Raw genomic sequence first — 115343 nt, forward strand, 5'->3', positions numbered from 1 at the left:
GCCAGTATTTCGATGAACGCCTTCGCTGTTGCGGGTGCAAAAGTAGAACCTTTATTCAGTTATACAAGACTTTTTCGCCTCTTTTTTTCTTCTTTTTTCAATCTTTTTCCTAACTCGCTGGAAACCGTTTCTTTACATTTTAAACTTTTTTGAAAACTTGTGGGGTTTTTCTGAATCAAGGCGCGGATTATTTGTTTGGCGCCCTCTTTTGTTCCCCTATTTTGACGGATCTTCACTTCTTCAGGCCAGTTTCTGAGGAGAAAACAAACTTCAAAACTTTCCTTTCCGCCGATATTGATCACGCAGAGTCGCAGAGGCGCCAAGTTTTTCTTCTAGAAACTGGTTTCCTAGCCCCGATAGAAGCGAAAATCCTTTTTGTGCCGGGGTTCGCCGCAAAAAGATTACTTCGTCAGTTCGCTATCGCTCGTGTGAAGCGGATAGCGGGAAACAGCTCCCTGACAAAACGAATACTATTATATATTAGGTATGATTTGTGTTGCGCATAAGACGCACTTCTACGAAAATTGGGATGGCAAAAATACTTATACCTAATATATGTATAAAAAATAAACCCGACAGGTTTTAAAAACCTGTCGGGTTGTGTGAATGAAATCTACTCTTATATATTATGTATACTTATATATGTATACTTTCGTTCAAATTATCTATTACTTCTTTTGTGATTTGAATGTTTTTTAATTTTGCCTGATGATCAAAAATAGGACTTGTTACCATTAGTTCATTAATGTTAGCATAATTGATAAACTTTTTTAGATCTGTAATCAATTGTTCTTTGTTTCCTGTAAAGGTTCCTGCTGTCATTTGATTTACATGATAACGTTCTGCTTCATTCATAATATCGTCAAGCGATGTAACCGGTGGCTGTAAACCTTTACGATCATTCCTAATTAAGTTTAAAAACATTTGGTACAAACTTGTGGACAATAATTCGGCTTCTTCATTTGTATCAGCTGCTATTACATTTACACATGCCATTGTTTTGGGCTTCTCTAAAAACTCCGAAGACTGAAAATTTTCACGATAGAATTCAAATGCTTGAATCATCAGTTTTGGAGCAAAATGTCCAGCGAATGCATAAGGCAAGCCATAAGCTGCAGCTAAAGCTGCGCTTTCCATACTTGAGCCCAAAATCCAAATTGGCACGCTGAGACCTTCCGCCGGAAATGCGCGAACTTTTCCTGTAACATTTTCAGATGAAAAATACTCTTGGAGTTTACTTACATTTTGAGGAAATCGCTGCGCTTGCTCAAAAAAATCTTTTCTGATTGCTTCGGCAGTTGGCTGATCTGTTCCTGGCGCTCTTCCTAAACCTAAGTCAATTCTGTTTGGATAAAGTGTTTCTAATGTCCCAAATTGTTCCGCTACAACTAAAGGAGAATGATTTGGAAGCATGATTCCGCCTGAGCCTACACGAATATTCTCGGTCTGACTTGCGACATATCCAATCAAAACCACAGTTGCTGTACTTGCAACATGTGCCATATTATGATGCTCTGCGAGCCAAATTCGTTTGTATCCGAGTTTATCTGCTAATTGCGCAATGTCTTTTGTTTTTTGAAATGTCTCTGATGCGTTGCTGTCTTGCGTAATAATTGCAAGCTCTAATATTGAAACTGAAATTGGGTTTTTCATATAAAATAATGCTAAGGTGCAAAATTAACTCATTTATATTGATGCCCTTTGCTTTCTAATGTTAATAGAATTATAATATTTGTAGCTACAAATGTTTATTCTTTTAATTTCAAATGAATTAGTTTATGGTTTGTTTTACCATCATCTTTTATAATTAGATCTTTGCCAGATTCTATTTCGAATTTAGAAGAAGTGTCAATCGCTAAAGTAATTTCGCGATATCTAAATACTTCAGGGATTTCAGGAATTATGATTTTCACTTCTACATCTTTTCCTTTTTGTTTATAATCAATTTTTACTCGGTCTCTTAGCCAAATATATTCATAAACTTCCTGCCACGGCGCCATCCAAATTGAATCGTTTCCTTTTACACCATATTTATCAGCAAGTGCTGTCATATAATATTTGAAATCTGGAAAACGCATACTTAAGTTCCACAAATTTGTATTTCCCGTTCCGTGCGTGAATTCATTAAACCAAACTGGATTTGGCTGTTTTACGATAGAATCCAATGTTTTTAAATAACGATCCATTGTTTTAAAACTAGTTGTATCTTTTGAACTCTGCACAAAAGTTCTTGCCGTAATAATTTTGTCTAAATTCATTTTTGAATCAACTTTAAAAACTGGGCCAACACCATAATAAGACGCGACCGAAAAATGTCCATTATTAAGTGCATCTTTTTCATATTCCAAATAATACTTTTCATCGCCTTCTCCTCCCGGAACTACAAAATGTGACATTGTAAAACCAAGATTCTGTTTTATGGAAGTTGTATTTTCGGTTACTTCTGTCAAATAATTTGTGCCGTGTTTTGTTGCATGATGAAAACCATGATTCAAAATATCCCAGCCAGCCTTATACATTTCTTTGATTTCCGACCATGCAAGATGTCCGCGGTTTGCTGGCAAATCACGAATTGAACCTCCGTTAACTGCCAAAGCCAATTTAAATGGGATTTTATTTCCGAATCCGTCTGAATAAAAAAGACCATTTGAAGTTGTTCCGTCTCCGCCTTGATCAATTTTCCATTCGTTTTTATCTGGATTACTGATTTTTCCTCCATTCAATAATGGAAAAGCCGTCAAATAAGCTGATCGATATCCATCATCTAGAGTAAAACTATAAGCAAAATGTTTGTTGTACTTTAAAGGAGCAACTTTAATCTGGACTTTCTCTTCCGATTTTAATTTAATTTTAAATGAAATCGTTTTTGATTTTGAAGAATCTTTTTCGGTTACTTCATTTGAAAAGCAAGTAAAATATCCGAAGAACAGTATACCGATAAGAAGAATGCGTTTTAACATAAATAATATGGATTCAAATTTTGCTTAAAAGTACATTTCTTTTTGAGAAAAATATTTTAAAACCAAATTACTCTTTGAAAATAATTTCCTCTAAATCAAAAAAGGAAAGTGATTTTAAACCTAAATTTGTACATCAAAATACCCATTCGGGTTTAGCTTATCTGCAAATGACACACAAAATTTTAATTATAGACGACGAAGAAAAACTGAGAAGTCTGCTGGCGCGTATTATAAAATCGGAAGGATTTGAAGTTTTTGAAGCCAAAGATTTGAAATCGGGTTTTAAGAAACTGGAGCAAACTGAAATTGATGTCGTTTTGTGCGATGTGAAACTGCCTGACGGAAATGGCGTTGATTTTCTTCAAAATATAAAAGGAAGTTTTCCTCTGACAGAAGTTATTCTGCTGACCGCTTTTGGAAATATTCCTGACGGCGTTCAGGCAATGAAAAACGGTGCTTTCGATTATATTGTAAAAGGTGATGATAATGATAAAATTATTCCGCTTCTTTATAAAGCTGTTGAAAAAGTACAATTGCAGAAAAAAGTTCAACAGCTTGAAAAACGAATCAATGATAAATATTCTTTCAATACCATTATTGGAAAATCAAAAGGAATTGAACAAGTAATTGACCTTGCACAAAAAGTTGCCAAAACCAATTCGACTGTTTTATTGACCGGCGAAACCGGAACCGGAAAAGAAGTTTTTGCACAAGCGATTCATGAAAACAGTAGTCGTGCAGGAAAATCATTTGTCGCATTAAACTGCAGTACTTTCACAAAAGAAATTTTAGAAAGCGAACTTTTCGGTCATAAACAAGGCGCTTTTACGGGAGCTGTAAAAGATAAAAAAGGTTTTATTGAAGAAGCTAACGGAGGCACTTTATTTCTTGATGAAATTGGGGAAATGCCAATTGATCTTCAAGCAAAATTATTGCGGGTCTTAGAAACTTCTGAATATATTCCGGTTGGAGATACGACTCCTAAAAAATCAAATTTTAGATTAATTGCCGCTACAAACCGAGATCTAAAAACAGAAAGCGACGAACATCGTTTCCGTTCTGATTTGTATTTTCGTTTGAATATCTTCGAAATAAAACTGCCTTCTTTAAGAGAAAGAATCAAAGATATTGCAGTTTTGACAAATCATTTCGTAAAACAGTTTTCTGAAAAAACGAATAAAAAAACATTACATATCTCTGATGATTTTCTACAGAAATTAGAAATTTATTCTTGGCCGGGAAATATCCGCGAACTTAAAAATATTATCGAAAGATCGGTTATTTTGAGTAATGGCGATACTTTAACTTCAGATGTTCTACCATATGAAATGCAACATCAAGCTGAAAAAAGTACCAAATCAATGTCCGCTTTCTCCATGCAGAGTGTTGAAAAACTGCATATTCAAAAGGTTTTAAATTATACAAAAGGAAATAAAGCTGAAACGGCACGATTATTAGAAATTGGGATTGCGACTTTGTATAGAAAGCTGGAAGAGTACAATATCCAATCGCAGTGATTATTTAAACACATAGAAACATAGAATTAAAATCTTAAATTTTGAGATGCTTTAAGAAAACTAGTTTTTCACATAGCTATGCGTTTTATTTTTAATGAAATGCCTTTCAACATATTTTAACTATGTTTCTATGTGTTTAGAAAAAATCAACACAATTCAACAAACCTTATCATTTCAATAAAAGCTTATCATTTTGATAGGCTTTTTTTATGCCTAATTTTTGGCACACAACTCCATTCCTTTTATTCACAACACTTTAAACTCAACTTGACATTTTCGGAACATATTTTGGCATAAGAAGAGAGAACATTAAAAATTCATTCCAAATGAAAAATCAAGTAACCTCAATCTACAAACAAGCCGAACGGTTTGCTGAGATAACCAAAAAATCTATTATTTCTGGGAACATCGTTCGTGCAAAAAAATGCCTTGCACTTGCTGAACGCTTATTTGTAACCGGAAGCATCGAAACTAAAAATGCCATTTCTAATGTATATGTTTTTTCAGTTTCTTCTTTTATGGAAATGCGTCACTGCAATATTTCACATCTATTTCCTCAAACGCTTAAAGCAGAATATATCAAGCAAGTTAATGCTTCGGGAGTCTAATGTGAAATGTTGTTTGTGAAATGTAAGATGTATTTCTCACTTTTCACAAATCACATTTTTACTTCTCACACTTCACAAATCTAAAATCTAAAATAATATTATGATCACTTTTCTTTTACTTGGACTGGCCGTTGTGCTGTTTGCCATTTGCTTTCTCTCTGTTGAATTTTTTGAAAAAATCTAAATCATGACTGCACTATTTATTATTTCAATCGCCGTTTTCGTGTATTTGATTTATGTACTAATCAAACCCGAAAAATTTTAATAATGTAAAAAGTTATAAGTGAGATGTTAGATGTTATGCGCTAATTCCATTTTACAAATCACATCTCACTTTTTACAATTCACATTTTACAAAAACTTACATATTATGAACACAGAATTATTAGGCGTCATTGGTATTTTTATCCTAACCATTGTTTTAGCGATTCCATTAGGAAAATATATTGCTAAAGTTTATTTGGGAGATAAAACACTTTTTGACCCGATTTTCAATCCAATTGAAAAACTCATCTTTAAAATAAGCGGTATTAATTCGGCTGAAGAAATGAACTGGAAGCAACACTTAAAAGCACTTTTGAGTATAAACATGGTTTGGTTCTTTCTTTGCTTTTTTGTCTTATTGTTTCAGGCTTCTTTGCCTTTAAATCCAGATAATAATCCGTCCATGACGCCAGATTTGGCATTTAATACTGCAATTTCATTTATCGTAAACTGTAATTTACAGCATTATTCGGGAGAAAGCGGGGTTTCCTATCTTTCACAAATCGTCTTGATGTTTCTTCAATTTGTTTCTGCTGGTATCGGAATGGCGGCTGCCGCTATGATTTTTACAGCAATGAAAGAAAGAACTACAGAAAAGTTGGGCAATTTCTACAATTATTTCATCAAAAGCTGTACTCGTATATTATTGCCGCTTTCAGCGATTGTAGCTGTTGCACTAGTATTTAGCGGAACTCCAATGACTTTTGAAGGAAAAGATGCTATTACAACGTTGCAAGGGGATCATGTAGAAGTTTCTCGCGGACCAGCCGCAGCCTTTATTGCCATTAAGCATATTGGTACAAATGGTGGTGGATTTTTTGGAGCCAACTCAGCGCATCCATTAGAAAACCCAACTTATTTTACGAATGGAATTGAACTTTGGGCGCAAATGATTATTCCGTTTGCGATGATTTTTGCTCTTGGATTTTACCTCAACAAAAGAAAATTATCGAATATCATTTTTGGCGTAATGACGGTTGGATTTTTACTCTTGGTTGTTCCGACAGTTATGAGTGAAATCAACGGAAATCCTGCCATCGAAAAAATGGGTATCGCACAAGCAACCGGAGCGATGGAAGGAAAAGAAGTTCGGTTTGGACCCGCAATATCAGGTTTCTGGAGTATTGCCACAACGGTAATTTCTACAGGTTCTGTAAACAGTATGCACGATAGTTCGATGCCGATGTGTGGCGCTATGCAACTACTATCTATGATGGTAAATGCCTTTTATGGCGGATGCGGCGTTGGTATTCTAAACTATTACATTTTCATTATTCTGGCTGTATTTATCTCTGGTTTAATGGTCGGCCGAACTCCCGAGTTTTTAGGTAAGAAAATCGAAGCTCGGGAAGTTAAAATTGCCGCTTTTATCGCGATTCTTCATCCTTTATTAATATTAGCCGGAACTGCTTTAGCATCTTATTTTGCTGCACATGATACTGCAATGGGTTATTGGTTTAACGGAAATGCAACAGGCTGGTTAAATAATCCTGGCAACCACGGATTCTCAGAAATGTTATATGAATACACTTCAAGCGCTGCCAACAACGGTTCTGGTTTTGAAGGATTAGGAGATAATAATCCGTTCTGGAATATCACTACAGGAATTGTATTACTGTTAAGCCGTTTTATTCCAATCACTGGTCCATTGGCAATTGCAGGTTTACTGGCAGGTAAAAAATACATTCCAGAGAGTGCTGGGACTTTGAAAACCGATACCTCAATTTTCGGAATTATGACTTTTGCTGTAATCGCAATTATCGCTGCTTTATCATTCTTCCCAGCATTGGCTTTAGGTCCGTTGGCAGAATTCTTTACTTTAAAATAACAATTCATTTTTCAATGCTGAAAATATTTTAAACACATAGAAACATAGTCTTTTCTTTATCTAAAAAAGAAAATCAAAAGAAACTAGTTTCTAACACATAGTCCCGAAGTCTCGGGATGTATTGATGCAAGTGAAACGTCTTTTTCTCAAAGTAGAACCTATGCTTCTATGTGTTTAAAAACTATTCAGCCAATTAAACAACAAAAAAAATGACAACTAATAAATCCACATCATTGTTTGAAAGTAAACAGGTAAAAGAAGCCTTAGTGCAGTCTTTTGTCAAGCTTAATCCAAAAATGATGATCAAAAATCCGGTAATGTTTACCGTAGAAATTGGAACAGCCATTATGTTTGCTGTTTGCGTTTCTATATTAATGGGAGCAACAGACCAAGGTAGTTTTACTTATAACCTAATTGTATTTTTAATTTTACTGGCGACGCTTTTATTTGCCAATTTCGCCGAAGCAATTGCCGAAGCAAGAGGAAAAGCACAAGCCGACAGTTTAAGAAAAACTAGAGAGGAAACTCCTGCGAAACTTGTGAAAAGTGAAAAGTCAAATGTAACAGGTCAGCCTGATACATTTCACATTTTACATATTTCATCTTCACAATTAAAAAAGGACGATATTTTCGTTTGTGAAGCCGGTGATTTAATTGCTGCCGATGGTGAAATTATCGAAGGTCTGGCTACAATCGACGAAAGTGCCATAACCGGCGAAAGTGCTCCTGTAATTCGGGAAGCAGGCGGAGATAAATCATCTGTAACCGGAGGAACAAAAGTATTATCTGATAAAATTAAAGTAAAAGTAACTTCTGAACCTGGCGAAAGCTTTTTAGATAAAATGATTGCTTTGGTTGAAGGTGCAAGCCGTCAGAAAACACCAAACGAAATTGCCTTAACCATTTTATTAGCCGCCTTTACTTTAATTTTCGTGATTGTGTGCGTTACGCTAAAACCCTTTGCCGACTATGCAAACGCACCCATCACGATCGCGGCTTTCATTGCTTTGTTTGTGTGTTTGATTCCAACTACAATTGGAGGATTGCTTTCTGCGATTGGTATTGCTGGAATGGACAGAGCTTTACGAGCTAACGTAATTACAAAATCGGGTAAAGCGGTTGAAACTGCTGGAGATATTGATGTATTACTTTTGGATAAAACCGGAACCATTACTATTGGAAACAGAAAAGCAACCAATTTTTATCCAACAAAAGGAATTTCTTTTGATGATTTCGTTAAATCGGCTGTTTTGAGTTCGCTTGCTGATGATACTCCGGAAGGAAAAAGTATTCTAGAACTAGGTAAGATGTTAGATGTAAATAATAAAATGCAATCAGACATTTCACTTCTTACAGAAAACATTTCACACAATATAAAATTTACTGCAGAAACCAGAACTTCTGGAGTCGTATTAAAAGATGGAACCAACATTAGAAAAGGCGCACAAGATGCTGCAAAAAATATTGCGCAACAAGCCGGAAATTCTTTCCCTGAAGATACTGCGCAACAAGTCATTACAATTTCTTCTAACGGAGGAACACCATTAGTAGTAATCAAAAACAATGAAATTCAAGGAGTTATCGAACTTCAGGATATTATAAAAACCGGAATGAAAGAACGTTTTGAGCGCCTACGCAGAATGGGAATCAAAACGGTAATGGTTACCGGTGATAATCCGCTTACGGCCAAATTTATTGCCGAAGCTGCTGGTGTTGATGATTTTATTGCCGAGGCTAAACCTGAGGATAAAATGAAGTACATCAGAAAAGAACAAGCCGAAGGACGTTTAGTAGCCATGATGGGTGACGGAACAAATGATGCTCCTGCCCTTGCCCAAGCCAATGTCGGGGTTGCGATGAACAGCGGAACTCAAGCAGCAAAAGAAGCCGGCAACATGGTCGATCTTGACAATGATCCAACGAAACTAATTGAGATTGTTGAAATTGGAAAACAGCTTTTAATGACTCGAGGTACTTTAACTACTTTTTCTATTGCAAATGACGTTGCGAAATATTTTGCTATTGTTCCTGCTCTTTTTATTACTGCGATTCCTGCGTTGCAAGGTTTAAATATCATGCATTTGCACAGTCCTGAAAGTGCGATTTTATCAGCGGTAATTTTCAATGCGATTATCATTCCGATATTGATTCCGCTTGCGTTGAAAGGAGTTGATTACCGACCAATTGGAGCTAGTGCCATCTTAAAAAGAAACCTTTTGATTTATGGTTTAGGTGGATTAATTGTCCCTTTTATTGGAATCAAATTGATTGACGTGATTGTTGCACTCTTCATGTAAAAATTAAACCTGACAGGTTTTTAAAACCTGTCAGGTTTACAAAAACTCAAATTAAAAACATAGACTTTAGATTCCTTAAGCTTCTAAGAAAAAAACTTAGAACCTTAGCATCTTAGAGTCTTAGAATCTCAAAAGAAATGAAAAATCTATTTTCTATAATAAAACTTACTGCGGTTACCTTAATCTTATTCGCAGTTATTTATCCTTTAGCGATTTATGGAATCGCACAATTGGCTCCAAATCAAGGAAAAGGAGAAACTATTTTGGTTAACGGGAAAGTCGTTGGTTACCAAAAAATTGGTCAGAAATTCGATAAGTCGAATTATTTCTGGGGAAGACCATCAGCTGTTGATTATAACGCGGCGGGAAGTGCCGGAAGCAACAAAGGCCCAAGCAACCCTGATTATTTGGCTTTGGTTCAAAAAAGAATTGATACACTTTTATTGGTGCATCCGTACTTGAAAAAATCTGATATCCCGTCAGATATGGTTACGGCTTCTGGAAGTGGTTTAGATCCGAATATTTCTCCGCAAGGGGCACTGATTCAGGTGAAACGAATTGCTAAAGAAAGAAAATTGGACGAAGCTAAAGTAAAAGCCTTGGTGGAATCTAAAATTAATACTGCTATTGTTGGTCCTGAAACTGTGAATGTTTTGGAATTGAATGTGGCTTTGGATCAGCTTCGCTAGAAAAGGTTCTGAGGTTCTGAGTCGCTAAGGTTCTAAGGTTTTTCTATGCGCATTCTTGTCATTTCGACGAAGGAGAAATCTTCGTTAGTAGCTCGACAAAGATTGGCGATTAACTGTGCGGAGTTTCTAGTGTGATTTCTCCTTCGTCGAAATGACAAACTAAACGATAAAAACTAATCTTAAAATTAAATACCTACAAGGTTTTGAAAACCTTGTAGGAAACAAAAACGCCTTTTTTACCCCAAATGCCCTAGCCCCGATAGAAACGAAAATCCTTTTGTTTGGGGGTTCCAAACAAAAGATTGTAGTGGATAGCGGGATTAGCTCCTAAAAAAATCTACTAATAAATAATAGAATACCACAAAATGAAAAAAATAATACTTACTGCTTTAATCGTTTTTGGTTTTAGCAATTTACACGCACAGTCAGCATCTAAAAGTCCGTTGACATTTTCGGGATATGTGGACGCTTATTATAGTTATGATTTCGGGAAACCGGAAAATCATACTCGGCCGAACTTTTTTTACAGTTATAATAAAAGCAACGAGGTAAACCTGAATTTAGGAATGGCAAAAGTGAATTATTCGAAAGAAAATATTCGGGGAAATTTTGCCTTGATGGCGGGAACTTATGCCGAGTATAATATGTCTGCCGAACAAGGTTTATTGAAAAATGTTTACGAAGCGAATATTGGTGTAAAGATTTCGAAAAACCATAATTTATGGATTGATGCGGGAATTATGCCTTCGCATATTGGTTTTGAAAGCGCAATTGGAAAAGATTGTCAGACTTTAACGAGAAGTATTTTGGCTGAAAATTCTCCTTATTATGAAACGGGAATTAAAATTGGTTATACATCTGAATCTGGAGAATGGTATTTAGCCGGAATGTACTTGAATGGCTGGCAGAGAATCGAGAAAGTAGAAGGAAATCAAACGCCTGCTTTTGGAACTCAGGTTACATACAAACCATCTGATCGGGTCGCTTTGAACTGGAGTACTTATGTTGGAAATGAACAGCCGGATATTGATAAAAAATGGCGTTATTTCAACAACTTTTACGGACAGTTTAAAGTAACGGAAAAGACAAATATTACTGCTGGTTTTGATATTGGATCTCAGCAATCGGCTAAAGGAAGTGATAAATATGATACTTGGTTTTCGCCCGTTTTGATTCTGCAATACAAACCAGTTGATAAAATTCAGCTTGCAGTGAGAGGTGAATATTATAGTGATGAAAAAGGTGTAATTATCCCGATAGCTATCGGGACTGAAACGCCAAATGGTTTTAAAACTTATGGATTTTCGGCTAACTTTGATTACCTAGTTACTGATAATGTTATGTTTAGAATTGAAGCTAGAAATCTTTCGAGTAAAGACGAAATCTTCACCAATAAAGAAAATCTTCCAACGGATACGAATACGTTTGTAACGACTTCGCTGGCGATTTCTTTCTAGGCTAGTGAAATGTTTTTTGTAAAATGTAAGATGTACTAAACATTACGCAAAACATTTTACATTTTACAGATAACATCTTACCCAATAAATATGAAAAACGAAAATAATAACGCACAACACTTTCTCGATTTAATTCAGAAATCACGAAAGGGAAAGTTTAAAATCTACATTGGTATGAGCGCCGGTGTGGGCAAGACTTTTCGTATGCTTCAGGAAGCGCATTCGTTATTGAAAAACGGAATCGATGTCAAAATTGGCTACATCGAAACGCACATGCGAAAAGAAACGCATGAATTATTAGCGGGTTTGCCTATAATTCCGAGACGGACTATTTTCTATAAAGGAAAAGAACTGGAAGAATTGGATGTTCAGGCGATTATCAACCTTCGTCCAGAAGTGGTTATTGTGGATGAATTAGCGCACACGAACGTTGAAGGAAGCAAAAATGAAAAACGCTGGCAGGATGTTTTAGAGATTCTGGAAGCTGGAATTAATGTAATTTCGGCTGTCAATATTCAGCATATCGAGAGTTTAAATGAAGATGTAAAACGGATTACCAACATTGATGTTCAGGAACGTATTCCAGACAATGTTTTGCGATTGGCAGATGAAGTCGTGAATATCGACTTAACATCTGAAGATTTGATTGCACGTTTGAAAGAAGGAAAAATTTATACTCCGGATAAGATTCAGAAGGCTTTGACGAACTTTTTTAAATCGGAACAGATTTTACAACTTCGGGAATTGGCTTTGAAAGAAGTAGCGAGTCAGGTCGTTCGAAAAGTTGAAAATGAAGTTCCGAATCTTCATGCTTTACGACATGAAAAACTGTTGGCCTGCATTAGCAGTAATGATAAAACGGCTAAAATTGTGATTAGAAAAACAGCAAGACTTTCCAGTTATTATAACGGATTGTGGTATGTTTTATATGTGGAAACTCCGCAGGAAAGCAGTAATAAAATTGCTTTAGACAAACAAAGGCATTTAATTAATAACTTTAAACTCGCTGTGCAATTAGGTGCAGAAGTTATTAAACTGGAAAACAATAATATTACCGATGCAATTTTGGCGACTGTTGAAGAAAAACAAATTACAACTGTGTGTATTGGGAAACCACATTTTAATTTGTTTAAAGTAATTTTGTCTACAACAATTTTTAGGCGTTTGCTAAACAAACTGTCTTTATCAAATGTTGATCTTGTGATATTATCGTAAAATGTTTTATGTGAGATGTAAAATGTTGTTTTTCATTTCACATTTTACAAACAACATTTCACACAAAAAATAAAATATGAGAATTAAAACCAAATTGAATCTGGGAGTTGGATTATTATTTTTACTAATAATAATACTCACATTGGTGAGTGCCTTTTATATTTTTTCTATAAAAAAAGACACTGAAAATATTCTGAAAGCGAATTATAATACGCTTGAATATTCACGAAATATGCTTTTGTCTTTAGACGAAATTAATACTAATAGAGATAATGCAATTGTTGTTTTTAAAGACAATCTTCAGAAACAAACGCAAAATGTTACCGAAGTTGGAGAGAAAAAAGGAACTGATAATCTAAAGAAAAACTTTGCGTTTTTAGAAAAAAACAGCTCAGATGAATCTTTGAAAACACAAATCAGGCAAGACATTTTTACAATCATGAAACTCAACATGAATGCCATAAAGCAAAAAAGCGATATTGCCAAACATACCGCCGAAACGGCCAATTTATGGATTGCTATTGTGGGAACTTTATGTTTTTTGATTGCTTTTAATTTGTTAGTTAATCTGCCCAATAATATTGCCAATCCTATAAAAGAATTAACGCTGAGTATTAAGGAAATTGCCAATAAAAACTATTCAGAACGTGTTCATTTTACGAGTCATAGCGAATTTGGAGATTTAGCCAAATCGTTTAATACAATGGCGCAGAAACTTCAGGAATATAATGATAGTAATTTGTATAAATTATTCTTCGAAAAGAAACGACTGGAAACTTTAATCAATAATATGCACGATCCTATTATTGGTCTAGATCATGAAGGAATTGTTTTGTTTGCCAATGATGAAGCGTTGAAAATTATTGGTTTGAAATTAGAAGATGTCATTGGGAAATCGGCTTCTACTCTAGCCTTGTCGAATGATTTGATTCGTTCTTTGATTTTGAAAGATGATTCAGATTCTCCTAAAAAACAACCGCTCAAAATTTATGCGCACGGAAAAGAAAGTTATTTCGAAAAAGAAATTCTGAATATTACGATAATTCCAACAGGCGAAGAAAAAGAAATCAATATTGGTGATGTTATTATTCTGAGAAATATTACGCTTTTTAAAGAACTGGATTTTGCCAAAACCAATTTTATCGCAACCGTTTCGCACGAATTAAAAACGCCAATTGCATCTATAAAGTTGAGTTTGAAATTGCTTGAAAATGAGAAAACAGGCAACATGAACGACGATCAAAAACAATTGGTCGAAAGTATAAAAGAGGACAGTCAGCGCTTATTGAAAATTACAGGTGAATTACTCAATTTATCTCAATTGGAAACCGGAAATATTCAGCTGAATATCGAAAAAAGCAATCCGCACAAAATTGTAAATTATGCAGTTGAAGCCGTAAAAGTTCAGGCGGAACAAAAACAAATAAAGCTGGTGATTGATGCTGATGAAAATCTGGAAGATGTAAAAGCCGACAGCGAAAAAACAGGCTGGGTTTTGATTAATTATTTATCGAATGCCATTCGATATTCTTCTGAAAAAAGTATCATTTTTATCAAATTAAAAAAAGAAAATAACCAAATCGTATTTCAAGTTATCGACACCGGAAAAGGAATCGACACGAGATATAAAGACAAAGTTTTTGATAAATATTTTCAGGTTCCGGGAAGTCAGAAATCTGGAACAGGATTGGGTTTAGCAATCAGCAAAGAATTTATTGAAGCCCAAAATGGAAATGTTGGCGTTGAAAGTAATTTAGGGTTGGGAAGTACATTTTGGTTTTCGTTGAAAGTGTAATTTTTTTTTTGCCACAAAGACGCTAAGACACTAATTTTTTTTTTAGCCACAGATTCCACAGATTAAAAGGATTATTTTACTACTTTGTATAGTTTGTTTGCCACGAATTGCACAAATTTTCACGAATTATGTTGATTATATTTTGAATAAAAAATTAGTGAAAATTTGTGCAATTCGTGGCGAAAAAAAATAATCCTTTTAATCTGTGACCCGAGCGATAGCGAACAGGCGTAGCAAATCTGTGGCTATAAACTAAGCATTCGAAGTATTATTCTTAATCTCTCGAACTTCTCTTTTCAATTCTAAAAGTAAATCTTTCATCTCTCCAGTTTCCGTCGTTTCTTGTTTTTTGTCTGAGCGGCCGATATTGCATTCGTATTCCCAAATTTCCAAAATATCAGAAGCCTTCACTTCATAATTCGGATAAAAACTATTATCTGATTCTAAAACCAAAGCGTTCTTTTTGTTTTTATTGAGACGTTTATAAACCATTCCTTCATTTTTAGTAATCAGAATATAGGTTTTTCCATCCATCACCTCTCCTAGTTTTTCTACGTAACGACCAATAATAATAGAACCATCTTCGTGTGGAGGCATTGAATCGCCTTCAACAGGAAATCCTCGGTGTTTTCCTGGTCCTAAAAAAGGAAGTGTAATCTGCTGTAAACTTTCGATATATTCTGGATCAGCATATCCGTTTAGATAACCGGCTTTTGCTTTTTGAGAGACAATTTCAATAAAATTTTCTCCAAAACTATCCACTTGAATGGGTAAAATAAGTCGGTTGCCTTCTAATTTTATCAAATTTTGCACATCAATTTTGCGGATATCGACAGATAAAATCAAGTCAATACTCATATGAAAATATAATGCAATCTTCTTTAAAATGTCATACGGAGCTTCCGAAGTTCCATCTTCGTATTTCACGTATCTTCCTCTTGTAATGCTCAGGTTTTCAGCTAATTTTTCTTGTGATATTTTATGCTTAACCCTCAATGCTCTGATGTTATCTGAAAATAAGGACATAATTAATTTGTTATAATTTGGAACAGCAAATATACAAAAAATGTTATTATCTGTACTAATTTTGTTCCATACAAAAACAAAGGAAAAATGGCAAGGGCAATTGTACATATGGATTTGGATACCTTTTTTGTATCCTGCGAAAGACGCACTAATTCTGAACTCAACGGGATTCCACTTATTATAGGCGGAGGCGACCGTGGTGTTGTGGCATCTTGCTCATATGAAGCCCGTAAATTTGGAGTCCGTTCTGCGATGCCTATTCGTATGGCTTTGAAACTTTGCCCCGACGCTAAAGTCATGAAAGGCGATATGGAATTGTATTCGCATCTTTCTCATGATGTTACTGAAATTCTTCAGGAAAAAGCGCCTGTTTTAGAAAAAGCAAGCATCGATGAATTTTATATGGATATTACCGGAATGGACAAATTTCATGGCAGTTATAAATGGACAAACGAACTGGCACAAAAGGTGATTAAAGAAACCGGATTGCCTATCAGTTTTTCATTATCCATCAATAAAACCGTTTCTAAAATTGCAACTGGCGAAGGGAAACCAGTTGGAAATCTTCAAATTCCGGAACAAGAAGTACAAGACTTTTTAAATCCGCTTTCGATTCAGAAAATTCCAATGGTTGGAGCAGTTACTTTTCAGCTTTTGTCTCGAATTGGTGTTCGAAAAATTCAGACTTTAGCCGAAATGCCTGCCGAAGTTTTACAGCAAATGATTGGCAAAAATGGTTTGGAACTTTGGAAAAAAGCACACGGAATTGACAACACGCCTGTTGAGCCTTATACAGAAAGAAAATCAATTTCGACCGAAACTACTTTTTCGCAAGACACTATTGATATTGCAAAACTGAAAAGAATATTATTAGGAATGGTCGAAAAACTGGCTTTTCAGCTTCGCGAAGAACAATGGCTAACCTCAACGGTAACGGTCAAAATACGTTATGCCAATTTTGATACCGAAACCAAACAATGTCGCGTGGCTTATACCTCAGCCGATCATATTCTGACCAAAAATGTAATGGAACTTTTTGAGAAAGTATATCAGCGTCGTATGCGTCTTCGCTTGATTGGCGTTCGCTTCAGCGGACTCGTGCGCGGAATGTACCAAATTGATCTTTTTGAAGATACTCAGGAAATGCTATCTCTTTATGAAGCGATGGATAAAATGAAAAAACGCTACGGTTTTGATGCCGTAATGCGCTGTGCCGGAGCTCATTTTAAACCGAATACTAAAGACGAAATTTTAAAACGCAAAAAATAATGTATCTCAATTGTCATTCCTACCACTCTCTGCGTTACGGCACAATTCCGCTTAAGGAATTGGTTGACGAAGCTGTTTTGTGCGGTATAAAAACAATGGCATTGACGGATATTAATACCGTTACCGGAATTTACGATTTTATAAAAGCTTGCCAAGAAAAAGGAATCAAACCTTTAGTGGGAATGGAATTTCGATGCAATCATCAATTCCGATATATTGGTTTAGCGCAAAATGCCGAAGGTTTGGCAGAAATGAATGCTTTTTTAACTGAACACAATTTTAGCGGAAAAACTTTGCCTTTAATCGCACCCAAATTTAAATCGGTTTTTGTGATTTATAGTTTAGAAAATGCTCCAAAAGTTCTTCGAAAAAATGAACTTATCGGCATTCGTCCCGAAGAAGTTTCGAGGCTTTTTACATCTGAACATAAAAATAAAATTTCGCAGATGGTGGTTTTGCAGCCTGTAACTTTTAGAACCAAAACAGAATACAATCTGCATAAAATTCTTCGGGCAATTGACACCAATATTATTTTATCTAAACTTACAGAATCTGATTATTGCAAAGTTTCTGATGTAATGCAAACAGAAGAATCTCTTTTGCCTTTTTATGAAAAATACCCTGAAATTGTATCGAATACAAAGTACATCATTGACCAATGTAATTTTCAATATGATTTTTCCATTAAAAGAAATAAAAAATTCTTTACCGGAAGTCGTGGAGGAGATTTAAAAAAATTAACAGAATTAGCCGAAAAAGGTTTTGAATGGCGTTACCAAAAAGAAAACACAATTGCTAAAAAACGTGTAGAAAAAGAGTTAAAAGTTATTGACGAATTAGAATTTAGCGGTTACTTTTTAATCACATGGGATATTGTTCAATACAGCAACAGTCAAGGATTTATGCACATTGGTCGCGGAAGTGGCGCCAACAGCATTATCGCCTATTGCCTCGGAATTACAGATATTTGTCCAATTGAACTCGATTTGTATTTTGAACGTTTTTTAAACCTCAACCGAAAAACGCCGCCTGATTTTGATATCGATTGGAGCTGGCAGGAGCGCGATGTAATCTTGAAATACATATTCGAAAAATATGGCAGAGATCATGTTGCTTTTTGCGGTACGAATGTCGAATTTAAATACCGATCTATTTTTAGGGAAGTCGGAAAAGTTTTTGGTCTTCCAAAAGAAGAATTGGATATGCTGGCTAAAAATCCGATGGCTTTGCATGAAACCAACAAGATCGTAAAAATGGTTCAGCAATACGGGATGCTGCTCGAAAAATACCCAAATCAGCGCAGTATGCACGCCTGCGGAATTATTATTTCTGAAGAACCAATTACGAATTACACACCACTGGAAATGCCTCCAAAAGGGTTTCCAATCGTGCTTTTTGATATGCATATTGCCGAAGAAATTGGTTTTGACAAATTCGACATTCTGAGTCAGCGAGGCATTGGACATATTGACGACAGCGTAAAACTAATTGCCAAAAACCGCGGAATAAAAGTGGACATTCGCAACACTTCTATTTCTAAAGATGAAGCTATTTGCAATTCTTATTTAGCAAAAGGACATACTATTGGCTGTTTTTATATCGAAAGCCCTGCCATGCGCGGTTTATTACGCCGACTGAATTGCGATAATTATAAAATTCTCGTCGCAGCTTCGTCCATCATTCGTCCCGGAGTGGCACAATCTGGAATGATGAAAGAGTATATTTTCCGTCATAACAATCCAAATCAGTTCGAATATTTTCATGATGTTTTCAGAGAACAGCTTGGTGAAACTTATGGCATTATGGTCTATCAGGAAGATGTCATTAAAATCGCTCTGCATTATGGCGGACTTCCTGCTGCAGACGGAGACATCTTACGTCGCGCCATGTCTGGAAAAGGACGATCGCTGGAAGCTTTGAAGAAAGTAAAAGATAATTTCTTTGTCTGCTGTGCTCAAAAGGGTCATCCCGTTGAATTAAGTCAGGAAATTTATCGTCAGATCGAATCTTTCGCAGGATATTCTTTCTGCAAGGCACACTCAGCTTCTTATGCGGTGGAGAGTTACCAGAGTTTATATCTGAAAGTAAATTATCCTGTTGAATTCATGACAGCGGTAATCAACAATCAGGGCGGATTTTACAGAACCGAGGTTTACGTACACGAAGCACGAATGTCTGGCGGAACGATACATAATCCGTGTGTGAATAAAAGCGAATATCAAACTACTTTATATGGTACCGATATTTATCTTGGTTTTATGCACATTCAGAGTTTGGAATCGAAAATTGCACATTTAATTGAAGAAGATCGAAATAAAAATGGCGAATATCTTTCTTTGGAAGATTTCATCAATCGAATTCCAATAGGGATTGAAGGCGTTAAAACCCTAATTTTCATGGGTGCTTTTCGTTTTACGGGAAAAACTAAAAATCAGCTTTTGGTTATTGCGAGTCTGCTTTTAAACAATTTTAAACCTGAAAACAGAAATCTGAAACTTTTGCAGGAGCCTGTTAAAGAATACAAACTGCCAACATTGGAACGTTCTGTTTTTGAAGATGCTTTTGACGAAATTGAATTGTTGAGTTTTCCTGTTTCATGTAGTGTTTTTGATATTCTGCAAACCAAATATCGAGGTGATGTAATGGCGCGAGATTTAGTAAAATATCACAAAAAACAGGTTCGAATGCTGGCGTATTTGATTTCCAGAAAACACGTCCCGACAAAAAAAGGAACAATGTATTTTGGAACTTGGATCGATCATGAAGGCACTTATTTTGATACAGCACATTTTCCGGATAGTTTAGAAAAATATCCTTTTCAGGGCGGAGGCTGTTATTTATTGTTAGGAAATGTCGAAGTCGATTATCATTTTCCGACCATCACGATTATCAAAATGGCAAAAATGCCTTTTATTCCAGATCCCCGTTACATGGATTCTAAAGATCAATACAAAACACAAAATCAAATTAAAGAAGATATAAGCCTTACGCACAGAAAACCTTATCCATCGGAACATGAAATTAATTTGCCGAGACATAGAATGAAGTTTTAGTGTTCAGTCTCAGTTTTTAGTGTTCAGGTAAATACTGAGACTGAAAACTAAATTCTGAACACTGAACACTAAAAAAAATAACTAAAGAAGAATTTACGTTATATAAAGATGAAAAATCAGGAATATGCCATAGTCGATATTGAAACCACAGGCGGAAATGCCAGTGGCAGCCGCATTACCGAAATTGCGATCATTATTCATAACGGCAAAAACATAATTGACCGTTATGAAACGCTTGTAAATCCAGAGAAAGAAATCCCGCTTTCTATTTTTGGATTAACTGGAATTAATAATGAAATGGTCGCCGATGCACCTATTTTTGACGATATTTCAGAGAAAGTATTAGAAATGCTTACCGATCGGATTTTTGTTGCACATAATGTCAACTTCGATTATTCTTTTGTACGTCATCAGCTTGAACAGGCAGGATTTAAATGGACAGCGAGAAAACTATGTACCGTTCGCGCAGCAAGAAAAATTAAACCAGGACTAGCATCCTACAGCTTAGGAAAACTTTGCCATTCGCTAAATATACCTTTAGAGAATCAACATCGGGCTGGCGGAGATGCAGATGCAACCGCAATCTTATTTTCTCAATTACTGGATTGCGACGATGAAGGCCAGATCGCAAAAATGGTCAAGATGACTTCACAAGATCAGCGTTTACCACCTAACCTGCCTCCTGAAGATTTTAATAATTTACCCGAAAAACCAGGTGTATATTATTTTTATAATGAGGTAAAAAAAGTGATTTATGTTGGGAAAGCAATCAACTTAAAAAAACGCGTAGCTTCTCATTTTAGCGGTCATAAAATCAATCCGCAAAGGCAACATTTTTTAAGAGATATTCACGGAATTTCCTTTGAAGTCTGTGCTACCGAATTAATGGCACTTTTGTTAGAATGTATTGAAATAAAACAGCTTTGGCCGACTTACAACAGAGCTTTAAAACGTTTTGAAGCAAAATTCGGCATTTATCAATATGAAGCACGAAACGGATATAAATATCTGGCTGTTGGCAAACTAAGTAAATTTCAAACTTGTATTCATGAATTCAATAGTTTGTACAACGCTATAAATTTACTCCGAGATTTGTCTGAACAATTTAAGATCGATCAAAGATTCTGCAAATATTCCAGACCAGAGGAAGGAGAACTTCCGCAAAATAATGATCTAAAAAACTTGCCTGAGGCCACATTTCATAATGAACAAGTCGACAATGCAATTGATTTTTTATTACGCAACAGGCCAACTTTTGCGATTATAGACAAAGGAAGATCTAAAGAGGAACGCAGTTGTATTTGGATAGAAAACGGTCATTTTTATGGAATGGGATATATTCCATCGGATATTTCGATTCATGATCCAGAAGAAGTAAAAAATTATGTCACGGCATATAAAAGCAATCAATACATGGTGCAATTGATTTTTGCTTACGCAGAAAAATATCCTGGAAAAGTATTCTTTAAAAAACACTTCTTACAATAAATTAAAAATAGAGCTGTAAAAAATTAAGTTATGACACTATTTAACGACACCGAATTATTTACTGCGGGTTTGGGAGGAAAAAAAGTATTTGACATTCCTGACTCTGAATTAATATTGATCGATAATTTCTTTACAAAAGAAGAATCTGATCGTTTTTATGAAAGAATACTTCGCAAGACGAAATGGAGAGAATATGAAATGGAAATTTATGACAAAACCTATACTGTTCCCCGAATGATTTCTTGGTATGAAGATAAAGACAATCCTGGAGCAGATCCAAAAGGACCTAACTGGACTTATGACTTATTGACTATTCGAGGCCGTGTGGAAAAAGAAACACAGGTTGATTTTAACAGCCTTCTTTTAAATTTATACCGAAATGGAAATGACGGAGTAGGCTGGCACAGCGACAAAGAGCATAATTCGGGGCCAAATCCTATTATTGCTTCGGTGACTTTTGGCGAAACTAGAATGTTTAGGCTTCGTCATAAATACAGCAAGGAAATTCCGCAAGTTGAAATTCCGCTGCATCACGGTTCTTTTTTATTGATGGCTGGAACGACTAATAGTTTTTGGCAGCATCAAGTTCCGAAAACGACTCGGGATGTTTTGCCAAGGATCAATCTTACCTTTAGAAGAACCAATCGAAAACTTTGATTTTTATTGATTTGAATGATTATAAAAACTTTTTTTAATCGAAAAAACCGTAAGATATTACTTCTTTAAAAAGTTAAAACACACACGGTATGAACCTTTTATTAGGCAAACCTCTTCTTTTTTACTACTTTTGCAACCTTTTTTTAAATACAATACCATAATGGCTTATTCAAACAATGATTTAGCGCGTTTTTTAGATGCGCAGAACAAACTTTATCTTACCGCTCTTTCTGAAATCAGAAAAGGGAAAAAAGAGACGCACTGGATGTGGTTCATTTTTCCGCAAATAAAAGGTTTGGGCAAAAGTGATACAGCAAATCTTTATGCCATTAACGATTTAAAAGAAGCTTCAGATTATTTGGAACACCCTATTTTAGGAAAACATTTAATCGAAATTTCAGAACTTTTGCTGACTTTCAAAAGAAAATCTGCAGATGGGATTTTTGGTGATTTAGATGCGCGAAAATTACGTTCTTCTATGACACTTTTTTCTTTGGTAGAAAACACAAATCCGATATTTCAGGAAATACTTGAAGCTTTCTTTTCAGGAGAATCAGATCCGCTTACTTTGTCTATTATTAATTCAACAATAAAATCATCTGCAGAACCTGTTACGTTATAAAACGGTTTCCAGATTATTTATATCAAAAGGACACTACTAACTGTAGTGTCTTTTTTTTATTCTACATTATAAAAATAGAGTAACTTGCATGTGCAACTATCAAAAAATAACCAAGTTATGTCTGAAAAAATCAAAATGCTCCAAATTATTCATCTCGCTATTTGTGCCGGAACAATTATAGCTTATTATATTTTAGGTGATCTTTCAATTGAGAATTTGCACATTCCGGTAATCGATTCATCGTCGGTAATATATGTTCTGATTCCTGTTTTTGCCTTTGTTTTAAGCGGATTTTTATTCCGATTTCAATTGAAGCAAATCAATCCAAAATTAAAACTTGAAGAGAAATTCCCAATTTACTACACAGCATCCATTATGCGATGGGCCGTTCTTGAAGGCGCCGTTTTTTTGATCTTAGTCCTAAAACCTGATTTTATTTTATTCGGAATTCTGATTTTAATTTACATGATTTTCTTAAGACCAACAGCTGAAAGAATTGACAATGACTTATCGAATACAAACAATTAGAAACAAAAAAAGCGTCTTGAATAAACAAGACGCTTTTTTTATACACAGTTTTAAGCTTGAAACTTCAAACCTAAAACTTGAAACAGTTTTTTATTCTTCTTTTGGTTTTGTTAAATAGTAAACTGGAATTCCAGCCAACATTATTAATACTCCCCAACCACAAGTTGAAAATTTCGTAAACAACAATGAAACACAAATTGCAGTCGCTGTAATAATGTATAACATTGGCAAAAACGGATATCCGAATGCTCTATATGGTCTTTCGGCATCTGGCATTTTTCTTCTTAAAATGAAAATTCCATAAATCGTCAAAATATAAAAAATCAAAACAATGATGATTACGAAGTCTAATAAATCCCCATATTTTCCAGTCAGACATAACGCCGAAGCCCAAATACATTGTGCCCATAAAGCCCAAGCAGGAACGCTTGATTCGTTTAAAACAGCTGCTTTCTTAAAGAACAAACCATCGTTTGCCATTGTATAATAAACTCTTGCACCAGCCATAATTAGTCCATTGTTGCAGGCAAAAGTCGAAATCATAATCATGATGGCGATAATCAAAGTTCCAATATCTCCAAAAATATACTGTGAAGCCACCACCGCTACTCTATCTGATTTTGCAGTTGCAATTTCCTGAAGCGGTACAACAGCCAAATACATCAAATTAGTCAAAACATAAATTACTGTCACGATAAAAGTTCCTAAAAACAAACTTAAACCAACATTGCGTTTTGGATTTTTGATTTCGCCAGCAATAAAAGTAACGCCATTCCAAGCATCACTAGAAAATAATGATCCAACCATTGCTGCTGAAATTCCGGTAATCAATGCCGTTCCGCTAATTGGCAACCATGTACTGCTTTCAGCATTATACGAACGTGTTGTCCATGCATCAGCCCAGTTGGCATCCCAAACGGAAGCTTTCGCTGCAAGCGTTAACCCGAAAACGATTAATCCTAAAAGTGATAAAATTTTAATTATAGTTAAAACGGTCTGCAAAATTTTCCCGTTTTTAACGCCGCGACTATTAATATAAGTCAATAAAATAATGGTAAAAATTGAAACCAGCTGTGCAGCATTTAATTTAAACGAGCCTAACTCGAATAAAATATTTTCGTCGCTAAATGGTTCATAAATATAAGCTGCAAATTTTGAGAAAGCTACGCCAACAGCAGCAATAGTTCCGGTCTGGATTACGGCAAAAAAGCTCCATCCGTACAAAAATGCAATTAGTTTATTATAGGCCTCTTTAAGATAAACATATTGTCCTCCAGCTTTTGGAAACATGGCGCTGAGTTCTCCATAACTTACGGCCGCAATAATGGTAATTAATCCTGAAATCAGCCAGATCAGCGCAAGCCAGCCAGCTGACCCGACTTGTCGTGCGATATCAGCACTTACGATAAATATTCCGGATCCAATCATAGAACCAACTACAAGCATGGTTCCGTCTAATAATCCGAGTTCTCTTTTAAAATGTTCTTGGTCGTTTTCTTGCATTTTTTTGGTTTTTGGGTTGGTTAAAGATATACTTTTTTCTGAAATTTTAGATTTTTGATCACATATTTTCAGATTTACTATGAAATATAAAATTGCAAATTCAAAACAGTAAAGACTAAATCTTAGAGGGATACGGTTTTACGTAAAATAATTATAATTAACCTCTTTATATTTGAAGAAAGTAAAGACGTCCCTTTACGTATTTCCATAATTTTATATGAGTTCAAGTACTTAAATTTGAATATTATTCTTTAAAAAAAAAGCAGTGACAAAATCAGAAAAATTAATCAACAAAATTGCACAAAACCAACTCGAATTTAATAGTGGTGTCATGCTTTTACTAGAAGGTGATTATAATTTCAAAGCGTTATTTACAACTTTACATAATTACATTATAAATTCGATCCCCAATAAAACCAATTATGATTCTGACGCTTATCAAACTGCTTTAAACACAATTCCTTTAAAATCATCTTCCACACCCGTTGTTATTTTAAAAACTTACTCAACTAAAATTGCCTTTCAAAAATTAGCTCTACTTCCCGTGGATGAGGAAAAAAAAACAATAACTGCACTACTTTGGATTTTTAAAATAACCGATACCGAAAGAAGAAATACAGAATGCAAAAGATGGCTGTAAACATTATTGGCATGAGATCGAATAAAAATGTTTGAATTTATTTTCAAAATAAAACCAGTTTTTACGCAACCAGTTTAACAACAAAAGAAGCTACAAATTAATTTTGCAGCTTTTTTTTAATAAAATTTTAACTTTTACGGCATTCCGTAACTTTTTATTATTCCGACTATTTATATTTGAGAAGCAAATCTATTATAACTTTTTACCCTCTCTAATCAAATGAAACTAAAACAATCACTGATTTTAATTTTCGTTATTGCCTTTTCATTTTGCTTAAATTCTTGTGGCGCTATTGCAAAAGGACATGCAAAAAATCATTTTACTGAGGAAGCAAATGCAATTCCGCCAGAATTTGGAAAATTTGACAATCAGGTTCTTTTAATTGTCCTTAAAAAACGATCAAGCTACGATAAGTATGTAAAAAGCGCAGCAAAACGGTATTTAGGCAAATATGAATTTATTACAGCTGACCAAATAGAATCAGAAAAGTACAAGCAGAAAACCATTTACCGCTATGTTTTTGATTATGACGAAGGATCTTCGGTCACCGTCAATGATGCCGTCAGAACCCAATATACCACAATAAACTCAAGCCATACGTTAATACATAAGCAATTTTACGTAAGAGACAGGATGACAGACAAAAAATACAAATCCGGATATGAAAGCACTTATTTCGGGAAGGCTTTGAAAGCGTATATGGAAAATTTAGAACTCAAAAGATCATCTATTAAAATATAAATTGTTCCTATAAAATCAGAATTCTTTATTCAAAATAATTGGCGATAGAATATGATAGCTATAGAATGTAAAAAAAAAAAAAAAAAAACACTTAAAAAACATTATTTACATGCTTAAAATTTAATCAATAACTAAAAATAAAACGAAAACCAACCAAAAACTAAACTATGGAAACCACCCAAATTGAACCAGCTGATGTTACAAATTATCATTACAGTTATGCGGCAAATTTGCTCTTAAATGAAAACAAATCGGCTCATGAAACCCAAGTCAAACTTACAGAACAAGGATTAAGTGGCGAAGTTGCTGCCTTAATTGTCGAAAATCTAGAAATCGAAATACAAGAAGCAAAACTTGAAAAAGCCAGAAAAGATATGATTTATGGCGCATTATGGTTTTGCGGCGGCACTATTTTAACGCTTGCAGATATTGGCTTCATTTTCTGGGGCGCTATTTTATTTGGTGGTATTCAATTTTTTAAAGGAGTGATTAATGTAAATTCATAAATTAGCTTTCATTTAAAACGAAACAAAAACTAGCACCAAAAAACAAATGGGAATATTTGATTTATTTTTTGGCAATTCAGAGAAAAACCGCAGTTCTAAAATTATCAAAAACGCAGAATTTAACGCTTCTAAAGAACTGATGGAAGAAGATTTATTTTGGAAAATTATTCAAAAAACCAAAAATAGTTCTGGAGGAAATTTTGAAGAACAGCAGGAAGAATTAGCTAACGAACTTAGAAAACTGACAGCCAATGAATTGATTTTATTTGGCAATAGTTTTAGGAATTTTAGAGGCCAAGCAAATACTTGGGAGCTCTGGGGTGCCATTTATATTATTCATGGCGGATGCAGCGATGATAGTTTCAATGATTTCCGCGAATGGGTCATTGCACAAGGAAAAGATTTTTATTACACAACTCTTCACAATCCAGAATCACTTGCCGAGATTGAAACTCATTTAATTGAGGAATTTGATTGGGAAGGATTTGGCTATTTACCCGGAATAATCTTTGAAGAACTGACCGATCAAAAAATGCCTTATCCGTTTCAGGAAAATCATATTACGACGGGAAAAGAATGGAATGAAGATGGAAATGATTTAAAGCATATGTTTCCAAAGCTTTATGCAAAATACACGGCAAACATTTAGAAAGTCGCTGTCTTGCTATTTGATATTTTTTTTTAATTTTTAAAAATGTAAAACGGTATAATTCATGAAATAACTTTACTAAAAAATAAAAAGCTGCAAGTGATACTTGCAGCTTTTTTTTGGATATAATCCACTCACTTTAAATGTCTATTAATTGCTTTTTTTTATCAAAAAAAGCAATTTTATCATCCCCGTAATGGTTAAACAAAATTATTACGCAAAAACATTTTTATTCCTAAAATATTTACTAAAAATAAAAACTTACGAAATGTAAAAAGTTCAATTAAAAACTTTAACATTCTTATAAACAAATAATAATCAACAAATTACATATTTAAAAATTAAAATAAACAGAAAATAAAGAGGACTTTGTTAAAGCAGAATATATTTTTAGTAAATTTGGAATGAAGGATAAAATCTTAAAATTTACCTGTTTTTATTAACATTTGTTTATTTTATTAGCCTATGAAAAAATAAGTTCCCCAAACTTTAGGAGATAGACAAAAAGACTAATCACAAGTTAATCAAGCGTTTAAAACCAAACTACTAACCTACAAACCGAGAAATATGCAAAAAATCCAACATTTAAGAAAAATGAGATTTCCAAATGTCTTTGTTCTTTTGCTAATTGTATTTATCACCTGTGCCTTACTGATTTGCATTAATTTCTTTACCATTAAAATTCTATCTGCCAACAGAGCGTATGTCAATGGCGAATCACATTACTCAAAAGGCCAAAAAGATGCCGCCCGACATCTTATCACCTATCTCTATACAAAAGATAAAAAACAGTGGAAATTATATCTTGAGGAATTAAGCGTTCCTCAAGGAGACGGACTTGCCAGAAAAACACTTTTAAAAGCTGGCGACAACCAAATTGCGCGCCAAGGTTTTCTTAACGGAAGAAACCATAGAGATGACTTAGACGATCTTGTATGGCTTTTTGTTCATTTTAAAGAAGTGCCTTTTTTAGCAAAAGCTATTCATGAATGGGAACAAGGAGACAAATTGATCTTTGAATTATTTGTAATTGGAACCGAGATCGATGCAAAAATAAAACACAGCACACTAACTCCAGGACAACAACGAAAATTTTTAGAACAAATAAGCATTATCAGTGACAGGCTGACGGTAAACGAACGGAATTTCTCGAATACTTTAGGCGCGGGAACTCGCAAAATAAAAGATTTACTGATAATTGTCAATATACTTTTCATCCTAATTATTGTCTGCAGTATTTGTCTTTATTATTCCATCATGGTAAAACGCCTGCTTGTTTCAAAAAAAGAAATTGAAGTTAAAAACGAAAACCTCATTCTTGTAAACCACGAATTAGATTGTTTTGTTTACAGCGCGTCCCACGATTTAAGATCTCCTATAACTTCTTTAAAAGGCTTGATAAAAATTACACAGCTTGAGGACAGTGTTGTCCAAATTAAAGATTATTTGTGTTTAATGGAACAAAGTCTGGCGAAACAAGATCAGTTCATTAGTGATATTATTGATTATTCAAAAAACAAACGCGCCCTAATAATCATGGAGCCTGTGAGTTTAAGACAATTATTTGAAGAAGCCATTTCGCAATTAATGCATATCGAAAATGCCAGCAGAATCAAATTCACCAAAGAATTACTAGTTGATCAAATTCATAGCGACAGTTTGAGATTAAAAATTATTATTTCGAATTTATTATCGAATGCCATAAAATATGCTGATGCCAATAAACAGGAAATGCTTATTTCAATTAAAACTTCGGTAAATGATGGATTCAATAAAATTGAAGTTACTGATAATGGAATCGGAATTAAAGAGGAACATAAGGATACCATTTTTGACATGTATTTTGGAACAAACAAAAATAAAGGATCAGGATTAGGCCTTTATATTGTAAAAGAAGCCGTCGAAAATATAAAAGGAAACATTAGCGTGAGCTCACAAACCGAAATAGGAAGCAAATTTGTTGTAACAATACCGAACTATTATGCAACTTAAACCAACATTTTTATTAATTGAAGACAACTTAATAGATCAGCTGGTAATTAAACAGCTTTTAAGAAAGGTGCTTTTCGTAGAAGACATTCACATTACAAACAATGGTGAAGAAGCACTCTTATGGCTCAAAAATAATAGAGATGTACAAAAACCATTAATTCTTATTCTTGACATCCAAATGCCTTATATGAATGGTTTTGATTTTTTGAGAGCATACGATAAATTGGAATCCCAAATTAAAAAAGACACTCAAATTTATGTTCTTTCATCAACCTTAGATCCTGATGAAATAAATGAAATCCAGAGCAACAAATATGTCAGTAAAATGCTAAGCAAACCCTTCCCAATTGAAGAATTCAAAGAGAACTTTCTTTAAACAAGACTATAATTTTTTTGAGTCTTCTTCCAAAATTCGGTTGACTTGCGAAAAAGCTCTTTCGTAATAAGGTTCCTTTGTTGAAGAAATCATAACTCCGCCGTGAGTTGAAGAATGAACAAATTTAATTTCTCCTTCGGTTACCTCAACAACCATTCCTACATGATTGATATGACGACGCCCATTTGTTTTAAAGAAAATCAAATCGCCCTTCTGCGCTAAATCAGAACTTACTTTGTTGCCAATTCGGGATTGCTCAATTGAGCTTCTAGGCAATTTAATATCAAAGTTTCCGAAGGTACAGAACATCAAACCCGAACAGTCAAAACCGGCTTTTGTAGTTCCGCCAGAGCGATAACGCGTTCCAATATTTTGCGTCGCATTTAAAATCAAAAGATCAATCAACTCTGAATGATTACTCACTCTAACCATTGCCGAAGAATCTGCTTTTACATTTGCATTTTCAGCAACTTGTTTATTTTCCTCCTGAGCTGGCGGCGTTAAATCATTTGACGAGGGAACTCCATTAACCTGAGCTGCAGCATCTGCTTTTTCTTTAGAAGTTTTGATTTTTAAAACGTACCCAACTGGTAGTTTTCCTTTAATAAACGGATTTTGTTTTTCTAACTCAGCAACCGTTATTCCATATTTTTTAGCGATTGCATATTTAGTTTCTTTTGGCTGTACCTCAACTACAACTTCAACATCTGTTGACTTATTATCGGTTTCAGCAGGAATTTGTGCCACTGCCACAGTATTTGAAGGGATACTGATACGCTGTCCAATTTTCAATCCTTCTGTTTCAATTGAAGGATTTGCATTTTTTAAGTCATCAACAGAAACATTATATTTTTTTGAAATTCCCCAAAGTGTCTCCTTTGGCTGTACTTCATGAGAATCTGTATTTGTGTTTTCAGTGTTTTCCGAAGGTTTTAGAGCAACTTCTTTATTATTGCTCGGAATTAGTAAAACCGAATTCAGTTTTAGAATTTTTGGAGCATTTGGGTTTGCTTCTATAATCTCTTTTGGCTTGACTCCGTATTTTTTGGCAATAACGGTAATATTTTCTCCTTTCGAGATTTTGTGTTTAATGTATTTTTCTTGAGAAAAAACACCAACACTGAAAAAAAACATCAATATTGTTAATCTGTAAAGCATCATTATCATTTTATCAATCGCTCTTTCTGAACTTTTCTATATAGAAAACTCAAAAAAAGCAATTTTGTTTTGGGGCAAGGCGAATTTAACTTTTTTAAGCAAAAAAAACACCTTTTTTAACAACTAATTTTCCCAAAATGAATCTCTTCGGCATAAAAATTGAGCCAACTTTTTGAAATGCAGTTTTTTACAAAATTTCGTATTTTTAAATTTAATACTAACTTAACTTTCAAAGATTTGTGAAAAAATTACTCCTTGTTTTCTTGCTTCTTCCGTTAATTTCAATTGCACAAAACCAAAAAGGCATTGTACTTACCATGAATAACGAACCTCTTGAAGATGTGAATATTTTTGCTAAAAACAGTAAAACTGGCACTATTACAAATAAAAAAGGAGAATTCTCATTAACTTCATTTTCAAAACTTAAAGCTGATGAAGTACTAGAATTTTCGCATATTGGATATAAAACCGAACAATATTCATTAGAATATTTAATAAAAAATAAATTCAAAATTTATCTTGAAGAAAGCATTCAGAAGTTATCTGAAGTGGCAATTTCACAGACCGTAAAATTAAAAACCAGCCTTTCTTTTAATTCTCTAAGCTCATTAAGAAATCCCATATTCTCCTTTGGTTCTTTTCTAAAAGACGACAAAATTTATGTAAGTGGTGGCGATGCTTATTTTGACATCGATTTTTTAAAAAAAGGACGTGCAGAAAAAGCAAACTACTCACTTAATGATTATTTACAGGACTACACTTCCAATCCTACAAAAAGACATTATAAAAAATATCTTTCTGTTTACGACATCAAAACAAACACTTGGGAGACTTCAAAATTACATCTAAAAGCAAGAGGTTATCACAGTCTTCATTATTACGATAATTTAATTTATGTTATAGGAGGCAAAAGAATATTTGCTAACTCAAATAGTAGCTGGGAATATTTAGAAGATCAAATTGAAGTCGTAGATCTTGACAAGCAAAACATTAAACTAGACAATACTAATCCGCATCAAGCTTCTGATTTTGCTTCATTTACTTATAACGATAATATCATTATAATGGGTGGTTCCATAAAAAGAAGTGAAAAAGACGAAAAAACCTTTACCAATAAAGTTCATTTATACAATATTACATCAGGAAATTGGTACGAACTTGGTCCTATGCCTACTGCAAAAGAAACCACTGGGATTTTAATTGGCGAAAAAATCTATCTCATTGGCGGCAATGACGGAAAACCAATTTCTCAAATTGAAACTTTTGATTTAGTTACCGAAAATTGGCAGATTGAAGGTGAATTATTTTCAGGATTAGAAAGACCTGCAGTAGCATTTCATGATAATATAATTTATTTTTTTGAAGATCAAAAGATGTGCACCTATGACATTAAAGCCAAACTACTGAAAGAGTACAAAATTGACATTTCATTAAAGTACGGCGCTATGTATTATGACAACGATAAACTATATATTTTAGGTGGCCGATTTGAAAATGATTATTCTAAAATTCCGTCTTCAAAAGTATTTAGCGTTGATCTAGAAGAATTTAAAAACACAAAAGTTTTTCGAACTAAAATCTTATCTGGAGAAAAAAACATAGCTAAATCTAACGGCTAAATGTTTTCAAAAATCTTTAAGGCTCTAATCAAGAATCTTTTTTTTTCTGTCAGCTTCAAATAAAAAATGCTCTGTTTTCACAGAGCATTTTTAGTATAGTTAAATTTTAGATTTTTAAGCTTTTCCGGCCGCAATCAAGTTTAATGCAGAACCTGCAACAAACCATCCAATTTGACCCGCATTGTAAGTATGATTAGCCAAAATAATATCTTTTGAACCATCTGCGTGAACAAACTCAAGCGTTAATGGTTTTCCAGGAGCAAATTCGGTTAAATCTAAGAAGTTGATGGTGTCATCTTCCTGAATTTTATCGTAATCCGCTTCATTGGCAAAAGTCAATCCTAAAAGACCTTGTTTTTTAAGGTTTGTTTCGTGGATACGAGCAAAAGATTTCACTAGTACTGCTTTTACTCCTAAGAAACGAGGTTCCATTGCTGCATGTTCACGAGATGAACCTTCTCCGTAATTATGATCTCCAACTACGATTGAAGGAACTCCAGCCGCTTTGTAGGCACGAGCAACTGCAGGAACAGCATCATACTGGCCTGTCAATTGATTTTTAACCGAGTTTGTTTTTTGGTTATAAGCATTTACTGCACCAATCAACATATTGTTTGAAATATTATCTAAATGTCCGCGGAAACGCAACCAAGGTCCCGCCATAGAAATATGGTCAGTAGTACATTTTCCAAATGCTTTGATAAGCAATTTTGCTCCCGAGATGTTTTTTCCATCCCATGGATCAAAAGGAGCTAATAATTGCAAACGCTCTGATGCTGGATTAACCACTACTTGAACTCCTGAACCATCTTCGGCAGGAGCCTGAAATCCAGGATCTTCAGCGTAGAATCCTTTAGCAGGAAGTTCTTCTCCAGTTGGAGCATCCAGCATTACTTCTTCTCCATCTTCATTGATCAACTTATCTGTTAATGGATTAAAACTTAAATCACCCGCGATTGCCATTGCCGTAACCAATTCTGGAGAACCAACAAAAGCTAACGTATTTGGGTTACCATCGGCACGTTTTGAGAAATTACGGTTGAAAGAGTGGACAATTGTATTTCTTTCTTCTTTTTCCGCACCTTCTCTATCCCACATACCAATACATGGTCCACACGCATTCGCAAAAACAGTTGCACCAATTTTATGGAATGTATCAATAAATCCATCTCTTTCAATAGTTGAACGAACTGTTTCAGAACCTGGCGTAATCGTAAATTCTGCTTTTGTTTTTAAGTTTTTAGCAGCAACTTGTCTTGCCAAAGAAGCTGCACGCGAAATATCTTCGTATGAAGAATTGGTACAAGAACCAATCAACCCAACCTGAATTTGTAATGGCCAGTTATTTTTGATCGCTTCTTCTTTCATTTTAGAAATTGGAGTCGCTAAATCTGGCGTAAAAGGACCGTTTAAGTGTGGCTCTAACGTAGATAAGTTTATCTCGATAACTTGGTCAAAATATTTTTCCGGATTTGCATAAACTTCCGGATCTCCTGTTAAGTAAGAAGCTACTTTATCGGCAGCATCAGCAACGTCAGCTCTATTCGTAGAACGTAAATAACGGCTCATTGAATCATCATAACCAAAAGTTGAAGTTGTTGCTCCAATTTCGGCACCCATATTACAAATCGTTCCTTTACCAGTACAAGACATTGCAGTTGCACCTTCGCCAAAATATTCGACAATAGCGCCAGTTCCTCCTTTTACAGTCAAAATACCAGCTACTTTAAGAATAACATCTTTTGGCGCAGTCCATCCTGATAATTTACCTGTTAACTTAACTCCAATTAATTTAGGAAATTTTAGTTCCCAAGCCATTCCAGACATTACGTCAACGGCATCGGCACCACCGACACCAATAGCAACCATTCCTAAACCTCCCGCATTTACAGTATGCGAATCGGTACCGATCATCATTCCGCCAGGGAAAGCATAATTTTCAAGCACTACTTGGTGAATAATTCCCGCTCCCGGTTTCCAGAAACCAATTCCGTATTTATTAGAAACAGAAGATAAGAAGTCGAAAACCTCGTTGCTTTGTGTTTTTGCTCTAGCCAAATCGGTTGCAGCATCTACTTTTGCCTGAATCAAGTGGTCACAGTGTACCGTTGTTGGCACCGCAACTTTAGATTTTCCGGCATGCATAAACTGCAATAATGCCATTTGCGCCGTTGCATCTTGACACGCAACACGGTCTGGTGCAAAATCAACGTAATCTACTCCTCTGCCAAACGCCTGAGTCGGATTTCCTTCCCAAAGGTGATTGTATAAAATTTTCTCTGTTAATGTAAGTGGACGACCAACAATCTCACGTGCTTTGTCAACACGACCCGGCATGTTCTCATACACTTTTTTAATCATTTCGATATCAAAAGCCATAAGTTTTATATTATTTTTTGTTTTTTCATTTTATTTTGAACATGACAAGTTACAAAAAATAGAAGAGCTAAAAAAGAAAAAGCCCGAGTTTATCACTCGGGCTTTTGATATATTAATAATCGTAAGATTACATTACTAATGATTTGTTAGAAGGAGCAAACTTAGTCAAGTTGATACCTTCTACTGCAGTTGTATATTCTGCCAATGTTGGAGTTCTACCCAAAATTGTAGATAAAACTACAACTGGTGTAGAAGAAAGCAATGATTCTCCTTTTTTACCTTCTTTGTCTTCTACAACTCTACCTTGGAAAAGACGAGTTGAAGTTGCCATTACAGTATCTCCTTTAGCTGCTTTTTCTTGGTTACCCATACAAAGGTTACATCCAGGACGCTCTAAATACAACATGTTTTCGTATTCTGTACGCGCAGCACCTTTTGGAGCATTATCGTCAAACTCGAAACCAGAATATTTTTGTAGAACTTCCCAGTCACCTTCTGCTTTCAACTCATCAACAATGTTGTAAGTTGGAGGAGCAACTACAAGAGGAGCGTTGAATTCTACTTTTCCTGTTTGTGCTTCTACGTTTTTCAACATTTGAGCAAGGATTTTCATATCTCCTTTGTGAACCATACAAGATCCGATAAATCCAAGATCTACTTTTTTCTCTCCACCGTAGAAAGATAACGGTCTGATAGTATCGTGCGTATATCGTTTAGAAACGTCAGCATTGTTTACGTCTGGATCGGCGATCATTGGCTCAGCAATTTGATCAAGATCAACTACAACTTCAGCATAATATTTAGCGTTTGCATCTGGAGTTAAAGCTGGTTTTTCAGCCGATTTAATTTCAGCAATTCTCTTATCAGCTTTGTTGATCAATCCTTGAAGAACGTGTTTATCGTTGTCCATTCCTTTGTCGATCATGATTTGGATTCTGCCTTTAGCAATTTCCAATGATTCGATCAAAGTATCATCTTCAGAAATACAGATAGACGCCTTTGCTTTCATCTCTGCAGTCCAGTCTGTAAATGTAAAGGCTTGGTCAGCAGTCAATGTTCCAATGTGAACCTCAATGATTCTTCCTTGGAAAACATTTTCTCCTCCAAATTGGTGAAGCATTTGCGCTTGAGTAGCATGAACCACATCACGGAAATCCATGTATCCTTTCATGTCTCCTTTAAAAGTAACTTTTACAGATTCTGGAATTGGCATTGAAGCTTCTCCAGTAGCTAATGCAAGAGCAACAGTTCCTGAGTCAGCACCAAAAGCAACACCTTTTGACATTCTTGTATGAGAGTCACCACCAATAATGATAGCCCACTCATCAATAGTAATATCGTTAAGTACTTTATGAATTACGTCTGTCATTGAATGATAAACTCCTTTTGGGTCACGCGCTGTGATCAAACCAAAATCGTTCATGAATTTCATCAATTTAGGAATATTTGCTTGCGCTTTTTTATCCCAAACTGAAGCAGTATGACAACCTGATTGGTAAGCACCATCAACGATTGGCGAAATTACCGTCGCTGCCATAGATTCTAATTCCTGAGCAGTCATTAAACCTGTAGTATCTTGAGAACCTACAATGTTAACTTCAACACGAACATCAGAACCAGCGTGCAAAACTTTACCTGGAGCGATACCAACAGCATTTTTATTGAAGATTTTCTCAACAGCTGTAAGACCTTGCCCTTCGTGAGAAACCTCTTTTGAAGGCGCATACACTAACGGAGCTTCAACGTCTAAAACTTTAGCCGCTAATGTTTGAAGTTTTTTACCAAATACGATAGCATAAGAACCACCTGCTTTGATAAATTCCATTTTTTGAGGAGTAAATGCTTTAGAAATATCGATCAATTCCTGATCTCCATTATAAAGTTTTTTCTCTTTAATATTGATAGTCAAAACTGTACCTGTAGCAACAGAATATGTTTGTTCTAGAATTGGTTCATCGTTTTCGTTACGAATAACATTTCCATCTGCATCAACTTTCTTAACCCAGTTTTTAAGATCTAAACCAATACCACCAGTTACATCAACAGTTGTTAAGAAAATTGGAGAAATTCCGTTTGTTCCACCAACAATTGGAGCAATATTAACGAATGGAATATAAGGGCTTGCTTGTTTTCCTGTCCAAAGCGCCACGTTGTTTACACCTGACATTCTAGAAGAACCAACTCCCATTGTTCCTTTTTCAGCGATCAACATTACGCTTTTATCAGGATGCTGAGCTTGTAATGCTTTAATTTCTTGTTGCGCTTGAGGTGTAATCATACATTGACCGTGAAGTTCACGATCTGAACGAGAGTGCGCTTGGTTACCTGGAGAAAGTAAATCTGTTGAGATGTCGCCTTCACCGGCAATAAAAGTAACGACTTTAATTTCGTCAGCTACTTCAGAAAGTTTTGTAAAGAACTCAGCTTGAGCATAACTCTCAAGGATTTCTTTAGCAATTTCATTATTATTTTTGAATGCCTCTACCAAACGATCTGTATCTGCTTCGTAAAGGAAAACTTGCGTTTTAAGAACTTTTGCTGCTTCTTTTGCAATAGCAACATCATTGCCTAATGCTAAATCAAGCAAAACTTTAATAGAAGGTCCGCCTTTCATGTGAGATAATAATTCAAAAGCAAAAGCTGGAGTAATTTCTTTTACTACAGATTCGCCAAGAATAATCTCTTTTAAAAACTTCGCTTTTTCGCCAGCGGCACTTGTTGTACCAGGCAAAGTATTGTAAATAAAAAACTTAAGAGAATCCTCTCTATATTCATTATCTAAATCTTTAATTTGAGCAATGATTTCGCTTAATAATTCAGCTCCATCAATTGGCTTTGGATGAAGTCCTTGGCCTTTTCTTTCTTCAATTTCGTTAATGTAATCTTTGTAAGTATTCATAATATATTAGAAGTATTTTTTTTTTGTACGCAAATTTAGAGATTAAAGGTGAGAATTAAAAAGAATATAATGAAAGTCGCCTTTTCAAAAATTATTATTGCTAAAAAACGATTTTCACTGTCTGTTTTTGCCAAAATATCAATTTTGTATTAAAAAAATGAATTATTGATATTTTAAAATCTTTTCATTAACAAAGTCGAAATTTGTTGTTATAAACTAAGTGAGATTTTACCTCTATTTTCACAAAGAATAGTTCTAAATAAGCATTTATAACGTTATAGTTGCCTTTTTTAACGACTTTTTTCAGTTGCTTTTTCAACCAACAAAAATTAAAAAACCACAACAAATCGATTTCATCTAAAACAAAAAAAACCTGATAAAATTTATCAGGTTTTTCATTTCTATTTTTAATGTTTTTACAACAGTTTCTCAATAATAACTTCTTCTGTTATTCCTTCAGCATCTGCTTTATAGTTCTTAATAATTCTATGTCGCAAAATTCCAACCGCAACGGCTTTTACATCTTCAATATCCGGAGAAAATTTACCATTAAAAGCGGCGTGTGCTTTTGCTGCCAAAATTAAATTCTGAGAAGCCCTTGGCCCCGCTCCCCAGTCCAAATAATTTTTCACAAAATCATTCGCCAGTTTATTATCGGGACGTGTTTTGCTCACTAATGTAACAGCATATTCAATTACATTATCAGCCACAGGAATTCTGCGAATCAAATGCTGAAAATCAATAATTTCTTGTGCAGAAAACAAAGCATTGATTGTTGTTTTGACATCAGATGTTGTACGTTTTACTACCTGAACTTCCTCTTCAAAAGTTGGATATTCTAATTTGATTGCAAACATAAAACGGTCTAATTGCGCTTCCGGCAACGGATAAGTTCCTTCTTGCTCAATTGGATTTTGAGTTGCTAAAACAAAATAAGGTAAATCTAATTTATAATTCTGTCCTGCAATTGTAACCGAACGTTCCTGCATTGCTTCAAGCAAAGCAGCTTGTGTTTTTGGCGGTGTTCTGTTGATCTCGTCAGCTAAAATAATATTAGAGAAAATTGGACCTTTGATAAACTTAAATTGCCTGTTTTCATCCAAAATTTCACTTCCTAATATATCTGATGGCATTAAATCTGGCGTAAACTGAATTCTTTTAAAATCTAAACCAAGTGCCTGAGACAATGTGTTTATCATTAACGTTTTTGCCAAGCCAGGAACTCCTACTAATAAAGCATGTCCTCCTGAAAATATACACAGTAAAATTTGATCAACTACTGCATCTTGACCTACAATTATTTTTGCTATTTCTGATTTTAACTCGTTTCGTTTTTGAACTAAATTATGAATTGCTGTTACGTCAGACATTTAAGTATGTTTTTAAATTAAAAAAGAGTTAGCTCTATGGATTCATAAAACTAACTCTTTTATTTATTTAATAAAAATTATTTTTTAAGCCAATTATTAGCAAAAGCACAGTCCCTGTATTCGCCAACAATTTTAATATAAGTATCTTTTATCTTAGCATCAAACCATTTTGCAATTGCATTAATCTGTTTTTCTTTTAATGCTAGATCTTTAATTTTTGTATAATCTAATGCGTAATCAGCAGTGTGCTCGTTAATTCTGTTTGTTACCGTGATTATTTTATATGTTTTTTTGCCTTTATCGTCTACATTTAAAAGTGGTTGAGAAATCTCATTATCTTTCAAATTTGAAACTTGGCCGTACAATTGCGGATCCATTTTTGTCAATTCAAAACGCGTATCCTGAGTATTCGGATTTATTAATGTACCGCCATTTGCTCTTGTTTCTTTTTCATCAGATTCTGTTCTGGCAGCATCAGCAAATGAAATCTCTTTATTTACAATTTTGTTGCGAATGTTTGTGATTCTTTCTTTTGCTTCTTTCAATGCGTCTTCAGAAACAGTTGGTGAAATTAAAATATGACGTAATTCAACTTCTTGTCCTTTAATTTTCTCAACCATAATAATATGGAAACCATAAATAGTCTCAAAAGGTTTAGAAATTTCACCTTCCTGCAAACTAAAAGCAACATCTTTAAACTCTTTTAGGAAAGGAGTTTTTCTTGTCATTTTATAATAACCTCCATTAGACGATGATCCTGGATCTTGCGAGTATAAAACGGCTTTTGTAGCAAAACTAGAACCATCAATAACATCTTGTCTGATAGCATTCAATCTATCGATAACTTTTTGTTTATCTTCTTTTGAAACTTTCGGCTCTACAACAATTTGTGCTACCTCCATTTCAGCTCCAAAAGTTGGCAACTCATCTTTTGGTATTTTCTTAAAGAAATTACGAACTTCTTCTGGCGTAATTTCAACTTCTTTAACGATTTTGTCTCTCATTTCTGAGGCTAATTTCTGTTCTTTCAAGATGTCAGCAAAATAAGTTTTGAATTCTTCAACAGAGCTTTTTTTGTAGTATTCAACAACTTTATTGATATCTCCAACCTGCTTTACCATATAATTCAAACGATCTTCCATCATTCCTCTGATTTCAGCATCGCTCACAATAATACTATCCTGAATTGCTTGGTGTGCATATAATTTATCTTCAAGAAGCTTACCTAGCATTTGGCATCTTGTAATGTCTTTTACAGAACCTCCCTGAGCAGTAATTTCTAAAAAGCCTTTATCAATATCTGAATCTAAAACAATATAATCTCCAACAGTGGCAATAATACCGTCAATTTTTTGTCCTCCAACATGAGGTTCAGCTGGCTTTTGCGCTACTGCATCTGGAATAATTTCCTGTGCTGAAACCATTGAGCTGAAAAAAAGTAAAAAACACATTGTCAATACAAGCTTGTAATCAATTGTTTTTAGCTGTAATTTTTTTAATAACATTATTCTAGATTTAATTTAAATGTAAAGATCTTGTTTTAGAATTATCATTTTTAAAAACTAAACTCTCAATTGCCCTATTTTCAAAGCTAAACTCGAAAAGCAGCAAACAATTAAGTTCTAGTTCTTTTACTTATAACGAACAAAAATAACAATTCAATTACATAATACAACTATCGCCTATACTATTAACAAAAAATTATAGAGATTGCCCATTAATTTTAAAATCATAAACTCATTCACAGATCCAAATTTAAGAAGTGAATATTTTTATATAGCCGTATTTAGTAGTACTTTTGCAACCTATTTATACGAAATATGAGCTTTTTAAAAGAAATACAACGCAGAAGAACATTCGGAATTATATCGCATCCCGATGCCGGTAAAACAACTTTAACTGAAAAATTATTATTATTTGGAGGTGCAATTCAAGAAGCCGGAGCTGTAAAAAACAATAAAATTAAAAAAGGAGCAACGAGTGACTTTATGGAAATCGAACGCCAAAGAGGTATTTCGGTTTCAACTTCTGTGCTTGCTTTTAATTATAAAGACAAAAAAATCAACATTCTTGATACACCTGGACACAAGGATTTTGCCGAAGACACTTTTAGAACTTTAACAGCAGTTGACAGTGTAATTGTTGTTATTGACGTTGCAAAAGGGGTTGAGGAACAAACTGAAAAATTAGTTGCAGTTTGTAGAATGCGTAATATTCCGATGATTGTTTTCATCAATAAATTAGATCGTGAAGGTAAAGATGCTTTCGATTTGATGGATGAAGTAGAGCAAAAATTAGGATTAAAAGTTACTCCTTTAAGTTTCCCGATAGGAATGGGTTATGATTTTCAAGGAATTTACAATCTTTGGGAAGAAAACATTAATCTTTTCAGTGGAGACAGCCGAAAAAATATCGAAGAAACAATCGCTTTTTCTGATGTTCAAAACAATCCTGAACTAGACAAGATTGTGGGTCAAAAAGCAGCTGAAAAACTTCGTGAAGAATTAGAATTGATTGATGAAGTTTATCCAAAATTTGAGCGTCAAGATTATTTAGATGGAAAAATCCAGCCTGTGTTTTTTGGATCTGCTTTAAATAATTTTGGAGTACGTGAATTGTTAGATTGTTTCGTTGCAATCGCGCCTTCGCCAAGACCAAAAGATTCTGAAACTAGAACGGTTGATCCTGCAGAAGAAAAAATGTCTGGTTTTGTTTTCAAAATCCACGCTAATATGGATCCGAAGCACCGTGACCGTTTGGCTTTTATTAAAATTGTTTCTGGAACTTTTGAAAGAAACAAACCTTATTATCACGTTCGTCAGAAGAAAAATTTGAAATTCTCAAGTCCGAACGCCTTTTTCGCAGAGAAAAAAGAAATTGTAGACATTTCATATCCAGGAGATATTGTTGGTTTGCATGATACTGGAAACTTTAAAATTGGAGACACTTTAACTGAAGGAGAAATAATGAGTTTCAAAGGGATCCCGAGTTTCTCTCCAGAACACTTTAGATACATCAACAACGCTGATCCAATGAAAGCCAAGCAATTGGAAAAAGGTGTTGATCAATTAATGGATGAAGGTGTGGCGCAGTTATTTACTCTAGAAATGAATAATCGTAAAGTAATTGGAACTGTTGGCGCACTTCAATATGAAGTAATTCAATATCGTTTAGAGCACGAATATGGTGCAAAATGTACTTATGAGAATTTCCCTGTTCACAAAGCTTGTTGGGTAAAACCTGATGATGCCAAAAACGAGGAATTCAAAGAATTTAAAAGAATAAAGCAAAAATTCTTGGCACATGATAAATATGGTCAGCTGGTATTTTTAGCCGATTCTGATTTTACGATTCAAATGACGCAAAGCAAATATCCAAGTGTAAAATTGTTCTTTACTTCAGAATTTGATTAATCTAATATATTGAAATATAAAAAAGGCTGTTTAATAAATTTTAAACAGCCTTTTTTATATCAGATTTCTGAAAATTTTTTCTGAGGCACATAATTAATTCCTAACCCGCCAAGAATCATTATTACGGCTTTTGAAAGTTCTTCTTTATTAATAATTATGTCCTGCAACAATACATTTCCCTTAACATTCTTTCTATTAAAAGGTATTGTTTTTGAAAGATAATAATCAGCCCCCTGAATAGTAATCTGGAGAGATTCTCTATCATCCAAAACAGTGATTGGTATTGAAAAATCGCCTGTTTTAGAATTTATTTTTACTCTCTCGCTAGATCCATTTACAGAAAGAGTCAAATTAGGAAATGTTTTTCTATTAAATGGCTGATTAGTTTTTGCTTCCAACAATCTACCTTTTAATGTAATCACAGCATCCTCCAGATTATTTTGATTAGACGCAACTTTACCAACTAAATAATTAGATGGATTAATACTTATTTCCGTTTTTACAGAATCCTTTTCCTGTCCTTCGACAACATTTGATGCTAGCAAAATAGATGCTGCTACCGCTGCATATTTTAAAGTATTCATTTTAGAAGTTTCAGTGTATACAAATTCTTCTTCCAATTGTGTCGTTTTCAATCGTGCACAGATGTTCTTATCTTTGTTTTCAACAATAAACTTGGCTATTTCAGAATTTGTCTTTTTACTCAAATCGATTACATTTTTCATACATGAATTACAAAATGATCCATGTGAATTTGGAGTCATTTTTTCAAAATTTTCAGAACAAGGATTTGCTATTTCTAAGGTGAATTTCTTTTTCATACAATACTCTCGTAAGTTAAAATCTTTCAAATTGATTTTTATTCATATAGAGTATCATTTTTATAAAAAGGTTGGAAAAGAGATCAAATATTTTCAAAAAAAATCGTATTGACATAAAAAAAAACGCTATAGTATTTATAGCGTTTCTTTTTATTTGAATTAACACAACCTTACTGAGTTATTATTCCCAAATAAATCTTTTCTAATTAGGTCCTACTAAAATACTTCAAACTTGAAGAAAAGAGAAATTTAGTCGATGAAATATGGATTATATCGGATAAAGTGCATTCCAAAAATTTGACACCAAAAAAAAGCCCCATTACTGGGGCTTTAAAATTTATGCTTGTCCCGCAGGACCAAAATTAAGCGGAATTGGTGCTTGTTCCGTTTCTTTGATTTCGCCGTGAGCAGCCTCAAATCTGTGGATATTTTCACCTATTGCGCGCAATAACCTTTTAGCATGTTGCGGTGTCAAAACAATTCTTGACTTTACCTTGGCTTTAGGAATACCTGGCATAATGCTCACAAAATCTAAAACAAACTCTGATGATGAGTGGTTGATAATCGCAAGATTAGAATAAATTCCTTCTGCGACAGTTTCGTCTAACTCAATATTAATTTGCTCCTGTTGTTGTTTCGGATTACTCATAGTTTCCTAATTAATAAATATATTCTTCTTTATTAGCCATCATTTCATTGTAATCATCTTTAGATCCTACGATTGTGTTATCGTATTCTCTCATACCAGTTCCCGCAGGAATTCTGTGTCCAACAATTACATTTTCTTTTAATCCTTCTAAATCATCTACTTTACCAGCTACAGCAGCTTCGTTAAGTACTTTCGTAGTCTCCTGGAATGAAGCCGCAGAAATGAATGATTTAGTTTGTAACGAAGCTCTTGTAATACCTTGAAGAACTGGCGTTGCAGTTGCAGTAATTACGTCTCTTGCTACAACAAGATTTTTATCATTTCGTTTCAACAATGAGTTCTCATCACGCAATTCACGAGGTGTAATAATCTGACCTGGTTTCAATACTGAAGAATCTCCAGCATCTTCAACTACTTTCATACCGTATAATTTATCGTTTTGAACGATGAAATCTTTAGTATGAATTAATTGGTCTTCTAAGAATAAAGTATCACCTGGATCCTGAACTCTTACTTTACGCATCATTTGACGAATAACTACCTCAAAGTGCTTATCATTAATTTTTACCCCTTGTAAACGGTAAACCTCTTGAATTTCATTTACCAAGTACTGTTGAACAGCAGCTGGACCTTGAATTCTTAAGATATCATCTGGTGTAATTGCACCGTCAGACAATGGAACTCCCGCTCTAACGAAGTCATTTTCTTGTACTAAGATTTGGCTTGAAAGTTTAACTAAATACTTTTTAACCTCGCCAAATTTAGATTCGATAACGATCTCACGGTTACCTCTCTTAATTTTTCCAAAAGATACAACTCCATCAATTTCAGATACAACTGCTGGGTTTGAAGGGTTACGAGCTTCAAGCAACTCCGTAATTCTTGGAAGACCTCCCGTGATATCGCCCGCTTTAGAAGAACGACGTGGGATTTTTACTAATACTTTACCTGCTTTAATTTTCTCACCGTTTTCAACCATTAAGTGTGCACCTACTGGTAAGTTGTAAGAACGAATCAATTCACCTTCTTTACCGTAAACTAATAAAGTTGGGATTAATTTTTTGTTTCTAGCCTCAGAAATTACTTTTTCTTGGAAACCAGTCTGCTCATCGATCTCAACCATGAACGATTGTCCTTGCTCTAAATCTTCGTAAGCAATCTTACCAGTAAACTCAGAAACAATTACACCGTTATATGGATCCCATTTACAGATTACAGTTCCTTTAGCAACAGTATCACCATCATTTACAAAAATACTAGATCCGTAAGGAATGTTATGCGTATTTAAAACAATTCCAGTTTTCTCGTCAACTAATTTCAACTCAGTTGAACGTGAAACTACGATATCAACAGAGTTACCTTCTCCGTCTTCCCCTTTAACTGTTTTTAAATCTTCAATTTCAAGTCTACCAGCGAATCTTGTAACAATACTAGATTCTTCAGAGATACCTCCAGCAACCCCTCCAACGTGGAACGTACGAAGTGTTAACTGTGTACCTGGCTCTCCAATAGACTGAGCTGCAATAACTCCGACAGCTTCACCTCTTTGTGTCATCTTACCAGTAGCTAAGTTTCTACCGTAACATTTAGCACAAATACCTTTTAAAGCTTCACAAGTTAATGGAGATCTAACCTCTACTTTCTCAATTGGAGAAGCTTCGATAGTTCTCATAATTGATTCTGTAATTTGCTCTCCAGATTTAACCATTACTTCGTTAGTAAGAGGATTGATAACATCTTGCAATGCAACACGTCCTAAAATTCTCTCTCCTAAAGATTCAACGATTTCCTCATTTTTCTTCAATGCAGCAACTTCAACACCTCTAAGAGTTCCACAATCTTCGATGTTAACAATAACATCTTGAGAAACGTCATGAAGCCTTCTTGTCAAGTAACCAGCATCGGCCGTTTTAAGAGCCGTATCCGCAAGACCTTTACGAGCACCGTGAGTAGAAATAAAGTACTCAAGGATCGAAAGACCTTCCTTAAAGTTAGAAAGAATCGGGTTTTCAATAATCTCACCACCACCAGCAGTAGATTTTTTAGGCTTAGCCATCAAACCACGCATACCAGTTAACTGACGAATCTGTTCCTTAGAACCCCTCGCCCCAGAGTCAAGCATCATATATACAGAGTTGAAACCTTGTTGGTCTTCTCTAATATTTTTCATTGCTAACTCTGTCAACTGAGCATTTGCTGAAGTCCATACGTCAATAACTTGGTTGTAACGCTCGTTATTTGTGATAAGACCCATGTTGTAGTTAGTTGAGATACCTTCAACTTGTTCTCTGGCATCTGCAATTAACTTAGTTTTTTGTTCTGGAATTCTAATATCACCTAAAGAGAATGATAAACCTCCTCTAAATGCAAATTTATAACCCATATCTTTCATATTATCCAAGAAAGCTGCCGTTGTAGGTACATCAGTCACACTTAAAATGTGTCCGATAATATCTCTAAGGTTTTTCTTAGTCAATACGTCGTTGATATATCCAGCTGCTTCAGGTACTACTTCGTTAAATAATACACGACCCGCAGTTGTTTGAATGATTTTGTACACTAATTCTCCAGCATCATTAAAATCTTTTGCTCTAATTTTAACACGAGCATTCAATTCTAATCTTCCTTCGTTTAATGCAATGTTTACTTCTTCAGCAGAATAGAAAGTCAAATCTTGACCTAAAATTTTGTGATCTTCTGTAGAAATACGCTCTTTGGTCATATAATATAGACCCAAGACCATGTCCTGAGAAGGTACAGTAATTGGAGCACCATTTGCAGGGTTCAAGATATTGTGAGAAGCCAACATTAATAATTGTGCCTCTAAAATAGCCTCTGGTCCTAATGGTAAGTGAACCGCCATCTGGTCACCATCGAAATCGGCGTTGAAAGCCGTACATACTAATGGGTGTAACTGGATCGCTTTTCCTTCAATTAATTTTGGCTGGAAAGCCTGAATACCAAGTCTGTGCAAAGTAGGGGCACGGTTCAGTAATACTGGGTGACCTTTAATTACATTTTCAAGAATATCCCAAACTACTGGCTCTTTTTTATCTATGATTTTCTTAGCAGATTTTACTGTTTTTACAATACCTCTTTCAATCAATTTACGGATAACGAAAGGTTTGTATAATTCAGAAGCCATATCTTTTGGCAATCCGCACTCATATAATTTTAACTCTGGACCAACAACAATTACCGAACGAGCAGAATAATCCACACGTTTACCAAGTAAGTTTTGACGGAAACGTCCTTGCTTACCTTTTAATGAGTCAGATAATGATTTTAATGGTCTGTTTGATTCTGTTTTAACAGCAGAAGCTTTACGAGTGTTATCGAACAATGAATCTACAGATTCTTGCAACATACGTTTCTCGTTTCTTAAGATAACTTCAGGAGCTTTAATCTCCATTAATCTTTTCAAACGGTTGTTACGGATGATCACACGACGATATAAATCGTTCAAATCTGAAGTTGCAAAACGACCTCCATCAAGTGGCACAAGCGGACGTAATTCTGGTGGGATAACTGGAACCACTTTCATGATCATCCATTCTGGACGGTTCTCGCGGTTTTCGTTAGACTCGCGGAAAGATTCAACAACTTGTAATCTTTTTAAAGCCTCAGTTTTTCTTTGTTTAGAAGTCTCGTTGTTAGCGCTGTGTCTTAATTCATAAGATAAAGCATCTAGGTCAATACGAGCTAATAAATCCATAATACACTCTGCTCCCATTTTGGCAACAAATTTATTTGGATCTAAATCATCTAAATATTGGTTTTCTTGTGGAAGAGTATCTAAAATATTCAAATATTCTTCTTCAGTTAAGAAATCTAATCTTTGCAAAGATTCTCCATCAGCATTTTTAGCAATACCAGCTTGGATTACTACGTATCTTTCGTAGTAAATGATCATATCTAATTTCTTAGATGGAAGACCAAGGATATAACCAATTTTGTTTGGAAGAGAACGGAAGTACCAGATATGAGCAATTGGCACAACAAGATTGATGTGTCCTACTCTATCACGACGTACTTTTTTCTCAGTAACTTCAACACCACAACGGTCACAGATGATACCTTTGTAGCGAATTCTTTTATACTTACCACAAGCACATTCGAAATCTTTTACTGGTCCGAAGATTCTTTCGCAGAAAAGTCCGTCACGCTCTGGTTTGTGAGTTCTATAGTTAATTGTTTCTGGCTTTAAAACCTCTCCTCTTGATTCTTTCAAGATAGATTCTGGTGAAGCCAATCCAATAGAAATTTTGTTAAATCTTTTTACTGGATTCTTATCTTTATTGTTTCTGTTATTCATCATAGTTTTTACTATTGATTTATTTGCAATTAAAAAATTGAATTTAGATTTATAATCTACTCTTAAAAAAAAAGAGTTAATCATTCAGCTACTACCTCGGGTTACTTCTCTAAACCTCAAATCTTATTTGAAGTGCTAGTTATAAAATGCCTTGCATTGTTATAAAAAATCGGAACGGTTTACGGGTATAAATCTTTAAAAACTTATTATAAATACTAAATAGAGACGCGATTAATCACGTCTCTACTTTTATTATTATTCTTCCAAACGAAGATCTAATCCTAGACCTTTCAATTCGTGCATTAATACATTGAATGATTCTGGTAAACCTGGTTCTGGCATAGTTTCACCCTTAACGATAGCCTCGTAAGTTTTAGCTCTACCAATAACGTCATCAGACTTAACAGTTAAGATTTCACGTAGTGTACTAGAAGCTCCATAAGCCTCAAGTGCCCAAACCTCCATCTCTCCAAAACGCTGACCTCCAAATTGAGCTTTACCTCCAAGTGGTTGTTGCGTAATCAATGAGTATGGTCCGATAGAACGTGCGTGCATCTTATCATCAACCATGTGTCCTAATTTAAGCATGTAAATTACACCCACGGTTGCTTTTTGTGCAAAACGCTCTCCAGTTCCACCATCATAAAGATATGTATGTCCAAAACGTGGTACATTAGCCTCATCAGTCAAAGCGTTGATCTCGTCAAGAGAAGCACCGTCGAAGATTGGAGTAGCAAATTTTCTACCCAAGTTCATACCAGCCCATCCAAGAACAGTCTCATAAATCTGACCAATGTTCATACGTGAAGGTACCCCAAGTGGATTCAATACAATATCTACCGGTGTTCCATCTTCTAAGAAAGGCATATCTTCATGACGAACGATTCTTGCAACAATACCTTTGTTACCGTGACGTCCTGCCATTTTATCACCAACTTTTAACTTACGTTTTTTAGCGATATAGATTTTAGCCAATTTCAAGATTCCAGATGGTAATTCATCCCCAACTGTAATAGTAAATTTCTCTCTTCTTAAAGATCCTTGTAAGTCGTTCAGCTTAATTTTATAGTTATGAATCAAATCATTAACCATTTTATTTGTAGCATCATCAGCAACCCATTGACCTTTGCTTAAGTGAGCAAAATCCTCTACTGCGTAAAGCATTTTTTGAGTATATTTTTTACCTTTTGGTAAAACTTCTTCACCCAAATCATTCATTACACCTTGAGATGTTTTTCCGTTAACGATCAAGAATAATTTTTCAACTAATCTGTCTTTTAATTCAACAAATTTAGTTTCGAATTCCATTTCCAAAGCGCCTAAAGCATCTTTATCCTGAGTACGTTTACGTTTATCTTTTACGGCTCTTGCAAATAATTTTTTGTCAAGAACTACACCATGTAAAGATGGAGAAGCTTTTAATGAAGCATCTTTTACATCACCTGCTTTATCTCCGAAGATTGCACGAAGCAATTTCTCCTCTGGAGTAGGATCTGATTCTCCTTTTGGTGTAATTTTTCCGATAAGAATGTCGCCAGGCTTAACCTCTGCTCCAATTCTGATCATACCGTTTTCATCTAAATCTTTAGTAGCTTCTTCAGAAACGTTAGGAATATCGTTTGTTAACTCTTCATTTCCTAACTTAGTATCTCTAACCTCTAATGAATAATCATCAACGTGGATAGAAGTAAAAATATCATCACGAACTACTTTTTCAGAAATTACAATCGCATCCTCGAAGTTGTATCCTTTCCATGGCATGAACGCAACTTTTAAGTTTCTACCTAAAGCTAATTCTCCATTTTGAGTAGCATATCCTTCAGACAATACTTGGCCAGGAACAACTCTGTCACCTCTTCTTACGATTGGTTTCAAGTTGATACTTGTACCTTGATTGGTTTTTCTAAATTTAATTAAATTGTACGTTTTCTCATCAGCATCAAAACTAACCATTCTCTCGTCTTCTGTACGATCGTATTTAATAGTAATGATATTAGCATCTACGTATTCAACAGTACCATGCCCTTCAGCATTGATTAATACTCTTGAATCTGAAGCTACCTGACGCTCTAAACCTGTACCTACAATTGGTGCTTCAGGACGGATCAAAGGAACTGCCTGACGCATCATGTTCGATCCCATCAACGCACGGTTCGCATCATCATGCTCCAAGAAAGGAATCAAAGATGCAGAAATCGAAGCGATCTGGTTAGGAGCAACGTCTGTATAATGTACTGAACTTGGTTCAACAACTGGGAAGTCACCCTCTTCACGAGCAATAACGTTACTAGCTGTAATTTTACCTGAAGCATCCATTTCGATGTTTGCCTGAGCAATCATTTTACCTTCTTCTTCTTCAGCACTTAAGTAAACTGGAGTACTTTCTAAATCAACTACACCATTTGTTACTTTACGGTATGGAGTTTCAATGAATCCCATTCCGTTAACTTTTGCATAAACACCAAGAGATGAAATCAAACCAATGTTTGGTCCCTCAGGAGTTTCAATCGGACATAAACGACCATAGTGAGTATAGTGAACGTCACGAACCTCGAAACCAGCTCTCTCTCTCGAAAGTCCACCTGGTCCAAGTGCAGAAAGTCTTCTTTTGTGTGTAATCTCAGCTAATGGATTCGTTTGATCCATAAATTGAGATAACTGGTTAGTACCAAAGAAAGAGTTGATAACTGATGATAATGTTTTAGCATTAATCAAATCAATTGGTGTAAACACCTCGTTATCTCTAACGTTCATTCTCTCACGAATAGTTCTAGCCATACGTGCTAAACCAACACCGAATTGTTGAGACAATTGTTCACCAACTGTTCTAACACGACGGTTTGATAAGTGATCAATATCATCAATCTCTGCTTTAGAGTTGATCAACTCGATCAAATATTTTACGATTGTAATAATATCCTCTTTAGTAAGCACTTGCTTATCCATAGGGATATCTAAATCTAATTTTTTGTTCATTCTGTAACGACCAACTTCACCTAAGTTATAACGTTGATCAGAGAAGAACAATTTATCTATAATACCACGAGCAGTTTCCTCATCAGGCGGTTCAGCGTTACGCAACTGACGGTAAATGTGCTCTACAGCTTCTTTTTCAGAGTTTGTTGGATCTTTTTGTAACGTGTTGTGAATAATAGCATAATCTGCTTGATTATTATCCTCTTTATGCAACAAAATAGATTTTACATTAGAATCGATGATCTCTTCAACATTATCTTTGTCGATAATTGTATCACGATCAAGGATGATTTCGTTACGCTCGATAGAAACTACTTCTCCAGTATCCTCATCAACGAAATCCTCGTGCCATGTATTCAAAACACGTGCAGCAAGTCTTCTTCCAATATATTTCTTAATACCAGTTTTAGAAACTTTAATTTCTTCAGCTAAGTCGAAAATTTCAAGGATATCCTTATCTCTTTCGAAACCGATAGCACGGAATAAAGTTGTTACAGGTAATTTTTTCTTTCTATCGATATATGCGTACATTACGCTGTTGATATCAGTAGAGAATTCTATCCAAGAACCTTTAAAAGGAATTACTCTTGCAGAATAAAGTTTAGTTCCATTTGCGTGGAATGACTGTCCAAAGAAAACCCCAGGAGAACGGTGTAATTGTGATACTACAACACGCTCGGCACCATTGATTACAAAAGTACCACTTGGAGTCATGTAAGGGATTGTTCCAAGATAAACATCTTGTACAATTGTTTCAAAATCTTCGTGTTCTGGATCTGTACAGTATAGTTTTAACCTAGCTTTTAAAGGCACACTATAAGTAAGACCTCTCTCTATACATTCTTGAATTGTATAACGCGGCGGATCAACAAAATAATCTAGGAATTCCAATACAAAGTTGTTTCTTGTATCTGTAATTGGGAAGTTTTCCATGAAGGTGTTGTATAACCCTTCGTTGCCTCTTTCGTCAGATTTCGTTTCTAATTGAAAGAAATCTTTAAAAGATTTAACCTGAACATCAAGAAAATCTGGATAGTCAGGGATATTTTTTGTAGAGGCAAAATTCAATCTTTCAGTCTGATTTGTTATCATCAATGGACAAAATTTTGATTAAAAAAAAGTAATTTTTTTGTGTAAAAACACACTGTTTAATCTATACTTTCTTATTATAATCAATACATCTTTAAAAATTAATTCTATAAACTAAGTCTAATTTTCTTTCTTCGTATTGATCAAAAACTTTTTCGTATTTTAAACTATGGGATAATAAAACTTAATATATTTTATTATACGAAAAATGGTTTAGACTCTTGGATGTTTCCATCCAAGGTCTAAACCTAGTTCTAAACTGCGTTTTGTTATTTTAACTCAACAACAGCTCCAGCTTCTTCTAATGCTTTTTTAAGACCTTCAGCCTCTTCTTTAGAAACACCTTCTTTAACGTTGCTTGGAGCACCGTCAACTACATCTTTAGCTTCTTTAAGACCTAAACCTGTAAGTTCTTTAACTAATTTTACAACTGCTAATTTAGAAGCACCAGCTTCTTTTAATACAACTGTAAATTCAGTTTGTGCTTCTTCAGCAGCACCTTCTCCACCACCAGCAGCAACTACTACAGCTGCAGCAGCAGGCTCGATACCATACTCGTCTTTTAATATTGTTGCTAATTCGTTAACTTCTTTAACTGTTAAGTTAACTAATTGTTCTGCGAATTGTTTCAAATCTGCCATTTTTCTATCGTTTAAAATGATTTGTAAAAATATAATTTAATTATTGTGCGCTAATTAAGCAGTAAAGAAGCAACCTTCTTTACATTCAAAATTACTCTGCTCCTTCTTCTTCGCTACCAGCGAATTTGTTTTGTAAAGCAGAAATAATTCTTTGAGCTGGAGATTGTAATAATCCAATGATTTCTCCAATAAGCTCTTCTTTAGATTTAATTGTAGCTAATGCATCTAATTGATTATCTCCGATATATACTTCAGAGTTGATGTAAGCTCCTTTTAAAACTGGTTTATCAGATTTCTTACGGAAATCTTTGATAATTTTTCCAGGTGCATTTGCAACATCAGAAATAAAGATAGCACTGTTACCAGTTAAAACTGTTGGTAAATCACCATAATCATTAGCAGAAGCTTCCATTGCTTTTGCAAGCAAAGTATTCTTAACTACTTCTAATTTGATACCAGCTTTAAAACAAGCTCTACGTAAGTTTGAAGTTGTCTCTGCGTTTAAACCAGAAATATCAGATACATAAATGATATTTGTCCCAGCTAACTGCGCAGTTAAATTTTCAATCGCGATTGATTTTTCTTCTCTAGTCATACTAAAAATTTTTAACTACCAATTATACTGCTTTTGGGTCTAATGCAATAGCAGGACTCATAGTGCTTGTAAGGTGAATACCTTTAATGTATGTACCTTTAGCAGCAGTTGGTTTAAGTTTTATTAATGTTTGAATAATTTCGTGTGCGTTGTCAACAATTTGCTCAGCTCCAAAAGAAACTTTACCAATTCCTGCGTGAACGATACCAGTTTTATCAACTTTAAAGTCAATTTTACCAGCTTTAACCTCTTGAACAGCTTTTGCAACATCCATAGTTACAGTACCTGTTTTAGGGTTTGGCATTAAACCTCTAGGTCCTAAAATACGACCTAATGGACCTAATTTACCCATAACAGCCGGCATAGTGATGATAACATCAACATCTGTCCAACCGTCTTTAATTTTTTGAAGGTAATCGTCAAGACCAACGTGATCTGCTCCAGCTTCTCTTGCTTCAGCCTCTTTATCTGGAGTAACCAATGCTAATACTTTAACATCTTTTCCTGTTCCGTGAGGTAAAGTTACCACACCTCTAACCATTTGATTCGCTTTTCTTGGATCAACACCCAAACGAACTGCGATATCAACAGACTCATCAAATTTTGCAGAAGCAACAACTTTTAATAATGCAGCAGCATCCTTAAGAGAGTATAATTTGTTCTTTTCAATTTTTGAAGCAGCCTCTTTTTGCTTTTTTGTTAATTTTGCCATGTCTTTTTCTTAATTAAAAAGGAGCGTCTCCTGATACAGTTATACCCATAGATCTAGCTGTTCCAGCAACCATACTCATTGCAGCCTCAATAGTGAATGCATTTAAGTCTGGCATTTTGTCATCAGCAATTGCTCTAATTTGTTCCCAAGTAACACTAGCTACTTTTTTACGATTAGGCTCACCAGAACCAGATTTTAGCTTTGCAGCTTCCATTAACTGAACTGCTGCTGGAGGAGTCTTAACAACAAAATCAAATGATTTGTCTTTGTACACAGTGATTTGCACTGGACAAATTTTGCCAGGTTTATCTTGAGTTCTAGCATTAAATTGCTTACAGAACTCCATGATGTTTACCCCAGCAGCTCCTAAAGCAGGTCCAACCGGTGGCGACGGATTCGCAGCACCTCCCTTAACTTGTAGTTTAACTACCTTACTAATTTCTTTAGCCATTTTTAAAAAATTTAACACCACAATCAATTGGAAGCGATTGCGATGGATATTATATATGTAACAAAAAATTATACTTTTTCAACTTGCATAAAACTTAATTCCAATGGTGTCTTTCTTCCGAAAATCTTAACCATAACCTCAAGTTTACGCTTTTCTTCATTTATTTTTTCAACTGTACCATTAAATCCATTAAAAGGACCATCGATCACTTTAACAGTTTCACCTAAGTTGAATGGAATTGCGCGAGTATCTGTATTTACAGCTAACTCATCTACTTTCCCTAACATACGATTTACTTCCGAAAGCCTTAAAGGAACAGGTTCCCCTCCTTTAATCTCTCCTAAAAATCCAATTACACTTGTAATAGATTTAATAATATGAGGTATCTCACCAACTAAATTGGCTTCGATCATAACATATCCAGGAAAATAAACTTTATCCTTAGACATTTTTTTTCCTTCTTTTACAGTAACTACTTTTTCTGTAGGCACTAAAACTTGAGAAACATAATCACCCATACCTAATCTGGCAATCTCAGTTTCGATGTAAGCTTTGACTTTATTTTCTTGTCCGCTTACAGCTCTAACTACATACCATTTTTTCACATTATTATCTGCCATCACAAAAAATTTATCCTTTTAACCAGTTAAAAAATCCAGCCAAAGCTTTTGCAAAAAATTCGTCTACTCCCCATGTTGCCAAAGCAAATAGAATCGAAAATACAGCCACAACAATTGTCAATTTTTGAACCTCAGCCCAAGCTGGCCAAGTAACATTTGACTTTAACTCCTCGAAAGCCTCTGATAAATAATTAGTAACTTTTGTCATTTGATATATTTTTTTATTGCACGGGCGGAGGGATTCGAACCCCCATCAACGGTTTTGGAGACCGCTATTCTACCCTTGAACTACGCCCGTAATTAAAGCCAGTGATTTCAATTAAGAAAATCACTGGCTTTTTTTATTATTATAGAATTACTCTACGATTTCAGTAACCTGACCAGCACCAACTGTTCTACCACCTTCACGGATAGCAAAACGTAAACCTACGTTCATAGCGATTGGGCTTAATAAAGCAACTTCAATAGTTAAGTTATCACCTGGCATTACCATCTCTACACCTGCTGGTAAAGTAATAACCCCTGTTACGTCAGTTGTACGTACGTAGAACTGTGGACGGTAGTTATTGTGGAATGGAGTGTGACGTCCACCTTCTTCTTTTTTCAAGATATAAACCTCAGCTTTGAATTTAGCGTGTGGTTTTACTGAACCTGGCTTAATAATAACCATACCTCTTTTGATATCAGCTTTATCAATACCTCTTAACAATAAACCTACGTTATCTCCAGCTTCACCTCTGTCAAGGATTTTACGGAACATCTCAACTCCTGTAATAGTAGAAGTTAATTTTTCAGCTCCCATACCAATGATTTCAACAGGATCTCCAGTATTAGCAACTCCAGTTTCGATACGACCTGTAGCAACAGTTCCACGACCTGTAATTGTAAATACGTCCTCAACTGGCATCAAGAATGGTTTAGCAACGTCACGTACTGGCTCTTCGATCCAGTTATCAACAGCTTCCATTAATTCAATGATTTTAGGAACCCAGTTTGGATCATTGTTTAATCCTCCTAATGCAGAACCTTGAACTACAGGACCATTATCTCCATCATATTCGTAGAAAGATAACAAATCTCTAATTTCCATTTCAACAAGCTCTAACAACTCAGCATCATCAACCATATCCACTTTGTTCATGAAAACAACGATTCTTGGAATACCAACCTGACGACCTAAAAGGATGTGCTCACGAGTTTGTGGCATTGGACCATCTGTAGCAGCAACTACTAAGATAGCTCCGTCCATTTGAGCAGCACCAGTAACCATGTTCTTTACGTAATCCGCGTGACCTGGACAGTCAACGTGAGCGTAGTGACGGTTAGCTGTTTCATACTCTACGTGTGATGTATTAATAGTAATACCTCTTTCTTTCTCCTCTGGAGCGTTATCGATTTGATCAAACGATTTTGCTTGACAGTAACCAGCATCTGACAATACTTTTGTAATTGCAGCAGTTAATGTAGTTTTTCCGTGATCCACGTGTCCAATTGTACCTATGTTTAAGTGCGGTTTGGAACGATTAAAATTCTCCTTTGCCATTTTACTTAATTTTTAATCTTAGTTATATATTAATTTTCAATTTCCTACTTACTTGAGCCAATGTCGGGATTTGAACCCGAGACCTCTTCCTTACCAAGGAAGCACTCTACCCCTGAGCTACACCGGCAGAGAGTTCTGATTTTAGATTTTTCTTGAATTCTGTTTTCAGATTAAAAACCTAAACTTCTTTTTGTGGGGAGAGCAGGATTCGAACCTGCGAAGTTCACACAGCAGATTTACAGTCTGCCCTCGTTGGCCGCTTGAGTATCTCCCCAGATGATTTGTAATTTTGTTATTTAGATTTCTGAAAACCTTTTTTTTCAATCACAAATAATTGTTTTTCAGTATTTTACAAGAACATGTTTCAAATCGCATTTGAAATATTTTTGAGCCGATAGAGGGACTCGAACCCACGACCTGCTGATTACAAATCAGCTGCTCTAGCCAGCTGAGCTACATCGGCGAATACATTAAAAAAGTCCGCTATTTCTAACGGACTGCAAATGTAGCTATTTTATCTTTGAATCAAAACATTTTTTGAAAAAAATTTCAATTATATGTGTGCTCTGATTTTTTCTTTCCTTTTTACTAGTAAACGTTCTAATGATTCTGCCGAAAGCTCAACCGCCTCCTCAAATGTTTTGCACTGCTTTTTTACCAAAAAATCATCTCCCGGAACATTAATCTTTATCTCTACTGCTTTATTCTCCTTATCACTTGTTCTCTCCACTTTTAAAAAAACGTCTGACGACACCACTCGGTCGTAATATTTTTCTAACTTATCCATTCTTTCCTGAATAAAATCCACCAACTTTCTGTCAACAGTAAAGTTAACTGCATGAACATCTACCTTCATAATATTAATTTTAGGGTTAAACATTTCAGAAACTATTATTTATTTCGAGGATGCGCATCATTATATGCCTTTTTAAGCTCCGCCAGACTATTATGAGTATACACTTGTGTCGACGCCAAACTCGAATGCCCTAACAATTCCTTAACTGAATTTAAATCTGCTCCATTATTTAACAAGTGAGTTGCAAAAGTATGCCGAAGCACATGCGGACTTTTTTTCACCTTTTCAGAGACCCTACTAAAGTAAGAATTTATTAATCGATACACAAAAGATTCACTCAATTTTAATCCTTTTTTCGAAATAAAAAAATAATCCGCATCTGATATATTTTCAACAAAAGAACGCTCATTCAAATACACCCTAATCCCACCTACAACAACAGGAAGGATCGGAATAATTCTTTCCTTATTTCGCTTCCCCAAAACCTTAATAGCACCTGAAGACAAATCAACATTATAAAGCATTAAATTTATCAGCTCCGCCCTACGCATTCCTGTCGTATAAAACAAATCAACAATCAACTTATCCCTTATCTCTTCAAAACCAACCGAAGAATCAATCTCTTGCATCAAATCACCCAATTCTTTTTCCGAAAATGGAATCTGGACATTTTTAGGCGTTTTTAAAGCTTTATGCTTCAACATAGGATTCACATCAATTTGTTTTGTTTTAAGAAGAAATTTATAAAACGCCTTTAAAGAAGACATTTTTCTATTTACCGAAACATTCGAAATACCCTCATCAACCAAAAAAACTATCCAACTTCTTATCTGACTATAATTAACACCTTCAACCCCGTCTTGCTCAAACCGCAACTTATTAAATTCTTCAAAAGAAAAAATATCATTCAAGTATGCAGCGACCGTATGCGACGAATATTTTTTCTCTAGTTCAAGATAATCCTGAAATGCATCTTTATTTGCTTTCATCAAAACCAATATTTTTCTTTTACACCATAAAAACAGAGTCATTTCAAAATTAAGCATAAAAAAACCGTTAGCAGTCAATTTCTTGATCACTAACGGTAATTATTTTTAAAAAAGCTGATATTAACTTTCTAAACTATCTCTCAAGCCTTGAATGTAAGCCGCTTTTTGAATTTGAGCTCTTTTGATAACAGATGGCTTAATAAAAGCAGTACGTGCTCTTAATTGACGAACAGTTCCTGTTTTATCAAATTTTCTTTTATAGCGCTTTAATGCTCTATCGATATTTTCTCCGTCTTTAATTGGTATAATTAACATAATATAGACACCTCCTCTCGTTAAGGCTGCAAATGTAAATATTAATTATGAATTATCAATTATAAATTATGAATTATTTTTTATTGCAAAATGTTGACATGTAAAAAATGAGATGCATTTTCGTGATTTTACCCGAGACGCTTACCTTTTTAAACTTTTCGCAAAATCTATTCTTTCAATAAATTCCTTGAGATAACCAATTTTTGAATTTCGGTTGTTCCCTCTCCTATTGTACATAATTTTGAATCTCTATAGAATTTTTCTACTGGAAAATCCTTAGTATATCCATATCCGCCATGAATTTGAACTGCTTCATTTGCTATTTTCACGCAAGCCTCTGAAGCGTACATTTTTGCCATTGCCCCCAATGTTGTAACGGGTTTATGAACTTCTTTCAAATAAGCTGCTTTATGAAGAAGAAGTTCTGAAGCTTCGATTTCAGTCGCCATGTCCGCCAACTTAAACGAAATACCTTGAAAACTGCTGATTGGTTGACCAAATTGATATCTTTCCTTTGAATATTTCAATGCAGCCTCATATGCACCTTTTGCAATACCTAGTGATAAAGCTCCAATAGAAATTCTTCCACCATCTAAAATTTTCATTGCCTGAACAAATCCATCACCTATCTCACCTAATCTATTGGCATCTGAGACACGGCAATTATCAAAAACCAATTCGGCTGTTTCACTCGCACGCATCCCTAATTTATTTTCTTTTTTACCAGACGAAAAACCTACCATGCCTTTTTCTAAAATAAATGCTGTCATTCCCTTAGAATCCCCTTTTTCACCAGTTCGCACAATCACGACAGCTACATCTCCTGATATAGCATGCGTAATAAAATTCTTTGCCCCATTAATAACCCAAGAATCTCCATCTCTAACTGCAGTAGTATTCATACCTCCGGCATCAGATCCTGTATTGTGTTCTGTCAAGCCCCAAGCTCCAATGTATTCGGCAGTTGCCAGTTTTGGCAGGTATTTTTTCTTTTGTTCTTCGTTTCCAAAAGTCAAAATATGATTGGTGCATAATGAATTGTGTGCCGCAACAGACAAACCTATAGAAGGATCGACTTTTGATATTTCTTCTATAACAGTAATATATTCATGATACCCCAATCCGGAGCCTCCAAATTCTTCTGGCACTAAAACTCCCATAAAACCCATTTCGCCTAACTTTTTAAACAGCGGAACAGGAAAAATTTGAGCTTCATCCCACTCCATAATATTAGGTCTAATGTTTTTTTCTGCAAATTCTTTAATAGACTGGGCAATCATTGACTGCGTTTCGTTATAATCAAAATTCATTGTTGGCTTTTTTTAGAACTCCAAATATAAACTAATTATTTTTGCTTTTTCAACAGGAAAATCTTTAATTTTTATCAAATCCTCAATATTATCGATTTTTCCATTCATACTTCTATATGTAATAATTTGCTTTGCCAATGCATATTTAAAATATGGAAACTGCGAAAGCTCTTTTAATGACACATCATTTATTGGTATCTTTTTCAAATCTCTTGGAATGGTAATCTTAAAATGTGAATTCAATTGCGAAACAACTTCTGGCGACAATCCCCATATGTCATTCATTTGCTCCATAGAAACAAAAGCTCCCAACAGTTCTTTTTGCTTCAAAATCCGCAAAGACAAAGCATCACCGATACCATAAATTTTTACTAGGTCTTCTTGTGAAGCCTGATTAATGTCTAATAAAGCAATTTTTCCACTTTTAAAATCAGGTTTCCGGTAGTCTTTTTTCTCATTTTTAAAATTTGAATTTGATTTATTATGAGTCCAATCAGGAAATTTAAATAACGGAGATATTTTTTCCAGCAAAGAATCCGAAACCTTAGTCACTTCTTGAAATTCTTCAGCCGAATTCACATATTTATTTTCTTTTCGAAATGCCAGCAATCGATCGATTTCTGCAACCGACATTCCTAACTTATAACCCTTATAATCTGAAATGAAATTAGGATTAAAAGAATATTGCATTGGCTTTTTATCTTTTTGAATTTGCTTGAGAGAATCAACTTTAGATTGCAGCGAAATCCATTGTTCTTTTTCTGGAAAAAATTTCTCAGTCAAATTAAAGTCAATTGCGAAATATAGGATTTCCAAAATAATTATAATTATAAAAAGCCCGACTATTCCAGTACGCTGCTGAGATGTAAATTGAAAATACGATTTTAATGGCCAATAATTTTTCATTAGTATGTTTTCCTTATTTCAAAGACAGGTCAAAAGTATAAATTTAACAAGTAAATTACTAAATAAAATTTTAAAAAGAAATTATATTTAATAAAAGTAAAACACAATTAAATTGAGGAATTCAAGGCCTCAAAGTTAGTTTCACATTACTTTTCTGAATATTTTAAACATTTTATAACTTAAAACTCGATAATTGTTTTTATTTTTTACAAAAAACAATACATTTGGAGCTTAATAACAATAAACCAATATAATTATATGTCAATTTGGAGAGTTAAACCTATATCTGCTTTTGAAGCCGATATGAAAAAAAGTGATTTAAAAAGAGTTCTTACAAGATGGGGATTGACCTCATTAGGGATTGGAGCAATCATAGGTGGTGGAATTTTTACCTTAACCGGAATTGCCGCTCATGATTATGCCGGTCCAGCTTTGGCTCTATCGTTTGTTATTGCTGGTATAGGCTGTTTATTTGCTTCACTTTGTTATGCTGAATTTGCATCAGTATTGCCTGTTGAAGGATCAGCATATGCATATGCATACGGAACAATCGGTGAAATTTTTGCGTGGTTCATAGGATGGAATTTAATTCTGGAATACATGATGGGAGCCACAACTGTTGCCGTCGCCTGGAGCGGTTATTTTGTCAAATTAATACATTTATTTGGCATTGAGTTTCCAATTTGGCTCTGCAACGATCTTGCAACTGCAACAGAAAAAATCATTGAACACAATAAAGCTTTTCCTAACGACTTAATCGATATTCCAACATTTGCATTCAATTTACCGGCATTTGTAATTACATGGATCGTTACAGCAATCCTTATAAAAGGTATTAAAGAAGCTGCAAGTACAAACAATATTATTGTAATTGTTAAAATAGCTGTAGTTCTTTTTGTAATTATTTGTGGTGCGTTTTACATCAACGTAGAAAACTGGCATCCGTTTATTCCAACAGAGGTTCCTGCATTAGACTCTCTTGGAAATGCTACAGGAAAAATGAATTTTGGATTCGGAGGTGTTTTAACTGCTGCAACAATTGTATTTTTTGCTTACATCGGTTTTGATGCTGTTTCAACTCAAGCGGGTGAAGCAATCAATCCTAAAAAAGATGTACCTTTTGCAATTATTGCATCATTAGTAATCTGTACTATTCTTTACATTCTTGTATCATTAGTATTAACAGGGATGGTTCATTATGATCAATTAGACAAAGCAGCTCCAGTAGCATCTGCTTTTAGTGAAAATGGATTAACATGGGCCGTGTTTATTATCACAATTGCAGCAACAGCAGGTTTAACTTCTGTAATGCTAGTTATGATGTTAGGTCAGACTCGTATTTTCTTAGGAATGTCTAGAGATGGTTTACTTCCTCCATTCTTCAGCAAATTACATACTAATTTCAAAACTCCATATAAAAGCACTTTCTTAGTGGGAACAATTATTTCAATTGTTGCTGCACTTACTCCAATTGAAAAAGTAAGTGAAATGTGTAGTATGGGAACATTATTAGCGTTTGGAATGGTTTGCGTTGCGGTAATGATCTTGAGATATAAAAAACCAGAATTAGAAAGACACTACAAAACACCTGCTGTATACCTAGTTGGAACTTTAGGAGTATCTTTCAATTTATTTTTAATGACACAAGTAAGACATGAAACTTGGATCGCATTTTTATGCTGGGGAACTTTAGGTCTTATCGTTTACTTTGCTTACAGCAAAAAAAGAGCTAAACTAAACAGTCCAGAAACGGAAAATGAATAATTGATTACTTAAATCAAAATAAAAAAAACCTGTTCAAAATATTGAACAGGTTTTTTTTTATGCTTTTCTAAATCTTAGTTTAAATTACAAATCAAATACTGAAGTTCTTTTAGCTCTAATTAAATCCTTTAATCTTATCCAAAAGGCAAGTGTCAAATAAACTCCAAATCCTAAACCTGCGGTAACAAAGGATATATAAATAAAAAACAATCGCACACTTGTAACACGCATTCCTAATTTATCTGCAAGACGAGACGAAACATGAAATCCGTATTTTTCAAAGAAAAATTTAAGTTTTAAAATTGCCGACATTTTTACATTTTAGATTTAAGTGTTTAGATTTCTTGAGCTTCACTCAAGATGACAAAAGTACAAATTATCTTATTATTACATTTTCTAACTATCTAATTATTTTTGAGCAGCTCCATTCCAACTGCGCATTTCAAACAAGCTTTTCGATCGCAGTATTCATTTTTGAGTTCTAATAAGGTCTGGCTTTCAAATGCATTTTTTGATTTAATTCCGAAGGAAGCAAACTTATCAATAATAGAGTTTTTCTCTGAAGAAACATCAGTCATAAAATCAATTAAATCTTCTGCAATGGCTTCACCGAATCTATTTGAATAAGCAAATTGAAGTGGAATTATAGTGTTTATGATCAGTAAATCTAAAAAAGAATTGGAAAGTCTTTTTACTTTTTTCGGGCTTTCTTTATCAAATTGATAATGATTCTGCCAATATAAACTGGTTGAAACGGAAAGTAAATCATAAACACTTTCCGCCGAGTTTAATTCAATAATTTTCGAAAATAAATTTTGATATTTGTGATATAAACTTGCTAATTGAGAAAGCCGTATAGTGGGAAAATTATCCGGTCTATGCTTAAAAAACTGAACCGGATCAACATATGTTTGTTCCAAATTATATTTATGAAGCAGAAAAAAATATCTAAACTTCAAATCTTTAAAGTAAACATCTTCCTTATCTCCATTCAACAAACCGCATACTCCAAAAAATAAAGCTTCTAAATTTTCAACTTCAAAACTTTCTTTCCTAAAGACAGAAAAAGGCATTGACTTTGCCATTTGCAAAAACGAATTCCCATTAGTATTAAGTCCAAAATTTTTAGCTAGCAAGCAAAACAAAACAGCTTCCCAATCTTGATTAGTTTCTTCCAATAACTGAAAAACAAACTGTGATTTGCGTTCTAACTTTTCAAAAAATAATCGTTCCTGCCAATTTTTAAAAACAAAACCATCAATTTCTTTAAGGTGCTTTTCGCAGGAAATCCAAGTCTTAACAGCAATAAGTGCGTTATAATTTTCTACAATTTCTTTTGAAACATAATCCTTTAAAACTAAAACAGGAATTTCAGAATTATTTTCTCTGAATATTTCGGTATCATGTTCCCACACAACATGCAAAATTACATTTTCGTAGGAAGCATCTTTTTCATGGTTATGCAAATACCAATCAGATGATTTTAAATGGATTTCGACGTTTCCTGCCCATTTTTGTTCACCAATTTTAATTTGAGCGTTAAAAAAGTCAGGGCCTGCAAGCTCTAAATAGTCGCCCGTTTTATAGATGATAATCTGTTCATTTTGAGCCGTTTTTAAATTCAAGGCATCAAATTTCTTAAATTTCCAGAGATGATGAAGAAAATCTTCTTTCATTTTTATGTTTTATAACAAATTACAAAACCTAAAAATAGATAAAATTTTAAAACTATTCCTACAAATTTATAATTTTAACGCATCAAATACAATTTAGCACAAGCTCTAGCATCTGATAATGCTTCGTGGTGATTTAATTTTATGTTCATTTCACGACAGCAATCGCTTAATTTTGTAGGCTTTATACCTTTTGCTTTATAGATTTTCACTGTACATTCCCATTTTGAAGCAATATTCAAATCATCATAATTTAAGCCATTTGCCAGCATAGATTTGACTAAAACATTTCGGTCAAAACTTTCATTATGCGCTACAACAACTCTATTTTTCAATCTTTTTTCGATTTCAGGATAAACTTGTGCAAACGATTTTGCATTGACTGTATCACGAGGATAAATACCGTGAACTTGAATTGTAAAAGGATTATAAATGTTGTTTGGGGGTTTGATCAAAGTAACAAACTCATCGACAATAATACCGTTCTGTACAGTAACAATCCCAACTGAACAAGGATGAAATCCTGTTGCAGTTTCAAAATCTATTGCGGTAAAATTCATTTTTTATAAATTTTTGAAAAAGAAAATCCATAAAACTAGTTGCCCAATTACAATTAGCTTTATGGATAAATTTTATTTTAAGTGTCTTATTTTATTGAACCAATAATATCATACTTTGTGATAATATGATGAGCACCATTTCCTAATTCAACTAAAACTGCGTCATTTTCTTTTGTAAAAAGTTTTGACACTTCTTCAATTGGAGTTCCCAATTTAACTATTGGAAATGGTTTGCCCATTACTTCCTTAATTGGCTTCTCTGCAACATTTTTGTCGGCAACATAACTCCTGAATAAGTCTGTTTCATCAACAGAGCCCACAAAACCATTTATGTCAACAACAGGAATTTGAGAAATCTTATATTTACGCATACGCTCAATTGCATGCGAAACCAGTTCTTCAGTACGAACAACAATCAATTCCTTATCGATATGATCTTTGATTACATCTTCTGCTTTTGTAACATTTTCTTCCAAAAATCCACGTTCACGCATCCAATCATCATTAAACATTTTTCCAACGTATCGGCTTCCAGAATCATGAAATAAAACCACTACAACATCTTCTGGCTTAAAATGTTCTTTTAACTGCAATAAACCTTTTATACAAGCGCCAGCAGAATTCCCTACAAAGATTCCTTCTTCAAGTGCAATTTTTCTAGTGTAGACTGCGGCATCTTTATCAGTTACTTTTGTAAAGCCATCAATTAAAGAAAAATCAACATTTTTTGGCAAAATATCTTCTCCAATTCCTTCCGTGATATAAGAATAGATTTCGTTTTCGTCAAAAATTCCTGTTTCGTGGTATTTCTTGAAAACAGAACCATAAGTATCAATTCCCCAAATTTTAATATTTGGGTTTTTCTCTTTCAGATATTTTCCAACCCCAGAAATTGTTCCACCTGTTCCTACTCCAACAACAAAGTGTGTAATTTTACCATCTGTCTGTTTCCAGATTTCAGGTCCAGTTTGCTCATAATGCGCCAATGAATTTGACATGTTATCGTACTGATTTACATACCAAGAATTTGGAGTTTCTTCAGCCAAACGTTTTGAAACCGAATAATATGAACGAGGATCTGTTGGCTCAACATCTGTAGGACAAACTACTACTTTTGCACCAACAGCGCGAAGTATATCCATTTTCTCCTTAGACTGCTTATCAGATATTACGCAAATCAATTTATAGCCTTTAACAATAGCTACAAGAGCTAATCCCATTCCGGTATTTCCTGAAGTTCCTTCAATAATAGTTCCACCAGGTTTTAATCGCCCGTCAGCTTCTGCATCTTCAATCATTTTAACGGCCATTCTGTCTTTTACAGAATTTCCTGGATTAAAAGTTTCGACTTTTGCCAACACTAACGCATCAATTTCAGCAACAATTTTGTTGAGTTTTACAAGCGGCGTATTGCCAATTGTTTCTAAAATATTATTTGAAAAGTCCATTTTGTATTTATTTAATATTTGGTTTTAAAATAAATCAAGACCTAATTTTATTGGAAGAAGTTCCAAACTAAACCAAATCGTATTAAGAAATCACGATATGGATTATTAGGTGCAGAGTAATAATCATTTTTAGAAAAAGAAGAATTAAAGTGCTCCAACTTTAAATAAAAACGAGTTTGACGAATTCTTGCATTAACAAAAAAATCGAAAGTAGCATAATTACCAATTTCCTTAGTATTTTGAACAAAAAACTCGCCAACAACTGGATTGTAATCATTTCCGTAATATTTCGTAAAATAATTAAATACAAGTCCGGTTTGCATAAACAAAGCTTTTTTGAAAAAATAACTAGAATAATACAATGTGTTTCTAGTCACAAAATCGGGCACATTTAAAATTAATTCAGATTGATCCACTTTTTGATATAAAAGCGTGTTGTCAAAACCAAATCTTCCAAATTTAAACTCTTTGTTCGCTTTTATAGAAAAATAGTTTATCGCATTCCCATATTGCGCAGGGTTTATAATTTGAGTATGAACCTTTTTCTCTTCATCTGTTGAAACATCAGCAAAATATAAATGATCCTTTAAAACAGAATATTGAACTTCGGCATTCAACCAAGGCGTATAAACATTTGCTCCAAGCTGATTTATTTTTTCATTCTTAAAATCATTAGACCAATTATATTCAACATAACTGCTTTGGTACAAATTATAATTATTATTTGGGAGCTTATTTATGTTTCGGTATCTAAAATCAAACTGAATATCTTTATTTAAAGTGTATTTCAATTTAGCATCTAGATCTGAAAGCGACTGATTTGTGATCGATCTCGTATATAAGAAACGTCCATTCCATTTATTCTTCTGATATTCATACTGTCCTCCAAAATTATTAATCTGAACAAACAAATTATCAGGAATAACATGGCCGTCCTGCTTAACTATAACCCTGTTGTACTCATAATTTGATCTGTAATCATCAATAAAAAAATAGAATTTTCCTAAAAGGGAATTTTCATAAGCAAGTCCAGCTTTGTTATATAATTTTTCAAAACGAGTGCGGTCATTAATATTGCTAGTCACATACGATTCTCCAAAACGTGCAACCGGAGTTGTTTCTACATATGAAAGTACAGTTGGCTGTTTGTATTCATAAAATTTATACTCATAATTAAACTGATGTGTAACAAATAAATTATTATCACCTCCCTTTGGATTTATTCTAAATGCATGATCAAAAAAGAAACGATGCCCCTTCAACAAAGATTTAGCATCTGTTAAATATACCTGCAAACGCTGACGATTTTTAAAATCAGGGTCATTACTTTCAAAATCTTCAGGGCTGGTAATACCTCCATTTTCCTCATTTGTAATATCCTGATACGTAACATGCGCGTTCAGAATATATCTTTTGTTAGTTGTGGCATAGCTAGTCGTAAATCTAAAGTTACCTGCACTAACTAATTGATTGATATAATTCCCTTCTGAACGAAGACCTCTATAAGCAAAAGAAAAATTTAAATTCTTAGACGTATTTAACGTAATAAATGAATCTACATTTTGACCTTTATTTATTGTTGTATTAAAAAACAATTCAGTAAACGGTGTTGCCGCCGAGTAATATTTAATATCCGAAGGCTGCATATAATCAAAATGTTTGCCTGAAAAACCAATTTCTGGATATGGAGAAAAACTCGTTAGACCGTAATTTAAAGTATTGTAAGTTTGTCCAATATTGGAAAATTCTAAAAGTCCGAAATTATCTTTTCTAAGATAATTTTGTCTGTAAGCGCTTTTTAGCGTTAACGACGTATCTGCATAAGTCGTATCATGTTCTAGAGTGATAATTTGATATTGTTCAATTTTAGCTACTAAAGATTTTTTCTTTTTTACGGTATCAGTAATGCTTGAATATTTGGTGTTCATATCCAAATTACTTTTAGAAGTGTTTTTTTCTTGAGAAAACAATAAGGCGGGCATTATCATTAGATATAGAAAAAAGAGTATTCTCATTTGATAGCTTTATATTGAAATTATATTCGACAAAATTAGTCAAGCAAAGGTAAAAGATAAAAACGTATAAAAAAACAAATCAGTATGATTGAGAAGTTTTTATCACAATTAAATCAAAATAGAAAAACCCCCAATCAAAAAATGATTGAGGGTTTTAAAAAAATCAAAATATTTATTTTCTTACCATCCTGGGTTTTGTTGAATACCTAGGTTAGTATTCATTTCAATTTGTGGTATAGGCCATAAGTATTTGTAATCAGTATATGGAATAGCATCAACTGGAGTTGTTACCACATAATTACTTGTTAAATCAAATGCTGCTTTTGGCGGAGCAATACCACTAGCCACTTTAGCAGGAACTCCAGAAATTGGAGCTAAATCATCACCTTGCAATCTATGGATATCAGACCATCTGCGTCCTTCTTGTAAGAACTCAATTCTTCTTTCTTTAAGAATTAATTTTACTAAATCTGCCTGAGAAGTATATGATGCAGAAGTATATGCCTGAGCTGCAGGATTAGCTAACGATCTATTTCTAACTTGGTTCAATAAAGTTAATGCTGCTGGTAAGTTTGTACCTAAACGTGCCTGAGCTTCAGCCATGTTTAAAACAACTTCAGCATATCTAATAACTGGAGCAGGATCAGTCAAGTTAGTAATATCAAAGTATTTGTTAGTATATTTAACTCCATTGGTTGGCGCTGTATAGATAAATTTACCATCTTCTCTACGTTTATCATCAGCTAACCATTGTGAATCTCTCCAAAGAATTGGACTAATACAAACTAAAGCTCTATTTCTTAAGATACTTGCTAAAGCAGCATTAGTATTAGGATTCAGTGTTGCAGTATGTACAATAGAGAAAATAGATTCACTATTAGCTATATTAAGTGCAAAAGGAGCATAAGGATCTGCAGTTAATGCATAACGCCCTGTTAATTTTGATCCTTCAGCAATTACGTTTGCCCAGTCTCTTTTTTGAAGGTAAACTCTAGTTTTGAAAGCGATTGCTGCAGCTTTTGAAGCTCTACCAATAACTAGTGTACCAGTAGCAGCACCAGTACCTGTACCTCTACCAACAGTAGCAATTAATTTTTCAGCATCATCTAAATCAGCTAAAACTTTAGCATAACATTCAGCAACAGTATTTCTTGGCTTATTATCTTCTGAAGTTAGTTCAGCTGCTGTATTAATACCAACTTCTCTGTAGATAACTCCAGGGTGAGTAGCTCCAGCAGTAAATTGATATGGTTTTGCAAAATAATTCAACAATTCAAAATGCGTAATTGCTCTTAAAAATTTAGACTGCCCAATATAATCATCGGCAACAGCTTGAGTAATAATACCTTTTGCTACAGCACCTTGAGCACCTTCAATCATAAGGTTACATCTGTTGATTAATTTATAACCATCAACCCAGTAAAAAACATTGTTTGGAGATGATGCATCATTAGTCGCTTTATAAGTCAACTCATAAAAAGTTTGCATATTAACAACATCTTCTCCTCTTGCTTCTCCTTGTTCAACAAAAGCAGCACCCCAAACATAACCACGACCACCATTTGGAGTTGTTGAGTTATACATACCAATAGCAGCGTTATTGTAAACACCAACCATATATGACTGGATTAAAGTAGGTGTTGAAAATGCATCCTGATCAGAAATATTATTGATTGGATTCAAATCCAGTATTTTGTCTTCTGAACATGAACTCATCCCGAGTACCATTGCAGAAAGTAAAATTGTTTTAAATATATTTTTCATATGTATTTTTATTATAAACTTACATTTATTCCCATTGAGATCACTTTAGAACGTGGAGTACCATTTACATCTACTCCAGACGTTTCCATTTCAGGGTTAATACCTTTATAGTCTGAAATCAACCAGATATTTTGTGCTTGAACAAAAAGTCTAAAGTTATCAACTCCAATTTTATCCATTACCGATTTTGACAATGTATAACCGAAACTAATGTTATCAAGTGAGATAAAATCACCTTTTTCAACAAAACGAGAAGTTGCTGCACTCGTCAAGTTTGTACCTGTGTTTGAACTACCATATAATTTTGGTGTCCATCCATCACCAGGATTATCAATACTTTGCCATCTTCCTAAAATTTCTGTTCCATTGTTGTTAAAGTTTGTATTCAACAACTCTCTTCTTGTAGCATTGAAAATTTTATTACCACCACTGAATCTAAACATGAAACCTAAATCAAGATTTTTGTATTTCATGCTTGAAGTAAATGATCCAAAATAAGTTGGCAATGTATTTCCTAAAATTACTTTGTCAGCATTACTCAATGTCGTAGCAGCACCAACAGCAGTAGGATTGTTTGGATCAAAGATTGTTAAACCAGTACCCGGCAACATACCTTGCGCCAAAGTTCCATCAGCTTTATAGTAAACTGGGTTACCATTTGCTTTGTTAACTCCCCAATATTTATAACCGTATAATGAATTGATTGATTCACCTTGTCTAATAATAATATTAGGAGCAATATTTGTATCTGTTGAAGAACCACCAATGATATCTTGTCCAGCAACTAAACCAGTAACTACGTTTTTAGTCAATGTTAGGTTAGCTCCAACATCCCATGTAAAGTTACCATTATTAATAGCTTTGAAGTTAGCTGCAAACTCATATCCTTGGTTATACATAGAACCAATGTTAGAGTTAACAAAACCACCATTAGCTCCAGGAATACCCATAGAAGGATCAACTGGCGCTTGCAATACAATACCATCAATATTATTTCTGTAATAATCAAATTGTAAAGTCAAACGATTATCAAGAAAACCTAAATCAACACCAAAGTCAGTTTTGAAACTAGTTTCCCATTGTAACAAGTTGTTACCATACTGAGAATATCCAATACCATTAGCACCACCATTAGGAGAACCTACAGTAAGACCTTTAGAAGGATAAGCTGTCCCACCTAATACGTCAACGTTTCCAACCTCAGAGTAAGAACCTCTTACTTTTAAATCAGAAACCACTTTACTAATTCCTTCCATGAAGTTTTCTTTAGAAACTGTCCAACCAGCAGAAACTCCAGGGAAGTTGTGCCATCTAACATCTTTCTCATATTGAGAAATTCCGTCACGTCTAAGAGATCCTTGAATAAAGTATTTTTCTTTATAGTTATAAGTAGCACGTCCTAAATAAGAGATAATCCCTTTTTCAGTAACACCTCCACCAGTATCTTTTGTGTTAAAAGTATTGGTTACTAAGTTTTTACTAAAGAAATCACTTAACATATCGCTTCCTTGGCCCCAGAAATTTTGGTTTCTAGATTTTTGATATTCAGCAACACCTGTTAATCCAACGTTATGATCTTCAGCAAAAGTATGCTTATAGTTTAAGATATTTTGCCAGTTCCATCTCATAAGATTTGTGTTGTCTTGATACAAACTTCCATTTGAAGTACGTCCATCACCATGTACTGGATTCCAGTATTGAAGACCATCAGTACTAGCATTATCAGCACTTACTTGTAATTTATAACTTAAATCAGAAGTAATTTTTGCATTAGCAAAAGTACTGAATATAATTCTTGTCGTTTTTGACTGATATTTATTATGATCAAGAACATAGATAATATTTGTAATATTATCCCCAGCTTCAACATTGTTATCCCATTTACCAACTGTTGCGTTGTTTGGAGAAAGGTTGTAACCAGTTGGATCAGCAGCATCATAAATTGGTGTATTTGGCAATTGTCTGATAGTATTAAAAATATTTCCTGACAATGCACTTGCACTACTGTTTAATCCATTGATTTCAGTTCTACTTAGGTTTAAATTCGTACCAATACTTAACCATTTGTTGATTTCTTGATCGATGTTAGCTCTAACAGTATACTTTTTTTGGTCATTAGATAAGTTGATACCATCTAAATCTTGGTAACCCAAAGATAAGTAATATTTAGTTTTATCTGAACCTCCGCTGAAGTTAAGATTATGTGTCATTTGAGGAGCATTTCTCAAAACTGCTGATTGCCAGTCAGTATTGTATGTATTTCCAACTGCCCATATACCTAACTTAGCATTTGCACTTTTCTCATTTGAAATTGTAATGAAATCAGGAGTTTGTAACAAATCATATTTTTTTGCAGCACTAGCAACACCAAGTACGCTTGAATAGCTAACTTTTAAAGTACCTTTTTTACCACTTTTTGTTGTAATCAAGATTACACCATTTGCAGCTCTAGATCCATAAATAGCTGTCGCAGCTCCATCTTTTAATACATCAAAAGACTCAATATCTTCTGGATTGATGTCAGCTAAACCATTTGTAGGCGAAGCACCTCCAATGTCTCCAGAAAAAATAGGCATACCATCTACAACGATTAATGGCTCAGTAAGACCAGAAATTGTAGAAATACCTCTAATTCTAATTTTTGGTGCAGCACCAATAAGACCTGTGTTAGTTAAAACCTGAACTCCAGTTGCTCTACCTGCTAAAACACCTTCGAAAGATGGAGTTACCAAGTTAGAGATGTCTTTTCCAGCAATTTTAGAAATAGAACCTGTAACTTCTTTTCTTTTCTGAACACCGTAACCTACTACTACTACTTCATTCATTAATTGTGCCTCAGACTCCATCTCCACATTGATCGTGTTTGAATTTCCAACAGTCACAGTTTTGTTATTCATACCTACATATGAAAAAACTAAAACGTCTCCTGTTTTCGCTTTCACAGAATAACTTCCGTCAAAATCTGTCTGAGTATTAACCTTTGTTCCTTTAACAAGAACATTTACTCCTGGAATAACACCTGTTTTATCAGATACCTTTCCAGTAACAGTTCTCTCTTGAGCGAAAGAAAACTGCATAGATAACGCTACAAGGAGCGTAAAAATCCATTTAAATTTTAATTTCATTTTAATTTATTTTGAATTAGTATGCGACAAACATCTTAATTATTTCTTAAAATAACAAACTATTTGAATTTAAATTTCCTTAAGATTATTAACAAAAGCTTAATACTTTCTTGCAAAATGTAACTATTATCGACTTTATATATTATTTTTCTTTCAAAACAAAACTAATTCACACACTTTTAAATGCTAAAAATTTAATAAATTTTAACATTTAGGAAAATCAAATCATAAAACTCATAAAAAACAGTAATTTCTTTTATTAAGTTCTTTAATTTGACATGTTTTTTTGAAGTTTTGACAAAAACAAGGCTCAAATAACACAAAACATCATTTTTTTTAAAGCTTTTTGAATATTTAACTTTAAAAAACTCAAAAAAAAATTACTTAGCAACCAAAATTATTAGGATAAAGTGTAAAAAATATGGAAAATCGCCATTGAAAAATGTCAGCAAATCATAAAATTTACTAACGCCATTAAACCTTTACACTTAAATTTAGTCGTCATTTTATCTATTTGCTGAATTTTTTATAATCTTTGCTATCCAAAAAAGTATAAAAATGCTCGAAAAAAATTTCTCAGGATTTATTTTAGAAACCGGCACAGATGAAGCAGGACGAGGTTGCCTTGCTGGCCCTGTAACGGCCGCGGCAATAATTTTGCCTCAACATTTTGAAAATCAAATTTTAAACGACAGTAAACAATTGTCTGAAAAGACTAGAGCGCTTTTAAAACCAATTATAGAAGAGCACGCTGTCTGTTTTGCTGTGACACATTTGTTTCCTGATGAAATTGACGAAATAAACATTTTGAATGCTTCCATGAAAGGAATGCAAGAATGTATTTTAAAATTAAAACATGTTCCCGAATATATTATTGTAGATGGCAATCGATCTCTGAATGCGAAACTCGGACTTAAAAATTCTTTTGGGAAACAATTTTCATCAACCGAAATAGAATTGCTGAAATCTATACCCAACAAAAGCATTATTAAAGGTGATGCTAAATATTTAAGTATTGCCGCTGCTTCGGTTTTGGCAAAAACTTACCGTGACGAATATATGGATCAAATTCATGAAGAATTCCCAATGTATAATTGGAAACAAAACAAAGGCTACCCAACTAAAGAGCATCGGGAAGCAATTAAAAAATATGGAACTACAAAATACCATCGAATGAGTTTTAGGCTTTTGCCTGAGCAACTCAGTCTAGAGTTTTAATAAAAAAAGCGACTTAATATATTTAGGTCGCTTTTTTATAAACTATTTTTTATTTCTTGCTTTTTAAAAATTCAACAAATTGTTTTGTGTCATAATAAAAAGGTCGGATTGCTGTAATTTTTCCATTTTTCAAATCAAAATGTTCTGAAATTGGCATCGAAAGCGTTTTGCCGGATTTTTTTGATTTGCAATTTATGGTAAAATAAATAATCACTTCGTTTTTTGTGGCATCGCTAAAATAAACAGGCTCCTTTTCTATCTGCAATTCAAAAAACTCAGCAGATTTTGCAAACATGGTAGTCCATTCCTGAAAACCAACATAAGTTCCTCCATATGGCAATCCTGTTGCTTGCGTATAAACAGCCCCATCTTCAATTAAAGTTGCCATTGTGTCAAAATCTCTGGTTTTAAAAAGACATTCATAATATTTTGCAACAACTTTAAAGTTATCCGCTTCAAGGTTTTTCAAAAGATCTTCTTCAGTCAAAGTCACGCCTGTATCCCAAAAACTAATAATTTTGCTCACTTGGCCTTTACCATTTAATCTGGCGAAATCTCGGCCACCCATTACAAGTTTATTTTTAGAATCGGCAATTTTCCATTCCCACGTAATATAATTGTCTTTAACGACTTTTGCCCCAGAAGTTAAAACTGCGTCAGGATTTTTTTTATAAAATTCAGCGATCAGACTATTCAATGCTGCGATACCTTTTATAGATGCCGAAGGATCTTCAAAAGTACTGTCATCCAGCCAGATCGTTTTAATCAATTTTAATCGCGCATCACTATTTTTTTCTTGCCAAGCTTTTTCGTAAATCGTAACGGGGTATAATTTATCTTTCTTTTGAGCAAAAAGACCATTAAGCATGAAAAGGAAACAAAGTAAGTAGAGTTTTCTCATAAATTATTTAGGTTAGATTAATTGCAACATAAACTATAAACCCAAATTTAGCATAAATACAGCAGAAAATTACATTATTGTCCTAAATATAAATGCTGAAGAAAACAACCTTAAAATTGTTGCTTTCTTCAGCATTCTGAATTTTTCAATAAGTCTTTCTAAACAAATTCTGCTTCAAACAATTCTTTTACATGTTTTAGAATTTTCGTTTTTACTTCTTCTTCATCTACTTTTTCTACTCCAAGTTCGACATTTAAAGATGTAACACCTTTACCGCGAATTCCACACGGAATAATATTATCAAAATAGCCTAAATCGACGTTTACATTCAAAGCAAAACCGTGCATGGTTACCCAGCGTGAAGCACGAACACCCATCGCACAAATTTTTCGTGCAAACGGAGTGCCGACACCAAGCCAAACTCCTGTTTCTCCCTCACTTCTGCCCGATTGTAATCCATATTCTGCCAATGTCAAAATGATGGCTTCCTCAAGAAAACGTAAATACTTATGAATATCGGTAAAGAAATTTTCTAAATCAAGAATTGGATACCCAACAATTTGTCCGGGTCCGTGATACGTAATATCACCGCCTCGATTTATTTTATAAAATGTAGCGCCTTTGGCTTCGAGCTGTTTTTCGTTTAATAATAAATTTTCGAGATCGCCACTTTTTCCTAACGTGTAAACATGTGGATGCTCAACAAACAATAAATAATTAGGAGTTGGCAAGTCTAGTTCTTCTCTTCGGTTTTTGATTTTTAAATCGACTATATCTTTAAATAGTTCTTCCTGATATTCCCAAATCGATTTATAATCTCTGTTTCCCAGATCCTGAAGTTGAATTTTTTTATTCATTTTAATTATTTTTCAAACTCAACATCAAAGTTAAGTTTGTCCGGATTCTCCATATAATCCGTAAAAGAGTATTGAATTGTAACTGATTTTCGGTCCTCACTGAACAAAGCATTCGGATTCGAGACCTTTTTTATTTTCTTCGGAAAATGATATTTGATGATATAATTTGATGAAGCAAACATCATTTTAGACATATCTGCTGCCGAATCTTTTTTTATTTCTGCCAGTTTTTGCTGGTCAATTGTTGCTTTTCGGGTAAATTTCTTTCCGTCGTAAGTATAGCTTAATTTGCTGTTGTTATTTCCAAAGCCATTTCCTAATGGACTAACTGGAGCTGATGCACCTTCTAATTTTTGAAGCGCACTTGCCGTTTGTAAAACATCCTGCAGTTCGTTTACGTTTTTAAAATCAGTAGCAAAAGTCATTAAAAATTGTTTTTTCTCAGCACTCATTTTAGTCGTAACAACAAAGTTTTCGAGCTTTTTAAGTTCTTTTTGTGTTTCTGGAGAAAGCTTGGCAATGCTGTCTTTTTTCTCTTCAAATAATTGCTTGAAAGTAAAAGTAGAATCGATATCTTTTTTTGCATCCGCTCCCATTTGATTGCCAATTTGGTCACCAGCCATTTCCATCAAAGCCGAACCATCCATATCAACAGAGAATTTTCCGCTTCCGTTATCATTAATTGTAATATTTTCAGTGAAAGTACAGCTTGTTAATGTCGCTATTAAAAAAGAAAAACTCAAAAGTTTATATAATTTTACCATAATCTAATTTTTTATCAAAGATACGAAGTCTATTTTGTTTTTTGAAGATTCTAAGATACTATCCCGAGGTTTCGGGACTGAGTTGCTAAGATACTAAGTCTCTGAAATATTTTCTTATATATTTTTTTTATTGCCAAAATATTGTCATTCCTCGTTCCTGGGAATGACAAGAATACATTAAAACTTTGATGCACTCCAACTCAAGCGTCTTTTGAAAACAAAAACGCCTAATCTAGCCCCGATAGAAGCGGTATCCTTTTTATCCGCCTTTTTTGCGGATAAAAAGATACAAGCGGATAGCGGGACAAAACGTCCTTGAAACCCAATAAATTGCTGCTCCAAAAAATCTAAAATCTGCATTCTAAAATCTGCATTCTTTTCTTTATCTTTGCACACTTAAAAAACAGAGCACAAAATGGCATTATCAGAACAAGAAATCATCAGAAGAGAAAAACTTCAAAACTTACGCAATCTGGGAATCAATCCTTACCCAGCTAATCTTTTTCCTGTAAATCATACTTCGAAGCAGATAAAGGAAACTTTCGAGGAAGGTAAGAAGGTTATTGTTGCGGGACGTTTGATGAGTGTTCGTGATCAAGGTAAAGCTTGTTTTGCTGAGTTACAAGACAGCGAAGGACGTATTCAATTATACGTAAATCGCGATGTTTTATGTGAAGGCGACGATAAAACTTTATACAACCAAGTATTCAAAAAATTAACTGATTTAGGTGATTTTATTGGAATTGAAGGTGAATTATTCACTACGCAAGTTGGTGCAAAATGTATTCGTGTAAGTGGTTTTACTTTCTTGAGTAAAACATTGCGTCCGTTGCCTTTGCCAAAAGTTGACGAAGAAGGAAACGTTCACGATGCTTTCAACGATGCTGAATTGCGTTACAGAATGCGTTATGTAGATTTAACTGTAAATCCGCAGGTTAAAGAAACATTTATTAAGCGTACAAAGTTGTTCAGCGCGATGCGTGGTTATTTTAACGATGCAGGATATCTTGAAGTTGATACTCCGGTGTTGCAGTCAATTCCTGGTGGTGCTTCGGCAAGACCTTTTATTACGCATCATAACTCGCTTGATATTCCGCTTTACATGCGTATTGCGAATGAGCTGTACTTAAAAAGATTAATTGTTGGTGGATTTGAAGGTGTCTATGAGTTCTCTAGAAACTTCCGTAATGAAGGAATGGACAGAACACATAATCCTGAGTTTACTGCAATGGAAATATATGTAGCTTATAAAGACTACAACTGGATGATGGAATTTGCAGAAGGCTTATTAGAGCATTGTGCGATTGCTGTAAATGGAACTAGTGAAGTTACTTTTGGCGAACACAAAATCAACTTTAAAGCGCCTTACGCACGTGTAACAATGACAGATTCTATCAAACACTTTACTGGTTTTGATATTTCTGGAAAATCTGAGCAAGAATTGTTTGAAGCAGCGCGCGGAATGGGAATCGAAGTTGACGAAACAATGGGTAAAGGAAAATTGATTGATGAGATTTTTGGAGCAAAATGTGAAGGAAATTATATTCAGCCAACTTTCATTACGGATTATCCTAAAGAAATGTCGCCGCTTTGTAAAGAGCACCGCGATAATCCAGATTTAACTGAGCGTTTTGAATTAATGGTTTGTGGTAAAGAAATCGCAAATGCTTATTCTGAATTAAATGACCCAATTGACCAAAGAGAGCGCTTTGAAGACCAAATGCGTCTTTCTGAAAAAGGTGATGATGAAGCAAACGGAATTATCGACGAGGATTTCTTAAGAGCTCTTGAATACGGTATGCCTCCAACTTCTGGAATGGGAATTGGAATGGATCGTTTGATTATGTATTTGACAAACAACGCTTCTATTCAAGAAGTTTTATTGTTTCCACAAATGCGTCCTGAGAAAAAACAAGCTCAGATCGAATTGACTGAAGAGGAAAAAGTAATTATTACTTTGCTAAAAGGAAACGAAAATAAAATGGAATTATCGCAACTTAAAGTTACTGCTAATTTAAGCGGTAAAAAATGGGATGCCTCTATGAAAAACTTATCTAAACACGGTTTGACTAAAGTTGTCGTTGACGGCGAGTTTAAGACTGTGGAATTGGTGGGATAGATTTTGTTTTATTCTATTATAAATACAACCCGATAGGTTTATAACTTATCGGGTTTTTTATTAAATTCGTACGAAACAATAAATTTTAATCACCTCAATAATGCCTTATATCATACTGCTTCTAATCATGTCAATGGTTTTTTGTTATGAAATTTTCTTCGAAAAAGCCATTGTAACAAAAATTACTTCAAAAAGAAGGCAGAAAATTTTCGAATTATTAAAAAACAAATATGAAGGACTAAAAGAAAATGATTTAGGTTTCTTTGAATATTCGATAAGCAATAAAACTCTTTTGTTTGAATATATTTTAACAGAAGGCAGAAATAGATTAAATATCCTAAAGGTCTACTTAGACATTTCAACAATTGAAGAAGATATTAAACAACTCTGCAAAATCCATTTCTATTGTAAAAAAATTGACAATCGAGATTGGGTAGAAATGCCAGTAGAAGTGTTTTTTGATACATTGAATAATTTAGTAAAAAATTCAAGCAAAACCGTTTCCAATATAATCGCTGAAACCGAAAGTTATATTTCAGAAAAAAGAGTAGAAAGAGATAAAAATAAACGATAACTATGAAAATTTCAAAATTTTATCAATTCGAACAGCATGAATTAGATATGCTAAAAGAAAGCGAAGAAGATATAAAATATGGCAGAGTTATTTCTCAAGAAGATTTAGACAATGAAGATCTTGAATGGCTCTCCGAAATATAAATTCAAACCCGACAGGTTTTAAAAACCTGTCGGGTTTATTTTTTTTTTAAAACGAATACTTCTCAAATTTTTTATCTGTAATATCCAAAACCTTGGTACTTTCTTTGGGACTTACGCCTTTCCAAATTTCCTGAACCGATGGATTTGATGGATATTTTCCATCTTTCATTCTTACAATGTGAAATTCATTGTTGCTTTCTATTATTAAATCAGAAAAATTTTCAGTGGATGTATTTGCTATAAGAATTGGAAAATCGGTTACTGAAAAACGATTTATCAAGCTTCCGTCATTATTTAAAATATAACCTGAACAGCCTCCGCTTCCGCAGAAATAGGAGTTGGAGAAACCAACAAAATATTCGTTTTTATTATCATTATTTAGATCAAAAGCTTGGTAGTAAAAAAATCGGTCTGCTTTTGTCATGGCTGGCAAATCTTTCTCAAGCAAAATATTTAATTGTTTCCTAATCAATTCAACAGCTTTATCGTCTCTTGGCGGTGCATCACTTAAATTTGCCGTTCCGCCAACTGTTTTTGACAAGGTATCTTGAATAATAGTTTTAACAATATTACTTGATTCTTTTTTGTTTTGGCAAGAATACAATGCCAGAATCCCGATTAAAATTAGAATTTTACTTTTCATAATCTGAAATTTTAAATCAATACTACTTTTCAATATGGAATAATCTAAACAAGCAATGCTGCTTTATTTTCAATATCATTTTGTATCAATAATGATTTTATATTATTAAAGGTCACCAAAGCAATCTGTGTCAAAGCTTCGTTAGTAAAAAACGCCTGATGCGCCGTTACCAAAACATTCGGAAAACTCATTAAACGCTGAATGGCGTCATCTTGAATAATATCTGCAGATAAATCTCTGAAAAAAAGCTTTTCCTCTTGTTCATAAACATCAATACCTAAGTAACCAATTTTCCCTTCTTTCAAACCTTCAATAACTGCTGAAGTTTCAATTAATCCACCACGACTGGTATTGATTATCATCACGCTGTTTTTCATCAACGCAATCGAATCGTCATTTATTACATGTTTTGTCTGATCGTTTAACGGACAATGAAGCGAAATAATATCGCTTGATTTGAAAATCTCATTTAAACTGACAAAAGAAACGCCGTCTTTGATCATTTCTTCATTTTGCACAATATCATAAGCCAAAACTTTACATCCAAATCCTAAAGCAATTTTAGCAAAAGCTCGCCCGATATTCCCTGTTCCAATAATTCCGATTGTCTTTCCGAATAAATCAAAACCCAGCAATCCGTTTAAGGAGAAATTCTGCTCGCGGACTCTGTTGTAGGCTTTATGTGTTTTTCTATTTAAAGTCAAAATCATTGCCATGGCATGTTCTGCAACAGCTTGTGGTGAATAAGCCGGAACTCGGCAGACTTTTATATTGTATTTTTTTGCCGCTTCTAAATCGACATTATTAAAACCAGCACAACGCAAGGCAATAATTTTTACATTTTTTTCTGCCAATTGTCTAATTACAGCTTCACTTACAATATCGTTTACAAAAACACATACAATACTTGCATTTTCAATCAAAACAACTGTTTGGAGATTAAGCTGTGTTTCATAATAATCCAATTCAAAACCAAAATCGCTGTTGTATTTATTAAAAAAAGCTTTGTCATACGGCTGAGTCGAGAAAAAAGCAATTTTATTGTTTAATGCAGTATTTGAGCTCATATCATTTTGTTCTAAGTTCTTAAATGAGTTGATACTTTAAAAATAAGCAATTATTTTTATACTATTAGCCTTCTTGTTAACGTTTTAATGAATTACGAATCAATATGTTAAATAAAACACAAATCTGTAGATTAAAATTAAACCTATTGAATTTGATATAGTCTTATGGATATAACAATTAAAAAACGCAATCATGAAAAAATTATTTATCGCAGCTTTGCTATTTGTTGGAGTAGCATCTTTTGCACAAGAAATGGATCAACAACCAGCAGGAAACCAAAGAGAAAGAATGACGCCAGAACAGCGTAACGAAAAACAGCTGAAAAAATTAACAACAGAATTGAATTTAGATGCTAATCAACAAGCGCAGGTAAAACAACTGTTGGCTGATCGAAGCGCTAAAGCAGAAAAAATGAGAGACGCTCGTCAAGCAAGTAAAGACAGTGGAACAAAACCAACTGCAGCTGAAAGAGAAGCTTTCAAAAAAGATATGATGGCTGAAAGAGATGCAAACGATGCTAAAATGAAATCAATTCTGAATGCTGACCAATACACTAAATGGAAAAAAATTCAGGAAGAAAACAAAGACAAAGCGAGAGAAAAAATGAAAGAATACAAAAATGACAGCAATTAATTTGCTGACATAAAAAAAGAGGCTTTTAGAGCCTCTTTTTTGTTTTCTAAAACTATTATTTGATGGGATTTAAAATCAAATCAATTCGTTTGATGCAATCTTCATAATGGTATTTTGTTTCTGTATTTACCGCAGTTGCTTTTGCCGCAACTAGCGATTTTTTCAACGTATTTAATTCCCCGCGAACCAAAGCTCTCAAATCTGATTGTGCTACATTGTAGTAAGTTCCAAATCGGTCGTTAGGTTTAAGTTCCTCTGTCATTAAAGCTCCCATTCGGTCAATGTAAGCTCGTTGCAGATTTCTGCGATAAATAGTAACATTTGATGCAGCAGCAGTCTCTTTCCAAATTCCTTTACGAAGATCTTTAAAGAAATCTAATGCTTTGTATGTATCTGCACCTAAAATTTCATTGTCCATTAATCTTCCAATGCGAGGCAAACTCAGTAAATTGTTCAAATGTCTTACTTGAATACTTCTGAATGTTTCTGTATAACCTGCATATTCTGTATTTTTTAATGTATTGATGTTTACAATCCAGGTTGGCGATGCAAAAGCATTTGCTTGAAGCCAATTCATCGCTTCGATTTGTTTTGCTTTTGGAACAACTTCATAAACGTTTCCAGCCTGATTTGGATTTTTTGTATTTTCATAAACACCGCCAACATTCGTTACAACGTGCCCAACATATCTTCCCCAAACGTCCAGCATTTCTTTATATAACTCGCTTAAGTCATCATAATCGTTAGTTACGCTACTTGTCCATTCGCTTAAATGATTTGCTACGTACTCTAAGTTTTTCATTCCGTATGTACTGGCTTTCATTGAATTATTCCCAATATCTTCTGTTTGAGAAGATGGATCAAAAGTACTGCTCTGTTTTCCGAATTTATAAATCGGATTTCCTGCTTTGTCTAAAATCCATTTATCTAAGGTCGCTTTTTCGTCCTGTGGAGATTTTGCATTTGGAATCACTCTGTATCCCCAATTCAGCGCATAATGATCGTAAGCACCCATTTTACGAATAAAGCGAATATTTTGATCGCCAGGCTGTGCAATATAATTATAACGCGCATAATCCATTATACTTGGCGAAATACCGTTTTTCTGTGTAAATTCTCCGTTTCTATAACTTTCACAATCATACGATGAACTTGCTCCCATATTGTGCGGAAATCCTAATGCGTGCCCAACTTCATGTGCAATAACCATTCGCATCATTTCGCCCATTTCTTCGTCGCTTGTCTGCAATGTTCTTGCTGACGGATTTGCAGCTCCTGTTTCTAATAAATATCTGTTTCTGTACGAACGCAAATGATTGTGATACCAAATAACATCACTTTCGATAATTTCTCCCGTTCTTGGGTCAGAAACACTTGGCCCAACTGCATTTCTTGTTGTGCTTGCTACATAACGAATCACAGAATAACGAACATCCTCTGGACTAAAATCTGGATCTTCTTCTTTTGTTGGAGCATCTTTTGCAATAATTGCATTTTTGAATCCAGCCGTTTCAAATGGTTTTTGCCATTCTTCAATTCCTTGTTTGATGTATTTTTTCAATTTTTGAGGAGTTGCAGGATCTAAATAATACACAATTGGTTTTATTGGCTCAACTAATTCTCCTCTTGCGTATGCTTCTGGGTCTTTCGGCTCTAATCTCCAACGACGGATATAGGTCTTTAAATCTGATTTTAATTCATTGCTTCCATAATCGTATTGACTTACCGTAAAAAAGCCAACTCGCGGATCTGCCAATCTAGGCTTCATCGGAATTTCTGGCAATAAAATCATTGATTGATTCATTTGAACACTGATTGATTCCGATTCTTCCAACATTGACGGTTTTGAAGCATTGTACGTCATGTCCTGAATAACTTCAATATTCATTGGAAAGCTTTTGATTTTATTGATAAAACTTCTCGATTCATCAAGCCCCTTTACTTTGTAAGTGTCACGCATTTCTGCAGAAATTCCGCTGATTGCCTTAACATCTGTACTATAAAATTTAGTCACATCGATAACCGTATTAGCCGAATCTTTGCTGAAAGCTACAATATCAAAAGCAAATAATGTCGGCTCGTAATTGTTTGATTTCACCGAAATACTGATTGGCAAAGTATCATTCGCAACAGAGTTATATGATTTTGATTTGATTAAAATTTTATCTTGAAAACGCTGCCAAACGATCAATTGTTCATTAGTTTCAGAACCAGCGTTTACATACCCTCCGCCTAAGTTTGAAGGCAATTTTGCTAATCTGCTTACCAGCAACATATCTTTATCTAAATATTTGTTCGGAATTTCGAAGTAGTATTTTTTATCTACTTTGTGAACTGTAAATAGTCCTTCGTCTGAAACAGCATCTTTTGTAATTACTTTGCTGTATTCTTTAATTGTTGATTCAGGCTTTTTTTCTGCTGGAGCAGCAACTTGAGTTTCACCTTTTTTCTTCTTAGATTGGGCAAATTGGTTGGTTGGAAATAGCGCGAAAGTCGCTATTGTAGATAAAATGAAAAATTTCTTCATTTATTGCAGGTTTAATGGTTATTTGATAAACAAAAATAATTTTTGATTGCAATAACACAAGTCATTATGTCTTCATTAACTTTTTATTAACTACAACATAAGGATTATAATAATAAAAAAAGGTTCAGCTAAAAAACTGAACCCTTGAAAAATATTTTATTTGATTTAAAATGTTTTCGAAACTTTATCGATCGCATTAATTGTAAAATCTAAATCTTCATACGTCAAAGCATCGGTAATAAACCAAGTTTCATATGCCGATGGTGCAATGTAAACACCTTCTTGCAATAATCCGTGGAAGAATTTTTTAAAGGTTTCATTATCTCCTTTTGCAGCTGTTTGAAAATCGGTTACCGGATTTGCATCAAAATGAACCGAAATCATAGAACCTACTCTATTGATCGTAAAAACAATATTATTTGCTTTTAAAACTCGGTCGATTCCTGCTTCTAAATACGCTGTTTTTTCTTCTAAACGAGTAAAGATTTCTTTATCATTATTCAACGATTGCAACATTGCTAATCCTGCCGCCATTGCTAACGGATTTCCAGACAATGTTCCCGCCTGATAAACTGGTCCAAGTGGTGCTAAGTAATTCATGATTTCTTCACGCGCAGCAAAAGCACCAACCGGAAGTCCTCCTCCAATTACTTTCCCGAAAGTTACGATATCAGCATTGATATTATACAATTCCTGAACGCCGCCACGAGCCAAACGGAAACCTGTCATTACCTCATCAAAAATCAATAAGATTCCGTTTGCAGTACATAATTCTCTTAAACCTTCTAAGAAGCCTTTTGCAGGTGGAATACAACCCATATTTCCTGCTACCCCTTCAATAATAATTGCCGCAATTTCATCTTTATTCGCTTCGATTAACGTTTTTACGTTTTCTAAATCATTGTATTTTGCCAATAAAGTATCTTTTGCAGTTCCTTGAGTAACACCCGGACTATTTGGCGAACCAAAAGTCACCGCTCCGCTTCCTGCCTGAATCAAAAACGAATCAGAATGTCCGTGGTAGCAACCTGCAAATTTGATGATTTTATCTCTTTTTGTAAATCCGCGAGCGAGACGAATCGCGCTCATACAAGCTTCTGTACCCGAATTTACAAAACGAATTTTATCAATATTCGGAACCATAGAAACGGCTAAAGCAGCAATTTCAGTTTCTAATTCTGTTGGCATTCCAAATGAAGTTCCTAGTTTTGCTTTTTCAATTACGGCATCAACAACCGGCTGATATGCATGACCCAAAACCATTGGTCCCCAAGAGTTGATGTAATCAATTAATTTATTGCCGTCTTCATCATACAAATAAGCACCTTTGGCACTTTTTACAAAAATTGGAGTTCCACCAACTGCTTTAAATGCTCTAACTGGTGAATTTACTCCTCCCGGAATTACTTTTTCTGCTTCAGCAAAAAGCTGACTACTTCTTTTATATAACATTCTTATTTTTGATTTTAGAGTTTAGATTTTAGATTATTGACTTAAACCCTGATCTAAAACAAACTCATTGAAATATTTTTGTTCTCTTTTTTCTTGTTCTGAAAGCTCTTCAATCTTTTTATCCGACATTCCAATTGGTGAATAAAAAGTCCATTTCCAAGTTGGTCTATGTTTTATAAAAAAATGTTTTTCAGGAAATTCATCATGCTGATAGACTCCACAAAACATCTAATTGTTACAACTATTGCCAAAATAAAAATTCCAATTGAGATTTTGCTTTTCATTAATAATTCACAATTAACAATTGATAATTATTTAACTTTTAGTCTCTGTCCTATTGAAATGGCATTATCAGTTAGATTATTTTTTTGTTTTAGATCATCAACCAATACATTGAATTTTTTTGAAATAGAATACAGCGTATCTCCTTTTTGAACTTCATATAAATTCGGATCGCTTGCGTTCATATTTATTTTTGGATCAGAATTCACATCATAAGTTGGTTTTCTTGCTGGAGCTGTTTTATTGATCGCAACATAATTTTTCCCTGTAACCTGACAATCATATTGATGCAGATTATAACGCTCAATATAACTTATTAATTTATCTGGATAATTTGGATCTGTTGCATAACCGCAGGCTCTCAAACCTTTGGCCCAAGCTTTATAATCATCTTTTTCATATGTAAATAAACTTGCATATCTGTTTTTTCCAACCAAAAATAAAGCGTGATCTCTGTATGATTCTGAAGCTTCTGGATACTTTCTAAAACATTCTTGCTCCGCATCATCGTCATGGCGGACACTTTCGCCAAGCCAATCTTTATGACATTTTATTCCGAAATGATTATTAGCTTCAACCGCCAAATCTCCTTTTCCTGCACCTGATTCCAAAATTCCTTGAGCCAGAATAATACTCGCCGGAATTCCGTACTTCTGCATATTTCCCATTGCAATATCTTTAAATTGCAAGATGTAAGCATTAACTAAATCGCTGGTAACAACTGTTTTTGAAGTAGATTGGATAACCTCAGTTGTATTATTTGTAGAAGGGTAATTTTTACCAATTGGTTTAACTGGAGTTTGTTTTTTGGTCGCCACTGTCTTAGGCCTCGAAACTGCTGCTGCCGCTTGTTTTTTAGTCGTCGCAATAGCAGGTTTGCTTGACGAACAGCTTGCCAAAACTATAACTGTAAAGAGCAATACTATTTTTTTAATCATGTTTTTTGAGTATTGGTAATTTTTTCTGCTTCAATTTTAAATTCATTCCTTCAATTCCCTGTAATCCGCCGGTGTGAATGAGTAAAATTTTTGAATTCGCAGGAAAATAATTTTTGCCGATTAAATCTATAACGCCAAAAACCATCTTTCCTGTATAAATTGGATCTAAGGGCACTTTTGTCTCTTCTAAAAAAGCATTAATAAATTCGATTAATTCTAAATTTATCTTGCCATATCCTCCAAAATGATAGTCAGAAATTAAATTCCAGTTATCTTTTTTTGCAAAAATACGAATTTCATCGTTTAAAAAATCACCTTTTACAGCCGGAAACCCTAAAATTTTCTGATTTGGCAATGCACTATTTATTAATCCACAAATGGTTCCACCAGTTCCAACTGCACAACAAACGTAATTGAAAACCGAATCTTCCTCGGTCAAAATCTCTTCGCAACCTTTTACGGCAAGTTCATTTGTTCCGCCTTCGGGAACCAAATAAAAATCTCCAAACTTATCTTTCAGTTTTTCTAAAAATGATTTTTCGTTTTTTAATCGATAATCTTCTCTAGAAACAAACTCAAATTCCATTCCGTTTTCCTGAGCAAATTTCAAGGTTGGATTTTCTTCAATTTTATCAAAAAGTTCGTCTCCGCGAATAATTCCGATTGTTTTAAAACCTTGTTCTTTTCCGGCAAAAGCCACCGCTGCAATATGATTCGAAAATGCACCACCAAAAGTCAGCAAAGTGTCTTTTTTTTCGGCTTTCGCCTGAAGCAAATTGTACTTTAATTTTCGGAATTTATTCCCCGAAACAAACGGATGAATAAGATCTTCGCGTTTTATTGTCAACGAAATATCATTCGGAAAAGCAATGGAAATATGTTGATTGAAAACTGGATTCATTTTTTAAAGTTGAAAGTCGAAAGTGTAATTCATGTCTTGATATCTTAAAACTTAGTGCCGTTTGATATATTTCAGAAATTGAAAAAATGATCTGTTTTTCAAATAATTCATATCGATTTCTTTGGCGTAAGCCTCTCTTTCAAAACTAATATTTCGATACGCCAAAGCTCCATTTTTGTATTGAATCAGCCGAATTAAATATTCTAAAAAATACCATACAAAAAACGGAATTACCAACAATTCTAATTGCTGTCTTAAATGAATTTTTTCATGGTTGACAAAAATGCTATTCGTTTTATCAAAATCATATTTTACCAAAACAAACGGAAAAACAGCCATTCCTCGATATCCTTTCGGAATTAAATATTTGGCAACAATCAGAAACATTGGCTGTAAAATTTATAAATTTGTAGCTATAAAATTATTCGATTTCATTAAAATCATAATCAAATATTTTTATTTTTGATTTTTAAAGTTATCGAAAACGAACGCGAAGCAGGTTTATGAAAGAGCAAAGTAATGAAAATAAATTAATCGAAGGTGAAGATTTTTACTATACGCCCGAAGGTTATAAATGCTTTACTGAAAAACATCATTTAAAAAGAGGTTATTGCTGCAAAAGCGGCTGTCGTCATTGTCCCTACGGTTTCGATAAACGAACAGGCGAAATAAGAAAGAAAGCTAATTAGATAATTTGAAAATGTGTCAATTAGATAGTTCAACAATCTAAAATCAACAATCTAAAATATCATATGGATATCCATTCACGAAAATTCAGGATTAAGATCCACAAATCCTATCACAGGTCGGATATCCGCTATCCTTAGTTTTTTTTAATTAGAAAATGTACCAATGCGAGAATGTGTCAACTTGAAAATGAGATAATGCAAATAATTCCAAATTCCAATTGCACTCAATTAAGCATTCGCGCATTTGAAGTTCCATTCAATCGAAATAATTTAAAAAACAAAAAATTAATCTGTTGTTAATCTAACCGCAATATCTTAGCATCTTAGATCCTCAGCATCTTAGAATCTTAAAAAAATGACTTTCAAAGAACAAATACAGCAAGGAATTCCAAATATATTACCTCAAAAAAAGGACTACGATCCAGCAATTAATCATGCACCAAAACGAAAAGAAATTCTTTTGGCAGAAGAAAAAAAGCTGGCTTTAAAAAATGCTTTGCGCTATTTTGAGCCAAAACATCACGCCGAATTACTTCCTGAATTTTCAGAAGAATTAGAAAAATACGGGCGTATTTATATGTATCGCCTGCGTCCGGATTACAGAATGTATGCGCGACCAATTGATGAATATCCTGGAAAATCATTGCAAGCGAAAGCGATTATGCACATGATTCAGAATAATCTGGATTATGCCGTGGCTCAGCATCCGCACGAGTTGATAACGTATGGAGGAAATGGTGCTGTTTTCCAAAATTGGGCCCAATATTTATTGACGATGCAATACTTGTCTGAAATGACAGATGAGCAGACTTTAACAATGTATTCAGGTCATCCAATGGGATTATTTCCTTCGCATAAAGAAGCGCCAAGAGTTGTGGTTACAAACGGAATGGTGATTCCAAATTATTCTAAACCGGACGATTGGGAAAAAATGAATGCGCTAGGAGTTTCACAATATGGTCAAATGACAGCCGGAAGTTATATGTACATTGGCCCACAAGGAATCGTACATGGAACTACGATTACGGTTTTGAATGGTTTCAGAAAAATAAAACAAAATCCTGAAGGAAGTTTATTTGTAACTTCTGGATTGGGAGGAATGTCTGGCGCACAGCCAAAAGCCGGAAATATTGCAGGTTGTATTACGGTCTGCGCCGAAGTAAATCCGAAAATCACCAAAATCCGTCACGAGCAAGGATGGATTAATGAAGTCGTTACCTCAACAGACGAATTGGTTGCCAGAGTAGCTTTGGCGAAAGCCAATAAAGAAACCGTTTCGATTGCTTATTTAGGAAATGTAGTTGATGTTTGGGAACGTTTTGATCAGGAAAATATCAAAATTGATTTGGGTTCAGATCAAACTTCGCTTCATAATCCTTGGGCTGGAGGTTATTATCCTGTCGGAATTTCATTTGAAGATGCTAACAAAATGATGGCTGAAAATCCAGAACTATTCAAAGAAAAAGTTCAGGAAACACTTCGCCGTCATGCTGCAGCAATCAACAAACACACTGCAAAAGGAACGTACTTTTTTGATTACGGAAATGCCTTTTTACTTGAAGCTTCACGCGCTGGCGCTGATGTAATGGCCAAAAATAATATCGATTTTAAATATCCGAGCTACGTTCAGGATATTATGGGACCAATGTGTTTTGATTACGGATTTGGTCCTTTCCGTTGGGTTTGTACCTCAGGAAAACCAGAAGATTTGCTGAAGACAGATGCCATTGCATGTGAAGTTTTAGAAAAAATGGCTGAAACGGCTCCAAATGAAATTCAGCAACAAATGCAGGACAACATCAAATGGATTAAAGGCGCACAAGAAAATAAATTGGTCGTAGGTTCTCAAGCGAGAATTCTTTATGCCGATGCTGAAGGAAGAATCAAAATCGCAGAAGCTTTTAACCAAGCGATTGCAAAAGGCGAAATTGGCGCGGTTGTTTTAGGACGCGATCATCATGACGTTTCAGGAACTGATTCGCCTTATAGAGAGACTTCAAATATTTATGACGGTTCTCGTTTTACAGCCGATATGGCAATTCATAACGTGATTGGAGACAGCTTTAGAGGTGCAACTTGGGTTTCTATTCATAATGGCGGCGGCGTTGGCTGGGGAGAGGTTATAAACGGCGGATTTGGTATGGTTCTTGATGGTTCTACAGAGGCTTCAAAGCGTTTAGCATCAATGCTTTTTTGGGACGTCAACAACGGAATTTCAAGACGAAGCTGGGCTCGAAATGAAGGTGCTGTTTTTGCTATAAAAAGAGCAATGGAAGTTGAGCCTTTATTAAAAGTAACTTTACCAAATATGGTAGATGAAAATCTGCTATAGTTAGAGTTCACAAAAGTTTTGTCATAAAAACAAAATATCATTCTGAGCTTGGTTTAGAGTTCGTTCAGAATGACAAAAAAAGCCAAGAACATTAAACATTAAACATATGAAAACATTCAAATTAATTCCGATTTTTTTGCTTTTGATACTTGCAGCATCATGCGACACGGTAAGTGCTTACTCTGATTATGACAAAACGGTTGATTTCACGCCTTATAAAACATACGCCTATTTTAAACCCGGAATTGATAAGGTCGAGATTTCTGATTTGGATAAAAAAAGAATCCTGAAAGCAATAGACGATCAAATGGCAGCAAAAGGCTTTACCAAAAGCGAAGATCCTGATGTATTGATAAATATTTTCACGAAAGCAAAAGAACAAGTTAATATAAGTCAATACTATGCTGGATACGGTTACGGATGGGGCTACGGCTGGGGATGGGGTTACAGCCCTTATATGTATGGAGGAACATCGGTTTCAAGATATACTGAGGGAACTTTATTCATTGATATAATTGATGCTAAGAAGAAAGAAATGATCTGGCAAGGTCAAGGTATTGGTACTTTGTACAAAAACATAGACAAAAAAGATGCTCGAATTACTGAGTTTGTGACCAAAATTTTAGCACAATATCCGCCAGTAGTTAAAAAATAGTTCTCAGTTACAATTGTTCGTTTTGAGATTTTTATTAAACTTAAAATGTTGTGAACTATTTTCAGAAATAATTAATACATTTGCTTTTCAAACAAGAAAAATGAAAAACTTTAATAACATTTTTATCGCTATTATCAGCATTATTGCAATTCAGCAGTGATGGCGAGGTGTTATATAAGTAAGTAAAATATATTTTATAGAACCTCCCAAAACGGGAGGTTTTTTATTTTAAGAAATAATTAAATGTTGCCACGAATTACACAAATTAACACGAATTATTTTTTCCTGAAAGACGAGAAAAATTAGTGCTAATTTGTGTAATTCGTGGCAAGAAAACAAAACATCATGAGTTTATTCAACGAAGTACTGAACGCAAAAAAGCAACTTGAAAATGTCGTTGCCGCAACGCCTTTGACCCAAAATTTAAATCTTTCAGACGAATTTAAATCGACGATTTTATTAAAAAGAGAAGATCTGCAAATCGTTCGTTCTTATAAAATCAGAGGCGCTTACAACAAGATTTCATCGCTGAACGAAAAAGAAAAAGCACATGGAATTGTTTGTGCCAGCGCAGGAAATCACGCACAAGGCGTAGCTTATTCTTGCAATCTTTTAAAAATAAAAGGCAAAATCTACATGCCAAAAACAACTCCGAAGCAAAAAGTAAAACAAGTACAATTGTTTGGAAAATCATTTGTTGAAATTGTTTTAACTGGAGATACTTTTGATGATGCCTACGCCTCTGCAACTGCAGATGCCATAAAAAATCACAAAACATTTATTCATCCTTTTGACGACCAAAAAGTAATTGCCGGACAAGGAACTGTTGGTCTAGAAATTTTGGAAAACTTCAAAGAACCAATCGATTATGTTTTTGTCCCAATTGGCGGTGGCGGGCTAGCTTCTGGATTATCTGAAGTTTTTAAGCATTTGAGTCCGAATACGAAAATCATCGGTGTTGAACCAAAAGGTGCTCCTTCGATGAAAACTTCAATCAGAGAAAACAAAAATACGGCACTAAAAACAATCGATAAATTTGTTGACGGCGCAGCAGTAAAGCAAGTCGGTGATATGACTTTTGAAATCTGCAAAGACAACTTGGAAGATATTATTTTGGTTCCCGAAGGAAAAGTCTGCACGACAATTTTACGATTGTATAACGAAGAAGCAATGGTAGTTGAGCCAGCAGGCGCTTTGACAATTGCGGCTTTGGATTTTTACAAAGATAAAATCAAAGGAAAAAATGTGGTTTGTATTGTCAGCGGAAGCAATAATGATATTGAAAGAACTGCCGAAATTAAAGAACGTTCACTTCTTTACGAAGGTTTGATGCACTATTTTATGATTCAGTTTCCGCAGCGTCCCGGAGCTTTAAAAGAATTTGTAAATAATATTTTAGGCCCAGATGATGATATCACTTATTTTCAGTTTCATAAAAAAAACAATCGCGAGGTAGGTTCCGTTGTGGTTGGGTTGGAATTAAAAAACAAGAAAGATATCATGAATATCAAATTGAATATGACCAAAAATGGTTTTGAATTTCAATATTTAAACGATAATCAAGATTTATTTACACAATTAATTGGATAAAAAAAGGCTGTCTATTAACCGTAGACAGCCTTTTAAAATCAAATATAAAATTACTAATTGAATTCTAGATTTGTAATTTATTGTTTCAGCACTTTTCTAGAATAAGTTCCCGTGCTGTCATTTACTCGTACGACATAAATTCCTTTTGGCAATCTTGAAATCTCAATTTCAGCCTGACTTCCTTCAAAATTTACGTTTTTCTTCAAAACACTTTGACCCTCAACAGAGAAAATTTCAAGGCTAGCATTTCCTTTATGATTGGTATCAATTTTTAAATAATCATTTGACGAATTAATAAAAATCGTCATATCATTTGGACTTTCTTCTTCTGCCGAAACAGTCTGAACCAAAGCTTTTTTTGCCGTTGATTCTACCTGAACAAATTGCCATTGCTGGTTTAGTCCGCCAGTATAATCCCAAACCTGAATATTTGCTCCATTTGCTGTAGAAACATTTTCGACATCAAGGGATTTACCCGTATTTACATTGATAATTTTATAATATCCTCCAGTCAAACTTGAAACTGTCCATTTAAATTCATTTGAATTAGAAAAAGTTCTTTGTTGTATTTTCAGTCCATTTGTCGTTCCGTTATTCTCAACCGCAAGATACATTCCTGTTGACTTTACAATGATGTAGTAATTGCCGCTTCCGTCAGAAACAAATTTCCATCTTTGATTGCTTCCTCCTCCATTTGTGACATCGTATTGCTGAATTCTTCCACCGCTACTTGTAGAATTATCGGCAACATCTAGACCTTTGTTGCTGTTTCTTGAAAGTATATTATAGTATCCCGGAAATCCCGTTGACGAAGCATTTACTGTAATTGCACTTGTTGCCGTTTTAGCTCCATCAACCGTTGTAACCGTAATTGTAGCGTTTCCTGCCGCGACTCCCGTTACTAAACCGTTTGAATTGACAGTTGCTACCGAAGTATTGCTTGAACTCCAATTTACCGACGTATTTGTCGCATTACTAGGAGAAACTGTTGCTGTCAATTGCTGTGTTTGTCCTGCCGTAATTGTTGCAGAAGTTGGATTTACACTCACTCCCGTTACAGCAACTGGGCTTCCTGAGCCCCATGTAAATGTAACTGCTGAAGAACCCGGAACCGCATAATTAAATGCTGATGATCCTGAAATCACTTTTATAGTATTTGATGAGCCAGAAGTATTGTAAAGCACAAGAGCAATAGATCCGTCAGGGTTTTTAAATCCAACCGACAATATGCTTCCGCTTGTGCTAGAAGAACTGATTCTTACTGCCCCCGGTTTCACATATTTAGAAATTTGGCCGATAATATAGTAGGCAACGTTTTTAGTATAACTTGTACTGCTATTTACCGTCACAGCTCCTAAACAGGTATTACAACCTCCCGGAGTATGCGGTCCTATACTTGAATTATTTGCAGCATTCCATTCTAAAACTGTTTTTGCCCAGTTGTTTGTACTGCCAATCACAACATTTTGCATGTGCCAACCAAAATCGCCGCTGAAGCTTCCTCCAGAACCTGTGTATTGTTCTGTGAAATAAACGTTTTTATTAGTTTGCGTTCTTACGGTTGACATTGCAGAGATATTTCCTAAATATAAATGAAACGCTGCACCGTCAACATAACTGCTGTTGTTTAAAACATCAATTGGATAAGCTGTATTATCGCAATTGTGATCAAAAGCAATAATTTTAACACCACCATATCCAGCAGCAGCCAATTGTGGTCCAAGTTGCTGATTAATAAAATTCTTTTGTTCTGTAGAATTCATCAGCATACTTGGCTCGTTGTTTGGATTTTCAGGTTCGTTTTGTGGTGTGATTGCCCAAATCGAAATTCCTTGCGCTTGCATTGCTGCAATATACTTTACAAAATATTTAGCATAAGCCGCATAATATTGTGTCTGCAAACTTCCTCCAACCCAAGACCCGTTGGTTTTCATCCAGCGAGGAGGCGACCAAGGTGTTGCTAGAATTTTTATATTTGGGTTGATCAGCTGAATTTTTTTGATAATCGGAATCAAATAGGTTAAATCTGGGCCGTTTAGGCTAAAATTATTCATATTTGTATCTCCTGAAGTTTCATTATAACTATAAGAAGAACTGCTTAAATCTGAAGCTCCTATACTAATACGGATTACATTTGCGTTTAAACCAGTATTCGGATTATACAAATCATTTAATAATTGATTTTGCTGCGTTGCCGCCATTCCGCTAATCACTTCGGCACTACCTTCTGTAAGCGTATAACCGAAGCCTTCCATGGTTTGATAGGTTGTTCCCGCATTAACGGTTACTGTAGAAGGATTGGTTCCAGAATTTGTCCCGAAACTTACAGTTGCCTGTTGCTGTAGTAATTTGGTTTGATCGCTAGATGTTATAAATGGCGTGACCGTTTGGGCATTCGTTTTTGTAATAAGCAAAAACAGCATCATGAAACATAATGCTCTTGTTATTACTCGGTTTGTAGGTTTTTGAGTAGTTTTGTGCATTTTTTGTGGTTTTTGAGGTTTGTTGATAGTTAAATTTTTCTCATTTTATTATGATTATTTTTATAAAAACGCATTAAAATTATATCAATTTTCACGAAATCGATATAATTAAAACTTTACAAATACACATCATTTGTAAAATTTACCTTAACAAAAACTTATCCATTAAAAACATAACTAATTGATTATCAAAAACAAAATACAGATAAAAGCACAAAAAATCTTACTTTTAAATTTCATTACATTTTTATCATCATTCTTAAAGCCGATTTAATTGTGTTGCGGACTAAAAAATCTACTTGTTAAATGACAAATGTCATAGAAATAAGAAGGACTTAAATCGTATTTTTGCAATTCACATTTAGAAACAAAAAATGGACGCGCTTAAAGATATTTCGACGATAGAAGACATCAAACAAATGGTTAATAGTTTTTACGATAATGTTCGGAAAGACGATCTTATAGGACCCATTTTTAACGATAAACTTCAAGATCGTTGGGAACCGCATTTACAGAAAATGTATGGTTTCTGGCAGACTATTTTATTCGATGTTCGTGCCTATTCTGGAACTCCTTTTCCTCCTCACAAACAATTACCGGTCGATAAAACGCATTTTGACCGCTGGATCGAAATTTTCAACTCAACAATTGACAAGCAATTTGCTGGTCCAGTAACGGAAGAGGCTAAAATGCGCGCCACCAATATGGCTTTTATGTTCAATCATAAAATTGAATATTTTAGAAATGCCGAGAATGAATTACGAAATTCCATCAAAAAGCCATAAAAATCTAAATTACGCAAATCATCAAAATCTATAAAAACGCAATAAAACATACTTTCGAATAAAAAATTTGTGATGAATAGCAAAAATTAGCGGTCTAAATTCGTAATTTTACATTCTAACTCACAAAGTTTTCGAAATGAATGCGTCTATAGAAACCAATCCGTTATTAGAGCGATTGCCTAAACATTTAAAGCAATTTATTAAACCTCAGGATTATAGCGATTACACACCTATCAATCAAGCGGTTTGGCGTTATGTAATGCGCAAAAATGTCGATTACCTTTCTAAAGTTGCACATCACTCCTATTTAGATGGTTTGAAAAAAACCGGAATCGAGATTGATTCTATTCCGAGTATGTACGGAATGAATCGCATTCTTACCGAAATTGGCTGGGCTGCAGTTGCCGTTGACGGATTTATTCCGCCGAATGCTTTTATGGAATTTCAGGCGTATAACGTTCTGGTTATTGCTTCAGATATCAGACAATTGGAACATATCGAATACACGCCTGCGCCAGATATTATTCACGAAGGTGCGGGCCATGCTCCTATTATTGCGAATCCTGAATATGCTGAATATTTGAGACGCTTTGGCGAAATTGGATGCAAAGCGATTTCTTCTCACAAAGATTATCAAATGTACGAAGCGATTCGTCTGCTTTCGATTTTAAAAGAAGCCGAAGATACGCCACAAGAAAAAATTGATGAGGCCGAAAAAGCAGTTGCCGATTTGCAAAACAACATGGGCGAATTGTCTGAAATGGCTCAAATTCGAAATTTACATTGGTGGACAGTGGAATACGGCTTAATTGGAACAGTTGAAAATCCAAAAATATATGGCGCCGGATTGCTTTCTTCAATTGGCGAAAGCGCTCACTGTATGACCGATAATGTGAAGAAAATCCCTTATGATATCTCGGCCGCAAATCAAAATTTTGATATCACGCAATTACAACCTCAACTATATGTAACGCCAACGTTCTCTTATTTGAGTTTGATTTTAGAAGAATTTGCAAATAAAATGGCTTTACGCACGGGAGGTCTTTCTGGAATTCAGAAATTGATTCAGTCGAATGCTCTTGGAACAATCGAATTAAGCACTGGTTTACAGATTTCTGGCGTTTTCACGAATGTGATTGAAGAGGAAGGAAAACCGGTTTACATTCAGACAACTGGAAAAACGGCTCTGGCTTACCGCGAAAAAGAATTAGTTGGACACGGAACTTTAACGCATCCGCACGGATTTGGAAGTCCGATTGGGAAACTGAAAGGCTTCAATTTAGCAATTGAAGATATGAGTCCGAAGGATTTACAGGCTTACAGCATTGTTGAAAACGAAACGGTAAAACTGGAATTTGAAGGCAATATTATTGTGGAAGGTGAAATTATTACGGGTTCTAGAAACTTGCATGGTGAAATTATATTGATCAGTTTTAGAAACTGTACCGTTACTCATGGCGAAACGATTTTATTTCAGCCTGACTGGGGAAATTATGATATGGCGATTGGCAAAAAAGTAGTTTCTGCTTTTTCTGGCCCTGCCGATGTGAATAGTTTTGACTTGATTAATATTGTTCCGACAACAAAAACTATAAAAGCAAAACATACAGACGAACGCGATGAATTAGAAATTTTGTACGCAACTGTTCGAAACATCCGAAATAATAAAGATGCTAAAACGGAATTAAAATCTGTTTTTGAGAAATTAAAAAACAATCATGCTAACGATTGGTTGTTATCTGTCGAAATTGCTGAACTTTTGAAAGATTCTGATGATAAACAACTTTTGCAAGAAGTACTAGTTTACTTGGATCAACTGAAAACAAAACGCCCTGAAATTGCACATTTAATTTCTGGCGGTTTGGATTTGATTTTTGATAAAGAAACAGTTTAATTTTTAAGGTTCAAAGGCGCAAAGTTACATAGCTACAAAGGTTTCTCTTCATTTTATGTCATTTCGACGTAAGGAGAAATCACACTAGTAATTCTACAAAGATTGGCGATTTTGCAGATTTTTTTTAATCTCGCAAACATAAAGTTATAACTTCATTTTTGTCATTTCGAGGAACGAGAAATCTCCGCAAGTAACTCCCCAACGAGAATCCAATCTTTGTAGAGCTACTTGCGGAGATTTCTCGTTCCTCGAAATGACAAGATTGCGAAAATAAACTTTGCCTCTTTGCAACTTTGTCCCTTTGAACCTCGCCCTAAAACTTCAAATCCTGAGTCAATTCTGTTTCCGACTCAATTGTTTTTCCGTTGTATTGTAGTTTCCAGCCCATTGAATTGGTCATAATCAAGATTTTAGACAATTCGCTTATAAGTCGGTTTTGGGCATTTGTTTTTAAAGTCGATTTTTCAATTTTCTTAGCTAGATTTGCCTTTACAGATTTGTTGATTTTATTGTAATCATCTCCTGTAAACGGATTCAGTTTGCTTTGTTCTACATCATAAAACTGAATGTCGGGATTTATTGTGATTTCTTCTTTTGGGATATTTAAAATCGTAATCGTTTTATTTTTTTCATCGATATCGTATTTCATTTTATGCAAATCGTAGGCAACTGTCACATTTGCATTAACGACAACAAGCGCTTTCTTCTCAAAAGAAATCATGTCCATGAAATATTTCTGCTGATTTTTATACGTAATGACTTCTGAAAAATGTCCTTCGGTAACAACCAATTTCCCAACATTTAGAATCTGCTGCTGAATTAAATTAGTATTATACTGAATATCAGAATCGTCATCTTTTTTAAATTGGCAGAATTTGAAAGCCAGAATAATGACTAAAACAATAACACTGATCCCGATAATTCTTTTGACTAAGTTTCGCATTCCTCTAAAATATTTTAGACCAATTTACTTCTTTTTTTAGTTTTTTCGCGACGAATTTCACTAATTACACTAATTTTTTGGAACGTTTACATTTTAATTTTTTCGAATTTTTAATTCGTAAAATTGAAAAATACAGAAGAGAAATTTGTGCTAATTCGTGAAATTCGTGGCAAAAAAACCTTTAAAATGGATAGCCAATAGCAATATTCAAAATCAAGTTTTCTTTTCGCCATGGTCCGCTTCCAAAATCGATGTCTTTAATTACCCATCGTTCCCCTTCAGGTAAATAGGGTTTTCTCAATGGGAAAGCCAAATCAGTTCTTAGAATAAAGAACGAAACATCAAAACGCAGACCAACTCCCGCACCTACAGCAAGTTCCTTCATAAAATCTTTAGAAAATTCAGCGCCAGGTTTATTTGGATCGGCATTTACAAGCCAAATATTTCCCGCATCAATAAAAGCAGCACCTTTTACAATACTGAAAAGTTTCGCTCGATATTCGGTGCTAAATTCCAGTTTCAAATCTCCCGATTGATCAGGCAGATAATCATTTGTAGTTGGTGCATTGTAATAACTTCCCGGCCCAAGTGATCTAGCTCTAAAAGCTCGAATACTATTTGTTCCTCCAACTACAAATTGTTTGGATGTTGGTAAAACACTCGAATTTCCATAAGGAATTCCGGCTCCAACTATTATTCTGCTGGCTAATTCACTTTCTTTTCCAAGTTTCAAATAATGCCTAAAATCACCTCTGATTTTCGCATATTGACTAAAAGGGACATCAAAGATTTTAATTGTATCGTTCTTTTTAATGTTTGCTCCGGTAACCAAACCTGTTATGTTTCCTGCCAAATCCAATTCTCCACTAAAATAAAACGTATTCTTTTTACGCTTCTGCATGGTATTCGTGTACGTATAAGTGTAGGTCGGCCCAAAAATCAATTGTTTTTCAATTACTTTTCCTAACGACGGATCATCTTTAATATCATCTAAATATTCCTGCGTGACATGATTCGGACTAACATAAGTAATATCAAAAACGTTTAATTGGTGTTCTTTTCGCGCATTTTCTTTCCATAAATAACCAAAAGAAGTTTTAAACGAATTTAAAGCATACAATTGTGTTCTGTTTTGAAATTCATAGCGCAGCGAGGCTTTGGTTCTTGGAACATATTCGCTTGAACCTTCAATATGAAAAGGTGTAATAAATCTCGGCCAAGTCAAGCTGGTTTCTGTTCCTATTTTATATATATTTTTTCCCTTATTTACACCACCAAGCTGAAAATCGGCACCGCCAAAAACAGAAACAGTCAGCAATTCTGCACCTCGAAACAGATTTCGATTGTTCCAGTTTACATTCAGTTCTGTACCAGTATAACTCGCCGAATTTGTTTTTCCTAAAACCTCAACGCGAATGAATTTCTTTGGCAAAAGTGTCAAATAATAATACGAATCCAACGCATTTTTTATACTGTCGGAAGTTCTGAATTCGTTTTTCACAAAACTGAAAGTTCCAAGATTTACAAATCTATTTAAGGTCAAATTATGATCTTTTCTGTTGTATAAATCACCTTTTTTAAAATAGATTGTTCGGTCAAAAACATTTGGTTTAAAAGTATTTGCCGAATCAATAATTGTAAAATCTTTGTACTGCACAATATCTTCTGGCTTATATTTTACGCTATCTTTTGAAATCGAAAAATTTGGGTAAACAAAAATTTTATCAATTTTATAAGCCGTCAACGCTTTTGGTGGCGCATCATCTTTTATGACTAATCTTATTTTTACTTCGTGATCACCTTTGCTGCTGTCCACTTTAGCCAAAATATAATCGGGATTAAAATAGTAATATCCTTTCTCTTTCAATCTGGCATCAATTCGCTCTCTTTCGGCTTTTATAACATCCAAATCATACGGATTTCCTACTTTTAATAAACTTCTTCGGCTTGATCTTCCAATAATTCTTGACATCGCCAATGAATCATCAGGAAAAGTGACACTTTTGATGATGTATTGTTTTTTCGGCACAACAATGTATTCGGCAGTAACTCTTTTGTTTCGAACAGTAGAATCGGCACTAACTCGGGTTTTAAAATAGCCCTTGTTTTCGGTAAAATTTCTTAAAACGGATGCATTATAATCTAAATCGACTTTACTGAAAAGTACTGGTTCCTCGCCTACTTTTGTTCGGAGCCAATATCGAAATCCTTTGTCTTTTTTTGGCTGGCCGGCAATATTGTAAATCCATAATTTCGGGCGAAGACCTAAAAATTGTTTGTTCGGTTTTGGTCGAAGCAATCCTTCTAGCTGGTTTTCTAAAGCTTTTCGATCTTTCTTTTTAATAATCGAATCTTTCACTTTTACAGAAGCACCAGTGTACAATAAATCGCCTTCCGGCAGATATTTCGTATTGCTGCATCCAAAAACAAAAAATAGAGACAGCAGAATAAAATATTTTATATATCTGTTTTTCATATTCTTATGTTTTTATTTCGCTACCTTTAATTTGATTATCTTCTTCCTTTTTCTCTTTTTCTTTCTCTTCTTTATCCTTTTGTTTTTGTCGTTCTTTACGCAGTTTTTCTTCTTTAATCATTTCTTTTTCTGCAGCGGTACGATGAAAAAGCTCACGGAATTTATTGTAGCTCATCGTAATTATAAAAGCAACTCCGGTCTCAATAACTTGACCTTCAACCGCCACCTGATATTCGTTTTTTCGATACGCACGCAACATATAACGCCCGTCTTTTGTCAATTGATAATCTAAAGCAACGTCGCCGGCAATATTAGTACTTTGCTCATTGGCGCGTTCTTGTCCTTCGACTGCAAAACTGCTTCCTACGGTCACTTTCAATCGGTCATCCAGGAGTTTTTTAGAAACGCCAACATTCAAATCGGTTCTGTTTTCCATCGTTCCTGTCGTGTAATCTTCCGTCGATTCTAAATCAAATTCCAATTGAACGCCACTTATCAATTCGCCTGCGAAATCATTTAATTGCTGCGAAAGAATCTTGCTAACACTTTGTCGCGCCAAAGATTCTGCACTTGTACCGCCACTTTCGCTCGCAAACGGATTTTCGCCAATAAATCGATTCAATAATAAAAGGGCAAAAACTTGTTTGTTCATCTCCGCTGGTTCTTGGCGCAACTGCTCCAGTTTGGCACGCGACATATCTACAACATCGGCAGAAACCCCATAATTCCCTTCCGGAAGGACAATATCAAAAGTGATTTCTGGCTTCAATAATTCACCATTCATTTTTAAGTGTGTCTCAAAAGGTATTTTTTGTTTGAATGTATTTTTTTCGGTCTGTGTTTTATCACCTAGCTGATTTCCAAGCAAATCAATTGGCGCAGTGCTTACTTTGTAAATTGCCGTGATATCCAAACTTGCCATTGTTGGTTCGCCGTTCCAAGTAATCGAACTTCCTTTCTGAATATTGAATTTTCTTCGAATCATATTGAAATTCATCTCATATGCACCATCTGAAAATTCATATTTACCCGTTAAAGTTGTTTTTCCCGAAGGATCAATTCCGCCGGTCAACTGCGCCTCGCCTTTCAAATTCAGATAATCTCCATTTCCTTTGTCAATAATCAAAGTAAGTTCTGCTTCTTTGTCAATCGTAATCTCAACGCTGACATCCATTCCAATCAATTCCGACTGATTCAGCTTTTTCTCCATTGCAGCGGTTTCTCTCAAATATTGATTGTCTTCATCTACAAATTCTACAATTCCTTCTCTATCAGCAATCGAAGGATCTGATTGTGGCAAAACAACCGTGAATTTTGTTTCTTTATTGACTTTAATATTTCCGCCAATTACAGGATTTTCAAGCGTTCCTTTTACGTTTAATTTGGTATCCAAAAATAAATCTCCATAAAACAAATCATTGTCTGGAGCTTTAGAATGGATCGCTCTAAAATCATCAGCAGTAATCGTTAAACCAAAATTATATTTCTTGAAATCTGGCGACTGAATGGTTCCGTCAACCGATAATTCGTTATCATTTTCATCATGAAGCGTAAACTTATCAAAAGTGATGACGCCGTCATTAAAAGTGATTTTCTCTTGATCCGTTTTAAAATATGAGTTCAATTGTGTTACCCTAAAAGCAGCGTCATTAAAATTAAGTTCTCCATTAATTTTAGGCGCATCAGTCGTTCCTTGAATTTTAAATTTTCCCGATAAATAACCTGTTCCTTCAGAAATATTATCCATGCTGAAACCCTGAATACTCTTGATATTCAGTTTATTTATTGCCAAATCAAAGTCAAAAGTTCCAGCATCAATTACATAATCTCCCGTCAAGTTTAAGTCGTTTCCTTCATCGCTCAACTGTACGTTTGCATTTAGAATATTCGCCGTTTTATTATCAACTTTTACTTCTAAATCGCCAACTTTATCTCCTTTAAAAGTAAAATCGTCAATTTTTAAATCAGATGTAAAAGTGGGTTTTGTCATTACATTTTCAACCACAGCATTTCCATTGATCAAACCTTGCATGAGTAATTTGTCTTTTTTGACAATGTTCATGATGGTTTCAATTTTGAAGTTCACAAAATCAACCTGAATTGGCGCATTAACTTGTGTTCCCTGCGATTGAATTTTCAATTCATTTCCGTCATTCGCAAGGAAAAACTTGTTGATGTAAAGCTGATTTTTTCCAAGTTCAATTGCATTTTCTGGATCAATTTTCCATTTGTCGTAATTTAAAACAAAGTTTTCCGCATCAATTTTGAAGATATTTTTAGAATCTTCGGCCTTAAATTGACCGCCAATAAAATATTGTTGTTTGTCTTTTGCATCTTTTATTTCAAGTGCATAATCTAGGATATTATTTTCTACTTTACCTGATAGACTGGTATACGGAATTTTTAATGAACCGCTTTCAATTGTCGCAACCGAAACTGCATATTCTAACGTATTTTCTTTGGTTTCAATGTTGATTTTTCCGTCAGAAATAGTATTTCCGGCATAAACAATTCTCGGAATTGTTCCTTTTATTTCCAATGAATCGGCAACATTATTGTATTTTCCTGTAATTTTAATCGGCTCTAAATCTGTAAGTTTCGGAATCAGTTTGAATAATATTGGATCGTTATCAACCGTTAAAGTAAAAGCCAATCTTTGTTCGTCAGATTCCCCATTTGCTTTCGGATTTTTCAAATCAATATATTTCGACAATGATTTTTTTACTGCCGATGCCAGTGTCGTCAATTTGTATTTTCCGTCAACTTCTGCTTTTAAAAACTGCGAGGAAACTTTGATATTATTTCGGGTGTTATCTGAAAAAGCGATTACGCGAACCGAATCCAAAACGATTGGTTCTTTGTCTTGCAAAATCTGAATGTTTGAAAGAAACACTTTTCCGTTCAAAAAATCGGGATTGCTGTTTGCAATATCAGCATCAACATTTCCTCGAAGTTTCATTGGTCCGGCGTGAAGATTCAGTTTTTCTAAATCGGCGATATCAAGGTTCAATTTTAATTTTACAGTCGGATATTTTTCTTTTGTATTACCGCTTGCAACCAAATCAAAATTCAAATTTGGATCTTTCATTCCCGATTTTAGGGCAAAAGATCCATTTTCAATATTTCCTTTTAAAGCCAAATCTTTATAGGTATATTTATTGAAAACCGCTTTTTGAACCAATCCGTCCACTACAGCATTAGCTGTTTTTGGATCTAAACCAGTTCCTTTGACTTTCGCTTTAAGCGTAATTTTTCCGATCGAATCGTTTTTGATTAATCGGCCAACATTAAAATCTAACAAATAAACCGTCGCATCATATTTCTCCCTTTTTTTGATGCGCTGATCAAATAATGCATCGACTTTTGCATTTCCGAAACTGCTATTCAAGGCCAGATTTGTCTTGAAATTCTGAACCGAACCTTTAAATTTTCCTTGTAAACTCAGCTGTTGCGGAATTTGAATATTGGTCGGAATTGTTCCCTTTGGCACAAACGAATAAATATCTTTTGAAGTACTAGAGAGTTTTTTGATATTCAAATCGTAATAAGCTTTTTGAGCATCAGGCAAACCTTTTATTTTCCCCGAAAGGGAAACTTTTGTAGCCCCAATTCCGCTCATTTCAAATAACGGAATATTCAAATCACCGACTTTGCCGTTCACATGGCTGTTTACAGATAAAATGGCATTTGGATTACTTTTAAACGGATTTGTATTTCGTAAATCTGGTGCAAACAGTAAAATGTCTTTGAAACCAATTTTAGAATTCTTCACATTAGCTTCAATCGAAAGGTTTGCAAGATCTTTTTGAAGAGCTTTGAGCGATTTATATTCTACTTTAATTTTATCTTGAAGAAACGTTTGCGGTGTTTTTAAATATAAATTGTTCAAATAGGCATTTTTCGGTCCGTAGAAGAAATCTGTTTTTAAAGCCTGAATATTTAAACCGCTTTTTTCTGCAACTGTGAGAGAATTAATATTTCCCGAAATCGTGTCATTTGCATAATACAATTTCTCTGCTTGAAAATTAAAATTACTCAAGTCCAAATGACTGTAATCTAAACCTTTTGAAACGGGTTTTGATTCCATATTATCAAACTTGAACGCTATATTTTCTAAATTGGTTTTATTTAATTTTAGTTTCCAGCCCGATTGTTTTATTGCAGTTGTATCTAAATTTGGAGCGTCGATTTGTTTGTCTTTTGCGCCTAATCTTAAGTTTCCTTTTAAATCTTTTAATTCGAAAGTATCAAAATCCAAAAACTGATTGTTCATATCAATTTTGTTTACCGATAAGTCAAGATTTCCCAGTTTTATGCCCGAATCTAATTTTGAATCTTTATTATCATAAGCAATATCAATTTTTGACAACCTGATTTTTCCGAGCTTTAAATTGAAATCTGGTCGTTTGGAAATCGTATCAACTGTTTTCACTGAAACTTCGGCGATTTTCTCTACAACATCTTGATTTAAAACCAATTTCAATCCATCAAGATCGATATTCGGAATATCAAAATTCATTTTATCCAAATCAAATTCTTTGAATTTCGTATCAAAATGAGTCAGTTTTACGCGAATATCATTTTTAGAAAAATCGTCTTTAAAATTGAATTTGACATTATCTAAATTGACTTTTACGACTGAAATTTTAAATGGCTTAGCATTTGGATCTTTTGGTTTTTCAGGTTCTTTTGATTCGAATGCTTTTATGATATAATCAAAATTGAAAACGCCATTTTTGTCGCGAGAAATATTCGCTTTTACATTTTCAAATGAAACCGAATTGATTTCGAGTTCGCTGCTGGCTAATTTAAAAAGGTCAACGTCGAGTTCTAATCGTTTGCCGGCCAACAAAGTATCTTTTTTTTGATCTTCAAAATAGAAACCTTCCAAGACTACATCTTTCGGAAACTTAATGGAAATATGATCTAAAGAAACCTTTGTTTTTATTTTATTATGGAGATAGGAAATCGCTTTGTCCTTAGCAAAATTCTGCACGGACGGCACCTGAATCAAAACAATCAAAAGCAACAAAAGTGCAACTACAGAAATCACGCACCAAAGAAGTACACGAAGTGTTTTTTTTAGAAAATGAATTGATTTCTTATTCATACGTCAGCAAAACACGATTAGATTAAAGTTGCGTTTTTATAAGGCTGTAATTACACAGTTTACAAAATTGTAAATTTTAAACCTTAACAATTTACATAATTATCCGCAATTATTCTAAAATTTCACTGTAAAAGGGTTAGTTTTTGGTTTTTACTTTAACGAAAGAATGAATAAAACTTTGCGCTTTTGCGTCTTTGCGAGATTAAAAAAAGTCTGTTTTAATAGCTTAGAAACAATCTCGCAAAGACGCAAAGGCGCAAAGAAAAATTTTAGAATTTGATTTGTGGAAGCTTTTCACCTAAAAGATTTATTTTCTTTTGAAGATTTGCTAAGAATTTCTGATGTTGTTCTGACTCTGGATTGAAGCTTCTATGACGCAAACTTTTCTGGATTTCATCTACTTCCTGCATTATTAAAATACTTTCTTGTGAAATATAATTTTCACTAAAAAGCTTCCAGATATAGTCAATCGCGATTTGATTTGGATGCAGCATATCTTCGGCATAAAAACGATAATCGCGAAGTTCGTCCATCATGATTTCGTACGAAGGAAAATAATTGTGAATTGTAAATTGTGAATTGTGAATTTTTAAAATCTGATGCAGAGACGTGAATAAATGTGATTTGCTTAATTGATTTTCGATAAATCCGTCTTTTATGTGGCGAACTGGCGAAACGGTGAAAATGAAATTTATGTTTGGATTTAATGTCTGAATTAAATCGATCGTATTTTGAATGTTTTTCTGGATGACTTCAGTCGACAATAATTCTTTTGAGAATTGTTTTTGAGGCACTTTATGACAATTCGCTACAATTTCTTCACTTTCCAGATTTCTGTAAATCCAAGAAGTTCCGTATGTGATGATAATATGCGAAGCTTCTTTTAATTGTTTATTGGTTTCTGTAATTGCTTTATTTAAAGTTTCAAGCAATTCTTGTCGGTCGGAATTACTTAAATCAGAATGCACTTCATAGGAATGCCAACGCTCGTTATGAAAGAAAACGTCTTTTTCCTGATAAAAATCCAACTCACAAACTCTTCGAAATAATTTCTCAATCGAAACTGGATTAAAAATAATCCCAAACGGATTTGTTTCATTCTGAAATTTAAAATAATCAAATTTCTCCGCCATATTTTCAGCAAAACAAGAACCAATAGAAAGTATTTTCGAATTATAATCGATTGGATTATTACTTTTTGAAATTGGAATTTGAGTTCTGAATTGCATAATTTAGAGTTTGAAACAAAGTTAAAGATTACTGACCACTCTTTTGATAGAATTTATAAAAAGAAAATCATGCAAAGTCGTGACACTTTTGCTCACTTTTGTCATTTCGACGTAAGGAGAAATCACACGAGAAGCTCTACAAAGATTGGCGATTTTGCAAGTGGAATTTCTTGTGTGATTTCTCCTTACGTCGAAATGACAAAAAGAACGTGGATCTTGTTGTTATAACAAATCATTCGACTTCACACGAATTAAACAACTATTAAAAGAATTACATTTTTAATAACAAAAATCAACACCACAAACCCAAACAATTCCTTACTTTTGCATCTTCCACTTTTCTAAAAAATCATATGAAATTATTATATTCTTATATAATCAAACACAAAATGCTTTTGTTTTTTGCTTTGATTATGGCTTCTATAAACATTTGTTTCAGTTTATCAGACTCAATTATTACCGGTAAATTAATGCAGGATTGCGGTGTTGGACTACATAAATATGCAGGAAACGCGACCGGTTTTATAAAATCATTATCATTCTGGCTTGGGCTTTCGCTTGGCGCTGCGATGATTTCCAGAATTACCAAAAACTTTCAGGATTACTTTACGAATGTTGTCATCCAGAGAACCGGTGCTCAAATGTACACGGACGGAATCAAAAAATCTTTAGATCTTCCTTATGCCGAATTTGAAGACCAACGAAGCGGTGAAACTTTGAGCAAACTGACTAAAGTTCGTTCTGATTCTGAGAAATTGATTACGCTTTCGATCTCGCTGATTTTTCAAACCATCATCGGGTTCATATTTGTAATTGTGTACGTTGCCCGAATTGATTATCGTATTTCGATTATCTTTTTAATTACGGCGCCAATTATTGCTTTGGTAAGTTCGTATCTAGGCAAAAAAATCAAAGTCGTTTCTAAAAAAATCGTGAACCAAACCAATGCCTTAGCGGGTTCTACAACAGAAAGTTTACGAAATATTGAATTGGTAAAAAGTCTTGGATTAACGTACCAAGAAGAAAAGCGTTTGAATTTAAACACTTTTAAAATTCTACAATTAGAGTTAGAGAAAATCCGCTTTATAAGAAGTTTGAGTTTTATTCAAGGAACAACAGTTCACTTTTTAAGAACTTGCGTTGTTTTTACGCTGTATTATTTCTTGTTTGGAGGAAAAATTATTGTTGGTGATTTATTGACAATGGTATTCTTCACTTTCTTCATTTTTGGACCTTTACAAGAACTCGGAAACTTTATTATTGCAATTAATGAAACCAAAGTTTCGATGGAAAACTTTAGAGTTTTATTGAATGCTCCTAAAGAATTCCGCCCAAAAACGCCAAAACATGTTGGTGCAATTCAGTCGTTATTATTTTCGAATGTGAGTTTCAAACATAAAACAGCCAAATTTAAAGCGGTTGAAAACATTAATTTCGAAATCAAACAAGGACAGACCGTTGCATTTGTAGGGCCGTCGGGTTCAGGAAAAACCACTTTAGTAAAATTGCTTGTTGGTTTATATACACCGGCCGAAGGTCAGGTTTTATACAACGATATTGATTCTACAGAAATTGACTTATTGGATTTAAGAAAACAATTAGGATTTGTTACTCAAGATGCTCAATTATTCTCAGGAACTATTCGTGAAAACTTATTATTCGTGAAGCCAAATGCAACCGATGAAGAATTATATGACGCCCTTAAACGTGCAAGCTGCGATAAACTTTTAAGACGTGCCGAAGATGGCTTGAACACCACAATTGGTGAAGGCGGAATTAAAGTTTCAGGTGGAGAAAAACAACGTTTGTCTATTGCCAGAGCGATTTTAAGAAATCCGAATTTATTGATTTTTGACGAAGCAACTTCTGCTTTAGATTCGATTACCGAAGAAGAAATTAACGCTACGATTAGAAATATTTCAGATAAAAACAGAATTACGGTTTTAATCGCACACCGTTTATCAACTGTTATGCACGCTGATAGAATTTTTGTTTTGGAACAAGGTAAAATCATCGAGCAAGGAAAACACGAAGATTTGATCGTCGAGAAAGGATTGTATTACGCAATGTGGCGCCAGCAAATTGGGGAAAGAAAATAGTTTTTCTAAAGGTTCTGAGATGCTAAGATACTAAGGGACTAAGTTTTTTTGAATAGCGTCCAACTTTAGCTGGATGGGTGATAAATTAAAGTTGAAGGGCTTTAGCCAAACGTAATCGTTTGGCTAAAGCCCTTTTATTCACCATTTCATCATCCAGCTAAAGCTGGACGCTATTAAACACAAAACCCGACAGGTTTTAAAAACCTGTCGGGTTTACTTTTATAAAAAACTTAGAACCTTAGTCCCTTAGCATCTTAGCATCTTTATTTAACGAAATCCACCGCTTTAGCAAGCGCCTCAGCAATTCCGTCAACATTTTTACCCCCTGCAGTTGCGAAGAAAGGCTGACCTCCTCCTCCACCTTGGATGTATTTTCCTAATTCGCGAACCACTTGTCCTGCATTTAGGTTTTTCTCTGCAACAATTTCTTTAGAAATATAACAAGTCAACATTGGTTTTCCTTCATGAGCTGTAGCGAAAACTACAAATAAGTTGTGATACGAATTACCTAATTCGTAAGCCAAATCTTTTGCGCCTTCCGGATTTAAATCTACTTGTTTTGCTAAAAACTGAACTCCATTGATTTCTTGCAACTCTTTAGCCAAATCAGCTTTCATGTTTTTCGCTTTATCTTTTAATAAAGCTTCTAATTGCTTTTTCAACTGTGCATTTTCATCTTGCAATGCTAAGATTGATTTTACAGGATCTTGAGCATTTTTCAGCGCTTCTTTAATTTCGTTTAAAGCAACAGCTTGAGACTCAAAATACTCTTTTGCTGCTTCACTTGTGATCGCCTCAATTCTTCTTATTCCTGACGCAACTGCACCTTCTGAAACAATTTTGAAATGCCAGATATCAGATGTATTTGGAACGTGTGTTCCTCCGCATAACTCAACAGAATCACCGAATTTAATCATACGAACCAAATCACCATATTTCTCACCAAATAAAGCTATTGCGCCCTCTTCAAGTGCTTGCTCTTTTGGGATTGCTCTTTTTTCAATTAAAGGCAAACTCTCACGAATTCTCGCATTTACAAAGTTTTCTACTTCTTCTAATTCCTCATCGGTAACTTTAGAAAAATGAGAAAAGTCAAAACGCAATGAAGCGTTTCTTACCATCGAACCTTTTTGCTCGATATGTGTTCCTAAAATCTTGCGTAAACCTTGGTGCAACAAGTGCGTAGCCGTGTGGTTTGACGACGTTTTGGCTCTTTGAGTTGCATCAACAACTGCATTAAAAGTTGCTGTAATATTTTCTGGCAACGATTGTGTTAAATGAATCGTCTGATTGTTTTCTTTTTTAGTATCGATGATATAGGTAATATCTCCGTTTTGAGATTCTAAATATCCTTTGTCACCCGTTTGTCCTCCGCTTTCTCCGTAAAATGGAGTTGCATTGAAAACCAATTGGTAGATTTCGCCGTCTTTTACACTGTCAACTCTACGGTATTTAGTGATTTTTACTTGATGTGCTAATCTGTCATAACCAACAAATTCCTGAATATCATCTTCAACAATGACGTTCCAGTCTCCAGCAGTAACTTTTGATGCGGCACGAGATCTTTCTTTTTGCAATTGCAATTGTTCTTGGAACCCAGCTTCATCTAATTTCAATCCTTTTTCAGAAAGAATCAAAGCCGTTAAATCGATTGGAAAACCATAAGTATCATACAATTCAAATGCTTTTTTACCATCGATTGTATCTCCTGTATTGTTTAAAATTACAGCATCTAAAAGAATCAATCCTTGATCTAGCGTTCTTAGGAAAGAACTTTCTTCTTCACGGATAACATTTGAGCAAAGTGCTTTTTGAGATCTGATCTCTGGGAAAGAATCGCCCATTTGCTCGCTCAAAGTTTCAACCAATTTATAAATAAACGGTTCTTTAATTCCTAAGAAAGTAAATCCGTAACGAATTGCACGACGCAAAATTCTACGAATTACATATCCAGCCCCAGTATTAGATGGCAATTGTCCATCGGCAATAGCAAAAGCTACAGCACGAACGTGATCTGCCACAACGCGAATAGCAATATTTACTTTTTCTTCAGCTTCGTTTGACGCTTTAACGGTATATTTTGCACCTGTAATTGTTTCGATTTCTCTAATCAAAGGCATGAAAACATCAGTATCATAGTTTGATGTTTTTCCTTGTAATGCCATACACAAACGCTCAAATCCCATTCCAGTATCAACGTGTTGTGCAGGAAGTTTTTCTAACGAACCATCAGCTTTACGGTTGAATTCCATAAATACGTTATTCCAGATTTCAACTACTTGCGGATGGTCATTGTTTACCAAGCTTTTTCCAGATACAAGCGCTTTTTCTTCCTCAGAACGTAAATCAACGTGAATTTCAGAACAAGGTCCGCATGGTCCTTGATCACCCATTTCCCAGAAATTGTCTTTTTTGTTTCCAAGGATAATTCGGTCTTCGTCAATTAAAGTTTTCCAGATATCCCAAGCTTCTTGATCAAACGGAACATTATCTTCTTTGCTTCCTTCAAAAACAGAAACATAAAGTTTGTCTTTCGGAATTTTATAAACTTCTGTCAATAATTCCCAAGCCCAGTTGATTGCTTCTTTTTTGAAGTAATCACCAAAGGACCAGTTTCCTAACATTTCAAACATAGTGTGGTGATACGTATCAATACCCACTTCTTCAAGATCGTTATGTTTTCCTGAAACACGAAGACATTTTTGCGTATCGGCGATTCTTGGGCTTTTTGGCGTTCCGTTTCCTAAGAAAAATTCTTTAAACTGGGCCATTCCCGAGTTGTTGAACATTAAGGTTGGGTCGTCTTTAAGCACAATAGGAGCCGAAGGAACGATTGTATGCCCTTTGCTCTCAAAAAAATCTAAAAATTGTTTACGTACGTCTTGTGATTTCATATTTAAATTAGAAAATGTGTCAATTTGATAATGTGATAATTTGAAAATATGTTAATTAGATAATTCATCAATCTGAAAATCTGACCATTAGATTTTTAATTAAAAACGGTAAAATTTAAAACAACAAATTCCGTTTTTAATACATTATCTAATTATCAAATTGACACATTATCTAATTGCTTTATTCTTGAAAAAAAGCGTCGGACAGCTGAAACATTTAGTAATTTTGTTCGACTAACTTATTTTACAAGCTGCAAAAATAGCGTATTTTAAAATATGGCGAAAGTAAAATATTATTACGACTCAGAAAATCTGGCTTATACAAAAATAAAAACCAGAAAAAGAATCAAAATTGGCTACGCCTTGCTGTTTTTGCTGGCTTCAGCTTTATTTGGCTTTTTAATTTTGGTGCTTCTAATTAATACTCCTTATTTTAAAACTCCAAAAGATCGTTTGCAGACACGTGAAATTGAAAACCTAAAGCTTCAATACGCCATTTTAAACAAAAAAATGGATGAAATTGATGATGTTGCCGAAGCTTTAGAGGAAAGAGACAATAATATTTATCGCATTTATTTTAATAAAGCCGAAATTCCGGATTCAATCAGAAAAGAAGGTTTCAGAGATCCGAACAGATATAAAAAATTAGAAGGCTACAACAATTCACAATTAGTACTAAATACGACAAAACGAATTGATAAACTTTCGAAAGAATTAGCTATTCAATCCAAATCATTAGATGAAATTTTGAAATTAGCGAGTACAAAAGGCAATTTATTGCTGGCGATTCCGGCAATTCAGCCTGTTCAAAATGAAAATTTAAAACGCGTCGCTTCGGGTTTTGGATACAGAATCGACCCTTTCACGAAAGTGCGAAAAATGCACAACGGAATGGATTTTACTGCCAATACTGGCTCTCCCGTATATGCAACCGGCGACGGAGTAATTGAAAGAGCCGACAATACTGCTTCTGGATATGGAAATCATGTGGTGATCAGGCATGGTTTTGGCTACGAGAGTTTGTATGCGCATTTGAGCAAATACAATTGCAGGCCGGGACAAAAAGTAAAAAGAGGCGATATTATTGGTTATGTGGGAAGCACGGGAAGATCTGAAGGACCACATTGCCATTATGAAGTTCATAAAGACGGAAAAGTCGTAAATCCGCTGAACTTTTATTACGGAAATATTTCGGCTGTCGAATACGTTGCAATTTCGCATATGGCCAACCAAGAAAATCAGTCATTAGATTAATACTATAAAAAGTGTTATTTTTGAAATAAATTAGAAATACAAAAACATGCACATTGAGCTTTCAAAAGATAAAAGATATTACAGTATTGGCGAAGTCGCCAAAGCTTTTAATGTCAATGCATCCTTGATACGATTTTGGGACAGTGAATTTGATATCCTCAAACCAAAAAAGAACGCCAAAGGCAACAGAATGTTTACGCCCGAAGATGTTACCAACTTACAATTGATTTATCATTTAGTCAAAGAAAGAGGTTTTACGCTAGAAGGAGCTAAAACACACTTAAAAGAGGGTCAA

General features: G+C 34.3%; 87 protein-coding genes and 4 tRNA genes (1 of these 91 running past the window's edge). 38 read left to right on the forward strand and 53 right to left on the reverse strand.

The window, feature by feature from the left end; translation table 11 throughout:
* Nucleotides 1-636 precede the first annotated feature (636 nt).
* A complete protein-coding gene (locus tag FND99_RS12615) occupies nucleotides 637-1653 on the reverse strand; it encodes an LLM class flavin-dependent oxidoreductase (protein WP_144338322.1) in 1017 nt (338 codons plus the stop codon).
* A gap of 95 nt (nucleotides 1654-1748) precedes the next feature.
* Nucleotides 1749-2960 (reverse strand): polysaccharide deacetylase family protein, encoded by a 1212-nt coding sequence (locus FND99_RS12620; RefSeq protein WP_144338323.1) that lies wholly within the window; start codon nucleotides 2958-2960, stop codon nucleotides 1749-1751.
* Between the two features lie 167 nt (nucleotides 2961-3127).
* Between FND99_RS12620 and FND99_RS12625 the strand changes: the two genes are divergently transcribed.
* The 9 genes from FND99_RS12625 (at nucleotide 3128) to FND99_RS12665 (ending at nucleotide 14630) form a co-directional block, all read left to right on the forward strand.
* Nucleotides 3128-4477, forward strand: a complete 1350-nt coding sequence (locus FND99_RS12625) for a sigma-54-dependent transcriptional regulator (protein ID WP_144338324.1) — start codon at nucleotides 3128-3130, stop codon at nucleotides 4475-4477.
* A 326-nt stretch (nucleotides 4478-4803) separates the two neighbouring features.
* Nucleotides 4804-5085, forward strand: coding sequence for a DUF7674 family protein (locus tag FND99_RS12630; protein WP_144338325.1), 282 nt, complete (start codon nucleotides 4804-4806; stop codon nucleotides 5083-5085).
* Nucleotides 5086-5272: 187 nt separating this feature from the next.
* The gene (gene kdpF / locus FND99_RS12635; RefSeq protein ID WP_073099479.1) at nucleotides 5273-5350 is read left to right on the forward strand and encodes a K(+)-transporting ATPase subunit F; all 78 of its coding nucleotides are present in this window, start codon (nucleotides 5273-5275) and stop codon (nucleotides 5348-5350) included.
* Nucleotides 5351-5455: 105 nt separating this feature from the next.
* The gene (gene kdpA, locus FND99_RS12640; RefSeq protein ID WP_144338326.1) at nucleotides 5456-7177 is read left to right on the forward strand and encodes a potassium-transporting ATPase subunit KdpA; all 1722 of its coding nucleotides are present in this window, start codon (nucleotides 5456-5458) and stop codon (nucleotides 7175-7177) included.
* Between the two features lie 209 nt (nucleotides 7178-7386).
* Nucleotides 7387-9474: a potassium-transporting ATPase subunit KdpB gene (gene kdpB / locus FND99_RS12645; protein WP_144338327.1), complete on the forward strand. Its 2088-nt coding sequence runs from the start codon at nucleotides 7387-7389 to the stop codon at nucleotides 9472-9474.
* Nucleotides 9475-9611: 137 nt separating this feature from the next.
* Nucleotides 9612-10163 carry a K(+)-transporting ATPase subunit C gene (locus tag FND99_RS12650; RefSeq protein WP_144338328.1) on the forward strand — a complete coding sequence of 184 codons (552 nt, stop codon included), beginning with the start codon at nucleotides 9612-9614 and terminating at the stop codon, nucleotides 10161-10163.
* A gap of 365 nt (nucleotides 10164-10528) precedes the next feature.
* Entirely contained in the window at nucleotides 10529-11620 is a 1092-nt protein-coding gene (locus tag FND99_RS12655) for a porin (protein WP_144338329.1), read from the forward strand.
* Between the two features lie 90 nt (nucleotides 11621-11710).
* The gene (locus tag FND99_RS12660) at nucleotides 11711-12835 is read left to right on the forward strand and encodes a sensor protein KdpD (RefSeq protein WP_144338330.1); all 1125 of its coding nucleotides are present in this window, start codon (nucleotides 11711-11713) and stop codon (nucleotides 12833-12835) included.
* Between the two features lie 76 nt (nucleotides 12836-12911).
* Nucleotides 12912-14630 (forward strand): ATP-binding protein, encoded by a 1719-nt coding sequence (locus tag FND99_RS12665; protein WP_144338331.1) that lies wholly within the window; start codon nucleotides 12912-12914, stop codon nucleotides 14628-14630.
* Between the two features lie 252 nt (nucleotides 14631-14882).
* Here FND99_RS12665 and FND99_RS12670 read toward each other — a convergent pair whose 3' ends face one another.
* Nucleotides 14883-15656: an XRE family transcriptional regulator gene (locus tag FND99_RS12670; RefSeq protein ID WP_144338332.1), complete on the reverse strand. Its 774-nt coding sequence runs from the start codon at nucleotides 15654-15656 to the stop codon at nucleotides 14883-14885.
* 87 nt (nucleotides 15657-15743) lie between these two features.
* Here FND99_RS12670 and dinB point away from each other — a divergent pair, with 87 nt between their 5' ends.
* The 6 genes from dinB (at nucleotide 15744) to FND99_RS12700 (ending at nucleotide 23273) form a co-directional block, all read left to right on the forward strand.
* Nucleotides 15744-16925 (forward strand): DNA polymerase IV, encoded by a 1182-nt coding sequence (dinB, locus tag FND99_RS12675; RefSeq protein ID WP_144338333.1) that lies wholly within the window; start codon nucleotides 15744-15746, stop codon nucleotides 16923-16925.
* Nucleotides 16925-19978, forward strand: coding sequence for a DNA polymerase III subunit alpha (locus tag FND99_RS12680; protein ID WP_144338334.1), 3054 nt, complete (start codon nucleotides 16925-16927; stop codon nucleotides 19976-19978). The genes dinB and FND99_RS12680 overlap by 1 nt, the downstream gene beginning before the upstream one ends.
* A 108-nt stretch (nucleotides 19979-20086) precedes the next feature.
* The gene (locus FND99_RS12685; protein ID WP_144338335.1) at nucleotides 20087-21466 is read left to right on the forward strand and encodes an exonuclease domain-containing protein; all 1380 of its coding nucleotides are present in this window, start codon (nucleotides 20087-20089) and stop codon (nucleotides 21464-21466) included.
* Nucleotides 21467-21496: 30 nt separating this feature from the next.
* Entirely contained in the window at nucleotides 21497-22123 is a 627-nt protein-coding gene (locus FND99_RS12690; protein ID WP_144338336.1) for an alpha-ketoglutarate-dependent dioxygenase AlkB family protein, read from the forward strand.
* Nucleotides 22124-22283: 160 nt separating this feature from the next.
* A complete protein-coding gene (locus tag FND99_RS12695) occupies nucleotides 22284-22745 on the forward strand; it encodes a DUF1810 domain-containing protein (protein ID WP_144338337.1) in 462 nt (153 codons plus the stop codon).
* A 117-nt stretch (nucleotides 22746-22862) separates the two neighbouring features.
* Nucleotides 22863-23273, forward strand: a complete 411-nt coding sequence (locus tag FND99_RS12700; protein WP_144338338.1) for an MFS transporter — start codon at nucleotides 22863-22865, stop codon at nucleotides 23271-23273.
* A gap of 90 nt (nucleotides 23274-23363) precedes the next feature.
* Here FND99_RS12700 and FND99_RS12705 read toward each other — a convergent pair whose 3' ends face one another.
* Nucleotides 23364-24776, reverse strand: coding sequence for an APC family permease (locus tag FND99_RS12705; protein WP_144338339.1), 1413 nt, complete (start codon nucleotides 24774-24776; stop codon nucleotides 23364-23366).
* 265 nt (nucleotides 24777-25041) lie between these two features.
* Between FND99_RS12705 and FND99_RS12710 the strand changes: the two genes are divergently transcribed.
* The 6 genes from FND99_RS12710 to FND99_RS12735 all read left to right on the forward strand — a co-directional run bounded on the left by FND99_RS12710 (nucleotide 25042) and on the right by FND99_RS12735 (nucleotide 29680).
* Complete coding sequence (locus FND99_RS12710) at nucleotides 25042-25416, forward strand: DUF5958 family protein (protein WP_144338340.1); 375 nt, start codon at nucleotides 25042-25044, stop codon at nucleotides 25414-25416.
* A 219-nt stretch (nucleotides 25417-25635) separates the two neighbouring features.
* Nucleotides 25636-26157 carry a hypothetical protein gene (locus FND99_RS12715; protein ID WP_144338341.1) on the forward strand — a complete coding sequence of 174 codons (522 nt, stop codon included), beginning with the start codon at nucleotides 25636-25638 and terminating at the stop codon, nucleotides 26155-26157.
* 167 nt (nucleotides 26158-26324) lie between these two features.
* Nucleotides 26325-26663 (forward strand): hypothetical protein, encoded by a 339-nt coding sequence (locus FND99_RS12720; protein ID WP_144338342.1) that lies wholly within the window; start codon nucleotides 26325-26327, stop codon nucleotides 26661-26663.
* Nucleotides 26664-26709: 46 nt separating this feature from the next.
* Entirely contained in the window at nucleotides 26710-27312 is a 603-nt protein-coding gene (locus FND99_RS12725; RefSeq protein ID WP_144338343.1) for a DUF4240 domain-containing protein, read from the forward strand.
* Nucleotides 27313-27906: 594 nt separating this feature from the next.
* Nucleotides 27907-29304 carry a sensor histidine kinase gene (locus FND99_RS12730; RefSeq protein WP_246074214.1) on the forward strand — a complete coding sequence of 466 codons (1398 nt, stop codon included), beginning with the start codon at nucleotides 27907-27909 and terminating at the stop codon, nucleotides 29302-29304.
* Complete coding sequence (locus FND99_RS12735; protein ID WP_144338345.1) at nucleotides 29294-29680, forward strand: response regulator; 387 nt, start codon at nucleotides 29294-29296, stop codon at nucleotides 29678-29680. The genes FND99_RS12730 and FND99_RS12735 overlap by 11 nt, the downstream gene beginning before the upstream one ends.
* A 6-nt stretch (nucleotides 29681-29686) precedes the next feature.
* Here FND99_RS12735 and FND99_RS12740 read toward each other — a convergent pair whose 3' ends face one another.
* Nucleotides 29687-30838 (reverse strand): C40 family peptidase, encoded by a 1152-nt coding sequence (locus tag FND99_RS12740; RefSeq protein ID WP_144338461.1) that lies wholly within the window; start codon nucleotides 30836-30838, stop codon nucleotides 29687-29689.
* A 239-nt stretch (nucleotides 30839-31077) separates the two neighbouring features.
* On the opposite strand from FND99_RS12740, the gene FND99_RS12745 reads away from it, so the two are divergent.
* A complete protein-coding gene (locus FND99_RS12745) occupies nucleotides 31078-32457 on the forward strand; it encodes a Kelch repeat-containing protein (protein ID WP_144338346.1) in 1380 nt (459 codons plus the stop codon).
* A 114-nt stretch (nucleotides 32458-32571) separates the two neighbouring features.
* Here FND99_RS12745 and FND99_RS12750 read toward each other — a convergent pair whose 3' ends face one another.
* The 4 genes from FND99_RS12750 to FND99_RS12765 all read right to left on the reverse strand — a co-directional run bounded on the left by FND99_RS12750 (nucleotide 32572) and on the right by FND99_RS12765 (nucleotide 40610).
* Nucleotides 32572-34836, reverse strand: coding sequence for an aconitate hydratase (locus FND99_RS12750; RefSeq protein ID WP_144338347.1), 2265 nt, complete (start codon nucleotides 34834-34836; stop codon nucleotides 32572-32574).
* 127 nt (nucleotides 34837-34963) lie between these two features.
* On the reverse strand, nucleotides 34964-37735 hold the full coding sequence (locus tag FND99_RS12755; protein WP_144338348.1) for a bifunctional aconitate hydratase 2/2-methylisocitrate dehydratase: 2772 nt from the start codon (nucleotides 37733-37735) through the stop codon (nucleotides 34964-34966).
* 416 nt (nucleotides 37736-38151) lie between these two features.
* Complete coding sequence (locus tag FND99_RS12760; protein ID WP_144338349.1) at nucleotides 38152-39105, reverse strand: AAA family ATPase; 954 nt, start codon at nucleotides 39103-39105, stop codon at nucleotides 38152-38154.
* A gap of 77 nt (nucleotides 39106-39182) precedes the next feature.
* Entirely contained in the window at nucleotides 39183-40610 is a 1428-nt protein-coding gene (locus tag FND99_RS12765) for a peptidylprolyl isomerase (protein ID WP_144338350.1), read from the reverse strand.
* Nucleotides 40611-40925: 315 nt separating this feature from the next.
* On the opposite strand from FND99_RS12765, the gene FND99_RS12770 reads away from it, so the two are divergent.
* Complete coding sequence (locus FND99_RS12770; protein WP_144338351.1) at nucleotides 40926-42518, forward strand: peptide chain release factor 3; 1593 nt, start codon at nucleotides 40926-40928, stop codon at nucleotides 42516-42518.
* Between the two features lie 59 nt (nucleotides 42519-42577).
* On the opposite strand, the gene FND99_RS12775 is transcribed toward FND99_RS12770, so the two are convergent.
* From FND99_RS12775 to FND99_RS12870, 20 genes are all read right to left on the reverse strand, one after another.
* Entirely contained in the window at nucleotides 42578-43339 is a 762-nt protein-coding gene (locus tag FND99_RS12775; RefSeq protein WP_144338352.1) for a hypothetical protein, read from the reverse strand.
* 337 nt (nucleotides 43340-43676) lie between these two features.
* Nucleotides 43677-43988: a DUF3467 domain-containing protein gene (locus tag FND99_RS12780; protein WP_008466913.1), complete on the reverse strand. Its 312-nt coding sequence runs from the start codon at nucleotides 43986-43988 to the stop codon at nucleotides 43677-43679.
* Between the two features lie 10 nt (nucleotides 43989-43998).
* The gene (gene rpoC / locus FND99_RS12785) at nucleotides 43999-48306 is read right to left on the reverse strand and encodes a DNA-directed RNA polymerase subunit beta' (protein WP_144338353.1); all 4308 of its coding nucleotides are present in this window, start codon (nucleotides 48304-48306) and stop codon (nucleotides 43999-44001) included.
* A gap of 252 nt (nucleotides 48307-48558) precedes the next feature.
* Nucleotides 48559-52371: a DNA-directed RNA polymerase subunit beta gene (rpoB, locus tag FND99_RS12790; RefSeq protein ID WP_144338354.1), complete on the reverse strand. Its 3813-nt coding sequence runs from the start codon at nucleotides 52369-52371 to the stop codon at nucleotides 48559-48561.
* 266 nt (nucleotides 52372-52637) lie between these two features.
* The gene (gene rplL, locus FND99_RS12795) at nucleotides 52638-53009 is read right to left on the reverse strand and encodes a 50S ribosomal protein L7/L12 (protein WP_026730429.1); all 372 of its coding nucleotides are present in this window, start codon (nucleotides 53007-53009) and stop codon (nucleotides 52638-52640) included.
* Nucleotides 53010-53100: 91 nt separating this feature from the next.
* A complete protein-coding gene (rplJ, locus tag FND99_RS12800) occupies nucleotides 53101-53604 on the reverse strand; it encodes a 50S ribosomal protein L10 (protein WP_144338355.1) in 504 nt (167 codons plus the stop codon).
* A gap of 22 nt (nucleotides 53605-53626) precedes the next feature.
* Nucleotides 53627-54316, reverse strand: coding sequence for a 50S ribosomal protein L1 (rplA, locus tag FND99_RS12805; protein WP_012024013.1), 690 nt, complete (start codon nucleotides 54314-54316; stop codon nucleotides 53627-53629).
* Nucleotides 54317-54329: 13 nt separating this feature from the next.
* The gene (gene rplK / locus FND99_RS12810) at nucleotides 54330-54767 is read right to left on the reverse strand and encodes a 50S ribosomal protein L11 (protein ID WP_144338356.1); all 438 of its coding nucleotides are present in this window, start codon (nucleotides 54765-54767) and stop codon (nucleotides 54330-54332) included.
* 68 nt (nucleotides 54768-54835) lie between these two features.
* The gene (gene nusG / locus FND99_RS12815; RefSeq protein ID WP_029273444.1) at nucleotides 54836-55387 is read right to left on the reverse strand and encodes a transcription termination/antitermination protein NusG; all 552 of its coding nucleotides are present in this window, start codon (nucleotides 55385-55387) and stop codon (nucleotides 54836-54838) included.
* 10 nt (nucleotides 55388-55397) lie between these two features.
* Nucleotides 55398-55595, reverse strand: a complete 198-nt coding sequence (gene secE, locus FND99_RS12820; RefSeq protein ID WP_008466927.1) for a preprotein translocase subunit SecE — start codon at nucleotides 55593-55595, stop codon at nucleotides 55398-55400.
* A 19-nt stretch (nucleotides 55596-55614) separates the two neighbouring features.
* Nucleotides 55615-55685, reverse strand: a tRNA-Trp gene (locus tag FND99_RS12825).
* A gap of 57 nt (nucleotides 55686-55742) precedes the next feature.
* Nucleotides 55743-56930 carry an elongation factor Tu gene (gene tuf / locus FND99_RS12830; protein ID WP_109192121.1) on the reverse strand — a complete coding sequence of 396 codons (1188 nt, stop codon included), beginning with the start codon at nucleotides 56928-56930 and terminating at the stop codon, nucleotides 55743-55745.
* 55 nt (nucleotides 56931-56985) lie between these two features.
* Nucleotides 56986-57057 (reverse strand) — tRNA-Thr (locus tag FND99_RS12835).
* A 66-nt stretch (nucleotides 57058-57123) separates the two neighbouring features.
* A tRNA-Tyr gene (locus tag FND99_RS12840) sits at nucleotides 57124-57204 on the reverse strand.
* 115 nt (nucleotides 57205-57319) lie between these two features.
* Nucleotides 57320-57393: transfer RNA gene (locus FND99_RS12845), tRNA-Thr, on the reverse strand.
* Between the two features lie 90 nt (nucleotides 57394-57483).
* A complete protein-coding gene (gene hpf / locus FND99_RS12850) occupies nucleotides 57484-57786 on the reverse strand; it encodes a ribosome hibernation-promoting factor, HPF/YfiA family (protein WP_035652108.1) in 303 nt (100 codons plus the stop codon).
* 35 nt (nucleotides 57787-57821) lie between these two features.
* Nucleotides 57822-58715 (reverse strand): tyrosine-type recombinase/integrase, encoded by an 894-nt coding sequence (locus tag FND99_RS12855; protein ID WP_144338357.1) that lies wholly within the window; start codon nucleotides 58713-58715, stop codon nucleotides 57822-57824.
* A gap of 120 nt (nucleotides 58716-58835) precedes the next feature.
* Entirely contained in the window at nucleotides 58836-59030 is a 195-nt protein-coding gene (gene rpsU / locus FND99_RS12860) for a 30S ribosomal protein S21 (protein WP_115889621.1), read from the reverse strand.
* A gap of 167 nt (nucleotides 59031-59197) precedes the next feature.
* Entirely contained in the window at nucleotides 59198-60340 is a 1143-nt protein-coding gene (locus FND99_RS12865; protein WP_144338358.1) for an acyl-CoA dehydrogenase family protein, read from the reverse strand.
* A gap of 12 nt (nucleotides 60341-60352) precedes the next feature.
* Nucleotides 60353-61246, reverse strand: a complete 894-nt coding sequence (locus tag FND99_RS12870; protein ID WP_144338359.1) for a ComEA family DNA-binding protein — start codon at nucleotides 61244-61246, stop codon at nucleotides 60353-60355.
* Nucleotides 61247-61504: 258 nt separating this feature from the next.
* Between FND99_RS12870 and FND99_RS12875 the strand changes: the two genes are divergently transcribed.
* Nucleotides 61505-63010 carry an amino acid permease gene (locus FND99_RS12875; protein WP_144338360.1) on the forward strand — a complete coding sequence of 502 codons (1506 nt, stop codon included), beginning with the start codon at nucleotides 61505-61507 and terminating at the stop codon, nucleotides 63008-63010.
* 84 nt (nucleotides 63011-63094) lie between these two features.
* Here the strand turns inward: FND99_RS12875 and FND99_RS12880 are convergent, their stop codons facing one another.
* The 7 genes from FND99_RS12880 to FND99_RS12910 all read right to left on the reverse strand — a co-directional run bounded on the left by FND99_RS12880 (nucleotide 63095) and on the right by FND99_RS12910 (nucleotide 73595).
* The gene (locus FND99_RS12880; protein ID WP_007810860.1) at nucleotides 63095-63322 is read right to left on the reverse strand and encodes a PspC family transcriptional regulator; all 228 of its coding nucleotides are present in this window, start codon (nucleotides 63320-63322) and stop codon (nucleotides 63095-63097) included.
* 92 nt (nucleotides 63323-63414) lie between these two features.
* Nucleotides 63415-64686 carry a DUF2851 family protein gene (locus FND99_RS12885; protein WP_144338361.1) on the reverse strand — a complete coding sequence of 424 codons (1272 nt, stop codon included), beginning with the start codon at nucleotides 64684-64686 and terminating at the stop codon, nucleotides 63415-63417.
* 74 nt (nucleotides 64687-64760) lie between these two features.
* Complete coding sequence (locus FND99_RS12890) at nucleotides 64761-65243, reverse strand: 3'-5' exonuclease (protein ID WP_144338362.1); 483 nt, start codon at nucleotides 65241-65243, stop codon at nucleotides 64761-64763.
* Between the two features lie 86 nt (nucleotides 65244-65329).
* Nucleotides 65330-66691 carry a pyridoxal-phosphate dependent enzyme gene (locus tag FND99_RS12895; RefSeq protein WP_144338363.1) on the reverse strand — a complete coding sequence of 454 codons (1362 nt, stop codon included), beginning with the start codon at nucleotides 66689-66691 and terminating at the stop codon, nucleotides 65330-65332.
* Nucleotides 66692-66738: 47 nt separating this feature from the next.
* Complete coding sequence (locus FND99_RS12900; RefSeq protein WP_144338364.1) at nucleotides 66739-68706, reverse strand: putative porin; 1968 nt, start codon at nucleotides 68704-68706, stop codon at nucleotides 66739-66741.
* A gap of 180 nt (nucleotides 68707-68886) precedes the next feature.
* Nucleotides 68887-70470, reverse strand: a complete 1584-nt coding sequence (locus FND99_RS12905; RefSeq protein WP_144338365.1) for a RagB/SusD family nutrient uptake outer membrane protein — start codon at nucleotides 70468-70470, stop codon at nucleotides 68887-68889.
* 11 nt (nucleotides 70471-70481) lie between these two features.
* A complete protein-coding gene (locus FND99_RS12910) occupies nucleotides 70482-73595 on the reverse strand; it encodes a SusC/RagA family TonB-linked outer membrane protein (RefSeq protein WP_144338366.1) in 3114 nt (1037 codons plus the stop codon).
* Between the two features lie 558 nt (nucleotides 73596-74153).
* Between FND99_RS12910 and FND99_RS12915 the strand changes: the two genes are divergently transcribed.
* The gene (locus tag FND99_RS12915; RefSeq protein WP_144338367.1) at nucleotides 74154-74813 is read left to right on the forward strand and encodes a ribonuclease HII; all 660 of its coding nucleotides are present in this window, start codon (nucleotides 74154-74156) and stop codon (nucleotides 74811-74813) included.
* Between the two features lie 49 nt (nucleotides 74814-74862).
* Here the strand turns inward: FND99_RS12915 and FND99_RS12920 are convergent, their stop codons facing one another.
* The 3 genes from FND99_RS12920 to FND99_RS12930 all read right to left on the reverse strand — a co-directional run bounded on the left by FND99_RS12920 (nucleotide 74863) and on the right by FND99_RS12930 (nucleotide 77335).
* Nucleotides 74863-75714: a nuclear transport factor 2 family protein gene (locus FND99_RS12920; protein WP_144338368.1), complete on the reverse strand. Its 852-nt coding sequence runs from the start codon at nucleotides 75712-75714 to the stop codon at nucleotides 74863-74865.
* 158 nt (nucleotides 75715-75872) lie between these two features.
* Nucleotides 75873-76571, reverse strand: a complete 699-nt coding sequence (gene lipB / locus FND99_RS12925) for a lipoyl(octanoyl) transferase LipB (RefSeq protein ID WP_144338369.1) — start codon at nucleotides 76569-76571, stop codon at nucleotides 75873-75875.
* A gap of 5 nt (nucleotides 76572-76576) precedes the next feature.
* A complete protein-coding gene (locus tag FND99_RS12930; protein WP_144338370.1) occupies nucleotides 76577-77335 on the reverse strand; it encodes a hypothetical protein in 759 nt (252 codons plus the stop codon).
* Nucleotides 77336-77750: 415 nt separating this feature from the next.
* Here FND99_RS12930 and lysS point away from each other — a divergent pair, with 415 nt between their 5' ends.
* From lysS to FND99_RS20180, 3 genes are all read left to right on the forward strand, one after another.
* Nucleotides 77751-79454 (forward strand): lysine--tRNA ligase, encoded by a 1704-nt coding sequence (lysS, locus tag FND99_RS12935; RefSeq protein ID WP_144338371.1) that lies wholly within the window; start codon nucleotides 77751-77753, stop codon nucleotides 79452-79454.
* 127 nt (nucleotides 79455-79581) lie between these two features.
* A complete protein-coding gene (locus FND99_RS12940; protein WP_144338372.1) occupies nucleotides 79582-80028 on the forward strand; it encodes a hypothetical protein in 447 nt (148 codons plus the stop codon).
* Between the two features lie 2 nt (nucleotides 80029-80030).
* On the forward strand, nucleotides 80031-80171 hold the full coding sequence (locus tag FND99_RS20180; protein ID WP_162615555.1) for a hypothetical protein: 141 nt from the start codon (nucleotides 80031-80033) through the stop codon (nucleotides 80169-80171).
* A gap of 46 nt (nucleotides 80172-80217) precedes the next feature.
* Here FND99_RS20180 and FND99_RS12945 read toward each other — a convergent pair whose 3' ends face one another.
* A complete protein-coding gene (locus tag FND99_RS12945; RefSeq protein WP_144338373.1) occupies nucleotides 80218-80814 on the reverse strand; it encodes a hypothetical protein in 597 nt (198 codons plus the stop codon).
* Between the two features lie 44 nt (nucleotides 80815-80858).
* A complete protein-coding gene (locus FND99_RS12950; RefSeq protein ID WP_144338374.1) occupies nucleotides 80859-81881 on the reverse strand; it encodes a 2-hydroxyacid dehydrogenase in 1023 nt (340 codons plus the stop codon).
* A 193-nt stretch (nucleotides 81882-82074) separates the two neighbouring features.
* Between FND99_RS12950 and FND99_RS12955 the strand changes: the two genes are divergently transcribed.
* The gene (locus tag FND99_RS12955; RefSeq protein WP_144338375.1) at nucleotides 82075-82515 is read left to right on the forward strand and encodes a hypothetical protein; all 441 of its coding nucleotides are present in this window, start codon (nucleotides 82075-82077) and stop codon (nucleotides 82513-82515) included.
* 55 nt (nucleotides 82516-82570) lie between these two features.
* Here the strand turns inward: FND99_RS12955 and FND99_RS12960 are convergent, their stop codons facing one another.
* From FND99_RS12960 to FND99_RS12985, 6 genes are all read right to left on the reverse strand, one after another.
* Entirely contained in the window at nucleotides 82571-85042 is a 2472-nt protein-coding gene (locus FND99_RS12960) for a zinc-dependent metalloprotease (protein ID WP_144338376.1), read from the reverse strand.
* A 165-nt stretch (nucleotides 85043-85207) separates the two neighbouring features.
* On the reverse strand, nucleotides 85208-86494 hold the full coding sequence (gene hemL, locus FND99_RS12965; RefSeq protein ID WP_144338377.1) for a glutamate-1-semialdehyde 2,1-aminomutase: 1287 nt from the start codon (nucleotides 86492-86494) through the stop codon (nucleotides 85208-85210).
* A gap of 33 nt (nucleotides 86495-86527) precedes the next feature.
* Nucleotides 86528-86722: a hypothetical protein gene (locus FND99_RS12970; protein WP_144338378.1), complete on the reverse strand. Its 195-nt coding sequence runs from the start codon at nucleotides 86720-86722 to the stop codon at nucleotides 86528-86530.
* Between the two features lie 83 nt (nucleotides 86723-86805).
* Complete coding sequence (locus FND99_RS12975) at nucleotides 86806-87714, reverse strand: glucosaminidase domain-containing protein (RefSeq protein ID WP_144338379.1); 909 nt, start codon at nucleotides 87712-87714, stop codon at nucleotides 86806-86808.
* Nucleotides 87707-88615, reverse strand: a complete 909-nt coding sequence (locus FND99_RS12980) for a 1-aminocyclopropane-1-carboxylate deaminase/D-cysteine desulfhydrase (RefSeq protein ID WP_144338380.1) — start codon at nucleotides 88613-88615, stop codon at nucleotides 87707-87709. The genes FND99_RS12975 and FND99_RS12980 overlap by 8 nt, the downstream gene beginning before the upstream one ends.
* A gap of 51 nt (nucleotides 88616-88666) precedes the next feature.
* Nucleotides 88667-89002, reverse strand: coding sequence for a hypothetical protein (locus FND99_RS12985; protein ID WP_144338381.1), 336 nt, complete (start codon nucleotides 89000-89002; stop codon nucleotides 88667-88669).
* 116 nt (nucleotides 89003-89118) lie between these two features.
* Between FND99_RS12985 and FND99_RS12990 the strand changes: the two genes are divergently transcribed.
* The 4 genes from FND99_RS12990 (at nucleotide 89119) to ilvA (ending at nucleotide 93881) form a co-directional block, all read left to right on the forward strand.
* Entirely contained in the window at nucleotides 89119-89304 is a 186-nt protein-coding gene (locus FND99_RS12990; protein ID WP_073418076.1) for a DUF5522 domain-containing protein, read from the forward strand.
* 355 nt (nucleotides 89305-89659) lie between these two features.
* On the forward strand, nucleotides 89660-91636 hold the full coding sequence (locus FND99_RS12995) for a urocanate hydratase (RefSeq protein WP_144338382.1): 1977 nt from the start codon (nucleotides 89660-89662) through the stop codon (nucleotides 91634-91636).
* Nucleotides 91637-91742: 106 nt separating this feature from the next.
* Nucleotides 91743-92291, forward strand: coding sequence for a DUF4136 domain-containing protein (locus FND99_RS13000; protein WP_144338383.1), 549 nt, complete (start codon nucleotides 91743-91745; stop codon nucleotides 92289-92291).
* Nucleotides 92292-92636: 345 nt separating this feature from the next.
* The gene (gene ilvA / locus FND99_RS13005; RefSeq protein ID WP_144338384.1) at nucleotides 92637-93881 is read left to right on the forward strand and encodes a threonine ammonia-lyase IlvA; all 1245 of its coding nucleotides are present in this window, start codon (nucleotides 92637-92639) and stop codon (nucleotides 93879-93881) included.
* A 77-nt stretch (nucleotides 93882-93958) separates the two neighbouring features.
* Here the strand turns inward: ilvA and FND99_RS13010 are convergent, their stop codons facing one another.
* Nucleotides 93959-96364, reverse strand: coding sequence for an RICIN domain-containing protein (locus FND99_RS13010; protein ID WP_144338385.1), 2406 nt, complete (start codon nucleotides 96362-96364; stop codon nucleotides 93959-93961).
* Nucleotides 96365-96738: 374 nt separating this feature from the next.
* Here FND99_RS13010 and FND99_RS13015 point away from each other — a divergent pair, with 374 nt between their 5' ends.
* Together FND99_RS13015 and FND99_RS13020 are read left to right on the forward strand one after the other, a co-directional pair.
* Nucleotides 96739-97149, forward strand: a complete 411-nt coding sequence (locus FND99_RS13015) for a group III truncated hemoglobin (protein WP_144338386.1) — start codon at nucleotides 96739-96741, stop codon at nucleotides 97147-97149.
* 136 nt (nucleotides 97150-97285) lie between these two features.
* Complete coding sequence (locus FND99_RS13020) at nucleotides 97286-99043, forward strand: aromatic amino acid hydroxylase (RefSeq protein WP_144338387.1); 1758 nt, start codon at nucleotides 97286-97288, stop codon at nucleotides 99041-99043.
* Between the two features lie 313 nt (nucleotides 99044-99356).
* On the opposite strand, the gene FND99_RS13025 is transcribed toward FND99_RS13020, so the two are convergent.
* The 4 genes from FND99_RS13025 to FND99_RS13040 form a co-directional block, all read right to left on the reverse strand.
* On the reverse strand, nucleotides 99357-99986 hold the full coding sequence (locus FND99_RS13025) for a DUF4230 domain-containing protein (protein WP_144338388.1): 630 nt from the start codon (nucleotides 99984-99986) through the stop codon (nucleotides 99357-99359).
* Nucleotides 99987-100167: 181 nt separating this feature from the next.
* Nucleotides 100168-102462, reverse strand: a complete 2295-nt coding sequence (gene tamL, locus FND99_RS13030; protein ID WP_144338389.1) for a translocation and assembly module lipoprotein TamL — start codon at nucleotides 102460-102462, stop codon at nucleotides 100168-100170.
* 4 nt (nucleotides 102463-102466) lie between these two features.
* The gene (locus tag FND99_RS13035) at nucleotides 102467-107572 is read right to left on the reverse strand and encodes a translocation/assembly module TamB domain-containing protein (protein WP_144338390.1); all 5106 of its coding nucleotides are present in this window, start codon (nucleotides 107570-107572) and stop codon (nucleotides 102467-102469) included.
* A gap of 269 nt (nucleotides 107573-107841) precedes the next feature.
* Nucleotides 107842-108801: a GSCFA domain-containing protein gene (locus tag FND99_RS13040; protein WP_144338391.1), complete on the reverse strand. Its 960-nt coding sequence runs from the start codon at nucleotides 108799-108801 to the stop codon at nucleotides 107842-107844.
* A 353-nt stretch (nucleotides 108802-109154) separates the two neighbouring features.
* Between FND99_RS13040 and FND99_RS13045 the strand changes: the two genes are divergently transcribed.
* Complete coding sequence (locus tag FND99_RS13045; protein ID WP_144338392.1) at nucleotides 109155-110900, forward strand: ABC transporter ATP-binding protein; 1746 nt, start codon at nucleotides 109155-109157, stop codon at nucleotides 110898-110900.
* A 263-nt stretch (nucleotides 110901-111163) separates the two neighbouring features.
* Here the strand turns inward: FND99_RS13045 and alaS are convergent, their stop codons facing one another.
* Nucleotides 111164-113794, reverse strand: coding sequence for an alanine--tRNA ligase (gene alaS, locus FND99_RS13050; protein ID WP_144338393.1), 2631 nt, complete (start codon nucleotides 113792-113794; stop codon nucleotides 111164-111166).
* Between the two features lie 276 nt (nucleotides 113795-114070).
* Between alaS and FND99_RS13055 the strand changes: the two genes are divergently transcribed.
* Nucleotides 114071-115048: a peptidoglycan DD-metalloendopeptidase family protein gene (locus tag FND99_RS13055; RefSeq protein WP_144338394.1), complete on the forward strand. Its 978-nt coding sequence runs from the start codon at nucleotides 114071-114073 to the stop codon at nucleotides 115046-115048.
* A gap of 46 nt (nucleotides 115049-115094) precedes the next feature.
* A protein-coding gene (locus FND99_RS13060; protein WP_144338395.1) for a MerR family transcriptional regulator crosses the window boundary here: on the forward strand, nucleotides 115095-115343 show its 5' portion. Its footprint extends 84 nt past the window's final position; only the first 249 of its 333 coding nucleotides appear in the window; the start codon lies at nucleotides 115095-115097; its stop codon lies off the right edge, out of view.

Origin of the sequence: Flavobacterium daemonense (assembly GCF_007341385.1) — a bacterium.
Lineage (GTDB): Bacteria > Bacteroidota > Bacteroidia > Flavobacteriales > Flavobacteriaceae > Flavobacterium > Flavobacterium daemonense.

Bases quoted from the DNA above. Each gene is read 5' to 3' on its own strand.
- FND99_RS12615 (WP_144338322.1), bottom strand. From the start codon at position 1,653: ATGAAAAACCCAATTTCAGTTTCAATATTAGAGCTTGCAATTATTACG.
- FND99_RS12620 (WP_144338323.1), bottom strand. From the start codon at position 2,960: ATGTTAAAACGCATTCTTCTTATCGGTATACTGTTCTTCGGATATTTT.
- FND99_RS12625 (WP_144338324.1), top strand. From the start codon at position 3,128: ATGACACACAAAATTTTAATTATAGACGACGAAGAAAAACTGAGAAGT.
- FND99_RS12630 (WP_144338325.1), top strand. From the start codon at position 4,804: ATGAAAAATCAAGTAACCTCAATCTACAAACAAGCCGAACGGTTTGCT.
- kdpF (WP_073099479.1), top strand. From the start codon at position 5,273: ATGACTGCACTATTTATTATTTCAATCGCCGTTTTCGTGTATTTGATT.
- kdpA (WP_144338326.1), top strand. From the start codon at position 5,456: ATGAACACAGAATTATTAGGCGTCATTGGTATTTTTATCCTAACCATT.
- kdpB (WP_144338327.1), top strand. From the start codon at position 7,387: ATGACAACTAATAAATCCACATCATTGTTTGAAAGTAAACAGGTAAAA.
- FND99_RS12650 (WP_144338328.1), top strand. From the start codon at position 9,612: ATGAAAAATCTATTTTCTATAATAAAACTTACTGCGGTTACCTTAATC.
- FND99_RS12655 (WP_144338329.1), top strand. From the start codon at position 10,529: ATGAAAAAAATAATACTTACTGCTTTAATCGTTTTTGGTTTTAGCAAT.
- FND99_RS12660 (WP_144338330.1), top strand. From the start codon at position 11,711: ATGAAAAACGAAAATAATAACGCACAACACTTTCTCGATTTAATTCAG.
- FND99_RS12665 (WP_144338331.1), top strand. From the start codon at position 12,912: ATGAGAATTAAAACCAAATTGAATCTGGGAGTTGGATTATTATTTTTA.
- FND99_RS12670 (WP_144338332.1), bottom strand. From the start codon at position 15,656: ATGTCCTTATTTTCAGATAACATCAGAGCATTGAGGGTTAAGCATAAA.
- dinB (WP_144338333.1), top strand. From the start codon at position 15,744: ATGGCAAGGGCAATTGTACATATGGATTTGGATACCTTTTTTGTATCC.
- FND99_RS12680 (WP_144338334.1), top strand. From the start codon at position 16,925: ATGTATCTCAATTGTCATTCCTACCACTCTCTGCGTTACGGCACAATT.
- FND99_RS12685 (WP_144338335.1), top strand. From the start codon at position 20,087: ATGAAAAATCAGGAATATGCCATAGTCGATATTGAAACCACAGGCGGA.
- FND99_RS12690 (WP_144338336.1), top strand. From the start codon at position 21,497: ATGACACTATTTAACGACACCGAATTATTTACTGCGGGTTTGGGAGGA.
- FND99_RS12695 (WP_144338337.1), top strand. From the start codon at position 22,284: ATGGCTTATTCAAACAATGATTTAGCGCGTTTTTTAGATGCGCAGAAC.
- FND99_RS12700 (WP_144338338.1), top strand. From the start codon at position 22,863: ATGTCTGAAAAAATCAAAATGCTCCAAATTATTCATCTCGCTATTTGT.
- FND99_RS12705 (WP_144338339.1), bottom strand. From the start codon at position 24,776: ATGCAAGAAAACGACCAAGAACATTTTAAAAGAGAACTCGGATTATTA.
- FND99_RS12715 (WP_144338341.1), top strand. From the start codon at position 25,636: ATGAAACTAAAACAATCACTGATTTTAATTTTCGTTATTGCCTTTTCA.
- FND99_RS12720 (WP_144338342.1), top strand. From the start codon at position 26,325: ATGGAAACCACCCAAATTGAACCAGCTGATGTTACAAATTATCATTAC.
- FND99_RS12725 (WP_144338343.1), top strand. From the start codon at position 26,710: ATGGGAATATTTGATTTATTTTTTGGCAATTCAGAGAAAAACCGCAGT.
- FND99_RS12730 (WP_246074214.1), top strand. From the start codon at position 27,907: ATGAGATTTCCAAATGTCTTTGTTCTTTTGCTAATTGTATTTATCACC.
- FND99_RS12735 (WP_144338345.1), top strand. From the start codon at position 29,294: ATGCAACTTAAACCAACATTTTTATTAATTGAAGACAACTTAATAGAT.
- FND99_RS12740 (WP_144338461.1), bottom strand. From the start codon at position 30,838: ATGCTTTACAGATTAACAATATTGATGTTTTTTTTCAGTGTTGGTGTT.
- FND99_RS12750 (WP_144338347.1), bottom strand. From the start codon at position 34,836: ATGGCTTTTGATATCGAAATGATTAAAAAAGTGTATGAGAACATGCCG.
- FND99_RS12755 (WP_144338348.1), bottom strand. From the start codon at position 37,735: ATGAATACTTACAAAGATTACATTAACGAAATTGAAGAAAGAAAAGGC.
- FND99_RS12760 (WP_144338349.1), bottom strand. From the start codon at position 39,105: ATGTCTGACGTAACAGCAATTCATAATTTAGTTCAAAAACGAAACGAG.
- FND99_RS12765 (WP_144338350.1), bottom strand. From the start codon at position 40,610: ATGTTATTAAAAAAATTACAGCTAAAAACAATTGATTACAAGCTTGTA.
- FND99_RS12770 (WP_144338351.1), top strand. From the start codon at position 40,926: ATGAGCTTTTTAAAAGAAATACAACGCAGAAGAACATTCGGAATTATA.
- FND99_RS12775 (WP_144338352.1), bottom strand. From the start codon at position 43,339: ATGAAAAAGAAATTCACCTTAGAAATAGCAAATCCTTGTTCTGAAAAT.
- FND99_RS12780 (WP_008466913.1), bottom strand. From the start codon at position 43,988: ATGAGTAATCCGAAACAACAACAGGAGCAAATTAATATTGAGTTAGAC.
- rpoC (WP_144338353.1), bottom strand. From the start codon at position 48,306: ATGATGAATAACAGAAACAATAAAGATAAGAATCCAGTAAAAAGATTT.
- rpoB (WP_144338354.1), bottom strand. From the start codon at position 52,371: ATGATAACAAATCAGACTGAAAGATTGAATTTTGCCTCTACAAAAAAT.
- rplL (WP_026730429.1), bottom strand. From the start codon at position 53,009: ATGGCAGATTTGAAACAATTCGCAGAACAATTAGTTAACTTAACAGTT.
- rplJ (WP_144338355.1), bottom strand. From the start codon at position 53,604: ATGACTAGAGAAGAAAAATCAATCGCGATTGAAAATTTAACTGCGCAG.
- rplA (WP_012024013.1), bottom strand. From the start codon at position 54,316: ATGGCAAAATTAACAAAAAAGCAAAAAGAGGCTGCTTCAAAAATTGAA.
- rplK (WP_144338356.1), bottom strand. From the start codon at position 54,767: ATGGCTAAAGAAATTAGTAAGGTAGTTAAACTACAAGTTAAGGGAGGT.
- nusG (WP_029273444.1), bottom strand. From the start codon at position 55,387: ATGGCAGATAATAATGTGAAAAAATGGTATGTAGTTAGAGCTGTAAGC.
- secE (WP_008466927.1), bottom strand. From the start codon at position 55,595: ATGACAAAAGTTACTAATTATTTATCAGAGGCTTTCGAGGAGTTAAAG.
- tuf (WP_109192121.1), bottom strand. From the start codon at position 56,930: ATGGCAAAGGAGAATTTTAATCGTTCCAAACCGCACTTAAACATAGGT.
- hpf (WP_035652108.1), bottom strand. From the start codon at position 57,786: ATGAAGGTAGATGTTCATGCAGTTAACTTTACTGTTGACAGAAAGTTG.
- FND99_RS12855 (WP_144338357.1), bottom strand. From the start codon at position 58,715: ATGAAAGCAAATAAAGATGCATTTCAGGATTATCTTGAACTAGAGAAA.
- rpsU (WP_115889621.1), bottom strand. From the start codon at position 59,030: ATGTTAATTATACCAATTAAAGACGGAGAAAATATCGATAGAGCATTA.
- FND99_RS12865 (WP_144338358.1), bottom strand. From the start codon at position 60,340: ATGAATTTTGATTATAACGAAACGCAGTCAATGATTGCCCAGTCTATT.
- FND99_RS12870 (WP_144338359.1), bottom strand. From the start codon at position 61,246: ATGAAAAATTATTGGCCATTAAAATCGTATTTTCAATTTACATCTCAG.
- FND99_RS12875 (WP_144338360.1), top strand. From the start codon at position 61,505: ATGTCAATTTGGAGAGTTAAACCTATATCTGCTTTTGAAGCCGATATG.
- FND99_RS12880 (WP_007810860.1), bottom strand. From the start codon at position 63,322: ATGTCGGCAATTTTAAAACTTAAATTTTTCTTTGAAAAATACGGATTT.
- FND99_RS12885 (WP_144338361.1), bottom strand. From the start codon at position 64,686: ATGAAAGAAGATTTTCTTCATCATCTCTGGAAATTTAAGAAATTTGAT.
- FND99_RS12890 (WP_144338362.1), bottom strand. From the start codon at position 65,243: ATGAATTTTACCGCAATAGATTTTGAAACTGCAACAGGATTTCATCCT.
- FND99_RS12895 (WP_144338363.1), bottom strand. From the start codon at position 66,691: ATGGACTTTTCAAATAATATTTTAGAAACAATTGGCAATACGCCGCTT.
- FND99_RS12900 (WP_144338364.1), bottom strand. From the start codon at position 68,706: ATGAGAATACTCTTTTTTCTATATCTAATGATAATGCCCGCCTTATTG.
- FND99_RS12905 (WP_144338365.1), bottom strand. From the start codon at position 70,470: ATGAAAAATATATTTAAAACAATTTTACTTTCTGCAATGGTACTCGGG.
- FND99_RS12910 (WP_144338366.1), bottom strand. From the start codon at position 73,595: ATGAAATTAAAATTTAAATGGATTTTTACGCTCCTTGTAGCGTTATCT.
- FND99_RS12915 (WP_144338367.1), top strand. From the start codon at position 74,154: ATGCTCGAAAAAAATTTCTCAGGATTTATTTTAGAAACCGGCACAGAT.
- FND99_RS12920 (WP_144338368.1), bottom strand. From the start codon at position 75,714: ATGAGAAAACTCTACTTACTTTGTTTCCTTTTCATGCTTAATGGTCTT.
- lipB (WP_144338369.1), bottom strand. From the start codon at position 76,571: ATGAATAAAAAAATTCAACTTCAGGATCTGGGAAACAGAGATTATAAA.
- FND99_RS12930 (WP_144338370.1), bottom strand. From the start codon at position 77,335: ATGGTAAAATTATATAAACTTTTGAGTTTTTCTTTTTTAATAGCGACA.
- lysS (WP_144338371.1), top strand. From the start codon at position 77,751: ATGGCATTATCAGAACAAGAAATCATCAGAAGAGAAAAACTTCAAAAC.
- FND99_RS12940 (WP_144338372.1), top strand. From the start codon at position 79,582: ATGTCAATGGTTTTTTGTTATGAAATTTTCTTCGAAAAAGCCATTGTA.
- FND99_RS20180 (WP_162615555.1), top strand. From the start codon at position 80,031: ATGAAAATTTCAAAATTTTATCAATTCGAACAGCATGAATTAGATATG.
- FND99_RS12945 (WP_144338373.1), bottom strand. From the start codon at position 80,814: ATGAAAAGTAAAATTCTAATTTTAATCGGGATTCTGGCATTGTATTCT.
- FND99_RS12950 (WP_144338374.1), bottom strand. From the start codon at position 81,881: ATGAGCTCAAATACTGCATTAAACAATAAAATTGCTTTTTTCTCGACT.
- FND99_RS12955 (WP_144338375.1), top strand. From the start codon at position 82,075: ATGAAAAAATTATTTATCGCAGCTTTGCTATTTGTTGGAGTAGCATCT.
- FND99_RS12960 (WP_144338376.1), bottom strand. From the start codon at position 85,042: ATGAAGAAATTTTTCATTTTATCTACAATAGCGACTTTCGCGCTATTT.
- hemL (WP_144338377.1), bottom strand. From the start codon at position 86,494: ATGTTATATAAAAGAAGTAGTCAGCTTTTTGCTGAAGCAGAAAAAGTA.
- FND99_RS12970 (WP_144338378.1), bottom strand. From the start codon at position 86,722: ATGTTTTGTGGAGTCTATCAGCATGATGAATTTCCTGAAAAACATTTT.
- FND99_RS12975 (WP_144338379.1), bottom strand. From the start codon at position 87,714: ATGATTAAAAAAATAGTATTGCTCTTTACAGTTATAGTTTTGGCAAGC.
- FND99_RS12980 (WP_144338380.1), bottom strand. From the start codon at position 88,615: ATGAATCCAGTTTTCAATCAACATATTTCCATTGCTTTTCCGAATGAT.
- FND99_RS12985 (WP_144338381.1), bottom strand. From the start codon at position 89,002: ATGTTTCTGATTGTTGCCAAATATTTAATTCCGAAAGGATATCGAGGA.
- FND99_RS12990 (WP_073418076.1), top strand. From the start codon at position 89,119: ATGAAAGAGCAAAGTAATGAAAATAAATTAATCGAAGGTGAAGATTTT.
- FND99_RS12995 (WP_144338382.1), top strand. From the start codon at position 89,660: ATGACTTTCAAAGAACAAATACAGCAAGGAATTCCAAATATATTACCT.
- FND99_RS13000 (WP_144338383.1), top strand. From the start codon at position 91,743: ATGAAAACATTCAAATTAATTCCGATTTTTTTGCTTTTGATACTTGCA.
- ilvA (WP_144338384.1), top strand. From the start codon at position 92,637: ATGAGTTTATTCAACGAAGTACTGAACGCAAAAAAGCAACTTGAAAAT.
- FND99_RS13010 (WP_144338385.1), bottom strand. From the start codon at position 96,364: ATGCACAAAACTACTCAAAAACCTACAAACCGAGTAATAACAAGAGCA.
- FND99_RS13015 (WP_144338386.1), top strand. From the start codon at position 96,739: ATGGACGCGCTTAAAGATATTTCGACGATAGAAGACATCAAACAAATG.
- FND99_RS13020 (WP_144338387.1), top strand. From the start codon at position 97,286: ATGAATGCGTCTATAGAAACCAATCCGTTATTAGAGCGATTGCCTAAA.
- FND99_RS13025 (WP_144338388.1), bottom strand. From the start codon at position 99,986: ATGCGAAACTTAGTCAAAAGAATTATCGGGATCAGTGTTATTGTTTTA.
- tamL (WP_144338389.1), bottom strand. From the start codon at position 102,462: ATGAAAAACAGATATATAAAATATTTTATTCTGCTGTCTCTATTTTTT.
- FND99_RS13035 (WP_144338390.1), bottom strand. From the start codon at position 107,572: ATGAATAAGAAATCAATTCATTTTCTAAAAAAAACACTTCGTGTACTT.
- FND99_RS13040 (WP_144338391.1), bottom strand. From the start codon at position 108,801: ATGCAATTCAGAACTCAAATTCCAATTTCAAAAAGTAATAATCCAATC.
- FND99_RS13045 (WP_144338392.1), top strand. From the start codon at position 109,155: ATGAAATTATTATATTCTTATATAATCAAACACAAAATGCTTTTGTTT.
- alaS (WP_144338393.1), bottom strand. From the start codon at position 113,794: ATGAAATCACAAGACGTACGTAAACAATTTTTAGATTTTTTTGAGAGC.
- FND99_RS13055 (WP_144338394.1), top strand. From the start codon at position 114,071: ATGGCGAAAGTAAAATATTATTACGACTCAGAAAATCTGGCTTATACA.